This is a genomic window from Spirosoma humi, assembly GCF_054776575.1.
Genome location: NZ_BAAHBR010000001.1, coordinates 57,672 through 171,642, shown reverse-complemented (window position 1 = coordinate 171,642; position 113,971 = coordinate 57,672). Strand labels below are relative to the sequence as shown.

At 50.3% G+C, this 113,971-nt stretch carries 106 protein-coding genes and 1 tRNA gene (2 of these 107 only partly in view); 60 read left to right on the top strand and 47 right to left on the bottom strand.

The genetic code is table 11. From position 1 onward, the window contains the following. Together ACYU8Y_RS00725 and ACYU8Y_RS00720 are read left to right on the top strand one after the other, a co-directional pair. A protein-coding gene (locus tag ACYU8Y_RS00725) for a helix-turn-helix domain-containing protein (protein WP_460933172.1) crosses the window boundary here: on the top strand, positions 1 to 11 show its 3' end. 415 nt of this gene lie to the left of the window's left edge; the window shows 11 of its 426 coding nt (coding positions 416-426); its start codon lies off the left edge, out of view; it ends in the stop codon at positions 9 to 11. Positions 12 to 116: 105 nt separating this feature from the next. Then, positions 117 to 1,187 carry a M42 family metallopeptidase gene (locus ACYU8Y_RS00720; RefSeq protein WP_460933170.1) on the top strand — a complete coding sequence of 357 codons (1,071 nt, stop codon included), beginning with the start codon at positions 117 to 119 and terminating at the stop codon, positions 1,185 to 1,187. Positions 1,188 to 1,245: 58 nt separating this feature from the next. Here ACYU8Y_RS00720 and ACYU8Y_RS00715 read toward each other — a convergent pair whose 3' ends face one another. Beyond that, positions 1,246 to 4,152: an outer membrane beta-barrel protein gene (locus ACYU8Y_RS00715; protein WP_460933168.1), complete on the bottom strand. Its 2,907-nt coding sequence runs from the start codon at positions 4,150 to 4,152 to the stop codon at positions 1,246 to 1,248. Between the two features lie 232 nt (positions 4,153 to 4,384). Beyond that, on the bottom strand, positions 4,385 to 5,206 hold the full coding sequence (locus ACYU8Y_RS00710; RefSeq protein ID WP_460933166.1) for a GLPGLI family protein: 822 nt from the start codon (positions 5,204 to 5,206) through the stop codon (positions 4,385 to 4,387). Positions 5,207 to 5,382: 176 nt separating this feature from the next. On the opposite strand from ACYU8Y_RS00710, the gene ACYU8Y_RS00705 reads away from it, so the two are divergent. Genes ACYU8Y_RS00705 through ACYU8Y_RS00695 form a run of 3 tightly spaced genes read left to right on the top strand, consistent with a single transcriptional unit; the run spans position 5,383 to position 7,745 of the window. Next, positions 5,383 to 6,132 (top strand): helical backbone metal receptor, encoded by a 750-nt coding sequence (locus ACYU8Y_RS00705; RefSeq protein ID WP_460933164.1) that lies wholly within the window; start codon positions 5,383 to 5,385, stop codon positions 6,130 to 6,132. Further along, complete coding sequence (locus tag ACYU8Y_RS00700; protein ID WP_460933162.1) at positions 6,129 to 6,710, top strand: Uma2 family endonuclease; 582 nt, start codon at positions 6,129 to 6,131, stop codon at positions 6,708 to 6,710. Before ACYU8Y_RS00705 ends, ACYU8Y_RS00700 begins: the two co-directional genes overlap by 4 nt. Beyond that, positions 6,711 to 7,745, top strand: coding sequence for an AraC family transcriptional regulator (locus tag ACYU8Y_RS00695; protein ID WP_460933160.1), 1,035 nt, complete (start codon positions 6,711 to 6,713; stop codon positions 7,743 to 7,745). It begins immediately after the preceding gene. A gap of 74 nt (positions 7,746 to 7,819) precedes the next feature. Here the strand turns inward: ACYU8Y_RS00695 and ACYU8Y_RS00690 are convergent, their stop codons facing one another. Next, entirely contained in the window at positions 7,820 to 8,818 is a 999-nt protein-coding gene (locus ACYU8Y_RS00690) for an NAD(P)H-binding protein (RefSeq protein ID WP_460933158.1), read from the bottom strand. Positions 8,819 to 9,053: 235 nt separating this feature from the next. Between ACYU8Y_RS00690 and ACYU8Y_RS00685 the strand changes: the two genes are divergently transcribed. Beyond that, positions 9,054 to 10,499 carry an alpha-L-fucosidase gene (locus ACYU8Y_RS00685; protein WP_460933156.1) on the top strand — a complete coding sequence of 482 codons (1,446 nt, stop codon included), beginning with the start codon at positions 9,054 to 9,056 and terminating at the stop codon, positions 10,497 to 10,499. A gap of 20 nt (positions 10,500 to 10,519) precedes the next feature. Here ACYU8Y_RS00685 and ACYU8Y_RS00680 read toward each other — a convergent pair whose 3' ends face one another. Both ACYU8Y_RS00680 and ACYU8Y_RS00675 read right to left on the bottom strand, forming a co-directional pair. After that, on the bottom strand, positions 10,520 to 10,864 hold the full coding sequence (locus ACYU8Y_RS00680) for a DUF4260 domain-containing protein (RefSeq protein ID WP_460933154.1): 345 nt from the start codon (positions 10,862 to 10,864) through the stop codon (positions 10,520 to 10,522). A 239-nt stretch (positions 10,865 to 11,103) separates the two neighbouring features. Beyond that, entirely contained in the window at positions 11,104 to 11,967 is an 864-nt protein-coding gene (locus ACYU8Y_RS00675) for a sugar phosphate isomerase/epimerase family protein (protein WP_460933153.1), read from the bottom strand. On the opposite strand from ACYU8Y_RS00675, the gene ACYU8Y_RS00670 reads away from it, so the two are divergent. The 8 genes from ACYU8Y_RS00670 to ACYU8Y_RS00635 all read left to right on the top strand — a co-directional run bounded on the left by ACYU8Y_RS00670 (position 11,966) and on the right by ACYU8Y_RS00635 (position 19,329). Beyond that, complete coding sequence (locus ACYU8Y_RS00670) at positions 11,966 to 12,145, top strand: hypothetical protein (protein WP_460933151.1); 180 nt, start codon at positions 11,966 to 11,968, stop codon at positions 12,143 to 12,145. The genes ACYU8Y_RS00675 and ACYU8Y_RS00670 overlap by 2 nt on opposite strands. 51 nt (positions 12,146 to 12,196) lie before the next feature. Continuing rightward, on the top strand, positions 12,197 to 13,345 hold the full coding sequence (locus tag ACYU8Y_RS00665) for a glycoside hydrolase family 5 protein (protein ID WP_460933149.1): 1,149 nt from the start codon (positions 12,197 to 12,199) through the stop codon (positions 13,343 to 13,345). Positions 13,346 to 13,600: 255 nt separating this feature from the next. After that, positions 13,601 to 14,119, top strand: a complete 519-nt coding sequence (locus tag ACYU8Y_RS00660) for an RNA polymerase sigma factor (RefSeq protein WP_460933147.1) — start codon at positions 13,601 to 13,603, stop codon at positions 14,117 to 14,119. Continuing rightward, positions 14,103 to 14,882 carry a HEAT repeat domain-containing protein gene (locus ACYU8Y_RS00655; protein WP_460933145.1) on the top strand — a complete coding sequence of 260 codons (780 nt, stop codon included), beginning with the start codon at positions 14,103 to 14,105 and terminating at the stop codon, positions 14,880 to 14,882. Before ACYU8Y_RS00660 ends, ACYU8Y_RS00655 begins: the two co-directional genes overlap by 17 nt. A gap of 111 nt (positions 14,883 to 14,993) precedes the next feature. Further along, complete coding sequence (locus ACYU8Y_RS00650; protein ID WP_460933143.1) at positions 14,994 to 15,773, top strand: DUF4097 family beta strand repeat-containing protein; 780 nt, start codon at positions 14,994 to 14,996, stop codon at positions 15,771 to 15,773. A gap of 24 nt (positions 15,774 to 15,797) precedes the next feature. Next, positions 15,798 to 16,496 (top strand): DUF4097 family beta strand repeat-containing protein, encoded by a 699-nt coding sequence (locus ACYU8Y_RS00645; RefSeq protein WP_460933141.1) that lies wholly within the window; start codon positions 15,798 to 15,800, stop codon positions 16,494 to 16,496. A gap of 239 nt (positions 16,497 to 16,735) precedes the next feature. Further along, the gene (gene ggt / locus ACYU8Y_RS00640; RefSeq protein ID WP_460933139.1) at positions 16,736 to 18,478 is read left to right on the top strand and encodes a gamma-glutamyltransferase; all 1,743 of its coding nucleotides are present in this window, start codon (positions 16,736 to 16,738) and stop codon (positions 18,476 to 18,478) included. A gap of 212 nt (positions 18,479 to 18,690) precedes the next feature. After that, positions 18,691 to 19,329, top strand: coding sequence for a YciE/YciF ferroxidase family protein (locus ACYU8Y_RS00635; RefSeq protein ID WP_460933137.1), 639 nt, complete (start codon positions 18,691 to 18,693; stop codon positions 19,327 to 19,329). 79 nt (positions 19,330 to 19,408) lie between these two features. On the opposite strand, the gene ACYU8Y_RS00630 is transcribed toward ACYU8Y_RS00635, so the two are convergent. Further along, positions 19,409 to 20,992: an amidase family protein gene (locus tag ACYU8Y_RS00630; protein WP_460933135.1), complete on the bottom strand. Its 1,584-nt coding sequence runs from the start codon at positions 20,990 to 20,992 to the stop codon at positions 19,409 to 19,411. Positions 20,993 to 21,136: 144 nt separating this feature from the next. Here ACYU8Y_RS00630 and ACYU8Y_RS00625 point away from each other — a divergent pair, with 144 nt between their 5' ends. Then, positions 21,137 to 22,498 (top strand): M20/M25/M40 family metallo-hydrolase, encoded by a 1,362-nt coding sequence (locus ACYU8Y_RS00625; protein ID WP_460933133.1) that lies wholly within the window; start codon positions 21,137 to 21,139, stop codon positions 22,496 to 22,498. 41 nt (positions 22,499 to 22,539) lie between these two features. Here the strand turns inward: ACYU8Y_RS00625 and ACYU8Y_RS00620 are convergent, their stop codons facing one another. After that, positions 22,540 to 23,922, bottom strand: coding sequence for a sensor histidine kinase (locus tag ACYU8Y_RS00620; protein WP_460933131.1), 1,383 nt, complete (start codon positions 23,920 to 23,922; stop codon positions 22,540 to 22,542). 355 nt (positions 23,923 to 24,277) lie between these two features. Here ACYU8Y_RS00620 and ACYU8Y_RS00615 point away from each other — a divergent pair, with 355 nt between their 5' ends. The 3 genes from ACYU8Y_RS00615 to ACYU8Y_RS00605 all read left to right on the top strand — a co-directional run bounded on the left by ACYU8Y_RS00615 (position 24,278) and on the right by ACYU8Y_RS00605 (position 29,418). Then, complete coding sequence (locus ACYU8Y_RS00615) at positions 24,278 to 25,513, top strand: multidrug effflux MFS transporter (protein ID WP_460933129.1); 1,236 nt, start codon at positions 24,278 to 24,280, stop codon at positions 25,511 to 25,513. Next, on the top strand, positions 25,510 to 28,881 hold the full coding sequence (locus ACYU8Y_RS00610) for a DEAD/DEAH box helicase (protein ID WP_460933127.1): 3,372 nt from the start codon (positions 25,510 to 25,512) through the stop codon (positions 28,879 to 28,881). Before ACYU8Y_RS00615 ends, ACYU8Y_RS00610 begins: the two co-directional genes overlap by 4 nt. Before the next feature lie 234 nt (positions 28,882 to 29,115). Further along, positions 29,116 to 29,418 carry a hypothetical protein gene (locus ACYU8Y_RS00605; protein WP_460933125.1) on the top strand — a complete coding sequence of 101 codons (303 nt, stop codon included), beginning with the start codon at positions 29,116 to 29,118 and terminating at the stop codon, positions 29,416 to 29,418. 97 nt (positions 29,419 to 29,515) lie between these two features. Here the strand turns inward: ACYU8Y_RS00605 and ACYU8Y_RS00600 are convergent, their stop codons facing one another. Beyond that, complete coding sequence (locus tag ACYU8Y_RS00600) at positions 29,516 to 30,130, bottom strand: DUF3137 domain-containing protein (RefSeq protein WP_460933123.1); 615 nt, start codon at positions 30,128 to 30,130, stop codon at positions 29,516 to 29,518. 170 nt (positions 30,131 to 30,300) lie between these two features. On the opposite strand from ACYU8Y_RS00600, the gene ACYU8Y_RS00595 reads away from it, so the two are divergent. Then, positions 30,301 to 30,603, top strand: coding sequence for a hypothetical protein (locus ACYU8Y_RS00595; protein ID WP_460933121.1), 303 nt, complete (start codon positions 30,301 to 30,303; stop codon positions 30,601 to 30,603). A 42-nt stretch (positions 30,604 to 30,645) separates the two neighbouring features. On the opposite strand, the gene ACYU8Y_RS00590 is transcribed toward ACYU8Y_RS00595, so the two are convergent. The 3 genes from ACYU8Y_RS00590 to ACYU8Y_RS00580 all read right to left on the bottom strand — a co-directional run bounded on the left by ACYU8Y_RS00590 (position 30,646) and on the right by ACYU8Y_RS00580 (position 34,950). Next, a complete protein-coding gene (locus ACYU8Y_RS00590; protein WP_460933119.1) occupies positions 30,646 to 32,442 on the bottom strand; it encodes a M61 family metallopeptidase in 1,797 nt (598 codons plus the stop codon). A gap of 215 nt (positions 32,443 to 32,657) precedes the next feature. Further along, positions 32,658 to 33,566: a sugar phosphate isomerase/epimerase family protein gene (locus ACYU8Y_RS00585; RefSeq protein ID WP_460933117.1), complete on the bottom strand. Its 909-nt coding sequence runs from the start codon at positions 33,564 to 33,566 to the stop codon at positions 32,658 to 32,660. Positions 33,567 to 33,579: 13 nt separating this feature from the next. Then, the gene (locus ACYU8Y_RS00580) at positions 33,580 to 34,950 is read right to left on the bottom strand and encodes an AGE family epimerase/isomerase (RefSeq protein ID WP_460933115.1); all 1,371 of its coding nucleotides are present in this window, start codon (positions 34,948 to 34,950) and stop codon (positions 33,580 to 33,582) included. Between the two features lie 174 nt (positions 34,951 to 35,124). On the opposite strand from ACYU8Y_RS00580, the gene ACYU8Y_RS00575 reads away from it, so the two are divergent. From ACYU8Y_RS00575 to ACYU8Y_RS00555, 5 genes are all read left to right on the top strand, one after another. Continuing rightward, positions 35,125 to 35,361: a hypothetical protein gene (locus ACYU8Y_RS00575; RefSeq protein WP_460933113.1), complete on the top strand. Its 237-nt coding sequence runs from the start codon at positions 35,125 to 35,127 to the stop codon at positions 35,359 to 35,361. Beyond that, on the top strand, positions 35,358 to 35,744 hold the full coding sequence (locus ACYU8Y_RS00570; RefSeq protein ID WP_460933111.1) for a type II toxin-antitoxin system VapC family toxin: 387 nt from the start codon (positions 35,358 to 35,360) through the stop codon (positions 35,742 to 35,744). Before ACYU8Y_RS00575 ends, ACYU8Y_RS00570 begins: the two co-directional genes overlap by 4 nt. Before the next feature lie 367 nt (positions 35,745 to 36,111). Next, positions 36,112 to 37,230, top strand: coding sequence for a glycoside hydrolase family 18 protein (locus tag ACYU8Y_RS00565; RefSeq protein WP_460933109.1), 1,119 nt, complete (start codon positions 36,112 to 36,114; stop codon positions 37,228 to 37,230). A gap of 96 nt (positions 37,231 to 37,326) precedes the next feature. Continuing rightward, a complete protein-coding gene (locus ACYU8Y_RS00560; RefSeq protein ID WP_460933107.1) occupies positions 37,327 to 37,755 on the top strand; it encodes a hypothetical protein in 429 nt (142 codons plus the stop codon). Between the two features lie 80 nt (positions 37,756 to 37,835). Next, positions 37,836 to 39,113: a metal-dependent hydrolase family protein gene (locus tag ACYU8Y_RS00555; RefSeq protein WP_460933105.1), complete on the top strand. Its 1,278-nt coding sequence runs from the start codon at positions 37,836 to 37,838 to the stop codon at positions 39,111 to 39,113. Positions 39,114 to 39,148: 35 nt separating this feature from the next. On the opposite strand, the gene ACYU8Y_RS00550 is transcribed toward ACYU8Y_RS00555, so the two are convergent. Next, the gene (locus tag ACYU8Y_RS00550) at positions 39,149 to 40,000 is read right to left on the bottom strand and encodes an alpha/beta fold hydrolase (RefSeq protein WP_460933103.1); all 852 of its coding nucleotides are present in this window, start codon (positions 39,998 to 40,000) and stop codon (positions 39,149 to 39,151) included. Between the two features lie 163 nt (positions 40,001 to 40,163). Continuing rightward, complete coding sequence (gene uxaC / locus ACYU8Y_RS00545; protein ID WP_460933101.1) at positions 40,164 to 41,594, bottom strand: glucuronate isomerase; 1,431 nt, start codon at positions 41,592 to 41,594, stop codon at positions 40,164 to 40,166. A 136-nt stretch (positions 41,595 to 41,730) separates the two neighbouring features. On the opposite strand from uxaC, the gene ACYU8Y_RS00540 reads away from it, so the two are divergent. From ACYU8Y_RS00540 to ACYU8Y_RS00530, 3 genes are all read left to right on the top strand, one after another. Beyond that, positions 41,731 to 43,080, top strand: a complete 1,350-nt coding sequence (locus tag ACYU8Y_RS00540) for an MFS transporter (RefSeq protein WP_460933099.1) — start codon at positions 41,731 to 41,733, stop codon at positions 43,078 to 43,080. Between the two features lie 40 nt (positions 43,081 to 43,120). Next, on the top strand, positions 43,121 to 44,113 hold the full coding sequence (locus tag ACYU8Y_RS00535; RefSeq protein ID WP_460933097.1) for a PfkB family carbohydrate kinase: 993 nt from the start codon (positions 43,121 to 43,123) through the stop codon (positions 44,111 to 44,113). A 157-nt stretch (positions 44,114 to 44,270) separates the two neighbouring features. Then, positions 44,271 to 45,779, top strand: coding sequence for a tagaturonate reductase (locus ACYU8Y_RS00530; RefSeq protein ID WP_460933095.1), 1,509 nt, complete (start codon positions 44,271 to 44,273; stop codon positions 45,777 to 45,779). A 130-nt stretch (positions 45,780 to 45,909) separates the two neighbouring features. On the opposite strand, the gene ACYU8Y_RS00525 is transcribed toward ACYU8Y_RS00530, so the two are convergent. Both ACYU8Y_RS00525 and greA read right to left on the bottom strand, forming a co-directional pair. Then, on the bottom strand, positions 45,910 to 46,299 hold the full coding sequence (locus ACYU8Y_RS00525; RefSeq protein WP_460933093.1) for an HIT family protein: 390 nt from the start codon (positions 46,297 to 46,299) through the stop codon (positions 45,910 to 45,912). 83 nt (positions 46,300 to 46,382) lie between these two features. Continuing rightward, the gene (gene greA, locus ACYU8Y_RS00520; RefSeq protein ID WP_046376277.1) at positions 46,383 to 46,856 is read right to left on the bottom strand and encodes a transcription elongation factor GreA; all 474 of its coding nucleotides are present in this window, start codon (positions 46,854 to 46,856) and stop codon (positions 46,383 to 46,385) included. A gap of 312 nt (positions 46,857 to 47,168) precedes the next feature. Here greA and fmt point away from each other — a divergent pair, with 312 nt between their 5' ends. The 4 genes from fmt (at position 47,169) to ACYU8Y_RS00500 (ending at position 51,079) form a co-directional block, all read left to right on the top strand. After that, positions 47,169 to 48,092: a methionyl-tRNA formyltransferase gene (gene fmt / locus ACYU8Y_RS00515; RefSeq protein ID WP_460933091.1), complete on the top strand. Its 924-nt coding sequence runs from the start codon at positions 47,169 to 47,171 to the stop codon at positions 48,090 to 48,092. A 42-nt stretch (positions 48,093 to 48,134) separates the two neighbouring features. Then, positions 48,135 to 49,319: an AAA family ATPase gene (locus ACYU8Y_RS00510; protein ID WP_460933089.1), complete on the top strand. Its 1,185-nt coding sequence runs from the start codon at positions 48,135 to 48,137 to the stop codon at positions 49,317 to 49,319. A 5-nt stretch (positions 49,320 to 49,324) separates the two neighbouring features. Beyond that, positions 49,325 to 50,203, top strand: a complete 879-nt coding sequence (locus ACYU8Y_RS00505) for an HNH endonuclease (RefSeq protein ID WP_460933087.1) — start codon at positions 49,325 to 49,327, stop codon at positions 50,201 to 50,203. A 375-nt stretch (positions 50,204 to 50,578) separates the two neighbouring features. Then, positions 50,579 to 51,079 (top strand): dihydrofolate reductase, encoded by a 501-nt coding sequence (locus ACYU8Y_RS00500; protein ID WP_460933085.1) that lies wholly within the window; start codon positions 50,579 to 50,581, stop codon positions 51,077 to 51,079. A gap of 12 nt (positions 51,080 to 51,091) precedes the next feature. Here ACYU8Y_RS00500 and ACYU8Y_RS00495 read toward each other — a convergent pair whose 3' ends face one another. Further along, on the bottom strand, positions 51,092 to 51,883 hold the full coding sequence (locus tag ACYU8Y_RS00495; protein ID WP_460933083.1) for an MBL fold metallo-hydrolase: 792 nt from the start codon (positions 51,881 to 51,883) through the stop codon (positions 51,092 to 51,094). A gap of 79 nt (positions 51,884 to 51,962) precedes the next feature. Here ACYU8Y_RS00495 and ACYU8Y_RS00490 point away from each other — a divergent pair, with 79 nt between their 5' ends. From ACYU8Y_RS00490 to ACYU8Y_RS00480, 3 genes are all read left to right on the top strand, one after another. Next, positions 51,963 to 53,465: a sugar ABC transporter ATP-binding protein gene (locus ACYU8Y_RS00490; RefSeq protein ID WP_460933081.1), complete on the top strand. Its 1,503-nt coding sequence runs from the start codon at positions 51,963 to 51,965 to the stop codon at positions 53,463 to 53,465. Between the two features lie 62 nt (positions 53,466 to 53,527). Next, complete coding sequence (locus ACYU8Y_RS00485; protein WP_460933079.1) at positions 53,528 to 54,475, top strand: ABC transporter permease; 948 nt, start codon at positions 53,528 to 53,530, stop codon at positions 54,473 to 54,475. 32 nt (positions 54,476 to 54,507) lie between these two features. Next, complete coding sequence (locus ACYU8Y_RS00480) at positions 54,508 to 55,455, top strand: sugar ABC transporter substrate-binding protein (RefSeq protein ID WP_460933077.1); 948 nt, start codon at positions 54,508 to 54,510, stop codon at positions 55,453 to 55,455. Between the two features lie 15 nt (positions 55,456 to 55,470). On the opposite strand, the gene ACYU8Y_RS00475 is transcribed toward ACYU8Y_RS00480, so the two are convergent. Beyond that, positions 55,471 to 55,962 carry a hypothetical protein gene (locus tag ACYU8Y_RS00475; RefSeq protein ID WP_460933075.1) on the bottom strand — a complete coding sequence of 164 codons (492 nt, stop codon included), beginning with the start codon at positions 55,960 to 55,962 and terminating at the stop codon, positions 55,471 to 55,473. A 258-nt stretch (positions 55,963 to 56,220) separates the two neighbouring features. Here ACYU8Y_RS00475 and ACYU8Y_RS00470 point away from each other — a divergent pair, with 258 nt between their 5' ends. Both ACYU8Y_RS00470 and ACYU8Y_RS00465 read left to right on the top strand, forming a co-directional pair. Continuing rightward, a complete protein-coding gene (locus tag ACYU8Y_RS00470) occupies positions 56,221 to 56,694 on the top strand; it encodes an anthrone oxygenase family protein (protein ID WP_460933073.1) in 474 nt (157 codons plus the stop codon). 616 nt (positions 56,695 to 57,310) lie between these two features. Beyond that, on the top strand, positions 57,311 to 57,481 hold the full coding sequence (locus ACYU8Y_RS00465) for a hypothetical protein (protein WP_460933071.1): 171 nt from the start codon (positions 57,311 to 57,313) through the stop codon (positions 57,479 to 57,481). 12 nt (positions 57,482 to 57,493) lie between these two features. On the opposite strand, the gene ACYU8Y_RS00460 is transcribed toward ACYU8Y_RS00465, so the two are convergent. From ACYU8Y_RS00460 to ACYU8Y_RS00445, 4 genes are all read right to left on the bottom strand, one after another. Continuing rightward, complete coding sequence (locus ACYU8Y_RS00460; protein WP_460933069.1) at positions 57,494 to 58,597, bottom strand: alpha/beta hydrolase; 1,104 nt, start codon at positions 58,595 to 58,597, stop codon at positions 57,494 to 57,496. A 217-nt stretch (positions 58,598 to 58,814) separates the two neighbouring features. After that, on the bottom strand, positions 58,815 to 59,615 hold the full coding sequence (locus ACYU8Y_RS00455) for a M90 family metallopeptidase (protein WP_460933067.1): 801 nt from the start codon (positions 59,613 to 59,615) through the stop codon (positions 58,815 to 58,817). A 53-nt stretch (positions 59,616 to 59,668) separates the two neighbouring features. Then, positions 59,669 to 61,051: a DUF4403 family protein gene (locus tag ACYU8Y_RS00450; RefSeq protein WP_460933065.1), complete on the bottom strand. Its 1,383-nt coding sequence runs from the start codon at positions 61,049 to 61,051 to the stop codon at positions 59,669 to 59,671. 279 nt (positions 61,052 to 61,330) lie between these two features. Beyond that, entirely contained in the window at positions 61,331 to 61,879 is a 549-nt protein-coding gene (locus ACYU8Y_RS00445) for a DinB family protein (protein ID WP_460933063.1), read from the bottom strand. 143 nt (positions 61,880 to 62,022) lie between these two features. Here ACYU8Y_RS00445 and ACYU8Y_RS00440 point away from each other — a divergent pair, with 143 nt between their 5' ends. Both ACYU8Y_RS00440 and ACYU8Y_RS00435 read left to right on the top strand, forming a co-directional pair. After that, positions 62,023 to 63,048, top strand: coding sequence for a S66 peptidase family protein (locus ACYU8Y_RS00440; protein WP_460933061.1), 1,026 nt, complete (start codon positions 62,023 to 62,025; stop codon positions 63,046 to 63,048). A gap of 84 nt (positions 63,049 to 63,132) precedes the next feature. Next, positions 63,133 to 63,369 carry a DUF3820 family protein gene (locus ACYU8Y_RS00435; RefSeq protein WP_460933059.1) on the top strand — a complete coding sequence of 79 codons (237 nt, stop codon included), beginning with the start codon at positions 63,133 to 63,135 and terminating at the stop codon, positions 63,367 to 63,369. Here the strand turns inward: ACYU8Y_RS00435 and ACYU8Y_RS00430 are convergent, their stop codons facing one another. Further along, complete coding sequence (locus ACYU8Y_RS00430) at positions 63,370 to 66,018, bottom strand: M14 family metallopeptidase (protein ID WP_460933057.1); 2,649 nt, start codon at positions 66,016 to 66,018, stop codon at positions 63,370 to 63,372. It abuts the gene before it with no gap. Positions 66,019 to 66,450: 432 nt separating this feature from the next. Between ACYU8Y_RS00430 and ACYU8Y_RS00425 the strand changes: the two genes are divergently transcribed. Continuing rightward, a complete protein-coding gene (locus ACYU8Y_RS00425; RefSeq protein ID WP_460933055.1) occupies positions 66,451 to 67,110 on the top strand; it encodes a Rossmann-fold NAD(P)-binding domain-containing protein in 660 nt (219 codons plus the stop codon). 8 nt (positions 67,111 to 67,118) lie between these two features. Here the strand turns inward: ACYU8Y_RS00425 and ACYU8Y_RS00420 are convergent, their stop codons facing one another. The 3 genes from ACYU8Y_RS00420 to ACYU8Y_RS00410 form a co-directional block, all read right to left on the bottom strand. Beyond that, positions 67,119 to 67,295: a cold-shock protein gene (locus ACYU8Y_RS00420; RefSeq protein WP_460933606.1), complete on the bottom strand. Its 177-nt coding sequence runs from the start codon at positions 67,293 to 67,295 to the stop codon at positions 67,119 to 67,121. A 461-nt stretch (positions 67,296 to 67,756) separates the two neighbouring features. Beyond that, positions 67,757 to 68,242: a hypothetical protein gene (locus tag ACYU8Y_RS00415; RefSeq protein WP_460933053.1), complete on the bottom strand. Its 486-nt coding sequence runs from the start codon at positions 68,240 to 68,242 to the stop codon at positions 67,757 to 67,759. Between the two features lie 151 nt (positions 68,243 to 68,393). Beyond that, complete coding sequence (locus ACYU8Y_RS00410) at positions 68,394 to 69,197, bottom strand: hypothetical protein (protein ID WP_460933051.1); 804 nt, start codon at positions 69,195 to 69,197, stop codon at positions 68,394 to 68,396. A gap of 196 nt (positions 69,198 to 69,393) precedes the next feature. Here ACYU8Y_RS00410 and ACYU8Y_RS00405 point away from each other — a divergent pair, with 196 nt between their 5' ends. The 6 genes from ACYU8Y_RS00405 (at position 69,394) to ACYU8Y_RS00380 (ending at position 78,953) form a co-directional block, all read left to right on the top strand. Further along, positions 69,394 to 70,710: a gluconate:H+ symporter gene (locus ACYU8Y_RS00405; RefSeq protein ID WP_460933049.1), complete on the top strand. Its 1,317-nt coding sequence runs from the start codon at positions 69,394 to 69,396 to the stop codon at positions 70,708 to 70,710. A 233-nt stretch (positions 70,711 to 70,943) separates the two neighbouring features. Then, positions 70,944 to 71,540, top strand: coding sequence for an RNA polymerase sigma factor (locus tag ACYU8Y_RS00400; protein WP_460933047.1), 597 nt, complete (start codon positions 70,944 to 70,946; stop codon positions 71,538 to 71,540). 83 nt (positions 71,541 to 71,623) lie between these two features. Beyond that, positions 71,624 to 72,688 (top strand): FecR family protein, encoded by a 1,065-nt coding sequence (locus ACYU8Y_RS00395; RefSeq protein ID WP_460933045.1) that lies wholly within the window; start codon positions 71,624 to 71,626, stop codon positions 72,686 to 72,688. Positions 72,689 to 72,721: 33 nt separating this feature from the next. Then, positions 72,722 to 76,180, top strand: a complete 3,459-nt coding sequence (locus tag ACYU8Y_RS00390; RefSeq protein ID WP_460933043.1) for a SusC/RagA family TonB-linked outer membrane protein — start codon at positions 72,722 to 72,724, stop codon at positions 76,178 to 76,180. 106 nt (positions 76,181 to 76,286) lie between these two features. Continuing rightward, on the top strand, positions 76,287 to 77,810 hold the full coding sequence (locus tag ACYU8Y_RS00385; protein WP_460933041.1) for a RagB/SusD family nutrient uptake outer membrane protein: 1,524 nt from the start codon (positions 76,287 to 76,289) through the stop codon (positions 77,808 to 77,810). 81 nt (positions 77,811 to 77,891) lie between these two features. Continuing rightward, complete coding sequence (locus ACYU8Y_RS00380; RefSeq protein WP_460933039.1) at positions 77,892 to 78,953, top strand: glycoside hydrolase family 43 protein; 1,062 nt, start codon at positions 77,892 to 77,894, stop codon at positions 78,951 to 78,953. Positions 78,954 to 78,974: 21 nt separating this feature from the next. Here the strand turns inward: ACYU8Y_RS00380 and ACYU8Y_RS00375 are convergent, their stop codons facing one another. From ACYU8Y_RS00375 to ACYU8Y_RS00365, 3 genes are all read right to left on the bottom strand, one after another. Further along, entirely contained in the window at positions 78,975 to 80,261 is a 1,287-nt protein-coding gene (locus ACYU8Y_RS00375) for a DUF5690 family protein (protein WP_460933037.1), read from the bottom strand. A 150-nt stretch (positions 80,262 to 80,411) separates the two neighbouring features. Further along, positions 80,412 to 83,198: a bifunctional YncE family protein/alkaline phosphatase family protein gene (locus ACYU8Y_RS00370; protein WP_460933035.1), complete on the bottom strand. Its 2,787-nt coding sequence runs from the start codon at positions 83,196 to 83,198 to the stop codon at positions 80,412 to 80,414. 199 nt (positions 83,199 to 83,397) lie between these two features. Continuing rightward, the gene (locus ACYU8Y_RS00365) at positions 83,398 to 84,282 is read right to left on the bottom strand and encodes a cation diffusion facilitator family transporter (RefSeq protein ID WP_460933033.1); all 885 of its coding nucleotides are present in this window, start codon (positions 84,280 to 84,282) and stop codon (positions 83,398 to 83,400) included. Between the two features lie 315 nt (positions 84,283 to 84,597). Between ACYU8Y_RS00365 and ACYU8Y_RS00360 the strand changes: the two genes are divergently transcribed. Then, positions 84,598 to 85,578 carry a helix-turn-helix transcriptional regulator gene (locus tag ACYU8Y_RS00360; RefSeq protein ID WP_460933031.1) on the top strand — a complete coding sequence of 327 codons (981 nt, stop codon included), beginning with the start codon at positions 84,598 to 84,600 and terminating at the stop codon, positions 85,576 to 85,578. 8 nt (positions 85,579 to 85,586) lie between these two features. On the opposite strand, the gene ACYU8Y_RS00355 is transcribed toward ACYU8Y_RS00360, so the two are convergent. Then, complete coding sequence (locus ACYU8Y_RS00355) at positions 85,587 to 86,084, bottom strand: cupin domain-containing protein (protein WP_460933029.1); 498 nt, start codon at positions 86,082 to 86,084, stop codon at positions 85,587 to 85,589. Positions 86,085 to 86,372: 288 nt separating this feature from the next. On the opposite strand from ACYU8Y_RS00355, the gene ACYU8Y_RS00350 reads away from it, so the two are divergent. After that, the gene (locus ACYU8Y_RS00350) at positions 86,373 to 87,314 is read left to right on the top strand and encodes an NAD(P)-dependent alcohol dehydrogenase (RefSeq protein WP_460933027.1); all 942 of its coding nucleotides are present in this window, start codon (positions 86,373 to 86,375) and stop codon (positions 87,312 to 87,314) included. Positions 87,315 to 87,423: 109 nt separating this feature from the next. On the opposite strand, the gene ACYU8Y_RS00345 is transcribed toward ACYU8Y_RS00350, so the two are convergent. After that, positions 87,424 to 88,440, bottom strand: coding sequence for a zinc-binding alcohol dehydrogenase family protein (locus ACYU8Y_RS00345; RefSeq protein ID WP_460933025.1), 1,017 nt, complete (start codon positions 88,438 to 88,440; stop codon positions 87,424 to 87,426). 209 nt (positions 88,441 to 88,649) lie between these two features. On the opposite strand from ACYU8Y_RS00345, the gene ACYU8Y_RS00340 reads away from it, so the two are divergent. Then, positions 88,650 to 89,459: a hypothetical protein gene (locus ACYU8Y_RS00340; RefSeq protein ID WP_460933023.1), complete on the top strand. Its 810-nt coding sequence runs from the start codon at positions 88,650 to 88,652 to the stop codon at positions 89,457 to 89,459. 66 nt (positions 89,460 to 89,525) lie between these two features. On the opposite strand, the gene ACYU8Y_RS00335 is transcribed toward ACYU8Y_RS00340, so the two are convergent. After that, positions 89,526 to 89,855, bottom strand: coding sequence for a tetratricopeptide repeat protein (locus tag ACYU8Y_RS00335; RefSeq protein ID WP_460933021.1), 330 nt, complete (start codon positions 89,853 to 89,855; stop codon positions 89,526 to 89,528). 168 nt (positions 89,856 to 90,023) lie between these two features. Here ACYU8Y_RS00335 and ACYU8Y_RS00330 point away from each other — a divergent pair, with 168 nt between their 5' ends. The 3 genes from ACYU8Y_RS00330 (at position 90,024) to ACYU8Y_RS00320 (ending at position 92,506) form a co-directional block, all read left to right on the top strand. Beyond that, positions 90,024 to 90,761 carry an electron transfer flavoprotein subunit beta/FixA family protein gene (locus tag ACYU8Y_RS00330; protein ID WP_460933019.1) on the top strand — a complete coding sequence of 246 codons (738 nt, stop codon included), beginning with the start codon at positions 90,024 to 90,026 and terminating at the stop codon, positions 90,759 to 90,761. 73 nt (positions 90,762 to 90,834) lie between these two features. After that, positions 90,835 to 91,797 (top strand): electron transfer flavoprotein subunit alpha/FixB family protein, encoded by a 963-nt coding sequence (locus tag ACYU8Y_RS00325; RefSeq protein ID WP_460933017.1) that lies wholly within the window; start codon positions 90,835 to 90,837, stop codon positions 91,795 to 91,797. A gap of 112 nt (positions 91,798 to 91,909) precedes the next feature. Next, complete coding sequence (locus ACYU8Y_RS00320) at positions 91,910 to 92,506, top strand: bifunctional nuclease family protein (protein WP_460933015.1); 597 nt, start codon at positions 91,910 to 91,912, stop codon at positions 92,504 to 92,506. A 54-nt stretch (positions 92,507 to 92,560) separates the two neighbouring features. Here the strand turns inward: ACYU8Y_RS00320 and ACYU8Y_RS00315 are convergent, their stop codons facing one another. The 3 genes from ACYU8Y_RS00315 to ACYU8Y_RS00305 form a co-directional block, all read right to left on the bottom strand. Then, positions 92,561 to 93,022 (bottom strand): PPC domain-containing DNA-binding protein, encoded by a 462-nt coding sequence (locus ACYU8Y_RS00315; RefSeq protein ID WP_460933013.1) that lies wholly within the window; start codon positions 93,020 to 93,022, stop codon positions 92,561 to 92,563. Between the two features lie 156 nt (positions 93,023 to 93,178). After that, the gene (locus ACYU8Y_RS00310) at positions 93,179 to 95,164 is read right to left on the bottom strand and encodes a hypothetical protein (RefSeq protein ID WP_460933604.1); all 1,986 of its coding nucleotides are present in this window, start codon (positions 95,162 to 95,164) and stop codon (positions 93,179 to 93,181) included. A gap of 855 nt (positions 95,165 to 96,019) precedes the next feature. Next, positions 96,020 to 96,466: a PaaI family thioesterase gene (locus ACYU8Y_RS00305; protein WP_460933011.1), complete on the bottom strand. Its 447-nt coding sequence runs from the start codon at positions 96,464 to 96,466 to the stop codon at positions 96,020 to 96,022. A gap of 127 nt (positions 96,467 to 96,593) precedes the next feature. Between ACYU8Y_RS00305 and ACYU8Y_RS00300 the strand changes: the two genes are divergently transcribed. The 4 genes from ACYU8Y_RS00300 to ACYU8Y_RS00285 all read left to right on the top strand — a co-directional run bounded on the left by ACYU8Y_RS00300 (position 96,594) and on the right by ACYU8Y_RS00285 (position 99,152). Continuing rightward, positions 96,594 to 97,355 (top strand): phosphosulfolactate synthase, encoded by a 762-nt coding sequence (locus ACYU8Y_RS00300; RefSeq protein WP_460933009.1) that lies wholly within the window; start codon positions 96,594 to 96,596, stop codon positions 97,353 to 97,355. 9 nt (positions 97,356 to 97,364) lie between these two features. Further along, entirely contained in the window at positions 97,365 to 98,006 is a 642-nt protein-coding gene (locus ACYU8Y_RS00295; protein ID WP_460933007.1) for a DedA family protein, read from the top strand. A gap of 75 nt (positions 98,007 to 98,081) precedes the next feature. Then, positions 98,082 to 98,825 (top strand): shikimate dehydrogenase family protein, encoded by a 744-nt coding sequence (locus ACYU8Y_RS00290; protein ID WP_460933005.1) that lies wholly within the window; start codon positions 98,082 to 98,084, stop codon positions 98,823 to 98,825. A gap of 42 nt (positions 98,826 to 98,867) precedes the next feature. Further along, the gene (locus tag ACYU8Y_RS00285) at positions 98,868 to 99,152 is read left to right on the top strand and encodes a putative quinol monooxygenase (protein ID WP_460933003.1); all 285 of its coding nucleotides are present in this window, start codon (positions 98,868 to 98,870) and stop codon (positions 99,150 to 99,152) included. A gap of 45 nt (positions 99,153 to 99,197) precedes the next feature. Here the strand turns inward: ACYU8Y_RS00285 and ACYU8Y_RS00280 are convergent, their stop codons facing one another. From ACYU8Y_RS00280 to ACYU8Y_RS00260, 5 genes are all read right to left on the bottom strand, one after another. After that, positions 99,198 to 99,971: a glycoside hydrolase family 25 protein gene (locus ACYU8Y_RS00280; RefSeq protein WP_460933001.1), complete on the bottom strand. Its 774-nt coding sequence runs from the start codon at positions 99,969 to 99,971 to the stop codon at positions 99,198 to 99,200. A gap of 112 nt (positions 99,972 to 100,083) precedes the next feature. Further along, positions 100,084 to 100,329: a hypothetical protein gene (locus tag ACYU8Y_RS00275; RefSeq protein WP_460932999.1), complete on the bottom strand. Its 246-nt coding sequence runs from the start codon at positions 100,327 to 100,329 to the stop codon at positions 100,084 to 100,086. A 205-nt stretch (positions 100,330 to 100,534) separates the two neighbouring features. Continuing rightward, positions 100,535 to 101,170 (bottom strand): peroxiredoxin, encoded by a 636-nt coding sequence (locus ACYU8Y_RS00270; protein ID WP_460932997.1) that lies wholly within the window; start codon positions 101,168 to 101,170, stop codon positions 100,535 to 100,537. A gap of 144 nt (positions 101,171 to 101,314) precedes the next feature. Next, positions 101,315 to 101,971: a response regulator transcription factor gene (locus ACYU8Y_RS00265; protein ID WP_460933602.1), complete on the bottom strand. Its 657-nt coding sequence runs from the start codon at positions 101,969 to 101,971 to the stop codon at positions 101,315 to 101,317. 4 nt (positions 101,972 to 101,975) lie between these two features. Continuing rightward, positions 101,976 to 103,553 (bottom strand): sensor histidine kinase, encoded by a 1,578-nt coding sequence (locus tag ACYU8Y_RS00260; protein ID WP_460932995.1) that lies wholly within the window; start codon positions 103,551 to 103,553, stop codon positions 101,976 to 101,978. A gap of 91 nt (positions 103,554 to 103,644) precedes the next feature. Here ACYU8Y_RS00260 and ACYU8Y_RS00255 point away from each other — a divergent pair, with 91 nt between their 5' ends. Then, positions 103,645 to 104,142: a DUF3299 domain-containing protein gene (locus tag ACYU8Y_RS00255; RefSeq protein WP_460932993.1), complete on the top strand. Its 498-nt coding sequence runs from the start codon at positions 103,645 to 103,647 to the stop codon at positions 104,140 to 104,142. A 108-nt stretch (positions 104,143 to 104,250) separates the two neighbouring features. Here ACYU8Y_RS00255 and ACYU8Y_RS00250 read toward each other — a convergent pair. Beyond that, positions 104,251 to 104,324, bottom strand: a tRNA-Ala gene (locus ACYU8Y_RS00250). Between the two features lie 167 nt (positions 104,325 to 104,491). Here ACYU8Y_RS00250 and ACYU8Y_RS00245 point away from each other — a divergent pair. Next, a complete protein-coding gene (locus ACYU8Y_RS00245; protein ID WP_460932991.1) occupies positions 104,492 to 104,746 on the top strand; it encodes a GIY-YIG nuclease family protein in 255 nt (84 codons plus the stop codon). A 60-nt stretch (positions 104,747 to 104,806) separates the two neighbouring features. Here the strand turns inward: ACYU8Y_RS00245 and ACYU8Y_RS00240 are convergent, their stop codons facing one another. The 3 genes from ACYU8Y_RS00240 to ACYU8Y_RS00230 all read right to left on the bottom strand — a co-directional run bounded on the left by ACYU8Y_RS00240 (position 104,807) and on the right by ACYU8Y_RS00230 (position 108,023). Continuing rightward, the gene (locus ACYU8Y_RS00240) at positions 104,807 to 105,433 is read right to left on the bottom strand and encodes a C40 family peptidase (protein ID WP_460932989.1); all 627 of its coding nucleotides are present in this window, start codon (positions 105,431 to 105,433) and stop codon (positions 104,807 to 104,809) included. A 67-nt stretch (positions 105,434 to 105,500) separates the two neighbouring features. Next, positions 105,501 to 107,642 (bottom strand): Tex family protein, encoded by a 2,142-nt coding sequence (locus ACYU8Y_RS00235; protein WP_460932987.1) that lies wholly within the window; start codon positions 107,640 to 107,642, stop codon positions 105,501 to 105,503. A 189-nt stretch (positions 107,643 to 107,831) separates the two neighbouring features. Further along, positions 107,832 to 108,023: a cold-shock protein gene (locus ACYU8Y_RS00230; RefSeq protein ID WP_012925283.1), complete on the bottom strand. Its 192-nt coding sequence runs from the start codon at positions 108,021 to 108,023 to the stop codon at positions 107,832 to 107,834. Between the two features lie 219 nt (positions 108,024 to 108,242). Here ACYU8Y_RS00230 and ACYU8Y_RS00225 point away from each other — a divergent pair, with 219 nt between their 5' ends. After that, positions 108,243 to 109,034, top strand: a complete 792-nt coding sequence (locus ACYU8Y_RS00225; protein WP_460933599.1) for a M23 family metallopeptidase — start codon at positions 108,243 to 108,245, stop codon at positions 109,032 to 109,034. A gap of 52 nt (positions 109,035 to 109,086) precedes the next feature. Here ACYU8Y_RS00225 and ACYU8Y_RS00220 read toward each other — a convergent pair whose 3' ends face one another. From ACYU8Y_RS00220 to ACYU8Y_RS00210, 3 genes are all read right to left on the bottom strand, one after another. Continuing rightward, the gene (locus ACYU8Y_RS00220) at positions 109,087 to 109,293 is read right to left on the bottom strand and encodes a hypothetical protein (protein ID WP_460932985.1); all 207 of its coding nucleotides are present in this window, start codon (positions 109,291 to 109,293) and stop codon (positions 109,087 to 109,089) included. A 60-nt stretch (positions 109,294 to 109,353) separates the two neighbouring features. After that, the gene (locus ACYU8Y_RS00215; protein WP_460932983.1) at positions 109,354 to 110,865 is read right to left on the bottom strand and encodes a CCA tRNA nucleotidyltransferase; all 1,512 of its coding nucleotides are present in this window, start codon (positions 110,863 to 110,865) and stop codon (positions 109,354 to 109,356) included. A 96-nt stretch (positions 110,866 to 110,961) separates the two neighbouring features. After that, complete coding sequence (locus ACYU8Y_RS00210; RefSeq protein WP_460932981.1) at positions 110,962 to 111,498, bottom strand: L-threonylcarbamoyladenylate synthase; 537 nt, start codon at positions 111,496 to 111,498, stop codon at positions 110,962 to 110,964. A gap of 158 nt (positions 111,499 to 111,656) precedes the next feature. On the opposite strand from ACYU8Y_RS00210, the gene ACYU8Y_RS00205 reads away from it, so the two are divergent. Then, positions 111,657 to 112,778 (top strand): AI-2E family transporter, encoded by a 1,122-nt coding sequence (locus tag ACYU8Y_RS00205; RefSeq protein ID WP_460932979.1) that lies wholly within the window; start codon positions 111,657 to 111,659, stop codon positions 112,776 to 112,778. 2 nt (positions 112,779 to 112,780) lie between these two features. Here ACYU8Y_RS00205 and ACYU8Y_RS00200 read toward each other — a convergent pair whose 3' ends face one another. Next, entirely contained in the window at positions 112,781 to 113,788 is a 1,008-nt protein-coding gene (locus ACYU8Y_RS00200) for a nitrilase-related carbon-nitrogen hydrolase (RefSeq protein ID WP_460932977.1), read from the bottom strand. Between the two features lie 171 nt (positions 113,789 to 113,959). Here ACYU8Y_RS00200 and bshB1 point away from each other — a divergent pair, with 171 nt between their 5' ends. Next, a protein-coding gene (gene bshB1 / locus ACYU8Y_RS00195; protein WP_460932975.1) for a bacillithiol biosynthesis deacetylase BshB1 crosses the window boundary here: on the top strand, positions 113,960 to 113,971 show its 5' portion. It continues 708 nt past the right edge of the window; 12 of the gene's 720 nt are visible here — the first part of the coding sequence; it begins with the start codon at positions 113,960 to 113,962; its stop codon lies beyond the right edge, outside the window.

Here is a 113,971-nt window from a genome sequence, read left to right as displayed (position 1 = left end):
TTGGGTTTTAGTTTTTCTCCTCTCTTTACGGCTGAATAAACAAAGGAAACAGAAAGAAATCCGTTATTAATTGCTTCATTTGCTACCTGCGAGATTGCAAAATAATAGATTACACAATGAACGAACACAGTAAAAACTTCCTGTATCAGTACCTTAATAATGCCTCGCCTACGGGTTTTGAATCGTCGGGGCAACAGATTTGGCTCGATTATCTCAAACCCTATACCGATGAATACATCGTCGATACCTATGGCACGGCCGTTGGGGTGATTGGGCCGGGCAAAGACTATAAAGTCGTTATTGAAGCCCACTCCGATGAGATTTCGTGGTTTGTTAATTATATATCCGACGATGGCTACCTGTTTGTCCGGCGTAATGGCGGCTCCGATGCGCTCATTGCTCCGTCGATGCGGGTGAACCTGCATACGAAAAAGGGCGTAGTAGAGGGTGTTTTTGGCTGGCCAGCCATTCACGTTCGTGACCTGGCGAAAGATACGGCCCCTAAAGTAACGGACCTGTTCATCGATGTAGGCGCAGCGACCAAGCAGGAAGTCCTGGAAATGGGTATTCATGTGGGTACGGTCTGCACGTTTACGGATGGCCTGATGGAGTTGAACGACCGGTTTTACGTCGGCCGGGCGCTGGATAACCGCATGGGTGGCTTCATGATTGCCGAAGTGGCCCGGCTCCTGAAAGAAAACAATATAACGCTTCCCTTTACGCTGTATGTGGTCAATGCCGTACAGGAAGAAATTGGCCTGCGCGGAGCCGAAATGATTGCCCGTCGACTCAAACCAGACCTCGCCATCTGCACCGACGTAACGCACGATACACAATCGCCGAAGTACGACAAAAAAGAACAGGGCGATCTGAAATGCGGTGATGGCCCCGTACTTTGCTACGGACCAGCTGTACAGAATAATGTACTCGATTTTCTGATCGGCGTGGCCGAGCAGCAGAATATTGCGTTTCAGCGCCAGGCGGTTAGCCGCTCAACAGGTACGGACACCGATGCATTCGCCTATGCCACCGAAGGTATTGCCTCGGCCCTGATTTCGCTTCCGCTCAAATACATGCACACCACGGTCGAAACGGTTCACATGAATGATGTGCAGAACGTTATCAAGCTTATGTACGAAACATTGCTTGCCTTAAAAGGCAATGAGGATTTTAGATATATAAAGTAAGTGCTTTACCCACAGAGTGGTCCGTAACGGCGGACTGCTCTGTGGGTAAAGCACTTTATTAGCCGTTTCGACGGAAGCCGCCCTGCCCACGTTGTCCTCCTCCGTTTCGCTCCTGAAATGGGTCTCGGGGAGCCGTAACACCCGCGCTGAAGCTGCGTAGGTTGTAGACGAAACTGATCATGAAGTACCGGTTCAGCACACGGCTCCGCACTTCCTCGGTATAGGTGTCGGTTACGTTCCGCACAATGCTCTGATTCTGGTTCAGCAAATCAAATGCCTGAAAGCGCAGTTCTCCCTGCTTCTGCTTGAATAACTGGCGGGCCAATGTGGCATTCCAGAGCGTATACGACTGATTATAGCTGGCCGAGCTACCCCCGTAATGATTATAATAAACGTTCGTGGAAAAGGTGAAGTTGAGCGGAAGCTGATAATAGACATCGAGCGTAACCGTCTGATTCAGGAAGGTTGTATTCTGCTGCGGTTGCAGCGAGTACTTCGCCGACTGCCAGTTGATATTTCCCGACAGATTCAAATCCAGCTTCTCCGTAAAATTAGAACTCAGCCCAACCCCCTGACCAATCAGCCAGTTTTTCGCCTGGTTTGACTGGTTATTGATAAAACTTGTTCCCTGGTTAAAGGTCATGTTGGTCGATAAATTCAGGTTCGTTTTCTGCGCACCCAGTTTGAGCGGTCGTCCGAATACCAGCGAGCCGTTCACGGTATAATAGCCATTGGTGTTTATGGGCCTGGTTGTTTGCGCACCCGATCGGTCGAATACCGTTGAATTGACAATTTTGTTATTCGTTCGGCTAGCGTTCAGAAAGACGAACATGTTCCGGAAGGTTGCCGCATCAAACTGATTGTAATTCAGGGATAACGTATGGCTGTATTCCGGTTGCAGGTCGGCATTACCAACCTGAATGTTCAGCGGATTGGTATTGTTGAGCACAGGCTGCAACTGGTTTACCGACGGCGCGTTGATCCGGGTTCGGTAGTTGAACCGAAGCCTTCGGTTTTTGGCAAAATTGTAGGTCAGCAACGCATTGGGCAACAGATTCGAAAACGTTCGGTTGAGGTTTGTATCCCGGCTGAGGTTATCGGAGTTGAGGCTTGCCTGCTGAGCATCCAGCCCGAACGCGTAGGTATATTTCAACCGCTTCGTTTGCCAGGTCAATCCGCCCCGATTCGTTACGTAGTCGTTCACGAAGCTGTTGCTCAATTGATTATTCAGGAGATCATACTGGTTCGTCAGTCCATTAAAATCGTTTACGGCCCGGTCTGATGTGTTATGATTGTTGGACAGATTGTAATGAAATTCAAGCGTTTGACGCATCGACAGTGGTTCTGTATAACTCACATTGACGGTGTTGGTCATGGAGTTCGTTTGCTGATTGTTGCGCTGATTGATGGTCTGCGTCGTGATGCCCGTTAGCGTATCTTTTGTGATGACGCCCGACGTCAGGCTGGTCGATGAGCCGTTAAACTGGTTGACCGACTTATTGATCCCTTCATTGTTCTGATCGTTGATCGCGATGTTCCAGTTAACCGAAAAGCTCCGTCCTTTTTTCTGGAATTTGCGAAAAAACAACAGGGAATTATTGCCGGTAAAGCCACTTCCGTTTGAGTTGTAGTTCGTCAGGCTCGAATTGGCCATAACGCCCTCATTCGTCATGGTTCTGGCTTGACTCTGATTGGTATACGTTGATGTTAGCCACGACAAACTCGGAATGACACGAATCGTCGTCATTGAATCAAGTCGATAATCGAGCCGAAGGTTGACCCGCTGATTCGTATTGGTATTGTCGGAACCATTGGTTTGATCGCGGATAAAGCCAGCATCCGGTCGTGTGACGACTGTACCCGCGGTACCACTGGGAATCACGTTTTCCCGGTGGCTTTGCTGATCGGTGAGGGTGTTGGTATTGCTGGCGTTGTAGCTGCTGACGACGTCGATCTTTTTGCCCCAGCCATCGCGGTAATTGATGCCAGCCGCCCACGATTGCGTAATAGCGTTGCTGCCCACCTGACCGGCACCATTGCCACTGCCGCCACCGGCTCCGCCACGAACCGCATTGCTACCACCACCGCCACCCTGCCCCTGACCGGCTCCGCCAAAGTTATTGCCAAGACCCAGATCCGAGGCCGTAAACCCCTGTTGGTTAACGTTATTCGCCATGCCCAGCATTGAAATTTGCTGGCCATTATTGAAGCGATTCAAACTTACCCGACCTGAATATCTCGCATCATCGCCCGGCTTCGGACCAGCGCCAATACTCTGCTGGCCAAAGGAACCCTTGCGCTTATCTTTTTTAGTGGTGATGTTAATGGTTTTTTCCCGGTCGCCATCGTCCACGCCCGAAAAAGCCGACTGCTCCGATGCCTGATCGAAGAGCTGTACTTTGTCGATAATATCGGCGGGCAGGTTTCGCGTCGCCATTTTAGGGTCATTGCCGAAAAATGGTTTCCCGTCGACCAGCACTTTGGTAATGGCCTGCCCCTGTGCTTTTACGTTACCATCCCGATCAACTTCTACGCCGGGTAATTTCTTCAACAAATCCTCGACCTGCGCATTGGGCCGCGTTTTAAACGAACCGGCGTTGAATTCCAGGGTATCTCCTTTCACGGCAATGGGCGCCCGCTCACCCTGAACCGATACTTCCGTAAGCGTTTGCGATTGCGCCACCAGATCGATGGTACCCATATCAGTTGCTGGGGTAGCGCTACTCACCGAAACGCGTTTAGCTCGGCTACGGTACCCTACATACGACACCAGCACCCTGTATTGCCCCTCGCTAACTTTAGGGAACGAGAAGCGCCCCTCCCCATCGGTAATACCAAACGAAACCAGCGACGAATCGCGGGCCAGCAGCAAGGATACCGACGCTTCGAGCAGTGGTTTTCGGGTGAGTGAATCCACCACCTGTCCGCGAAGCGTACCCGGCGACTGGGCCAACGACCTGTTCATCAACACAGTACAATGTAAAATACATACGATACTCCAGAAAAACCACGCTGGCATAGTTTGTCTTTTCATCTTGAATGGAGAGCCATACGGTCTGTTTTTCATGGCATGTTCTTTAGTTTGCTTATCCCGGGCTACGTCTGTTTTCTGCGGTGCGTGAAGATCGGAACGCTGACCGCACGCACCGCAGAAAACAGCATCGAACGGCCTTATGACGAAAAAATCATTAATTCGTTTAATTACGCATTGGCATGTTCTGCATCATTTTCTGGCGAAAATCGGCCATTCCTTTCCGACGTATCTGTTCCATTTCTTCAGCCGATACACTTTTGGCCGCTTTGGGAGGCTGTACGCTCGCTTCGCCTACGGTCTCCAGCGAGACACCCGTTGCCTTGTACGATTCGTTGTCCGATTCGATTTGCATCACAACGCCTTTGGGCGGTGTCAGGTCAGCAATGGGCGAGTAGGTAAAGGGCAGATCGGTGGTGTACCAGACCGTATAAGTTTGTTTCCGGCGGGTAGCGGTTCCTTTATGACAGACATACCCCGCAATTTTTTTGGTTTTATCGCTCGGTGTCCAGTCAACAGCGGTTGGCATGGGTTTCTCGGAGCGGTACATCTCCGTAACCGTCGAATCTTTTTTGACAACCAGCACATCGATACGCTGGCGATTGGCCAGATCCAGATACGTCTGCTGCTCGAACGGTGGCGCCATACGGGCAGTTTGTGGCCGCCCCTCGCGGGAACCACCCATTCCGCCATCGCCCATGCTCCGGCGCATCATCATTCCCTGCGGGCGATCCCGTTCTTCTTTAGCCATGGTACCGGAAAACACCAGTTTTTGGGTGAACGATATTACTTCCGGCATTCCTTCGGGCGCATCGGGGGCACCGGCACTACCCGGCTGTACCTCCTGACCGTTAATGACCATCCGCATTTGTGAGCGGTCGATCTGGCGCATACCTTCGTAGGTGATCTTACCCGACGCGGGTATCTGTCCGTACAGCGTCGTGGCGCAAAGGCCAGCAGCAAGCAGGGCAATTATGTAGTGTTTCATCGAAATAAAGAGTAAGTAATCGGTGGCTTATTCTCGTTATACAGGCATAACCTTCTGTTTGAATGAAGGATCGCAGCAGTAAACGTTGCATTAATTTGAGAACTCATCACCAAAAGTTTCTTAAAGGTTGTTAAATAGGGTCTGAGTCGCCTTTTTTGCTGGCTGAATGTCCGTCTATGCATCCCAAACGTATTATTTCGCTGGTGCCCTCGCAAACCGAATTGCTCTTCGACCTTGGGTTGGATCAGGAAATTGTGGGTGTCACAAAGTTCTGTATTCACCCAGCCGATAAAGTAAAACAGAAGGCACTTATTGGCGGCACCAAGACCCTCAGGCTGGACCGGATTCGGGAACTTGCCCCTGATCTGATCATTGCCAATAAGGAAGAAAACACCCGCGAACAGGTCGAGGAACTTCAGCATCAGTATCCTGTTCATGTCACGGACATGACGACCCTGCCTGATGCCTTGCGTATGATTCGGGAGGTGGGTTCACTCGTTGGCAAAAGCCGGGAATCGGAAGCGATGGCTACCCGAATCGAGCGGGATTTTGCTCCCGTATACGCGGTATCCCGGCCAAACGTTGCCTACCTGATCTGGCGAAACCCGTATATGGTAGCCGCAAGCGACACGTTTATCGATGCCATGCTGACGGTAGCTGGCTTTTCGAACGCGTTTGCCGACCAAACCCGCTATCCGGAAGTCACACCCGATGACCTGCAGAAAGCTCAGCCGGACCTTCTCTTTTTATCGTCGGAACCCTACCCTTTTGGCGAGAAACACAGAGCAGAATTACAGCAAATTTGCCCATCGGCGCAGGTGTTGCTGGTGGACGGCGAAGTGTTTTCGTGGTACGGTAGCCGGTTGTTGCGAGCGTCCGACTATTTTAGGAACTTGCGTCATCAAATTGCCCAGGATCCTGTATGATCACCGACATCTCGCAACTCGACCCCAAGGGCAGATATACATACGCCGACTATCTGAAATGGCAGTTCGACGAAAGCGTCGAACTGATTAAAGGGAAACTGTACCCCATTTCACCTGCGCCCAGACGAGCGCATCAACTGGCTGTCAGTCATTTGTTGGTCGATATAAGCAATTATTTAAGTGATCAACGCTGCCAGATCTACACAGCCCCCTTCGATGTACGGTTACCGATCCGGAATGAGCGCAAGCCCGACCAGTTGCATACCGTTGTCCAACCCGATCTTTGTATCATTTGTGATCAGGCTAAATTAGATGACAGCGGCTGCTTAGGAGCACCCGGCTGGGTCATTGAAATAACGTCGCCCCGCACAATCAAGAAGGACTTCAACGAAAAATATAAACTCTATGAGCAATCGGGCGTGAAGGAGTACTGGATTGTTGTTCCGAAAGAAAATATCGTTCACGTCTATGTGCTGGAGAACGGAGAATACGCGTTGGTAGATATTTATGAATCAGGCGATATTCCCAGCCAAACCTTCCCTGAATTAGCTATTCGTTACGAACGAATCTTCCCCTAAATGACTCGACAGCTAACCGACGACACCCTTTCCGTTGCGTCTATCAATTTGCTTTTATTTGTAGCCCAGCAGCAGGGAGCCGACGCGGATGCCCTGGCGCGTGCCGTGGGTATCAGCCCGGAACAGCGACGGGACCCCGACGGGCGCGTACTGATTCGGCAAATACAGGCGCTCTGGCGGGAAGTAATCGCGGCAACCGGCGACCCTGACCTGGCATTACGACTTGGCGAACTGATAAATCCGGTAGCGATTGGGGTACTGGCCTATGTGATGATGCACAGTCCCACGCTGGGAAAGGCGTTTGATAAACTCTGTCACTATCAGGATATCGCCTGTGAAGGTATCCGGACAACCGGCAAACTGGTGCCGTCTGCCACATCGGAGCCGCAGTTCATGCTATCGCTCGAAATAACCAGTGCCGACATTATTTACCCACAGCACGCGCTCAATTCCGAATTGTCAATTTACCTGGCGGCCATGCGCGCCTTGACCGGGCATCGCGTTGAGGCCACAGAGGTTCGGTTTGCCTACCCAAGGCCCGTCAATACAACGGTACACGAACGGGTCTTTTCGCCAGCTAACTTACTATTCGACGCGCCGGAGACAGCCATGATCCTGAACGCGAGCCTGCTCGATCTGCCGGTTCTGAACGCCAGCCCAACGCTGTCAATCCTGTTCGACAAGCACGCCAACGATATTCTCAACAAACTCAGAACACCGTCGCTGAGCAGTCGGGTGAAATCGGAAATTATCGCCCTCATGAAAGGCGAAGAGCCCACCCTGGCCGCCGTTGCCGAGCGCCTGGCAATGGGTGTACGAACGCTCCAGCTTCATTTGAAAGAGGCCGGCACCTCCTACCAGCACTTGCTCGATGATACCCGTAAAGAGCTTGCCATCGGGCACTTGCGCGAGCCAACGATGAGCACAACCGACATCGCTTTTCTGCTGGGATTTGCCGAACCGAGTGTCTTTTTTCGTTCCTTCAAAAAATGGACCGGTCAGACACCGGGTGCTTATCGACAGGCGCAAGCGTAGTATCGCGGACTTCCGGACTGGAAGTCCGCCCAATTCAAGATTGTGTTATCAAGGCGAAACTCGTCAGCCTTCGGCTATGCGGCCCGGAAGTCAACGTTACTGCGCTGGGCAAACCAGGTTAACGTTTCCGTTAACGCCTGCTTCATGGGCGTTGGCTGAAAATCGGGAAATAGTGACTTTACCTTCTGATCATCGAGTACAATCGTATTTTCGTAGAGATAAAGCATTTCGTTGACTTCGCGCATCACGGGCATAATGAAGCCCAGGGCACTCAGTAAAAAGCGACTATACACCTGAACCTTCGCAGGCCGTCCCGTTAATGAGCTGATCTGATTGAACCAGGCCCGCATCGAGGATACGGTAGTGCCCCCGTAATTCCAGACTTCATACGAACCGGTTACCGGTTGTGACCGTCTGTCCCACTCCCACAGGAGTAGCCGGACGATAAGTTCGGCGGCATCGGGTGTATAAACCAATTGATGAGGAATATCGGCGTTCACAATCCAAGGAAGCGCTTTACCCTTGAGCGCGTTTTCGAAAATCGGCCTGATGCCGTCGTTCAGGACGTTAGGACCCCAGAAATCCGGCAACCGAACATTCATAACGCGGCATTTACCCGCGCTGGCAGCTTGCTCCAGCAGGGCTTCGATCTCGACACGTAATTGCCCTTTTCGAGTGCAGGGATTGGGCTGATTATCCTCCCGGATCGGTTCCGTTACGAGGCCAAAATTGTAGACATTACCCGGAAAGATAATCACCGAACGGGCCTGTCGAGCCGCGTCGATCACGTTGTTCGTTACCCTGTCCATATTCCCGAACCACTTGTCGTACGGGTAATTGATCCCATGAAAGATAAAATCCTTACCGACAGATAGGCGGCTCAGCAAGGCGGCATCCTGTACATCGCCTTCAACAATGGTGAGGGCGGCCTGCTGCTGAAACAACGCTTCCGCTTTGGCCCGATTGCGAACCAGAATAGTGACGGGCAGATGGTGGGCGAGCAGGTTGGTCGTTACGGCATAACCGATGCTGCCGGTTGCGCCCAGAACAAGCGTAGTTGGTAATTCGTTCATGTCTTTCGTACGTCAGTTTGTAGGTAACAAAAGTCCGGCTAATCCGCCGGGTGGTCGCTGACGAACGACGCAAATCGACTGACCAAACGCGAAAATCTGAACACAACGACCAGGGCATATTTGCCGGAATTTGCCGAACCAAGCGTTTTTTTTCGTTTCTTCAGGAAATGGATTGGCCAGGCGGCAGGCGATTATTGACTGTCAACGGCCTACTTATAGACGAATCAACCGATCAATGAAAAAACAGCTTACTCACCTTGTTTTTACACTACTCATCTCCAGTTCAGTACCAGCGCTTGCCCAGCAGCATACCGAACAAAAACACGATAAGTACATCTGGCCCAAGGATGTTCAGGTCAAACAGAAGCTGGACAACTGGCAGGATATAAAGTTTGGTTTGCTGATGCACTGGGGCACCTACAGCGAATGGGGTATTGTAGAATCGTGGTCGCTCTGTCCGGAAGATGAAGGCTGGTGCGAACGAAAAGGGCCGCATTCGGCCAATTGGTACGACTACAAAAAGGCGTACGAAAACCTTCAGACAACGTTTAACCCGGTTAAATTCAACCCCGAACGCTGGGCCAATGCCGCCAAAGGAGCCGGCATGAAATACATGGTCTTTACGACTAAACACCACGACGGCTTCTGCATGTTCGATACTAAGCAGACCGACTACAAGATTACCGATGCCAAAACTCCTTTCTCCTCGAATCCGCGCAGCAACGTAACGAAAGAGATTCTGGGCGCTTTTCGGCAGCAGGGTTTCATGGTGGGCACGTACTTTTCCAAACCCGACTGGCATACCGAAAATTACTGGTGGCCTTATTTCCCTCCGAAAGATCGAAATGTGAGCTACGACCCAAAAAAACGCCCCGATCTCTGGAAAAAATTCAGCGATTTTACTTACAACCAGATCGAAGAGCTAATGAGCGATTACGGAAAAGTAGATATTCTATGGCTCGATGGCGGCTGGGTTCGTCCGTTCAGCAGCATCGACTCGACCATTAGCTGGCAACGAACCATCCCTTATAATCAGGATATAGACATGGCGCGCATTGCCGGTATGGCTCGTCGGCATCAGCCGGGCCTGCTGGTTGTTGACCGGACGGTGCCGGGCGAATTCGAGAACTACGTAACTCCCGAACAGTCAATTCCTGACCACTACATGCCTATTCCCTGGGAAAGCTGCATGACTATGGGCAACAGCTGGTCGTATGTTCCCAAAGAAAACTTCAAATCGGCCCGGAAGCTGGTACAAACACTAGTGGACATCGTTGCCAAGAATGGCAATCTGTTGCTCAACATCGCCCCCGGTCCTGATGGCGAGTGGCACGAGGAAGCCTACCAGCGCCTGCAGGAAATTGGCAAATGGATAGTCGTGAATGGGGAGTCCATTTACGGAACCAAACCGCTGGCGCCTTATCGGCAAGGACAATGGGCCTTCACTTCGACCGGCAAAGCAGTTTATGCTTCCTACTTACCGACAGATGCCGAAAAGCAACTGCCGGCCAGCGTAACCCTTCCTGCGCTTACGGTTGCTCCAATGGCCAAAGTGACTGTTCTGGGTGCTGCTCAATCGCTCAAAATGGCCAAAACGAAGGACGGGCTTAGCGTTGTCATTCCCGATAAAGTCCGTCAGCAACTAGCCGGGCAACCGGTTTGGGTCTTTAAAATTGGGTAGTTGGGAAGGATATTAATCGCTTACAGCGTTTCCAGGCTTGTGTGTTTGAAACTATCGGTATACTTCAGCCCGTAGCCCAGCATCCGATCCATGCTCGAATGCGCGAAGAGGATGATACCCGCCAGCATCAGAACTTGGTTGCCTGTCATCAAGCCCAGTAGTCCAATCACGATACCCAGGCCTTTATGATGGGCAATGTTGTACAGAACGGCCCCAATGGCCGGATTGATCAGGTAGCCAATCATGCTCACATCGGGAATCAGGATCAGGGCAGGAAACCACCACCAGGTAAAATTCAGGTGGGAGAACAGGTAAATAGCGGCCAGAAACTGGATTACTTCTTCGGACTTCAAGAGCGTTTTCATGTGCTTGTTTGTAAGTAGTACATGACAAAGGTCCGACACAATGGGCGTCTGGTCGCTGACGAAGCATGCAAATCGAGTGACCAATTACGAAAATCTAAACAAACAACGGCCGCTAATCACATGACTAGCGGCCGTTGTTGTGAAAGCGTGTGGGATCTCAGTTCGTTTACATGAAGTCAGCTTCTTAAAGCTGACTCGGAAGGTTCCTCAGAACCGACTTCCCTACTGCCGAAATTCATCTACTCCTTCAGGCTTTTCAGGTAGGCTATGCTTTTAGGCATTTGCTCATATTCCTTATTACTCTCATCTTCAATGTAATAGTGCTTAACACCCGCTTTTTTGGCTAAGCGTATAATTTCCGGAATGTTTACCTGACCATCGCCCAGCGTGACATCGTTTTCGGGAGGGGTTCCACCAGTGAGATCTCCTTTAACGCCTTTTTTGAGATCTTTCAGGTGCATCAGTTTATAGCGACTCCCGTACTTTCTCAGTAACGCAACGGGGTCAGCGCCACCGTGTTGCGCCCATAGGATGTCCATTTCGAAGGAGACGTACTGAGGATTGGTATTCTTGACGATGTAATCATACAGCGTGCCATCTTCGTACGGATGAAACTCGTAGCCGTGGTTGTGGTAACAGAACGTCAGCCCGTTTTCTTTCAGCACTTTGCCTACCCGATTGAAATCCTCGACGGCTTTTTTGGCATTGTCGAGGTTGAAATTTGCCTTCTGGTGAGGAATCCAGGCGACCATGACGAACGAAGCGCCCAGTTCCTTCGCTTTATTGACCACCTCCATCGGGTTTTTCACAATATCCTCGTAACCCGACCCCGTAGCCGAAATTTTGATACCGCGCTCATCACACAGTTTTTTAAATTCCGCGCCCGTCATTCCTTTAGGGGCACCACCTTCCATGTCGGTAATGCCCAGCGCTTTGATGGTATCTAAGGTAGCAATGACACTCTTGGGAAAACTAGCCCGGTACGTATACGACTCAACGCCAATCGGGAAGGTATACAGCGGCTTGCCTTTCTGGGCAAAGCTATCGGTCATACCCAGGGCTATTGTTGTGGCTAAGCACAACGAGAAAACGGTTTTTTTCATGATTAAGGGTTTTGCTTTTTACTCCTGGTCTCTTCCTGAGTATACCCAAAAAATGCTGGACTCCTCTTATAAGACGACAACACCCCGAATTTTACTTATCATTTCCGGCCACCTCTTTGCCCATGTCAGCAACCCAGGCCCGGCTTTCATTTACCAGAATGCGGCCCCTTCCCACTAGGTTAGGCGCGAATTCACAAGTAGATCGGTCCATGGACAGCCTCTTTTTATCATGCAACGACGGACATTTATTCAGAACACAGGTTTGCTTACTGCAGCCCTCAGCACAGCCGGGTCGGAGCTATTGGCTTCGTCGCCCCAGCAGGCAGTAACGAAAAACAAACTGCCCAAGTGGAAAGGCTTCAACCTACTCGATTTTTTCTCCCCTGACCCGGCCAACAGTCGGCGGGCAACGACAGAAGATCACCTGAAATGGATGCAGGACTGGGGCTTCGACTTTATACGGCTCCCCATGGCGTACCCTTACTATCTCAAGTTTGACCGGAGCCGGAACATCACACCCGATGAAGTGTACCAGATTGATCAGCAAGCCGTTGACCGGATCGATCAGTTGGTTTCGCTGGCCCACAAGCATAACCTGCACGTCAGCCTGAACCTTCACCGGGCACCCGGTTACTGCATCAATGCCGGATTTAATGAGCCGTATAACCTCTGGACCGACAAGGCGGCCCTTGATGCGTTCTGCTTCCACTGGGCGATGTGGGCCAAACGGTATAAAAACGTATCGTCAACAAAAATTAGCTTCGACCTGCTGAACGAACCCAGCATGCGAGCCGACATGAACGATCAGCATGCCAAACGGAGCAGCGTGCCGGGCGAGGTCTATCGAAAAGTGGCGCTGGCCGCTTCCGAAGCCATCTGGAAAGAAAACAAAACGCACCTCATTATTGCCGATGGGAACGACACGGGTTCGTCCGTGATCCCGTCCATTGCCGATCTCGACATTGCGCAAAGCTGCCGCGGCTACAATCCGGGGATCATTTCTCATTATAAAGCGCCCTGGGCTAACAAAGACCCGGAGCACCTGCCGGAACCCAAATGGCCGGGGCAAGTGGGCGACAAATACCTGAGTCGGGCCATGCTGGAAACCTTCTATCAGCCCTGGATCGAGTTGGTCAACAAAGGCGTAGGCGTTCACTGTGGCGAATGTGGCTGCTGGAACAAAACGCCCCACGGTGTTTTTCTGGCCTGGTTTGGCGATGTCCTGGACATCCTGTCGACCAACGGAATCGGGTTTGCTTTATGGGAATTTATCGGCGACTTCGGCATTCTGAACTCGGGCCGCACCGACGTAGCCTATGACGACTGGCATGGCTACAAGTTAGACCGGAAACTGCTAGATTTGATCAGGAAGGTATAAACTTGTTTGTCATTCGATTCTCGTCAGGGTATTCTGCAGAACACACTTGCCTGCTGGCCTACTTTAATTCTACTGATTCGCAATAAAAAAGGCGTCTTCTGACTGGGAGACGCTTTTTCTATAATATTTATTCCTGCATGAGGCAACAAAATTCTTCTGATTATCAATAGCTTACATACTACCCAACGTATATCTTCCGAAATAAGTAGATTCAGGCTGTAATGTTCAGTCAACTCAGTCGTCTTTGTCATTGAAATGGATCTACAAGCCTTCAAACAACGAATACTGCCTGTTCAGGGACGCCTTTTTCGGCTGGCGCAGTTGTTTCTACGCAACCGCGAAGAAGCCGAGGATACGTTGCAGGATGTGTTGCTACGGCTGTGGACGAATCGACAACAGTTGGATACCTATCATAGCGTTGAAGCGCTGGCGGTGCAAATGACCAAAAACATTTGCCTGGATAAATTGAAAGCCCATGCCCGACAGAAAACCACCAACGGACCCGACCTACCGGAGGTACAGACGGATGCGGTTTCGCCTTACCAGCAAGTGGAATTTGCCGACAGTGCCGGGCTTATGCATCGGTTGATCAACGACTTACCGGACCAACAGAAATTTATTCTTCACCTGCGCGATGTCGAAGAATATTCATTCGATGAGATTGAACAGGTTACCGGACTTAGCATCAATAATATTCGCGTGATTTTGTCGCGGGCTCGTCAGCGTCTGCGCGATAATTACCTAAAAACCAATGAATATGAAGCAGGACATTGAAAAACTGCTGGAGCGATATTACGAGGGAGAAACGTCGTTGGATGAAGAAAAACAGTTACGCCAGTTTTTCCAGCAGGATAACCTACCGGCGCATCTAGAGACCCATGCCGAACCGTTTCGCTACTTCGTCGATGCCCGAAACCAGCACCCTTCCCTGGCCTTTACAAACCAGCTGGCGGCTAAACTGAACCCGCCCGAAACTAGCCAATTTCGTAATCTGACAAGCTGGAGCCTGCGGCTGGCAGCTAGTGTAACGCTACTCATTCTGGGGTTCGCCGGGGGCATCGTTTACAACAACTGGCGGGCCGATCAGGCCAATACAAACCTGGCCGACTCGGCGCCTGCTCAGGAAATGAAGAAGGTGCTGGCGTTTGAGCAACTGCCTAAAACCTCAGCCAGCGAACGCATTCAGGCGGTTAATCAGAGCTATGAACTCAGCCAGGCCGATCAGGCCATCACGCAGCTACTCATTAACACCTTAAACTTCGATGCCAACGTGAATGTGCGCCTGGCAGCCTGCCAGGCCCTGGCTCGCTTCGAGAACGAGCCCGATGTGCGCGATGCGCTCATTCAATCCCTCCAGATTCAGACAGACCCCAATATTCAGATAACGCTTATCGAGATTCTGGTCGCCATCAAGGAGAAACGGGCGGTCGTTGAAATGAACCGGCTAGCCCAGAATCAGCAGTTGCTCGATGTGGTGCGGCTTAAGGCAAAAGAAGGCGTCAGCCGATTGAAACGGGCACAAAACTCACCTTCATAAATCAGTTCATTGTACCCGGCGGCCTGACTTAACCTATTCGCTTAACTAGCGCCATAAATAGCCGGAAGCCGTTTGGTACAACGCATAATGTATTAATCAAACCAACAAATCATGAACAGGATTCTTCTGTTGAGCGCCAGCTTCTTGTGTAGCTTAACCACCCTTCAGGCCCAGGAATACAAAACCAAACTAGCAAATGCCAAAGACCGGAAAGTGACCATCGAGATGGACGCGGCTTCACTCAAAATTGAAGGCCACAACAGCGACGAGGTTATTATACTGGCTTCATCGGGCTACGAGGCCCCACCCGAACGCGCCAAAGGGTTAAAACCGATTTACAACACGAACGTCGACAATTCGGGCATCGGCCTGTCCGTAACGCCCGAAAATGGCGGTCTGAGAATTGAAAAAGCAACGCGCAAACAAATCAAGTATACCATTAAGCTCCCCCGCAAAGTGGCGCTGCTGTATCAGGAAGTAAACTGGCAGGGCTCGAACGTCAGCATTGCCAACATGGACGGCGACTTGGAGATCAAGACTAACAATGCATCCATGGACCTCCATAACGTGACCGGGCCCGTTGTTGCCAATACGATTAACGGGGAGGTTAAAATAGTTTACTCGACCTTGAGCCAGGAGAAACCAACGGCCATCTCGACAATCAATGGCCCGGTCGATATTACACTTCCCGCCAATACCAAAGCCAATCTGAAGCTCCGATCAATCAATGGGGAGATGTACACCGATTTTGACCTGGGCGTGAAAACAGCAAAGGATGGCATGTCGAAAGTTGGGGGGGGCCACGACATCGATGGCACCACAAACGGCGGTGGTGTTGAGATGCAACTCAAGACGATTTCCAGCAACATCTATATCCGGAAACAAAAGTAATTCACATCTACCCGCTTCACGATCATGAAAAAAAGTCTGCTTCTGATTCTGCTTGGATTGCTCATCCGCCCCACCTTCGGGCAGAAAATCATTGAGAAAACGTTGCCCGTCAGCAGCGGCCAACTCGTAAATCTCAACCTGAAATTTGCCGACAGCATTCGGGTGCGCTACTGGGATAAACCAACGGCCATGGTACGCATTTCCGTTACGATCAATGGGGGTAAACTGAATGACGCGCTGCTGGTCACCACCGGTTCAACCGCCGGGGAAGTGTCGCTCAAAACCGATTTTGACCAGGAGATGATCAAACAGGGCAAACCGGAAGATTGTCCTGGTCAGCATCACTCCTGGAACAGCGGCCGCGATGGTAGCCGGTACACGCTGTGCAGCGAACTCAACTATCAGGTATTTTTGCCCCGGCAGGCCCAACTGGAACTCGAAACCATCAACGGCAATATTGATATTCGGGGAGCCACAGCCCCCGTATATGCCAAAACCATCAGTGGTTATGTCGACATGGGCTGGCCAAAAGCAAAAGGAGCGAATGTGACGATGAAAACGATTACGGGTGAAGTTTACTCTAACCTGTCCATCGATTTTAAGAATAAGAAAGAGAAAAACCCCATTGTAGGCTACCTGCTCGAAGGAACGCTAAACGGAGGAGGACCGACCGTTCGGCTGGAGTCAATCAGCAACAACGTTTACCTGCGGGAGAACGATTAACCGCCATAAAAGCTATTTTCCGAACAGGAGGGTTGTGTGCACACACAACCCTCCTGTTCGTTTGTGAAGTACGGATTCATTACTCATCAACTGGTCCGTGTCCTCACGGCTCAGTCAAGAGTCTGTACCATAGACTGCGTTTGCTCAGACAAATTCACGCTAGTTGGTTAGACATGTTCTCCAACCGGCTTTTAGTAGCTAACGTCTCGTAAACCGGCTCACTCAATAGCCTTCCCCGTATGAATTTCCCTGGTATTCCTTATTGTTTAGGCCTACTGCTGCTTATTACACCTTACCTCTACGGGCAACCGACGGATAAAGGTGATCGGATCACAGGCCCCAACTTTGCCACACGAAGCCCTGTACTGGCTCGTCATGGAATGGCGGCTACCAGCCATCCACTGGCCACGCAGATTGCACTGGATATTCTCAAACAGGGCGGAACGGCCGTCGATGCCGCGATTGCGGCCAACGCAGCCCTTGGCGTTATCGAACCGAATAATGGCGGCATTGGTGGCGACTTATTTGCCATTGTCTGGTCGGCCAAAGAGCACAAATTACATGGCCTGAACGCCAGCGGCCGCTCGCCAAAAGGGTTGACATACGATGCGCTAAAGACCGTATTGGGAAAACAACCGACGATTCCACTCTACGGCCCGCTATCGGTGTCGGTGCCGGGGGCGGTGGATGGCTGGTTTACCCTACACCAGCGTTTTGGCAAGCTGCCCATGCGTACCCTGCTGGCGCCAAGCATCCGATACGCCCGCGAAGGCGTACCCGTTCCCCAGGTGATTGCCTACTCGTGGCAGGTAGCCGCTGCCCGGTTAGCCGCCAGTGAATCCATCATTCGGGAACTTGACAATTTTCGCCGTACGTTTCTACTAAACGGCAAAGCGCCCATGGAGGGACAGATTTTCCGGAATCCAGACCTGGCCGATACCTACGAAAAAATAGCGATAGGAGGGCGGGATGTTTTTTATAAAGGAGCCGTAGCCGATGCCATGGATCGCTACGCGCGTCGGACCGGCATCTACCTCCGAAAAGCCGATTTGGCCGCTCACCAGAGTACCTGGATTGATCCCATCTCGACAAATTACCGTGGATATGATGTCCATGAATTGCCCCCAAATGGGCAAGGAATTGCCGTTCTGCAAATGCTCAACCTAGTGGAAGGCTACGACCTGAAACGGATGGGCCATAATAGTGCCGATTATTTACACCTGCTCGTCGAAGCCAAGAAGCTGGCCTTTGAAGACCGTGCCAAATATTATGCCGACCCCGATTTTGCCAAACCGTCCATCAATTGGTTACTCACCAAAGAGTATGCCGCTAGCCGCCGGAAATTGATTGATCTTCAGAAAGCATCCAGCCGACTCGATGCAGGAGACCCGGCCCTGCGGGCTGGCGACACCGTCTACCTGACCGTAGCCGACGACCAGGGCAACATGGTGTCGCTCATCCAGAGCAACATGCTGGAATTTGGAAGCGGCATGGTGCCCGACGGGCTGGGTTTTGTCTTTCACAATCGGGGCACCAGCTTCAATATGCAGCCGAGTCATGCCAATGTCTACGCACCCGGCAAACGCCCCTTCTCCACCATCATTCCCGGTTTTGTCACTAAAAATGGGGAGCCATTCCTCAGTTTTGGGGTTATGGGCGGGGCAATGCAACCTCAGGGGCACTTACAGGTGCTTTGCAACATCATCGACTTTGGCATGAATGTGCAGGAAGCGGGTGATGCAGCCAGGTTTAGTCACTCGGGCAGTAGCGAACCCATTGGCACGCTCATGACCGATGGTGGCCGACTGGCCCTGGAAAGTGGTATTTCGCCACAAGTCCGGCTCGATCTGGAAAAACGGGGGCATCAGTTGGCTTCCACAGATTTCTTTGGTGGGTATCAGGCTATTCAGTGGGATACTATCAATCGAATTTACCGGGGTGCCAGCGAAATGCGGAAAGATGGACAGGCGGCTGGCTACTGAACACGCACTTCATCACCAAAATGGGATGGCTGGGAGCCATCTGACAGGTAATAAATAATGAGAAACTATAGGCTGGCTTCCTTTGAGAATCCTATAGAAAGGGCTACCATTTAGTAAGTAACAAATTTAATGGCGTCAGCTTGGTTAATTGTGGCATAGATTTAGCCATTAATTCGTTTAATAAGCAATTTACATTAACTCAATTAAACGTTATGGCAGCTCTTGCAGATAGGATCGCGAGTTTTTTTAGTGGCAACGACTCTACCACCGACGAAGGGTTACGAGACTTGTTTATCAGCGAATTGAAAAGCGTTTATTACAGTGAAAAGCGGGCCGTCGATGCCCTCGGCGACCAGGCCGAAGCCAGCACAACGGACGAAGTAGGTACTGCTTTTCTAGCGCATCAGGAACAAAGTCGCCTTCAGGTAGAGCGATTGGAAGAAATATTTAAAATTATTGGTATCAAAACCGAAACGCGCACAGCCGACGCTATCGACGGACTTATCAGTGATGCCAAGCGCGTGGTAACGGACACGGAATCGGGCTCGCTGACGCGGGATGCCGCGCTCATCATTGCGGCTCAGAAGATTGAGCATTACGAAATTGCTGCTTATGGCTCTCTACTTACGTTAGCCAAAATGCTCGACTTCAACCAATCGACCGAGTTGCTGGCCAAAACGCTGGAAGAAGAAAAAGAAACCGACAAAAAGCTGACAATTCTGGCCGAGTCATTCGTCAACACACGGTCGAAGGAGGAAGAAGAGAGGCACCCCGGCAGCCATCATGAGAGCCGCCACGTAGGGCACAGTACTGACTCAAACGTTACGTTGGGTGGGCCACTTGGCGTGTAAACGAAGAAGTATGGTTTGAAACCAGAAGAGCCCGGTCATAACCGGGCTCTTCTGGTTTCATATCTGTATAAAAGCGCTGCTACTGAATTGTCCCGTTTCTATGCTTTTTCTTCGAAAGAATTGGTGTGCTTTCGGGTGGTTGTCGATGGTGTGTCGCCTGTTCATAGGCGTACACTAACTTGATGAGGGTTGGTTCGCTATAGGGTCGGCCGAAGAACTGCAAACCGGCAGGCAGGCTACCGTAGGTAAAGCCCATCGGTACCGAAAAAGCGGGAAATCCCGTTGGTGGCGACAAGGCATTGTTGTTCGTGCCAGACGGTGTATTCAAATCTCCGATCAGCCGGGGCGGATAGCTAAACGATGGATACACCAGCACATCGACCTGCGACGAATCCATCGCACGCAGCAACAGTTGACGTAGCCGTTCGCGTAAGGCTAGGTTCTTCCCCCACCCTTTATGGGCTTCGGGTGCCAGGGTGTCGGCCTGGGCATCGAGCAATGATTTCTCGAGATAAGGGTGAAACTGCTTCGATTTAATGATGGACGCCAGTGTTTTATGCGGAGCATTAGGCCCCAGGTTAGCCAAGTATAGATTAAAATCGCGCCGTAACTGTGGGATGGTATCGAACGATTTGTTGATCGTATCCAGCTCAGGCACGCGCACCGAGTCGATCACAATAGCGCCAGCAGCCCGAAGCTCATCCAATGCCTTGTTGAACAGGGCGTACACCTGTGGATCTGAATTTTTGGGCATAATCATCTGCCGAAATACACCGATACGAGCGCCTTTCAGCCCATTTTTATCCAGAAACTGCCGGTACGTCGGGGGAATCTTACCCTGACTTTGCCTGGTCACGGTATCGGCTTTATCGTAGCCCACAATCACATCGAGCACGCGAACCGCGTCTTCGACCGTTCGGCAAATTGGCCCGCCGGTGTCGTTGGTCATCGCCAGCGGAGCAATTCCGTCCCGGCTAACCAGACCCAATGTTGGGCGGAATCCAACCAGGCTTTGGTGGGAGGCTGGCCCACGAATAGAGCTTCCGGTATCGGTACCCAGACCGATGGTGCCAAAATTAGCGGTCACGGCGGCTGCCGTTCCCCCACTCGATCCCGCCGTTGTGCGCTTGGTATCGTAAGGATTCCGCGAATATCCAGGCAAAATGGAGCTGACCGAAAACTGCCCCGACATGGCAAACTCGGCCAGGTTCGACTTGGCAATAATGATCGCTCCTGCTTCTCGAATTCGTTTGATGACAAAGGCATCGTCGGGCGGAATCGACTTCTTCATAGCCAGTGTCCCATTGGTGGTCGGCATGTCGTAGGTATCGTAATTGTCTTTCACAATAATGGGAATGCCATGCAGCGGCCCCACCAGTTTCCCGGTTGCTTTGTAAAGCGAGTCGAGTCGTCGGGCTTCGGTCAGCGCCTTGGGATTCACCATAATGATGGCGTTTAGGTACGGCCCCTGTTTATCATAAGCCTCAATCCGGTCCAGATACAGTTGAACCAGTTGCTCGGCGGTTACTTTACCCGCCTGCATGGCTTCGTGCAAGCTGGCAATGGTTGCTTCCTGCAGGTGTTTAGCTTTAAATGCCTGGGCTCCACATGGGGCAACAGCTGCTGCATAAACAGCAAAAAGACAAAGTAAGTATTTCTTCATTTAGCCAAATAAAGGATAACTTTACCCTCGTTACGATGATTATTTTTCATAATAATAACTACTTATGCCAAATAAAATCATAACGACTACGAATAATATAATTTCATATCTCTTTTAGCACGTTTTATCCCTTACGCTCACCTCATGAAGCGAAATCGTACTTTACTCACGCTGGCTTTTGTAGCCGCTTACTCCACTACCCTCCCCCTGATAGCTCAACAAATCAGCAAAAAAAACCCGACAGTTGCCGGAGTTGACAAACGATACATTGACGAGGTAAAAGCGCTGGGCGACCAGCCCGCCGTGAAAAAAGCGTTTCAGATTTTCATCGATCTGGAACCGCAAACGAAACAGGATCACCTGAATCTGACCGAAACGCCGTCTCCCCCATTTAAGGAAGGGGTACGGGCCAAGAAATATGCCGCCATGCTAAAAGAAGCGGGCGCCGATTCCGTCTGGATCGACGAAGTAAGTAATGTGATCGCCAAACGGAAAGGACGCTCCGGCAAGCGAACAGTTGTGGTCGAATCACACTTAGATACCGTTTTCCCGGAGGGCACAGATGTAAAGGTTAAGTATAAAGGCGATACGCTCTACGCACCGGGTATCGGCGATGACACCCGCGGGCTGACCGCCATTCTGGCCGTTTTGAAAGGCATGGAGAAAGCATCTATTGAAACCGATGCCGATGTGTTATTTGTGGGTGCCGTGGGTGAGGAAGGCTTGGGCGACCTTCGTGGTGTTAAACATTTACTACGGAAAGGAAGCCAGAAAGTCGATTCGTACATCGCCGTTGACGGCGATGGTATTCAGACAATTGTTCATCGGGGTCTGGGCTCGCATCGCTATCGAATCACGTTCAAAGGGCCCGGTGGGCACTCGTATGGCTCGTTCGGCATTGTCAATCCGCACGGGGCTTTAGGCAAAGCCATTCATTACTTCACAACGGAGGCAGATAAGGTTACGCGACAGGGCGTGAAAACCACCTATAGCGTCAGCGTTGTTGGTGGCGGCACCTCCGTGAATGCCATTCCCTACGAATCGTGGATGGAAATAGATATGCGTTCCGAAAGTCCCGAGAAACTCAATGAAGTGGACCAGCTACTGCAGACGGCGGTTCAGCGCGCGTTGACGGAAGAAAACGGAATGAAACGGCAAGGTCCTGACCTCACCGTCGACGTTAAAAAAATTGGCGACCGGCCATCGGGAAAAACGGAGCAGACAGCGGCCATCGTGCAGCGGGCCATGGCCGTAGCGTCCTACATGAACGTAACTCCTCAATTGGAAGTAGCGTCCACAAATGCCAACACACCTATTGCACTGGGTATTCCGGCCGTAACCATCGGTAGCGGAGGCATTGGTGGAGGAGAACATTCGTTGAACGAATGGTGGCTGAACGACAAAGGATATCTGGGTATGCAGCGGATTCTGCTGCTGCTACTAGCCGAAGCCGGACTGGACAAAGGCGTTACAGGAGCCGGGGCGAAATCGGGTGCCCGACGGTAAAGAACTGTTTGACTGAATCGACTGGCTCACAGTTGATTCAGTCAAACAGCCGCCAGGCTTTCCGGTTGTTGAACGGGTAAATACACGAAGAAGGTAGATCCTAGACCAAGCTGGCTACTCGCCCAGACTATCCCCTCGTGGTTAGCCGCTATTTTCTCGCAAATAGCCAGACCAATGCCGGTGCCGGCATATTCACGCCGACCATGAAGCCGCTGAAAAACCTGAAAAATACGATCCAGGTATTTTTCATCGAAGCCAATGCCATTATCCACCACATCGATGCGATGGTAAGCCGAAGCCGTTCGAGCAGGTTTCACCGCAGGAGGCAAATCAGTATCCCGGATGAGTTGAGCGTTTATCTGAATTTGGGGGACAATCGGAATGCCCGATTCATCCACCCGGCGAAATTTCAACGCATTGCTCACTAAATTCTGAAAAAGCCGCCTTAGCTGGGCATGATCGCCAGCGAAAGTCGGTAATGCCCCGACGTCCACAGTTGCGCCGGTTTCCTGAATCACCAGGTCCAGATCGAGCAGGGCCATACTGACGGTTTCGTTAAGTGAGATAGCAACGCGCGCATCGCGCCGGGTCGATATGCGGGACAGACTCAGCAAATCCCGGATCAGGGTTGACATTCGGCTGGCGGCCGACTGCATTCGATCTACGTAGAGTCGTTCCTGCTCCGAGGCCGACGTAAACTGACTCTTCAATAAATCGCCGAACTGTTGAATTTTACGGAGAGGCTCCTGTAAATCGTGGCTGGCTACGTAGGCAAACTGCTGTAAGTTCTCGTTGGACCGACTCAGCAACGCATTCGCTTCACTAAGCGATTCGTTGGCCATGGTTAGTTCTTTTGTTCGGTGTCGCACCTGCAGGTCTAATTCAGACGAAAGCGTTCGATAACGCTCCTCGCTCTTTTGCAAAGCCGCATTCGCTTTTCGTAATTCGAGCAGTTTCACAACCTGCTGCGCCAACACCTTCAAGGCATCCAATTGCGTCTGATCCAGCGTTCTGACCTTTCTGTCGATAACACACAGGGAGCCCAGTGCGTGACCACTTGGATCGACCAAGGGCATTCCGGCGTAAAAAACGATATGGGGATCCCCCGTCACCAGCGGATTGTCAGCAAAACGAACATCCTGACGCGAATCTTCAACGATCAGGGCTGTACTTGGGTCAATGATGTTATGTGCGCAAAAGGCAAACTCGCGTGGAGTCTCTTGCTTATCCAGCCCACGCGCCGACTTAAACCACTGTCTTTTGTCGTCAACGAGACTGATTAGGGAGATTGGTGTTTGACAAATAGCCGCGGCTATTTGTGTAATGTCATCGTAATCAGCTTCAGGAAGGGAATCGAGTATATCGTAACTTCTCAAGGTTGCTAACCGACTACCTTCCTCGATCGGGGTGGGCGGGTTACCCATAATGTAATCTAATCTAATATTGGTAGTAACTAGTGTATGCCCACTTTGTTTCTATAGCCTACAGTAATCATCTGATTAGTCTATAAGCAACTTACCTACCGGTTTGTTCATACGACACCAAAATATGTCAAACGATGGGGTATTCACGCCATTTTGATTGAGTGAGTTGGCCTGATTTCCAGCGATCTACTCACCAGGAGTTCCTGTTAAAGAGGCTGGTAGTCTAAACGCGCTCGTTCGCAGGCCAATCTCGTTGAAAAACTATCCACACCAACGCCTTCCCGCAATTCGCAGGGTTACAGGGAACAATCGGTTACGCTGGTACGTCTATAAAGAAGTACCTCATTCTGAGTTTATGACTCGCCGACAGCATTTTGTTATTATCCTGATTTTAGGGACTCTCTCTACCGTCAGTCCGTTTTCTATTGATATGTACCTGCCGGGTTTTCCGGCGATTGCCAGCGACCTGCACACGTCGATTTCGCAGGTCCAATTGTCGTTGACCGCCTATCTGATCGGTATTTCGGTGGGGCAACTGCTCTATGGCCCCTTGCTGGATCGGTTTGGCCGGAAGCTGCCGCTGTATGTGGGTTTGAGTCTGTACATAGTGGCTTCGGTGGGTTGTGCCCTGAGCACCTCTATTCACACACTTATCGCAATGCGGCTTCTACAGGCGCTGGGTGGTTGTGTTGGGCTGGTTGCGGCTCAGGCCCTGGTGCGCGATTTGTTTCCTGTCTCCCAGATTGCCCAGGTCTTTTCGCTGCTTACGCTGGTCATTGCGGTTTCGCCCATGATTGCGCCAACCGTTGGCGGTTATGCGTCGGTGGCCTTTGGCTGGCATTCCATTTTTATTATTCTGGCGGCCATAACAGCGCTCATTCTCATTGGCGTATATTTTGTCTTACCAGCTGGCCGGCTCCCCGACCCTGCTCTGTCATTGCATCCGAAGGCTGTACTAGGCAGTTTTTTTACGGTTTTAAAACAGCCTCAGTTCCTGACCTATGCGCTCGTTGGTGGCATTGCTACGGCCGCTCCCTTTGCGTATCTGGCGGGCTCATCCGACGTGTTCATGAATAGCTACCATGTAAGCGCGCAGGAGTACGGCTGGATCTTCGCGTTTCTGGCTATCGCCCTGATCGCTCCTACGCAACTGAATCAGTTTCTGCTGAAACGATTTACCAATCAGCAAATCATTCTGACCACGCTGATCTACCAGTCGGTCGTGGGCCTGCTATTGGTCGTGGGTACCTGGGCGGGCTGGTATGGGCAATATGGCCTTATTGGGATGCTTTTTCTGTTTCTGGGCGGCCAGGGGCTAACAAATCCCAATGCCTCGGCCCTGTCGTTGGCTCCTTTTACCCGGCATGCGGGCAGCGCTGCGGCCCTGATGGGTAGTTTCCGAATGGGCTTTGGCTCCATCATTTCGGCCTCCGTTAGTCTGTTGCATAACAATACGGCCATGCCTATGGTCGGTATGATGACAACCTGCGCGATTGTGGGCCTGCTTATCCTGTTGGTCAGTGAGCGCGTCATTCGCTACCAAAGCAGGCCATCCATGATGGATGAGCAACTGACTGAAGCTATGTTATGAATGAGCCGAATCCTCCCCTTGAAGCCGTTGACTACCGGCTGGAAGCCGTCACAATTTCGACGCTGACCAACAGCCTATTAGCCAGACACAGTGGCGGATTCGTTTCATCGGCTGAAGCGTATGAAGACATTCTACCGCAGGTCATTGACCTGAATCAGGGCTCATTTACCAGCCTATCGCATGCGGAGAACTTTCCCCTCGTGGTGGTCCGGCAAACGGACGAATCGTTGCACGTTGCCTGTATGTGCAGCGAGCCTAAAGATAAGTTGTGCAGGCACCAGGTACAGGTGCTAGCCGCCATCGTCCGACGCCCCGAACTGCGTATTTTTTTTGATGAGGTTCAGCGTCGGGAAGCAATCAAGCCCGTTGCCAAAGAGTATGGGCTTGACGAGGAGCACTCGGTGGATGCCTTTTTTCAGGTAGCGATTGATCACAAGACGATTACCATACGGCCCAGGCGATCTGAACTTTTACGGCTGGCGCAGGCCGATAAAGATTACCTGACAGCAACGCTGTTGCCCAAGTCAGCCCATCCGTTACCACCTTTCACGGAAGTTCCGCCGAACCTCAAACGGATTCTGGTTTTTACAAAGCACCGCTACTACGATCACTTTTGTCTGGAGCTTTTTGAAGCCACCACGGCCCGGAATGGTAACATAAAAAACCCCCTGACTGCCGTCCAGCCTTTCGATTTATTGGCAGGAACCGACAGCCTGGCCGATGTGAAGTTCTATTCGGCCGTAGCCAAGTTCCAGAACCATCACCGGTCAAAGAAAGAAGACACCGACCTAGGAAGCTTACGACTGATTGCTCAGAACCCGTTGAAACTGTCCGTTTTCTACCATTCGGGCCGTGTTTCGGAGAATATAACCGCCCACTCGCTTGTTCCGGTAAAGCTGGAAATTCTGAAAACGGCTCCTCGCTTAACCGTTCGGCTTGTCGATAGCTTCTATGAAATTCGGGGCTCATTAACGATCAATGGCACGTCGTATGAGCTCCACAAACTAACCGTCAAGTACGATTATTTTATCCTGCTTGACGATATACTGTATCTAATCGATCATCCGGCTCATCTGCGCGTCGTTCAGTTTTTCAACAAGAAGAACAATATCCTTGTCATTCACCAGTCGAAATACGAGGAATTTCGGCAAACGATTTTGGCCAAACTTGACGATCAAGTGCCCATCGATTACGCCTACCTGAAACCGGCGACGCCCGCGCAACTAGCGGAGAACGGATTTACGCAGGAACGCGAGCGCATCCTTTACCTGTCCGATTCCGAAAATTACGTCCTGATTACGCCCGTCATCAAATATGGTCATGTTGAGGTACCGGTCCTGTCGAAACGCCAGATACAGTCGGTCGACAGCAAAGGAAAGTCGTTTCTGGTACCGCGCGACGAGCAAGCTGAAATTCAGTTCACGATGGCCGTACTGAATCAGCACCCGGATTTTTACGATCAGCTACACCAATCCTGTTTCTACCTCCATAAAAAATACCTGTTGGATGAGCATTGGTTTTTGCCCGCTTTCGACGCCTGGCATAACCAGGGCATTCGCCTTCTCGGCTTCAACACAATCAAAAACAATAGGCTTAATCCGCACAAAGCAAAGGTTTCGGTTACGGTTAGCAGTGGCCTGAACTGGTTCGAAACGTCGCTGGGGTTAACTTACGGCAAGCAGCAGGTTTCGCTGAAGCACCTGCACAAAGCACTAAAAAACAAGAGCCGGTTTGTCGCGCTCGACGACGGAACACTGGGCATTTTGCCCGCCGAGTGGCTTGTTCGTTTCAACGCCTACATGCAGGCTGGCGAGGTCGTTGATGACCGCATTCGAACCCCGAAGGTCAATTTCGCCAGTATTCAGGAACTGTACGCCGAAGAGGAACTGATGAACGATGTGAAAGACCAGTTAGCGTTGTTCACCCGCAATTTCAATGATTTCCAGTCGATTCGTCCGGTTGCCGTGCCAGACGGGTTACGGGCCTCGCTCCGGAATTACCAGAAAGAAGGCTTGAACTGGTTAAACTTCCTGGATGAATTCGAACTGGGCGGGTGCCTGGCCGATGACATGGGATTAGGGAAAACAATCCAGATTATCGCCTTCATTCTGTTGCAGCGAACTAAAAACCGGCCCAATACCAACCTGATTGTTGTACCAACGTCCCTGCTGTTCAACTGGCAGGCCGAAGTAGCCAGGTTTGCGCCCGACCTCAGGATTCAGACCTTTTATGGAGCGAACCGCAGCCTGAAAAAGAAGGCATTTGATCAATACGAAATCATCCTTACATCCTATGGCACCCTTCTATCCGAAATCCGCTTTCTGAAAGAGTATTCATTCAACTACATCTTTCTGGATGAATCACAGGCTATCAAGAATCCGGAATCGCAGCGCTACCAGGCAGCCCGACTGCTGCAATCCCGCAACCGGATTGTGCTGACCGGCACGCCTATCGAAAATCATACCTTTGACCTCTACGGGCAGCTTTCCTTCGCCTGTCCGGGGCTGTTGGGCAGCTACAACCATTTCAAAGCGCACTACTCAACCCCTATCGACAAGTTCGATGACCGGCAGCGAGCCCGCGAACTACAGGCCAAAATCAAACCGTTCATCCTCCGTCGAACCAAAGCTCAGGTAGCCACGGAGCTTCCCGACAAAACGGAAATGATTCTGCATTGCGAAATGGGCATGGAACAACGCCGGGTGTATGATGCCTACGAACAGGAGTTTCGTAATTTTTTGTTAACAACCAAAGAAGGGGATATTCCCCGGGCGCGTTTACACGTCCTGCAGGGCCTGACCAAGCTCCGCCAGATCTGCAACAGCCCGGCGCTGCTCAACGACGAGGAATTCTATGGCGATTCGTCGGCGAAGATCGATAGGCTTCTCGAACAGATCGAGAATAAATCCCCGAACCATAAAATCCTGGTTTTCTCACAATTCGTGTCTATGCTCGACCTGATTCGAACCGAGTTGGAAACTCGACAGATTGGCTTCGAATACCTCACGGGACAAACCACCAACCGGGCGGCCAGCGTGACTCGGTTTCAGGAAGACAATGCGGTTCGCGTGTTTTTGATCAGCCTGAAAGCGGGGGGCACGGGCCTGAATCTGACCCAGGCCGATTATGTGTATCTGGTTGATCCCTGGTGGAACCCGGCCGTTGAGAATCAGGCCATCGACCGAAGTTACCGGATTGGCCAGAGGAAAAATGTGGTGGCCGTTCGGCTGATATGCCCAAACACCATCGAGGAAAAGATTCTGGAGCTTCAGGAAGCGAAACGAGAACTGGCAGATAACTTGGTCAAAACGGACACCGCTATCTTAAAATCACTCACAAAAACCGACTTACTGGCATTGCTCCAGTGAGCGCTGACAGAATACATAGCCAAGGGCAACCAGCGCCTTGTTTTTGTTTTTCTGGCTTGTGACTCTGATCAAATCTACCCGTCTCATAGTCTTTACATGGGTAAACAATAAGAACGCGGTCTAATAAGTCTCTTTTTCCCGGCATAAATTAACACAAACATCAACTTAAGCCATTGGTCGTTTACAGTCAACTTCCTTACTTTCCGTATCCTGCATCTTAAACCGCTTGTATCTATGACTCAGTTAGATATTGAACTCAACGCCGTCAATAATCTCTCCTTTGTTGCCGATGCTTATCCTTACAAAGACACCGAGACGATTATTGTCGTTCTTAAATTTCCCCTACGAGGCAGCCTCCCACCCGACCGATCGATTTTATCTTTTCAAGCGGATAACTTTAACGTTCCAGCCGTCATTCAGGCTTACGAACAGGAAGTGGTTCTCTTTCTGGCCGATACCTTACGCGTTGCGGAGGACCTGCTAGCCAGATCGACTATCTACAAAATAGCCCATCTTAACCCACTGTTCATGAACTAACGGGCTTGATTTCCCAATCTAAAAGTCTGTTACTAAACGAGGGGCTCATGAAATCATGAGCCCCTCGTTTGGTAACAGACTAACGGCCGACGATCTATCACCTTAGTGTTACATTAGGATCATTCTCGTAAGCCGACCCAATCCGGCAGAGTTGCTGAAGAAGTTCCGCGAAGAGCTCATAAAGCCACTTGAGCCGCTCAACGTCTTTAATAACGCCAACTACGTTGAACACGAGTTGGTCGACTTCTTCTGGAAACTGGGTTGACAGCCACCCATCGTCATCTTTAACCTCCAGATTGATAGCGGGTTGGGCGTCGATCAACTGCTGAATTTTTAAAGGCCGGAACAAAAGCCGGAGCTTGGCCTCATCATTTCCCTGAATAATGAAGTTTTCATCGAATTCGGGAGAGCCGATTTCAACATCCTGCATTCCCAGCATTTTACCCAGGCCACTAAAAACGCCCTTTCGGTATAGTTTAAACCGGAATCCATCCTTGTTCACATAGGGTGCTCTTAGGCGGGTATACGTAATATGTGTTTTCCCAGTCGATACCATATAAGTATCGAGGGTTATTGTCCATTCGTGAACACTCGCTTCAACCTTGCTACCTTTCCAGAAACCGCCTTCAACGTAATCAGCGTTTATTTCTGCAGCCAGTTGTTGCCAAACTTCATCCTTGAAAGGACCAAACCATTTCCGAAGTACGCTCATGAAAGTAACGATCAAAAGAAGAGTTATGAATAGCTATAAGTCGTTGCGTAAAGTCTAGGTGGTCAACCCACTTTAGCCCAAATTTTATATACAATTAAACATATCGGTAAACTTTTTATTCACTAAAAACCAAATAGACCTATATTAGCAACACAAAACCAACCGTACTTATGTCTAGGCTAACCCAAGAGATTACTGCTGTTTCGCAACTTCCCTTCGTTGCTGATGCTTACCCGTATAAGGACGCTCAAACGATTGTTGTTGTTCTTAAGCCAGAAATACGGGAAAATCTGCCCCTAAATCGGTCCATGTTAACGTTTCAGGCGGACAGCTTTACGGTAGATGCTGTCCTACAAGCCTATCAACAGGAAGTGGTTCTTTTTCTGGTCAAAACATTGCACAATGCCGAGCTTCTCCTGGCAAAATCGACAAAAAATAAACTGACATACCTGGTGCCGCTTTGCCTGAACTGACTCGTTGTAAGAATCAGTGAGGCTTATCAGCGTCAGATGACTTTATAAGTTCCGTTGCCAGATTTCACGCAATTGTAGCTGCGCGGGTGTTGCTTGTGGGTCGACCTGAAAAACGTATTTATTGACCAGTTCTTTTTCGCCTACCGTACTTTTTACGGTTATCTCCTGGCCGTTTCGCCTAACCGTCAACGAATAACTATCGCCCACAGCCTGTTTTTTGAGTTCATTCTGAATGGCTGGCATCGTCTCCAGCGAAACGGGCTGGCCGTTGTAGGCAATCCATTCGTCTTTTTCCTGCAAACCAGCTTTCCGCAACGAATCGCCCAGGGTTGTCAAAACAATCTTGTTGTCGACTAAACCCACACCCATGCCCATAGAAGGCGCTTTTTGTCCGGTCGGGACAGACGGCGTATATGTGATACCGAGTTTGCCGTAGTATTCCCGGAAGGGTAATGGCTCGGCAGATTTGATATAGCGATTAAAAAAATCAGCGATTTCCGGATACGTTTTCTGGGTAAAAATGGCAAAAAATTCTTTTTCCGGAAACGCCTGATTGGGTCCGTAGGTCGTTGCCAGTTCATTGATAACCTCCCGTAGCCCCCGCTTTCCGTTCGATAGTTCGAGCAGGCGGATGTCCAGCAAACCCGCCACCAGCGCACCACGGGCATAAATGTTGCCGTATTGCCGCTGGCCTTCGTCAGTGTAGCAGGTTAACCCTAACTTGCTCAGACTATAAGTCGTATCGACACTTTTATCGTAGGCAATTTTCTGGCTTAATTCACTGAGGTAAGTAGGCAGGTCCATGATCTGACCACGCAACTGCATCGCATCACTGGCCCACTCCGTTACGCCTTCGTACAACCACAGATGCTCCGATGGGGTGGGCGTTATAAAGTTGAACTGCTGAATTATTTCGCTGTGGATGTTGAGCGGAGTCACCACATGAAAAAACTCATGGGCGGCAATCGAGGTCATGTTGTCGGCCAGCTTTTTCGAAAATTCGTCTTCCCGAATCACATATTCCGAGCTATAGGAATGCTCCCAGGCACCCCAGTCCTGATCTTCAAAGTGGTACAGAAAGGTGTAGCGCTTAACGGGCAACTGCTTTAAAAACTGACCAGCCGCATTCAGCATTGACTGCATATTGGTCAACAATTGATCGGACTTTATTTTGTCTGTTTTCGAATAGGTATACACGTCAATCTGCGCCCCGGCAACTGTAGTCGTGGCTTTGGTCAGACGCCCCAGCAAAATGGGCGAATCGACTATGCGATCATAATTAGCAGCGGTAAAATAACCCTGCGCATTTTTCTCCAACGCCGTGCCAACCGACCAATCAGCCGGGTAATCGAGCTTTACCTCAATGGGCGACGACTGCAGGCCACTCGGAAACCCAAACACCCCCTGTCCGTTGATGAGCACATGGTCTTTCTCGATGGATGTCCCGCACATGTTATACGGCTTATGTTCATTTACGGGCGTATCCCAGGTTTCGAGAATGCTATATTGAACCGTACGGACCTTTTGCGGCTGGTCAAGTTGCCACTGGTTGGTGGAGATTTGTTTCGTTTTCAGCTCGCGGCCTTTCCCGTCAAATGCCTTGAACGACCGAACATACCGGCCAATGTCCATGATCTGATAAGTGCCGGGGGCGGTGGATGCAAATTGATAAATGGCATTATCGGCCGTCAACCCATCTAGGTGCAGCGTCACCTTGAACTGATCGGTAGCCCGGTCGTTAAGATTCACTTCATAGACGAGTGGCTTGGTTGGCTTGGCAAAACTATGTTGAGCCATGAAGATGGCAGAGGCCAGAAGCAGAAGGCGTAAGGACTTCATATACGGTCGTTATTTCGGAAAGTAGAGCAAGATAGCCAAGTCCTCAGCCCGAATAAACGTCCCTTTTTTTTGCGGAAGTATTTAAGGATAAACGGCGGTCCGATGTGGTTAATAAATTTCATATCTGCCTAAGCTGTTAGGCTCAGGTAACATAGATTGCTCGTCCTGGGTCCGTGTCCTCACGGACTGCACGAACTGTGGGCATAAACACTTGCTCAAAGTTCGCTGAACTGTTGTTTGACCACTTCAATACCCTGCTTCACCTCTTTATCGAAATCAGTCCAGTTACACTCCAGGGATAGGCCACCGCTGTATTTGATTTTTTTCAAGGCTCTGAAGTACGGCCTGAAATCATCGCCCGCCAGGCCGGGGGCCGTTCGTTTCTGTTTCTCGGCCAAATGGCAATGCACAATGTATTCTTTGTACCTGATGATTTCTTCCGGCTTTTCGTCGTCTTTAAGCATATGGTAGATATCGCACTGCAACTTGAACCACGGATTATTGACAGCCTGGATAATTTCTACCCCTTCGGCCAGACTATTGATAAAGTTGGTTTCACTTCGATTAAGCGGTTCTACGGCCAGCGTCACCCCATGTTTCTCGGCTAGTGGGGCCATTTTCTGGCAAAGCTCAATGTGCTGGTCTTTTGCTTTGTCGCGATCGAAGCCATCGGGTATGGCCCGCGAACCACCGCTACCAAACACGATATTTTTTGAGCCACACTCCTTCGCCCGCTTCAGGGCCAGATCGGCCCGCTGCAAAATAGCCTCGTGGTGTAACGTCGGCCCCACCGATTTCAAGCTACCGGGGAAAAAATAGATATACGACCGAATGGGCATACCCGTCGTTTTTAATTGCTGCAGGTTTCGGGCATACGCTTCCTCCCCCCCATCAGGCAGCAAAAAGCGACCAACGCTTTCTTCAACAAAGGAATACCCCAGCTCTTTCAGCATAGCCGATTTCTCGTAGGGCGCGCACACACCCAACGGAGGAAGAAACGGAGCTTTACCAGCGGAGAATGGGAAGGCTTCGGCGGGGGAATTAAGCCCGACAGTGCCCACCAGAGAAGCCACCGATGTTTTCAGAAAACGTCTCCTCGACGGGTCATTTTTGACTTGGATCATGTATGTATAAAATCTATTTACCCGAATGTCCCGCCGGATTTTCCCGCGATTGATCCACACAGCTCGTCAGGGCTCGATAGGTGTGGTAGGCCGCTTTCCAGATGTGCCCCTTCTGGCCAGTACGGCGCTGGGGATCTTTGTCCAGCCCCTCCTCGTACCAATCTCCGTGTTCGTGGTCGATCAGATAGGTCTGACAATACTGCCAAAGCAGTTTATAGTTGTTAAAATACTGCATGGGATCGTTCGGATATTTGTTCGCCATCAGCAGCAGCGTGTTGAGCCCCTCTGCCTGTGACCACCAGTTTTTACTTTCCCGAATGATCGACATGCCGGGTTTATCCTTGAAATAATACCCCTGATCATAGAAGCCCCCCACCGCTTTGTCGAAGCCCGTCGTCAGAGCGTGATCAACCATTCGCTTGCCTACGTGGAGCGTCCTTTCATCGTTCTTCAGACCCAGCGCATGAGACGCTTCGAGCATTAAATAAGCCGTTTCGACGTCGTGCCCGAACGAAACGTGGTCCAGATTACGGTGTTTCAGGACTACAGCTTCCGACGAATCCCGAAACGAGACGGGCGTCCAGTCGGGTTGAAAAAACAAGACCAGGTTGCCTTTGGACGTCGTTATTTTATCCCGAATCAGGAGAAGCATTTCGTTTAGGCGCTCCCGCACCACGGGATCGGGCCAGACGGCATACAGTTCGGTCAGTGCTTCGAGCAGGTGGATGGAGCTGTTCTGATCTTTGTAACCCAGGTCGGAGGTAGACGGTACAGCGGCATTCCGTTTGATGGGTGTGCCGTTCCGTTGCAGGTGCTGATAGTATCCTTTGTAAACCGGATCGTGGCTATGCTGCTCCAGCCAGTTGAACGTATTTTTCGCCAGATTTAACGCAGCCGTGTCTTTGGACATGTGGTAATAGGCACTCAGCGCATACAGACCGAACGCATTCCCATAGGCTTCTTTGTTACCAACCCCTTTGACGGCCCCTTTTCGATCGACCAGCGTATAGAAACCGCCGTATTCTTTGTCCCATAGTTTATCCCGCAGAAACTGAAACCCATGCTGGGCGTTGCTCTTGTAATGGGCAACCGCTGGGTAACGTTCGGCGGCTTTGGCGGTTGTCCATACGTGGCGGGCCTGGGTCACGATCATCTTGTCCTGCGCTCCCGTTGGCTTAAAATCGTAGGTGAACGCACTCAAAAATCCACCAAACTCCTTGTCGACCGCCAGCGGATACCAGTAGTTAAGCATTTCGGTACGAACGGATTTCTCCATTTCGGCGGCAATTCGGGATCGTTCGGCATTTGTTTTCTGCGCCAGCCCAACCGACGGTAGACCAGCCATCAGCAAGCTGATACCAAGTACCAAAACACTGTTTTTCATAACGTTATGGTTAGGGGTAGGTTCATCGTTTATCGGCCATCATTATCTCGGCTTATACCCAAAGGCTGCATTGTATCAGAATTTAACTACCCTTTTATCAGGCAGCACAACCAAATCGGGTGAGTTCGGCCCAACAAAAGTGGATTCAGACTAACGGTTTGACATAGATGTAAAATGATTATATTTGTTAAAAGTCCTTTTATGCAGCCCGCTGAACTAAAAATACATATCGTCAAAGAAATCGCGGATTTATCAGATGATCAGTTTATGCGTGTATATGACGACTTGATGCGGTTGTTACATAACACGGTTGCTGAGAAACCTCGTTTTGGCAGTGCAAAAGGAATCGTTACATTCATGGCGGACGATTTTGATGCACCATTAGATGATTTTAGCGATTACATGCCGTGAATTTTTTATTGGATACGCATACCCTTATTTGGTACTTGGAAGGCAGTCAAGAGTTGAGTCTACCCTGTCGAACTGCAATCGAAGATGCGTCAACTAGTAACTTCGTCAGTGTTGCTTCATTCTGGGAGCTTGCTATCAAGCTCAGCATTGGCGGCAAGATCGACTTATCCGTTTCGCTCGACCAGTTATCGGCATTTACGCGTCAAAATAACATTAATCTTTTACCAATTCAGGTAGCGCATACGATCGTTGTCCGCTCACTTCCTTTCTATCACAAGGACCCTTTCGACCGACTCATTATTGCTCAGGCAATGGTTGAGGATATGACTATTTTAAGCCGGGATAAGCACTTCAGTTCGTATAATGTCCGTGTCGTTTGGTAATTAGTGACTAGATATATAACGATCGTAGTCAAGCTCAGCAACGGATAACGCCCGGACGGTATGACACGTTTGAAATTATACGTTTACACAACACCGACTTCCGTTCCTTTCTGCGCCTGCTGAATGGCACTGGAATCACCAGGTAGTGCTCCCATTTTAAACTGAGGATTGAAGCTGTAGCTTACTCTGGCAAAACTCGACCGAGTTGTTTAGGTTTCTGATGGGTGGACTTGACAAAATTTTCGTTTCTCACAAGTATGTTGCTTTGTTTTTGAGTTTACATACACAGATACCGGTGAATCCGTTTTGACCGGTATGCGAATACTCCACTAACAGGGGTGCAGACACCCTTAAACCGACACATTTCATGCTTCGATTCGTTTACTTACTCACGTTACTGACTGGGATGATTGGGCTATCTGCGGGGGCCAAACCTGGCCCTAAAACCAAACCAATTGTGCTGGCCTACGTTGGCGGGTTTCGTGGACTGGTGAATACCGACAAGATTGCGGCCGAAAAACTGACGCACATCAACTATGCCTTCGTGGATGTCCGAAAGAACCGGGCATGGCTGCATAACCTCGCTACCGACTCGACCAATTTCAGGCATCTCAACCAGCTTAAACTCCGAAATCCCGACCTCAAAATCCTGATCTCGATTGGTGGCTGGGCCTGGAGTGAAAACTTCTCGGACGCTGTCGTGAGCGATACGGGGCGTGTCGCCTTTGCCGCTTCGGCGGTGGACATTGTTCGGGAGTACCAGCTCGACGGCATCGACATCGACTGGGAATACCCCGGCATGAAGGGCGAAGACAATGTGTTTCGGCCCGAAGACAAGGAAAACTTTACCCTGCTGTTCAAAGCATTGCGCGAACAGTTGAATGGATTAAAGCAACAGACAGGCAAAGATTATCTGGTGACGACGGCCCTGCCCGGATTTGACGATATTTTCACTCATACCGACATGGCGAAGGCGCATCAGTACCTGAGTTACATTAATGTCATGTCCTACGATTTCTTCACCGGAGGGCCGCTGGCTGGTCACCACACAAACCTGTACGCAACGGGTAAAGTCGAGAATGAAACTTCAGGCGACCGAGCCGTGAAGCTATACGAAAAAGCAGGCGTTCCGGCCGAAAAGCTCGTGTTGGGCATTGCCTTTTATGGGCGGGCCTGGCAGTTGCAAACGGGCAACCCGAAAGCGCACCCACGAACCATCACAAAAGTAGAACGGGGCGGAGGGTACAGCTTCATCAAAGATAGTTTGCTCACCAACCCAGCCTACAAACGCTATTGGGATCGGAAGGCCAAAGCACCCTATCTGTACAATGCCGACCTGAAACGGTTTGTCTCCTACGATGACGAAGAATCCGTAAAAGCCAAGTGCCGTTACGTAAAAAAACATGGCTTGGCCGGGGTTATGTTCTGGGAGTACTTCAGCGACCCCAAGGATTATTTGTTGAGCGAGATTAACCGGCAGTTGTAACGAATCATCCGGGTGACAAACTTTTTTTGTTGTTTATGGCCTTCGTTGCAACCCTTTTTCCAGCGCCGGTATCCTCATAAAAAAAGCACCGGTACTATGCTAAACTCAATAAAACAACTTTCTGGTTTACTCATCACGGGAACACTTCTCTTTTCAGCCTGCAAATCATCTGAAACAACTCCCTCTGACTCTATTTCAATCGGCTTACATCAATCGGGCCGCCTGGGTTCGGATGTTGTCGTTCGTGCCGATTCGATTCAGGATAGCCGCTGCCCGCTGAATGTTACATGCATCTGGGCGGGGCAGGCAAAAGTCAACTTACTGTTGTCAAAAAATTCAGATTCAACCGCTGTCCGACTGTCGTTGGGCGCTGATCCGGGGAGCACAAACAAGCGACCCGACTCAACGACCGTTTCACTGAAAAACGAAACCTATAAAGTGATCCTGCGCGAAGTGAATCCTTTTCCAGGCTCTACCTCTACGACACAACCCAAAACGGCAGTGGTACAGGTATCAAAATTATAAGCATTGTTTGACGGGTTTTTGTATTTTGAGGGCTGCAACGCATCGTTGTAGCCCTTTTTTGTACCCAACTAACTTCTTTTATGAGAAAACTGTATTTACTGGCAGGCCTGTCGCTGCTGGCCGCTCCTCTTTTTGCCCAACGGACGTTAATTCACTGCGGCAACCTCTTCGACGGTGTCAGCAATGGCTTACAGCCACAAATGACCGTCGTTGTCGAAGGAAACAAAATCACCGCTGTTCAAAAAGGGTATACCAACCCCACCGGTCAGGATCGGGTGTTGGACATGAAGTCGAAAACCGTCTTACCGGGCCTGATCGACATGCACGTTCACCTGGAGGGCCAGACGCGCCGGGGCGGGGCCATCGACGGCTTCACCAAAAATCCACCCGACGTTGCGTATCAGGCGGCTCAATATGCTAAAACGACGTTACTGGCTGGTTTCACGACCGTTCGCGATCTGGGTGGCTCTGGGGTAAACGTGTCGCTTCGTAACGCCATCAATGCCGGTCTGGTCGATGGCCCACGGGTGCTGACCGTTGGTAAATCCATTGCCACAACGGGCGGCCACGCCGATCCGACCAACGGGTACCGGAAAGACCTGATGGGCGACCCCGGCCCGGAGGATGGCGTCATCAACGGCCCGGAAGATGCCCGCAAAGCCGTTCGGCAACGCTATAAAGATGGGTCTGATCTGATCAAAATTACGGCGACCGGTGGCGTATTGAGCAACGCGAAAGATGGTTCGGGCGCTCAGTTTACGGAAGAGGAAGTTAAGGCGGTGGTAGATGCCGCCAAGGATTATGGTTTTTCGGTGGCGGCCCACGCCCACGGAGCCGAGGGAATGAAACGCGCCATCCGGGCGGGGGTGCAGACCATCGAACACGGCACGCTGATGGACGATGAAGCCATTGAATTATTTAAAAAATACGGCACTTACTACGTCCCAACGATCATTGCGGGAAAAACGGCTGCCGATTCGGCCCGGCACTTTGGCTACTACCCGCCCCTGGTTACCCCCAAAGCGTTAGCGATCGGCCCTAAAATTCAGGCTACGTTTGCCAAAGCATACAAAGCGGGTGTTAAGATCGCGTTCGGCACCGATGCAGGCGTTTACATTCACGGCTTCAATGCCAAGGAGTTCGAGTACATGGTCGAAGCGGGGATGCCGCCTGTAGAAGCCATCAAAGCGGCTTTGATGACCAACGCTAAACTGCTGGGCATGAATGCCCAAATTGGCTCCGTGGAAACGGGCAAATTTGCCGACATTATTGCGGTAGATGAAAACCCGCTCCAAAACATCAAGACCTTGCAAGCCGTCCGGTTTGTGATGAAAGACGGAAAGGTTTACAAGCAGTAATACAGTAAATGGAATAGCGGGCTAACGCATACAGGTTAGTCCGCTATGATCAATTCATTGACGCGTTTGGCTTCTTCGTGCTGAACCCAATGGGTTGCCTGGTCGAAAAAAACTACGCGACCTTTATCGCACAGATCAATACTGAGTTGGGCCATTTCACGCTTCAGAAATTGATCGCGGACGCCCCAGATCAACAACGTCGGTACAGTAACCCGAATGGATGGGCGTTTCGCCGGCGGTATCCGGAGCGCGGCCCGATACCAGTTGATCATTCCTTTTATGGCCCCCGGCTGCAGCCAGGCAGCTTTATACTGCATCAAATCCGCTCGCCTGAATGTTCCGGGACGGCTGCTACCGAGTAGTGTTTTAACCAGGGCCGTCGCGTTTCCCAATCGGGCGAACCATTCGGGCAAGACCGGCAACTGAAAAAAGCCGATATACCAGCTACGCAGCATCTGACCGACATCACGACTGGCAAATTTCTTCATGGCAACCGGATGCGGCACGTTGAGGACAACCAGCCGTTCGACCCGTTCGGGAAACGAAACAGCGGTCCACCAGGCCACAGCCGCCCCCCAATCGTGCCCGACTATCACAGCCTTCTGTCGCCCGGCGGCCTCAATCAGACCAATTACATCAGCGACCAAGGTATCCAGAGCATACGACTTGATATCAGCGGGCTTATCACTGAGGTTATAGCCCCGCTGATCGGGTGCCCATACCCAGAAACCGGCTTCCGCCAACGCATCAATCTGATGTTTCCAGCCATACCAGAATTCCGGAAAACCGTGCAACAGAATGAGAAGCGGCCCCTCCGTCGGTCCGGCCTGTACCACATGCAAGCGTACCGGAGACTGGCTGTTTACGTCGACAAAGGTGTGCGTCATTGACGGAAAGGAAAAATGTTGGTCAAGTTAGAGAGGCCCTTTTGTGGTGTCGGTTATAAATAACCGACACGTTAGGTTTCTCAAAACCTAGTTTCATGGATTCGGTTTTAAAAAACCTCATGAGTCAGTTATAAGGAACTGACTTTACAGGATTCAATCCCACTTAGAAACCAAAATACTGTTCGGCATTCTGGTAACAAATGTCCTGAACAATTTTCCCGACCCAGTCAATATCGTTTGGTAACTCCCCATTTTCGATGTCGTTTCCAAACAGATTGCAGAGAATCCGCCGGAAATACTCGTGGCGGCTGTATGACACAAAACTGCGCGAGTCGGTGAGCATGCCCACAAAAGCACTCAGCAGCCCCATGTTCGAGAGGGCATTGATTTGTTTCTCCATGCCATCTTTCTGATCGAGAAACCACCAGCCGGAGCCAAACTGCACTTTCCCCCGTACGGAGCCATCATTGAAGTTGCCAACCATAGTGGCCATTACTTCATTATCGGCCGGATTGAGGTTGTACAGTATCGTTTTAGCGAGCTTATTTCGATCATCCAGTCCACCCAGGAAGCGGGACAACGAAGCGGCCTGCGGAAAATCGCCGATGCTGTCCCATCCCGTATCGGGCCCGAGATCACGCAGTCGGCGGATGTTGTTGTTGCGGAGGGCTCCCAGGTGAAATTGCTGCGTCCAGCCTTTTTCGTGATCCCATTCGGCAAACTGCACCAGCATAAAGGATTTGAATTTCAGCACATCGGCCGGTGGAATGACAACACCCCGGTGCAAATGGTCGAATATCCGCTGAACGTCGCCCTCTTTGTACGGCTCGGCATAGATCATTTCCAGACCATGGTCGGACAAGCGGCACCCCATGTCGGCAAAGTAGTCGTGCCTGGCTTTCAGCGCTTCGAGGTAGTCCGTCAGGGTCAGAATTTCCCGCTTCGTCACCTCACCCAGTTTATGGATATAGGCTCGAAAAGCAATGGGATCTTCGGCGGCCATAGCCTTATCGGGGCGGAAAGTGGGCAGCACTTTCGTGCCGAACGCGGTGGTGCCCTCACGCTGCTCCTGACTCACGTTACGGTGGTGCTCCAGCGAATCCAGCGGATCATCGGTCGTGCACACCACCCGAACATCGAAATGGGTAAGCAACGCACGCGTAGATAGCTGCGGCAGTTGTTCATTGCACGCATCATAGATTGATCGCGCCGTTGACGGATTGAGCACGTCCGTAATCCCGAACGGATTTTTCAATTCCAGGTGCGACCAGTGGTAAAGCGGGTTCCGAAGGGTATAGGGAATCGTTTCAGCCCACTTTTCGAACTTCTCCCAATCGCTCGCATTGCCCGTGCAATACTGCTCAGGAACGCCATGTGTACGCATAGCCCGCCATTTATAATGATCACCATGGAGCCAAAGCTGTGTCATGTTCTCAAACTGACGGTCGGTGGCAATCTGGTCGGGAGGCAGGTGGCAGTGGTAATCCATGATCGGCATCTGCCGGGCATAGTCATGGTAGAGCCGACGAGCCGTTTCGGTTTGCAACAGAAAGTCGTCGGACAGAAACGTGGAAGCGGGAGCGAGTATGTGCATGCGAATGAAAGCAGAAGCCGGTTTAATTCTCCCGGCTTTTGGGCTATTTTTTTACAGGTAACTAACTTACAACGCTGATAAGGTAAAAAAGCACCCGTGCCCGCTTTTCTTCCAAAAAATCTTTGTTGATTTGCCAATGCCCATCCCTTCTGGCCGTTTTCGCTGGCGTATTGTCACGTTGCTCTTTCTGGCAACGACCATAAATTACATAGACCGGCAAGTCTTGTCGTTCACGATGACGGATGAGTTGTTTCGGAAAGAAATGCTGGGTGTTGCCCCCGATGCCGTACTGACCCGTGAAGCAACCGACCGATTCAAAGTACTGTATGGCGATGTCGATGCGGCTTTTAAATTTGCCTATGCCATTGGTTTCCTGCTCGTTGGCTGGCTCATCGACAAGATAGGGACCCGCCGGGGCTTCTCGCTGGGCATTCTGGTCTGGAGCATTGCGGCCGTCCTCACGGCCTTCGTCAATACCATTGCCGGGTTACGCTGGATGCGGGCGCTGCTGGGCCTCGGCGAAGCAGCCAACTTTCCATCGTCCATAAAAACCATAGCCGAGTGGTTTCCCCGGCGCGAACGCTCCTTCGCCAATGGCCTCTTCAATGCGGGGGCCAACGTGGGCATTATTGTGACGGCGCTAGCCGTACCTTACCTGATCTTGGCATTCGGCTGGCGTAGTTCCTTTTTAATTACGGGCATACTGGGTTTCTGTCTGCTTATTTTCTGGTGGTTTATGTACAGTAAACCCGAACGAAACCCGAACGTGTCGCCCGAAGAGCTGGCTTACATTCGAAAAGACGACGAACGATTACCGCCCCTGAAGGTTTCCTGGGGGCAGTTGCTGGGGTATAAGCAAACGTGGGCGTTTGCTATCGGTAAGTTTATGGCCGATCCGATCTGGTGGTTTTATATGTCGTGGCTCCCTGATTTTTTCAACTCAAACGATGCCCTCAACGAACGACTCGACCTGAAAAGTTTTGGCATCCCGTTTCTCATCATTTACGTTGTTTCCGATGCGGGCAGTGTCTTTTTCGGGTGGCTCAGCACGCAGTTCATGCGCTGGGGCTGGTCGGCCAACCGCGCCCGAAAAACCACGATGCTCATTTGTGCCCTGTGCGTTGTCCCGATTTTTTTTGCGGCCCAAACCAATAGCCTAACCGTTGCCATAGCCTTTATTGCCCTGGCAACAGCCGCCCATCAAGGATGGTCGGCCAACATGTACACCTTCGCGTCGGATCTGTTTCCCCGGAATGTAGTGGCCTCAGTTACGGGTATTGGGGGAATGTTCGGCGCCGTGGGCGGTATTCTGCTGGCCTTGTTGTCGGGACGGATTATTACGGCCTTTGGCTACCTGCCCATGTTTGTCATTGCCAGTTGCTCGTATTTGATCGCGCTTGTTATTATTCATCTGGTCTTACCGAAATTAGAGCCGGTGCGAACAGAAGAACTCCTGAGGGAGTATAGTATCAATGGGAAGTTGTAAGGCGGCTTCCTGCCAAGTCACGTTTATACCCCATCGACCAATGAAAATTGTCACCTTTGGCGAAGTAATGCTTCGACTAAGTCCGCCCGGCGTCGAACGCTTTGCCCAAACCGACACGCTAGCAATGCACTTCGGGGGCACCGAAGCCAACGTGGCCGTGTCGCTCGCCCAGTTTGGCCTACAGGCAGCCCACGTTACTCGCTTTCCAGACCATGCACTGGGCCGCGCGGCTTCGGGCTATCTTCGTAAATACGCCGTCAGTACGGAGCACATTCGTCACGGCGACGGACGACTGGGTCTGTATTTTCTGGAAACGGGGGTCGGTAGCCGGGCCAGCCAGATTATTTATGACCGGGCCGATTCGGCGTTTGCCCGTATTCACCCGGACGAAATTGACTGGGAACCTATCTTGCAGGGGGCTTCCTGGTTCCACTGGACGGGCATTACGCCTGCCCTCTCGCAGGGTGCAGCCGATTGTTTGCTGGTCGGCATACAGACCGCCAATCGGCTGGGCGTTCCGGTATCTACCGACATTGTTTACCGGAGTAATCTGTGGCAATATGGGCGAACGCCCCAGGAAATTATGCCTGCTCTAACCGAAGGATGCACCCTTGTGCTGGGCAGTAAGAATCTTTTCTCCGACCTGTATGGCGTGGTTGGCAGCAACTTCCAGGAGTCGGGACGAGCCCTGATGAAACGGTTCCCCAACGTACGCTATGTTACCGACACCAAACGGAGATCGATCAGTGCGTCGCACAACCAGTTGTCGGCCAAGCTGTTCGATGGACAGGAGGTGTACAAATCCCGGACTTATAACATCAACCCCATTACCGATCGAATCGGCACGGGCGATGCGTACATGGCGGGCTTGATCTATGGTTTGCTGACGCTCAACGATTTGCAGCGCGCCATTGAATTTGGCGCAGCCGCGTCGGCTCTCAAGCATACCATTCCGGGGGATGTCAATCTGGCCACCGTTGCCGAAGTAGACAACTTGGCCAACGGCGACAGTTCCGGCAAACTGAAGCGATAAGCCTGGCGAATAACGCTTTTGATAAGATTGCCGTCAGGAATAACGATGTAGTTCGTATTATTGCTGAATTATGAACAATTAAGGCAAAACGTCAATTTTAGTTAACAAAAAACCCATCTGACCGATGACCGCAGGCCCGCCTGCTGCACACCCAACCATGGCTAAATTAACCCGTTCGACCCACCCCGCTCCCGTTTTTCCCGAAAAGATTCTACAGTTCGGCACTGGTGTCCTTTTGCGCGGCTTACCTGATTATCTGGTACAGAAAGCCAATAGCGAAGGACGATTTGAAGGCTCAATCGTTGTCGTCAAATCGACGGATAGCCAGACCGACGAGTTTTCGGAGCAGGACAATCTGTACACGGTTGCCGTTCGGGGTCTTCAGCAAGGGAAAGAAGTATCAGAAAATACCATTGTTTCGGCCATTAGCCGGGTGTTGGCAGCTCAAACGCAGTGGAATGATGTGCTGGTACTGGCGCGGAATCCGAAGCTGCAGATCATCATCTCCAACACGACCGAAATTGGGTTGAACTACGTTGAGGAGAGTATTTTCCAACACCCACCGCAGTCGTTCCCGGCCAAGCTAACGGCCTTTCTGTACGAACGGTTTCGCAGCGTTGGCGGCTCCAAAGCCAAGGGGCTGGTGGTTATTCCAACCGAGCTAGTTACCGACAATGGACTAAAATTACGGGATGCCGTCGAGCAACTTGCCCAATTTAATGAACTGGGCAAACTATTTACGAAATGGCTCAAGTTTCACGTTCGGTTCTGCAATTCGCTCGTCGACCGGATCGTTACCCGCCCTACCGAAAGTGCCCAACAACTCGTCCAGCAGGAAACCGGTTATGAAGATGACCTGCTTACGTTTACCGAGCCCTATCATCTGTGGGCTATCGAGGGCGACGACCGCGTCCGGGAAACCCTTTCATTTGCGGGGCCATCAACTCCTCAGATCATTATCGACGAGGACATAAATTTCTATAAAGAGCGTAAGCTCAGAGTACTCAATGGCACGCATACGCTTACCATGCCACTGGGCTATCTGTTGGGGCTGGAAACGGTTGCCGATGAAATGCTCCACCCGGCCATGAGTAAGTTCATTGAGTCCCTGATGCTGCGGGAAATTGTTCCGACCGTACCCGATTATGGCATTCCGGGAATGGATAAAGACGCCGTTGAGCAGTTTGCCAACGATGTGCTGGATCGCTTCAGGAACCCGCACCTCGACCATTTGCTACTCAATATTTCACTCCAGCAAACGGCTAAAATGCAGGCTCGTAACGTAGCGACACTGCAACGGTATTACGAGCAGTTCCACAAAGTTCCTAACCTGATGGCACTCGGTTTTGCGGCCTATTTGCTGTTTATGAAAGCCGTTCGGGAAGAGAAAGGACAATTTTTCGGAGAGATTGCCCTGCCAAGCGGTGGCAAGCTCAATTATCCCATCCGTGATGATAAAGCCGGGTACTTTTATGGTGACTGGAAAACCGTTAAAGAACGTACGCCAGCCACCGTACAGGCCTTTGTCAAAAGCGTTTTGTCCGACACGAAACTCTGGCAAGACGACCTGACTACCCTACCGGGTTTCAGCGAAGCGGTTGCGAAACACTTAAATTCATTACTTACTCTGGGCATTGTCAAGACCCTGGAAGGCGCCGTTGAATAAACGTAACCTGGACGTCAAGATTACAACGTCATCATTATAAGTAAGAAGGCCCGACAGCGTCAAACTGTCGGGCCTTCTTACTTATAATGTAATGTGGTGTCAGTTTTAAGAAACTGACACCACCAAAAAATCACAAAAAGCGTCTGATTTTCTCGGCGGTTGCCGCCAGCTCATCCTGACTTGGCTTCATTTTATTCTGAAAGTTCATATCGGCCAGGTCGTTCATCGGTATCAGGTGAACGTGGGCATGAGGTACTTCCAGCCCGACTACCGCGACGCCAATACGCAAACAGGGTACGGCTTTTTCAATAGCTGGAGCCACCTTTTTCGCGAAAGCCATCAAACCCAAATAGAGCTCGTCATCCAGATCGAACAGGTAATCTACCTCTTTTTTAGGAATGACAAGCGTATGTCCGGTCGTCGTCGGCATAACGTCTAAAAAAGCCAGATAGTCGTCGGTCTCAGCGATTTTGTGGGCCGGAATTTCGCCAGCCACGATTCGGGAGAAGATAGAAGGCATAAGTACGGGTATCGTTTTGACTGAAAAATGCAGAATAAGAACTCAGCATACGATTGGTTATCATTCTACACGATTCGCTAAACTCAGCGGGCAATCTCGATTACTTTAAATTCCAGAACGCCGGCCGGTACTTTGATCTCGGCAGTCTCGCCAACACGCTTGCCAAGGAGTCCTTTTCCGATAGGCGACCCCACCGAAATCCGACCTGCTTTAAGGTCGGCTTCTTCCTCGGAAACCAGCGTATAGAGCATTTCTGCCCCGCTTTTCACGTTCTTGATTTTCACCTTCGACAAGACCGACACCAGCGAGGTATCGATGGTGGATTCATCCAGAACGCGGGCGTTCGACAAGACTTCTTCGAGTTTCGATATTTTCAGTTCGTGTAAGCCCTGCGCATCTTTTGCCGCATCATACTCAGCATTTTCGCTAAGATCCCCCTTGTCACGCGCTTCAGCAATCTGGTGAGCAATAGCCGTCCGGCCTTTGGTTTTCAGCTCCACTAGTTCAGCCTTAAGCCGGTTGAGTCCTTCTTCGGTGTAATATGAAATCTTTGCCATAATATAATAGTACTAACTCGTTATTCTTATTAGTTCGGTGTGCTCCTTAAAAACAAAAAGAACGGTACGCCGACCGTTCTGCAACCAAATTGGTTTTCTTTGCAGACGCGTCAGAGTCGCCGTCGGATTTCCGAAGCGCTCGGTTTAGGAACATAACAACTTATTCGTCGCATTGGCTAAGCCATTTATTGGCCGGTCACATTCTTTTGCAAGGCGTTCGGAGCAACGCGTCTTGTGATACAAAAGTAAAAATACTTCCCGGCTATATCAACATATAGTCGCGGACCTACGTAAAAAACGATTTACTGATTCATGCCACAGCCCCTTCGCATTGTGTTTATGGGCACGCCCGATTTTGCGGTTGCCAGCCTCCAACGCCTTCTGGGTGCCGGTTGCCAGGTTGTTGCCGTTGTGACAGCACCCGACCGGCCCTCCGGACGCGGGCTTCAGCTTACGCCCTCCCCCGTTAAGAAAGCCGCCGAAGCCGCTAATTTACCGGTTCTGCAGCCCGAAAAACTCCGCGACCCTGCCTTTCTGGAACAATTATCCAGCTACCAGGCTGACCTTCAGGTCGTTGTTGCATTTCGGATGCTTCCCGAAGTGGTCTGGGCCATGCCTACTATAGGAACGTTTAACCTACACGGCTCATTGCTGCCCCAGTACCGGGGGGCCGCGCCCATCAACTGGGCCATCATCAATGGAGAAACCGAAACGGGCGTCACCACTTTTTTTATCGAAAAAGAGATCGACACGGGGCAGATGATTTTTCAGGATTATGAGCCCATCTATCCTGACGACACGGCCGGAACGGTTCATGATCGATTGATGGAACGCGGAGCCAATCTGGTTCTGAAAACCGTTCACGCTATCGAGGACGGCGCGTATCCACGTACGCCACAACCCGAGGCCCACGATCTGAAACCAGCGCCCAAACTAAGCCGGGAAACGACCGAAATCAACTGGAACCAACCGGCAGTCACGATCCGCAATTTTGTACGGGGTTTATCGCCTTACCCAACGGCCTGGACAAAAATCAATGGCAAGGTGTTCAAGATTTACGCGGTATCGCTGGCAAACGAGTCTCCCTTTGCGGCAGAGCCTGCCGAAGCTTACTCGGACAACAAGAAACTAATTCTGGTTCGAGCGGCCGATGGCTGGCTCCAGATCGACGCGCTGCAAGCCGAAGGCAAACGGCGCATGACCGCCGAAGAGTTTTTGCGGGGGAATAAATTGTGAATTTGGGTTGTTGTAAATTGGCAATTAAAACAAGTTGAAACAATGAATCCTGTCTTAATTATAGAACCATCCGATAGCATTTATAATAAGCGCAATCGGTGTTTACCCTTTTGCATTAAGCGGATTGTAATCGTTAATAGTCAAGATATTATTGAATGTCGGGTTGAAAATATTCCAATTGATACAAATTGGATTTTTATCAGTGGCGAAAATGGATTTGGTAAAACAACCTTCTTACGATCTATTGCAGTTGGGCTATATGGTGTACACAACGATATGCTTAGCTTGAAGAAAGCTGAATTTGAATATCCATTCATTGGTGTAGAGTTTATCAACAATAGCTTTAACACTATTAATAATTTATGGGCAAAAGGTGACGGCTTTCTTCCACTCGAACATCTCGCTTGTTATGGCCCTTCTCGCTTGCAGATACAAGCGAAAATGAGCCAAAATGAAGTTGCGGAAAAAAGCTCAACTACATATGGACTTTTCAATCCCGACGGTATTCTGCTCAATATTGAAAGTAAACTGATCGAATGGCATCTGGAAAAAAACGAACGACTGGACCAGGTCAAAGCCTTATTTCGAGAAGTGATTCCGCATTTGGCCGACATTATCGTGCAGAAAAATGAGCAGGATGATTACGAGGTACTTTATGTAGAACGGGCTGAAGATAACGAAACAATTACGTTTGATCCTGTGCCATTCAATCAGCTAGCGGCTGGCTTTCGGAGTATTATTGGTTTGATCGGTGATCTGTTGATTCGATTCATTCGTAAGCAACCTCACGTCAAACAATTGAGTGAACTGGCGGGTATTGTGCTGATTGACGAACTGGAAAATCATTTACATCCTAAGTGGCAGTATCAATTACCAACATTACTCTCGAAAGTTTTCCCTAACATCCAGTTTATTGCCGCTACACATAGCGTTATTCCCATTCTTGGTGCGCCTAAAAACTCAGTATTTCTGAAACTAGACCGGTCTAAAGAAAAAGGCATTACGGTCGAGCGGATCGATATAGACGTGGCCAACTTACTGCCTAACTCTATTCTGACTTCCCCAATTTTTGATATGGACACGATCAGGCCAATCGCAAATGAAGATATAGGAAAATTAAGAACGGAAGATACATACGACGAAGTAGTAGCCAATAATGCAATAGATAAACAACTTCGCGAACTCGACAACGACCCTTCTCAATATCCCGCTCTTCTTCAGGAATAGGCCGCATGATTCGCGTACAAAAAGATTTTGACAATCCACCTACAGGACTTGTCAGTGATTCGTGCCAGGCACAGCGCCAAAAAGCACTTGCTGAAAAAGCCACTCACAACTTTAGCAGCTATCACTACCGTGACAGTACGATCGAGACTTTACGGAAAATTTATAAGTATAAATGCGGCTATTGTGAAACCCACGAGTCAGCCGGAGCTTCGTTACGCGTAGATCATTTCCGTCCTAAAGCGGGTGTTAAAGACGTCCCTAATCACGAGGGCTATTATTGGCTAGCCTATGAATGGAGTAACCTTATCTTAAGTTGTGAGAAATGTAATGGCAGAAAGTTGCATAGCTTTCCCTTACAGAACGAAGCTAACCGCGTTTCGAAACCTGATCTTGACAGTAAGGGCTTCCCCACAAACGACTGTTGCCGGGCCGACAAGTCTATATTACTTGCTGAACACCCTTTATTGCTAAATCCGGAGTTAGATGACCCTGACAAGCATTTGATTTTTCGACCCAACGGAACAGTTGATTCAAAAACAGAGAGGGGGAAAAAATCAATTGAATTATACTTCCTCGAACGAGATGAACTCATCAAGAACCGTAAAAACATGACTGATGACATAATAGAGAAACTTAAAAAGCATCTCCTGAAATACCTTAAGCGAGAAATTGATGAAGAAACATATCGCTATGCCATGCAGAATGTTTATGAAGAGGCCGCTTTAAACCGGCAGGCAGATAAGCCTTACTCCCGAGTGACAAACGCCTTATTCGATGATTTTGACACCTTTGTTGTATCTCGGTTCCCTGCTGGTCAGCAGGCATATATTAGGCAAAGTTTTCAACTTTATCTGCAGGGAAGATTATGGCCAATACCTAAATAAGCATGCCATTTGCAACTTGTACAACCCTAAACCATACCCCTATGAAACTATTCTTACTTTTCCTCCTAATTATTACCTCATCGAGTTGACAACCAACGCCTAAAGTGAGACCTACGCTGAGAAACTCAGCTTTCTAAAAGGGAAAAAAGTCGTTATTTCCGACGTCGATAATAATGGCATAAGCTATGAATCGAATATGGGGACGATAAAGGCATTTCCAATTCAACAACCGTTATATGAATTCTGCCTCAAAAGCCTTTGTCGAAAAAGAAGGTATTATTATTGCAACCTGGCGTGAGTTGATGGAAAACGCAAAAAATTATAAATGAGTGAATATAGCTGGATTAAGCAATTTGCTCAATCACTCTTTACCTTATGAAAATCAGTCTAATAGCTGCGGTAGCTCAAAATGGTGTTATTGGTCGTGAAAACGACATGCCCTGGCACCTGCCCGACGACTTTGCTTTTTTCAAACGCAAAACCAGCCATCATCCCATCATCATGGGACGTAAATCGCTGGAAGCCCTGGGCAAGCCACTCCCTAACCGCACGAATATCGTGATTACCCGCAACCCGGATTTTACGGCTACCGGCGTAACTGTGGTGCATACGCTCGACCAAGCCCTTGCCGAAGCGAAAAAGGCAGATAAAGCCACCGACGAAATCTTCGTAATTGGCGGAGCCGAAATTTATAAACTAGCGTTGCCCATAGCGACCACGCTTTACCTGACCGAAATTCACCAGACTTACGAAGGGGATGCCTATTTCCCAACCTTCGACAAAAGTGAGTGGACCGAAGTGAGCCGACGCCCCCACCCTACCGACGAGCGCCACGCGGCAGCCTTCGATTTTGTGGAGTATGAGCGAAACAACTAGTTGTCCGATAGCTTAGGCCAGTTTGCCAACCGCATGCGTTGCTCTGATCGAGTACACGGGCGTTTCCTCATAACGCGAAGCAACGATCACTTCGGTCGTATCCCGGTGGAAGTCGAATAAGGCCTTGGATAACTCCGGACAGTTATTGTCTTTCGACAAGTGCGACAGCAGCACGTGACTCATGAAAGCAGGCTTATGGGTCCGGAACAGGTCCAGAGCCTGCTGGTTAGACAAGTGGCCTTTTCCCCCTCTGATTCTGTTCTTGAGAAAATACGGGTACCGACCTTTCTCCAGCATGTCTTCGTCGTAGTTTGCTTCCAGAAAAGCGGCATGGCATTGGCCGAAGTGATGAATGAGGTGTTCGCAGGGCGCACCAATGTCCGTGAAAACACCTACTTTGGTGTGGCGGCCCGCGACCACAAAACTGTGCGGGTCGGAGGCATCGTGGTGCTTCGGAAAAGCCGTAATGCACAGCTCACCAATCCAGATGGGCTCATAGCCCCGCAGGGCTTTCAATGGGAAACCCGTCTGCGGCAAACCCGAGTTTTGCAGGGTGCCAGGCGTAATAAAAACGGGTAACTGGTATTTTTTGGCCAGTTGAGGAATGCCCCGAATGTGATCTCCGTGCTCATGCGAAACAAAAATTGCCTTGACTTTCTGGAGAGAAAGGCCCAGCCGCTCCATTCGCCGTTCGGTTTCGCGGCAGGAAATCCCGGCATCGATCAGGACCGCTTCCTGCTCATTTCCAATATAATAGCAATTTCCGTTGCTGCCCGAATTCAGCGAGGTGATGAACAATTCCATAAGATGACAAAGTACGGGTAAAATTCGACACAAAACGCCTTGTATCGGCTGAAGTAGGATTACTATCAGTCAGCAGCGTATGTATGTCGATCAGGAGTTTATTCTTACCGTAACGGGGCTGACGAAAACATTTTCGGGGGTAAAGGCACTGGATAACGTCCAGTTGAGGGTCAGAAAAGGCGAAGTCCATGCCCTCATGGGCGAAAATGGAGCGGGCAAATCCACCTTCATGAAGCTGTTGATCGGCCTCCTGACACCGGATTCGGGCGAGATCATTATGGACGGCGAACCCTTAACGACCAACAACGTTAACGACATCCTGAAAAAAGGGATCTCGATGATTCATCAGGAAATACTGGTGGTTCCTGAGCTGACGGTGGCTCAAAACATCTTCCTCGGCCGGGAAACGAACCGCAGCCTGTTTGGCTGGCTGGACGACCGGAAATTGACACGCCAAGCGGGTGAACTGCTGAATCAGCTGGGCGTGGACATAGCGCCCACCGTCCAGCTAAAGCACCTGAGTGTAGCCGAACGACAAATGGTTGAGATTGCCAAAGCGCTGTCGAACGAGGCAAAGGTGATCATTATGGACGAACCCACCTCGGCCCTCGCCGACAATGAAGTGGCTACCCTCTTCCGGCTTATCCGGGAGCTGACGGAAAAAGGCGTCGCAATCATTTATATCTCGCACAAAATGGACGAGATTTTCGCCATTGCCGATACCATTACGGTGCTGCGCGACGGCCAGTACATTGCCACAAAACCCGCTTCGGAGCTGAATCAGCGCACCCTGATAACGCTGATGGTTGGTCGGGAGATCGACACCTTGTTTCCTGTTAACAACAGCCCCAAAGGAGACGAGGTTCTGTCGGTCAGGAACCTCAGCCGAACCGGTAGCTTTTCGGATATCAGCTTCACCGTTCAGGCCGGTGAGGTTCTCGGCATTGCGGGCCTGATGGGTGCCGGGCGAACCGAAATAGCCCGCGCCATTTTTGGCATGGACCCGATCAGCAGCGGTGAACTATATCTGCGTGGGAACGCGATAACCATTCAGTCTCCTCATGACGCGATCCGGCAGGGCATCGGCTACGTGAGCGAAGATCGGAAAGCATTCGGTTTCATTCCGCGTTTATCGGTCAGGCACAACATCACCTTATCGAGCATAGCGACCCAGGCAAGAAGAGGCTTTATCAAGGCCCGGCACGAAGCGGAAACCGCCGATGCCATGGTCGCGAATTTGCGGATAAAAGCCGCCAGCCCTAACCAACCGGTGACCTACCTGAGCGGAGGCAATCAGCAAAAAGTAATTATTGGCAAAGTCCTGCTTTCTAAACCAGCGCTCATTATTCTGGATGAACCAACCCGAGGGATCGACATTGGTGCCAAAGCTGAAATTTATAAACTGATCAATCAACTGACGGCAGACGGTCTGGCGGTTATCCTGATTTCATCGGAGCTTCCCGAAATTCTGGGCCTGAGCGATCGGATACTGGTGTTATCGCAGGGAAAGCAGACCGCTCTACTTTCCCGAAACGATGCCACACCCGAAACGATCATGCACTATGCCATGCACCCTTACTAGCCCCCTTCTTTTTCCGATCCATGAAAAACGGCAGTAGTACCGCCTTCGCTCAAACGAACAAAATGTCTACACGAAGACCCGGTGGCATCCTCCGAAAATACGGCCTTCTGGTCGCCTTCGTGGCTGTTTGTCTTGTCATTTCGTTCACAACACCCAAGTTTCTGACGGTTCAGAACCTGATGATTATTCTGACGCAGGTATCCATTAACGCCTTGCTGGCGTTTGGCGTTACGTTTGTCATCATTACGGGAGGTATCGACCTGTCTATCGGCTCCATGGTGGCGGTTACGGGTGTGGTAGCGGCCTCCTTTGCCCATCCGGATACATACCCGGTGGCCGTTCCTGTGCTGGCGGGCCTGGGCGCGGGTTTGCTCTTCGGTGCTTTCAACGGATTTATCATTACACGCAGCAACGTACCACCCTTTATTGTTACGCTGGGCACCATGACCATCGGTCGGGGACTCGCCCTGATTCTCAGCAACGGGCGTCCCATTTCCAACTTATCGGATTCGTTCAACTTCCTGGGCGGGGGAAAAATTCTGGGCATACCAACACTCATTATTACGCTGATTGCGCTTTTTATCGTCTGCACTGTCGTGCTGAAACGAACCGTTCTGGGCCGGTACATGTATGCTGTTGGTGGCAACGAGCAGGCGGCCAAGGCATCGGGCATTCAGTTAACCAACGTCAAAATGGTCGTTTATACCCTCTGTGGGGGACTGGCGGCCCTGGCAGGTATTCTGCTGACATCCCGCATTACAACGGGCCAGCCCAACGCCGGTACGGGATTTGAACTAGATGCCATTGCCGCTGCCATCATTGGCGGCACCAGCACCTCCGGCGGCACCGGAACCATGACGGGTACACTGATCGGGGCATTGTTGATCGGCGTAATCAGTAATGGCCTTGATCTGCTCAACGTAACGTCTTATTACCAGCAGCTTGTCATGGGGACCATCATCATCGGGGCCGTTGTGCTCGATAGCATGAATCAATCGGGCAATGATTAATCCTGACCATCACGACCATACACTACGAAAAAATGAACCGTTTATTCACCTCATTCGCTACCCTTTGCCTCACGCTCCTGCTGGCAGGCTGTAACCAGTCCGCCACTTCCGATACCAGCCAGGGTGACGGTCGTAAAAAACTCGTGATGGGCGTATCCATGCTCAGTATGCAGAACGAGTTTATCGTCAACGTGAATGACGAAATGACCAAAAAAGCCCAGGCGGCTGGTGTCGAGCTGATTACCGTCGATGCCGAACGATCGGCGTTGAAACAGGTGGAGCAGATCGAGAGCTTCATTGCCCAGAAAGTAGACGCCATTATCATGAATCCCTGCGAAGTGGAAGCCAGTTCACCAGCCGTGACCAAGGCGTTGGCGGCCCATATTCCGATCATTAACGTAAACTCGGAAACCAGCGCGAAACCGTCGGCCTTTGTCGGCTCCGATGATGTAGAGTCCGCGCGTATTGCCATGAAATTCATTGCCGACAAACTGGGCGGCAAGGGCAACGTGGTGATGATGCACGGCTACATGGGCCAGGCAGCTCAACTGAAACGGGAACAGGGTGCCCGGGAAGTGCTGAAGCAGTACCCCAACCTGAAACTCCTTGCCCATCAAACCGGTGAATGGGATCGGGCCAAATCGATGGCGTTGATGGAAAACTGGATACAGTCTTTTGGGCCACAGATCAACGCCGTTTTTGCGCAAAATGATGAAATGGGACTGGGTGCCGTAAAAGCCCTGACCGATGCGGGCCTGAAAGACAAGGTCGTTGTTGTCAGCATCGACGCCATTCCCGATGCCCTACAGGCCGTAAAGAAAGGCACGCTGGATGCTACCGTTTTCCAGAATGCCGAGCAGCAGGGCGCTAAAGCCATCGATACGGCAATTAAAGCGGCTAAAGGGCAACCGTATGACAAACAGACGCTTATCCCGTTTCAACTGGTTACGCAGGCTAACCTGAATACGTTTCTGAAGTAAATAGCGCGCTGGGCGCTATCCCTTCGGTGTATTCGTCCGGATTCGAATCGTATTGGGTATCGCCCGTGGATCTTTATACGTAGCAGGCAGCGACCCAAACTCCGTCAATAGCTGATCCATGAGCTGGGTAACACTGGTATAAATCAGGCTTTCATCGACCAGACCGGGCTCCAGGCTGTAGATGTTCAGGAACGTCTCCGATTTGGCTTCCGGTTGATACGTCTGGGAATAATAGCTCATGTCAACGGATACGAGACTTTTGTAGGTTAACCGAAAAGACAGGGTGGCGATCTGCTGGCCCAGGTCATCATTAAGCACCAGCCGAAGCAGTTCGGCAGACAACGCCTGAAATGTCCAGTTCAGGTTAGTAGCTTCCTGAATCTGCTGCAACGTTTTTGCCAGCAAAGGCCTGGTCTTTTTCTGCCAGTAAAAGTGATTGCTCTGCACTTTTTCAAAGGCATCCTTAAGGCTTTGTGCTTTCCGCTGTACTTGCTCAAGCGTAGTCATTGAACTGAGTTTACACGTTGATAACCGAGTAGTCAGTAAGCCATTTTTACGCCCCTTTTACTCATCACGGCCCGTCCGATTGAACCAGCAGTTGACCATCCCAGGAACTTTCCGGCGCAGATCCATCGTCCAATTTAGCCTGTTTATCAAAGCTTTCTCCGGGTTGACTCCCGTTTCCCGGCATCTTCATACGCCCGTATCTAGCTTTGGCATCAACATAAAACACCGTGTTTGATCAACCAAGCCAGTAACTGCCCGATGAGTCCTATAGCCGCATTCCTGTTAGCCTTGTTCATTCTGAACCTGGGCGTTGCCTTTGGCGCAGGGGTATACGAAACCAGAATTATTCTTCCGCTCTGGTTCCGCCAATCGGCGGAGTCCGGCTATTATGTCGATACGAAGGCCATACACGAGGTAGATACGGGCCGAAAATTCTGGGCATTTGTCACAACGGGACCGCTTACGCTTCTCACCCTGGCGAATCTCGTCATTGCCTGGCAGTCGCAGGCCACGGGGCGATACTGGTGGCTTGCCGCCGTGCTGATCACACTTGTCGAACGAGTAGGAACGTTTTCCTTTTTCATTCCCACGGTCATCAAACTTCAGCAGGCCGATCGGCTACCGCCAGCCACCGTCAGCCGTCTAATAACCACCTGGCTCCGGTTAAATTATGTTCGTAATGGGCTCACCTTACTAGCCTGTCTGGCGGCACTGAGCGCCTTTTCCTCGTAGTCACAATGAAAATTACACTGACTACCCACGCCACAAGCAACCCACACCACTAAACGAAAAACGGTTTAATTGACCTTTTTTGTGAGGACCTGCCCGAGAATCTGGACAGGTCCTCACTGTTTTTTTTGGTTTAAAACAAAGGCGTAAGGCATAGGTTAAGGCTGAAAAATGTACAACAAAACTTAACCAACTCAACGTCATGCCAACTCAACTTCCTCAACAGCAGTCGTAGAATCCCCGAAACAAGAAATTGCCTGGCCCCTGACTCGTACCCCTATTTCCGGATGAGCTTCACGCTCATTCCAGTCCGCCGAAGTAGCACACCAAGTAGGCATTACTACCCTAAGGAGCGACTAAATCAAAACATACGTTTATTATTTCCTGTTAAAATAAACTGGACTGTCGTTGCTTTCAATGTATACGATGACATAATACCCAAAAGAGCAACCTGCGGTATTCATCCATAAAACAAAATTAAATACGCTCATCAATACATAGACTCACTACACAACTAGCTGCTGGACAGATGACTATAGAGCGAATAGTAAATTTCGTAACGCCCTTTAGACTTGTAGCCCTAATCGGTATCCTGGCGATAGGCCAGGGATTTCTACACATGGATCAGCGGGACAACGTTCTGCAATTTATCTTCGGAATTCCCCTGGCTGCCGGTATGATTGGTTTCGATTATCTGATGCGCCGGGCCACCCGAGACAATACGCTGTATTTGTGGCTAGTAGAGGCCATCATTGTTGCCCTCATGTGGTATGGCTTCAACCATTCCTGAACTCTGTTTTTATCACTTTTTTTTGCCGCCTTTCACGGGCTCTGCCGATAAGTTGGCCGTAAAGAAGGGCAGCATCTTCTGCTCGATACGTTCCGCAATCCGGTTGATATGATCTCCGTCGTACTCTTCGTAGGTATGCGGAATCTGGTAGTTGGTGAGCATGCTATCCAGTATCTTGTTGTTGGCCGCGATGCTTTCATCTTTCGAACCGGCGTCAAAGGCCAGCGCATGAAGTTGCTTTATATTCGAAACATACTGATCGAGAGTGGCCAGCGGTGCGTTGGCGGCCCATTTGGCCGTAACCATAGGCTGCGGCTCGCCATTCTTCACCGGCAAATCCAGAAAGAAAGGCGCATTCGTGGGGTTAGGCGACCACGAAGCCGCCGAAGCAAACATAGCTTTCGTCAGGAAATCAGCCTTGTCCAGATCCGCGACGGACTTAACCGCTTCCATGCGAGTCGCCATTTGAGCATTACCCGGCCCATTCATGTCAGGAACCATGCAGCAGGGACTCAACAGGTATAGGCTGGAGAAGATTTCGGGGTGCTTCTGCCCAATCCGAATTGTACCGTATCCGCCCATCGAGTGGCCCGCCAGGCCGCGGCTGGATGCCTGCGGAATGGTGCGGTACTGCTTGTCGATGTAAGCAACTAATTCTTTAGCGACAAAATCCTCCCAGTTGCCAATCGTCACTGAATTGGAATACATGCTGCCGAAATAGCGATTGTAGGCATTGGGTGTCACAATGATAAACTCGCCCGCTTTGCCCTCAGCGACTGCTTTGTCGACAACGGCCGGCAGATTGATCCAGTGCTTGGTCAGGCCGTACCATTTATCGTCGCTGTCCGTAAACCCATGCAGAAAATAAATAACGGGGTAATGCCGCTTTTTATCTGTCTGATAACTGGCTGGCAGATAGATCGATACATCCCGATCCGGCGAATCGCCCGCCAGATTGCCTTCCAGCCCTTTGCCGTGCACTTTTATGCGCTCAACCCGGCCCGTTCCCGTCGGACTACTCTGGCCGTATGCCTGCGTAGCCACGACGAACCCGAATGTGCTCAGAGCCAGAAACAAATAAAAAACATGACGAAACGGTACGGATTGACGATGCATGATAGTTGCTGGTAGAAAATAATAGAGTCTGTTGCCGACGGTGATGCCCTTTCCGGCTGCGGTCGAGGCAAAGTTATAACTCCTGTAAGAACATTTACCGTTCGATTTACCCAACAACGCGCTCGTCTCTGATCTTACCACAAAACGTGTCATTGCCTTCAATGAACCTGAGCGAAGAAAAAGGGTAAGGAAAACCTTCCCGATCGGGCGAACGTATCTAGTCTGTCGGCCCTACTGATTTGTCGGCTTCCAGCGGATTCTGGTGGAAAATTTCCTCCAGCCGGGCAAACAGTTGCGGATGTTTTTCCTGAAGCAGATCGGGGCGTTTGAAAAAATATTCGGACACGACAGCGAAGAATTCAGCTTCGTTCGTGACGCCATACGGGTTAATGTCGGACTGGTTGGCTTTGATCTCGTGAATGCTCTTATGAATGAGTTGCAGCCAGGGCTTTACGTGATCTTTCTCCAACAGATTTTCCGGCAATCCATCGGTAGCACCGTCGGCTTTGTCGAGCAGGTGAACAAACTCGTGAATCCCCGTATTGCCTTTGCTGGTTTCATTGGCGAAGCCTTCGTGCAACGCCGGTTTCGACAGCACCATCGTGCTCTGCAAGGCACCACCCTCCCCAACCATACCCAGAATATTCCGGTCGTCGCCCGTGGTTTGATAGTCCGCATTGAAGCGATCCTGATACAGCAGCACATCGGTCAGCGGGTAATACCAGTCCGCGAACCCGAAAATGGGAATAATGGCACTGCTGGCCACCAGCACCTTGTCCAGATCATCGACGGGGGTATCCACCCCCTCGATGGTGACGTGGTTCAGAAAATAGCTCACCCGATCTTCGAACAGTTTCTTTTTGTCGTCGGGCAACGACTGGTAATAAAAAACGTGTTTCTGCAACAGTTGCGGATAGCTATCCGGCAAGGGCAGTACTTCGCTGTCTTTCTTATCCTGCAGATAACGCCAGAGAAACCAACCGGCCACCAGCACGGTAATCGTTACGAATAAAGTCATTGTTCGGCTGTTTGAGTCGTGCTTGTATGGGTCTTTAACCCGCGGGCACAACCTTATAGTTGATTTACCTTCACCCCTATTTTCGATTGTACATTGATTAACGCCTGAATACCGTCGGGGCGAATGGCTATTTTCTGGGGCACAAACCGAAACGTTTTGATGCCCAGATCCGTCGTTTTGCCCGGTCCTTTCTCAAAAGCCTTATCGATGGAGGCTGGCAATTTGGCAATGTCATCGTCCAGCGGAATGGTCAGTATACTTTCCAGCAGCGTACGCAACCCTTTGTGCCAAACAGTGTTCGAGTCACCGGACACGGCTTTCCAGGTTTCAGCGTCAAAATCCAGATTGTTCACCCGCAGCGTATTGGTAAGCGTATCGAAAACAGGTCGCCCACGCAGGTAAACAGTTCCGTCCAGCAAACCGCTCAGGTTGGCTTTAACGATTAATGCGTGCTGCCCCCCATAAACCGACACCTCGTGGATGGTCAGCGAGCCGAGCGCCAGTTTTTTGTCTTTATTGTTCGTCGTGATGGCCAGCATCCGATTGATATCGGCATAGGGAATGTAACTCAGCACATGCAGGTCCGATGTTTCCAGGACCTGCTCTCGTTTTTGCAGAATGGGCAACGGCGTCTTCGGATGTTCCGGCGCTTTGGGTTTAAGTTCTGTTTGGGTTTCGAGGGCAACCCGAATAGGGGTGGTGATCTGACGGTCGTTACCAGTGACGGGACCAGTCATAACACTGATGGGTTTAGGAATGAGCCACAACCCATAGGCTTTACTAATCAGCAGCGGATTTTGCAAATCGCGCCAGATCGGCTTTACCATGTTGTCGAGTCGTAATTGCGTATGGACGGCGGAGTCGATGGCCATTTCGATGGCCGTCTTGTGCTTGTCCAGTATGTTCTGAACCAGCTTTGTCAGCGAAATGCCGCCCCCTAACAGATGCAATTCGGGCTTTACTATCCACGTATAGTCCGTGAAGCTTGTCCGACTCGCCAGCCGCCAGTTTGGTGTTACGCCGATCGGGCTTTTGAAGTTGACGTTTAAGGCGCAGAAGGGTTTTTTCGGCGGTGTGGTATCCCGGCTGAAGGGTTTAGTGAGCCACATCTGAAGGGGAGCCGACAACTTTACCTGCTGATCGGCGTACTCAACATGCACGGGACCCAGGCGCTTGACCCGAAACGAAATGATGCCTTTGGTTTTGCCGTCTTTTGTCTCCTTACCAACCAGAACGGGGTCGAGCTCCCGGTTGATTTTATTTTCTAATTCCCGAAGATCAAAGGTGATAGGCCCAGCCAGGTACGAAATCTGGTCGGGAATCAGCGGGTCGAACCCTTCTGCTTTGGGAGCCTGCGGTTGTACTTTCTGGCATTGCACCAGAAGCACAAGCAGGCATAACGCACTAAAATAAAGTAGTAATGGCGGTGTTCTCATCAATGGTGGAAAGGGTCGGCAGCCTGATTTCAGGAAAGTGACGACCCTCTATCTCTGATTAACTTACTTTCTTTTGGGTATGTTTACCAGCGTCGTTTCATTGAGTGATCAGCCTACACACCGATTCCGTGGGGACACGGACCACGGAAAACTAAAGAATGTGCGGTCCGATTCTTAAATTGGACAGGTGAGGTTTCTCAAAACCTCGTTTCATAAATTCGGTTTTGAGAAACCTCACCTGTCGGTTATAAGTAACCGACAGCACATACGCACCTGCCATCAGAACAACTTCTCGTTAGGCGGCTTTATGCCCTTCATCCGAATGTAAATCGTGCACTGGCCCCGGTGGTGCGTCTGGTGTTCGAAGGCTTTGGCCAGCAACACCTCCCGTGTCATTTCACGCTGGCCCATTTTCACGGACTCCGCCAGTTGGGCATCGTTTAGGCCTTTGATTGCATCGAGCATAAAATCGTAACTGTCCATTACGGTTTTGGTAAGAGCCGCTTTTGTTTTCAGCTCATTCATCTCTTCCAGTTTCTTGCCCTGAAAGGGATTTGCTTTGCCACTGACCATCGCCCCGAAATTGTAATTGGCGGCAGCCAGGTGTAGCATCTGATCGGCAAAACTGCGAATCTCGGGGGTGGGTTTGTAGCTCATACCGTCTTCCGACATCACGTCCAGATACTCTTTCGTGTATTCTTTAGCCCGTTGCCAGTCGGCAGTTAGCTGGGTTATCGTCGTCATGGGCGCAGCGGCTTCCACAGCCGAAAACACCCAGAGCAGGCCCAGTAGAGCGAGCATAAATCGAAGCGGTAGTTTCGTGATCATTGCAGGGTTGTTTTATTGGTTACGAATGATTTATGGTTTATTCCGGTAAAAGTTCGGCACGTGCATTAGCTACTCCGTTTGCTTGCTCACCCGTCTGTTTTGGGTTATCTTTCTGCACTAATTTTGACCTATTTCGTCTCCAGATGCCCTCTCGCCGTTCCTTTCTACAGGCCACCACCCTGGCACCCTTCCTGGCGCTGGAAACCAGCCCGTCACCGCCCACCCTTATCAAACCGGCCCGCTTACGACCCGGCGACACCATTGGTTTATGTTGTCCGGCGGCTCCGGCCTATAGTCGCGAAACCGTTCAGATAGCCCAGGAATCACTTCAGGCGCTCGGCTTTAAAACGGTGGTTGGCCCGCACGTATACGACCGGTACGGGTACCTGGCCGGACGCGATGCCGACCGGGCTTCCGACCTGCATGCGTTCTTCAACGACCGTAGCGTCAGCGCAATAATGGCCATTCACGGGGGCTGGGGCTGCGCCCGGCTGTTGCCTTTGCTGGATTACGACCTGATCCAGCGCAACCCAAAAATTCTGATCGGCTACAGCGATGTAACGGCCTTACTGCTGGCCATATACGCAAAAACAGGACTCGTAACGTTTCATGGCCCGGTAGCATCGGCAACCTTCAACGGCTATACAGTCGACTGGTTTAAGCGGCTTCTGCTGGAAGGCGAAGTTCTGACGATGCACAACCCAACCGAAAAAGGCGACAACCTCACGCTGACCCAGGATCGAATTACCACGATCAAACCCGGACTGGCCCGCGGCCGACTGGTGGGCGGCAATTTAACGGTGCTTAGTCACCTGATCGGGTCGCCGTATCTGCCCGACTGGAAAAACACAATTCTGTTTCTGGAAGACACCCACGAGGATATTTACCGGATGGACAGGATGTTCACGCAGCTCAAACTATCGGGTATTCTGAATCAGATTGCGGGCTTCGTTTTTGGTAAATGCAGCGACTGTGGCCCCGGCAGCGGGTATGGCTCCCTGACGCTGGAGGATGTTCTGACCGAATACATTATTCCGCTGGATAAACCCGCCTACGCGGGGGCCATGATCGGCCACATCCGGGATAAGTTTACGGTTCCGCTGGGCATCGACGCCGAAATCGACGCGACGGCCGGTACCATCCGACTGCTGGAATCAGCGGTGAGTTGATATAAACTGATTGTGTACCGGGTCAATCTCCCGATCAGCAATGTAACTTTGTGGCAGCTACTCTGCCGATTGACTCAGACACCTATGCTCAACGAACAAGCCCACGGCAACACCGACATCTTACGGGAGCTGCTGCACTATGAAATGCCGTTTGGCAAATATAAAGGCTGGCTAATCAGGTCATTGCCAATGTCCTACCTGGAGTGGTTCGTACAGAAAGGCTTTCCAGTTGGCAAGCTGGGTATGCTGCTGCAAACGATGTACGAAATTAAACTGAATGGCCTGGAATACCTGCTTGACGGATTAAAACGTAATTCATAATTACTTCTTCTCCTCCTCCTTCGGCTTTACAGCAGGAATAGCCGGAGATTTCCAGAAGTCCGGCGCGCCGTATTTACCCTTAGCGAGTTCCCCTCCATAGAGCACTGAGTTCAGCAAAACCCGGTAGGTTCCTAGCGGTTGTCCGCGCCACTGGGGCCGGAATCCGTGAAGAATAACATGCCCTTTGCCGTGCTGCACATCCAGTGAGGCCGCGTATCCATGAAGAAATTTTTCGCCCAGCAGATAACCCGACCGAAGCGGTGAACCACTCGGCGCAAACTTCGCTAGTGCCTGCCCCCGGAATCCCTCAAGCGTAGCAAAAACGGGACTTCCTTCCACAAAGACAGCCGCTCTAACGGGCATCCCGGCCATGACCGGGTGCATAGCATCCGTTTCTATTTCCAGCAGCGACCCACCCGTAAAGAAATCCTTGCTATTCACGCCCACTACTACATTTTTGACGGGCAAATGCAGGGCCTCAATGGCATAATCACTGCTGGCGTTCAGGCAAACGAGTGTGCCTCCCTGGCTCACGAAATTATTCAGGTTACTTCCGCCCTGTTCCCCTAAACCGCCTTCATAAGCCGGTGGCACAGATCCCTTTACGAATCCATCTTTTATGTTTCTTGGTCGATCAGAGGCTAGCAAAATTACATCGAAACGGTCATTTAAATCACCCATCAGCACATCGGTGTTCGTGATGTTCACAAATGGAACCTCAAACTGCTCCAAAACCCAGTGCGTCCAGCCTTCATCCATACTAGCGGTCCAGGGCTTGTAGACGGCAATACGTGGTTTTATCGTCGCACCCGCCGTCGTTGTTGTTCGTTCACCGGTAACACCCAAATCTTTTATCCAGGGTTCGAGGATGGCTTTTCCTACTCCACTAATGCTATACCGCTGACTGTCTTTGTTGTAGTTGACCGTACCACCCGCCTTCAACGATCGGGTAATAACTTTAAACGCATTGTTTTCGGCCGGGTTGACCTGAACCACGGTGCCCGAACCCGTCAGGCGGCCTTCGGGTGCTTTGATTCCTGCCGACACCGGATTTGTATCAAAGCCGATACCCATGACAAAGTCGGCGGGATTCGCATCTTTTCGGTCGTCCGCTTTCCAGTCTTTACTCGTTCCACTAACCAACTGAATCGCTCCTTTAAGCTCAGCGGTCAAGGGTGTTGTCGCCGGAATAACGGTCAATTCAAATTGTAAAGGCAATGTCCATCCGGCCGCATCGTACGGCTGCTCAGGTGGACCACCGGGAAATTCACGCAAATCAGGATACGACTGCACATCGAGAAGCTGTTTGGTCAACTCCCCAAACTCCTGATTCATGGGAATTACCCAGGTGTCTTTAGCATAGGTTCGTCCCTCAAAAGCAACGTCTTTCGTCAGCTTACCGATCCGAATTCCGTGGAAAGCCAACCGACGCAGCAGTTCGGCGGGTCGGGCGGGGTCGCGTTGCTTCTGGGGAATAAAGTAGGCGTAGGGCGGCTCCTGTTCGTATTTTTTGATGGTGTTGCGTCCCGCCTGATAGCGATTGTACAGGAGCACGTCACCGTATTTAGCGGCATAGTCGAGCGTTGCCAGCGAAGCCGTTTGCATATACGCAATGGCATCACTGATGCGCCACCAGCCACCGGGCCAGGGGCTGGAATACAATGACTCGACGCGAAACTCATTTTTGTCTTTCGGGAAATCCCGAACGGTGTAAAAATGGGGCGTTGCGTAATTGTACAACGCTGTTTCCGTCCAGAAGGCCGGAATGTTTTGCAGTACCGGCATGTAATCGATGTAGCCTGGATACCAGGCATCGAAACCAGTTCCCATGTGAGTGGCCCCTTTTTGCCCGTTACTTTCCAGCGCCTGCGCCATAGCCATACCAATCATGTTCACTTCGCGGGCAATGATCGGGGGCGTTTGAGACGCAATGGGTTCGGCAAAGGGCGGCAACCAGATACGCGTCGGGAACGGCGAGGTCTGGTGGTGAACGAAAATAATAGTTGGCTCCCAGTCGCGCCAGGTACGGGTCACCACCCGCGATTCAATCATATTGAGCATGTAGGCATCGCGGTTGTTGTCGTGTCCAACATATTTCTGGTACAGAAACGGCGTTGGTGCCACCTCGAAAGGCGTACCTACATTCGACTTATACCAGTCGCCAACCATCGTCTGCCCGTCAGGATTGAGGGATGGCCACAGGAGTAGAACCACATTATCCAGAATGTTCTTTATTTTGGGATCGTCGGCCTTGCTGAGCATCTCATAGGCCAGCGAAAGGGTATGCTGGGCCCCGGCCACCTCCGAGGCATGGAGGCCGCCATCGATGTGTACCAGCGGTTTACCTTCCATTGACAGCTTCTTCGCTTCCTCATCCGACAGGCCCGCCGGATGCGCCAGTCGCTGGGCAATGGCCCGGTATCTGTCGATATTATCCAGGTTCTTTTTGGCCGAGATCAGGGCGAAGTACCAGGGTCGGCCTTCTGACGTTTCGCCTACGTAGACCAGCTTCATCAGGTCGCTGGCCTGGTCGAGTTTCTGAAAGTAGTTCAGGGATTGTTCGTAGGTGGCGAGTTGAAAGTCCGCCCCGACTTTAAAGCCCAGCGTTTCTTCGGGTTTGGGAATACCGGTTTGCTGAGCTATCGCCACTGAACCAAGTAAGCACAGGGCGCAGCTAGTCAGAAGTAGCGTATGAAATATCAATAAGAAAAGCGACTTTAATGAATAAAAGCGAGTAGGTAAGAGAGTCCCCATGCAGTGCAGTATCGACTAGAGAAATTTAGGTAGCTTACTGTGGCAATAGGAACGAAAGTCCCTATTTTGGCTCACCAAACATACTACAGAAGCTATTCATTGCAAAATTTTGTTTGGCATTTCAATTAATAGTCAATACAAAATAAGTATTCATCTTCCACGAACTGAGCAATTGACTACCTACCTAGCAGGCGTTTGCAATCGTTGAGTACTGCCAGTGCGTACGAACCATAACGTAGTTACGCCCGTTTGTCAGTTGACAGGTCTGTATAAGTTGGCGTATCTACGTAACCGGCACATAGTTAATCCATTCTAAATGGTTTCCAGATGAAAATCAGAGCGATTATAACCGGTGCTACAGGCATGGTGGGCGAAGGTGTCCTGCATGAATGCCTGCTGCACCCCGATGTAGAGCAGGTGCTGGTCATCAACCGAAAACCCGGTGGCGTATCGCACCCCAAACTCAGGGAAATCATCTTGAAAGACTTCTTCGATCTGTCACCGATTGAAGCCCAGTTGAGTGGTTATACTGCCTGCTTTTTTTGCCTGGGCGTGTCATCGGTCGGGATGAGCGACGCCGAGTATCGACATCTGACGTACGACCTGACCCTGAATTTTGCCAAACTTCTGGCGAAGTTGAATCCAGACCTAACATTCGAGTATGTATCGGGGGCAGGTACCGACAGTACGGAAAAAGGCCGACTGGCCTGGGCGCGGGTCAAGGGCGCTACCGAAAATGAACTTATGCGATTGTTCCGGACTGCCTACATGATGCGACCTGGCTTTATGAAACCAACACCCGGCCTGAAAAACGTGAAAAGCTATTACCGGTTTATCGTCTGGTTATATCCCCTTGGTCGGGCACTATACCCGGCTGGCTTCTCGACCTTGCAGGAACTGGCCCTCGCCATGATCAAAGCGGCCAGCATCGGCTATGAAAAGAAAATTCTGGAAGTGAAAGACATCGTAGCCCTTGCCAAGCGGTAGTAGCAAGATTAGCATAACTCTATATTGACAGCATTTAAACCTTTCTTACCACGCTCCACTTCAAACTTGACTTTGTCCTTCTCGTGAATTCGATCTTTTAACGCGCTCGCATGAACAAATATATCCTCATCTGAACTGTCTGGCTTAATAAAACCAAACCCCTTCGTTTCATTAAAGAACTTCACAGTTCCGGTCTGGACAAGCGATGTATATCTGGGTGTGTCTTGAGTGTTACGTACGCTTCTATTGCCAAAACCTGTAATCTGATCAAATACATCATTAAGATCCCGGGTCAACTTATCCAATTTGTGCTTGTCCCGAAGCGTATTAAGATGAATAGTGTCAATTATATCGGATAACATTTCTTTCTCGTTATCAGACAAATCATCGTCGATAGGAATAATATCTTCCACTTGCTTACGAGCATAGGAAAGAAGTCTATACAGCTCATTGATGATGGAAACGGCTGAATCTTCCTGTATCTGGGTTAATTGATTGAATACATTTATATCAGTACCGGAGTGGTGAGCAGCTTCTCTGGAGTGTTTCCTACGTGTGGATATATCTGTTCCTGGTATCGTGTTCATAACTTCAAGTCTGCTGCTAAAAACGCACTAAAGATAGAAAAAGTTTTAACATTACCTCACTAATAATCAACGCTGATTACATCAAAAAGGTCTCTGGGAAGTTCTTTAATTTGGTACTCTATCGATCGAATCGATGCCTTATCTTTAAGCCCTACTGGTTTAAGAATCGTTTCTATGTGTGCGTTATGGGGAATTATATAAATGAACGGGGTAAAATCTGAAAATATTTTCCTCTGCCAGCTTCGATTCACCATAGCTTTGATTTCTTCAAATTGGGTAAATGAGATAAGGCGATTGTCATGCTTAAACCTTGCCCCTCTTCGTATGCCACTCACATTTTGCCTTATTTTAGCACTATGCTCATCTTCGGATTCGACATCTCGTCTAAGCTCTTTGTAAATCTCTTTGGGGTTTGATGAAGCAGGTTGACCTACTTCATGAAAGAAGGGACTACACCAAACATAATGCATATTATTATAATACTTTTCATTGATCTCATAGGCAAGCCTGGTGTTGACAGAATAATATATCAAAATCTTACTCATATAAAGTTTATAGGTTTATTACGGCAATATATAATTTATAGATGTAAAAAACCTAAAGATAAGCTCCCAAAATCGGCTTAGACTTACCGTGTCTTTAATGACTACTTTTTTATACTTTATTTTTAGTGCCATTGGCCACTAAGAAATTACTTCACTCAACTACCGAGACAATGACATAATTATCGTTGCGGGTAATACCGTAAAATACGAGCTTGCCGGTTATGCTTCGGTCAATACCAAATGCCTGCCCTTCGCTCTGGGTTGGAATGGTTTTTACGTATTGTAGCGTATAGCCTCGCTCGGGTAATTTCAGGACGTATAATTCAGGCTTATCGTGACCAGTGCAGTAGATGAGTCCGTCGGGTCCCCAGGTACCGCCTGATGTGCTATAGGGCGCAAATGCCTGTAACACATTGGCCGGAAACGTCCAGGATTCAAGTTGCTGCCAGTTTTCGTTAAACTTAACCAGTGTCGTCCAGCGATTGTCCCGCCCTTCGGCGGAAGCTTTATTCGAGTAGTTGGCAAAAGCCACCCACCAATAGCCCCGATAAAAATCAGCCCAGGTTACGGAGCCGGGAAACAGTCCGAAACTATGGTTGCCAATATGATTCAGCGTCCGCGTGTCGAAGATTTCGATGGAACTGGCCATGGGCACGTCGGGGTAATTCGAGTGGGTGCAGTAAAGCTTCCTGCCAACGACAACCCCGCTGTTCATGTGCTTGAGAAAACCCGTTGTATCGCTCCAGAAGGCAACCTGCTTGCCGTCAGATTTGGTATGTTTTGTCAGCGAATGATTGTTGATAACGTAGAAATGGGTCTGATCGACTGCCACTCCCTGCTGAACCTGAGCCAGTTGAAATCGCCGGATTTCGGTTGCTTGCTGAGCCAGGCTGGTTGCTGAGCAGATGATACTTATACCTAAAACAGCATTCCGAAGTACTTTATGTAATCGCATGAAGGTAAGGTTCGTCAATAAAAGCCGAAAGGTAAGCGACACAGGCATCTCCTGGCCTATGCTACGCCAGAATGTTACCGGATGCGCGTAGCACAGACAATCCGTTCTCTTTCTTTGCTCTACCAACAGCCAGCGGGCGATTGCATTAGAGAAAACCAACTCCTGTGCTTTGTAGGATAGTCTTCTTATGCCTGCTATGCCCCTAACCATTACCTTCCTCGGTATTCTGCTCCTGATTGCGCTGATTTCGGTTGTTCGCGTACATGCGTTTCTCGCTTTTCTGGTCGTATCGCTGGGCGTTGGTCTGGCCCTGGGGTTGCCCCCGCTGTTGGTGCTGGACGCGATTCAGAAAGGAATTGGGGGCACCCTGGGCTCGATCACCGCCATTATTGCGCTGGGAGCCATGCTGGGGAAACTGGTTGCCCAAAGCGGAGCCGCTCAACGAATTGCCGTGACGATGATGACGCTGGTCGGCACCCGGCATGCCCGCTGGGCTTTTCTGATAACAGGCTTCCTTGTAGGCTTGCCCCTCTTCTATTCGGTTGGGTTTATGTTGCTAGCCCCACTTGTGATCACGGTGGCCTACCGCTACAAGGTGCCCGCCCTGTACATCGGCCTGCCGATGCTGGCATCGCTATCCGTCACGCAGGGATACCTCCCTCCCCACCCGGCCCCACTGGCGATTCTTAAGCAGTTTCATGCCGACATGGGCCTAACGCTCTATTATGGCATCATCGTTTCCATTCCGGCCATTCTCGTATCCGGGGCATTGTTCGGGAGTACGCTAAAACGCTATACGACCTTGCCCAATCCCGCCTTCATCGCAGCCGACCTACCCGAAGAGCAGATGCCCTCGACGGTGGTGAGTTTCCTGACGGTGCTGCTGCCCATTCTGCTCATTGGGTTTAGCACCGTCGTGAGTCCGCTGCTGCCCACGGGCTCGGTTGGTCAGCAAGTCCTGCTTTTTATCGGTGAGCCCGTTGTGAGCCTGTTTTGTGCCGTCATCGTCGCAAGCGTTACGCTGGGCCTTCGGCTGGGCCAGTCCATGCCGACCGTAACGGCTATGCTGGCCGATTCAATCAAAGACGTTGCCATGCTTTTTCTGATCTTTGGCGGGGCAGGCGCCCTCAAACAGGTGCTGACGGATGGTGGTGTAAACCAGGCGGTAGCCGACCTCCTGCGGGACTCCACCCTGCATCCGTACGTACTGGCCTGGGGCATGGCCGCCCTGATTCGGGTATGCGTGGGCTCATCGACGGTATCGGGAATCACAACGGCCGGATTCGTGGCCCCGCTCCTGACGGCATCGGGTGTCGAGCCTAATTTGATGGTGTTAAGTATTGGCGCAGGTAGCATGATGTTCTCCCACGTGAACGACACGGGCTTCTGGCTCTTTCGGGAGTACTTTCAACTGTCGATGGTCGATACGCTAAAAACCTGGTCTATCATGGAAACGCTGGTATCGGTATCGGGCCTGGGGGGGGTCATGGCGTTGAACTGGGTGCTGGAGTAGCTCATTGTTGAACGCTATCGTGGTGTCAGATTCTTAAACCTGACAAACTAGGTTTCTCAAAACCTATATACACCTATACACTAGGTTTTAAGAAACCTCACAACGTCAGGTGTAAGAACTTGACACCACAAACATTGCTGGTGCCCTCACAAAAACACACGTTAATCCCGCCAAACATTACTATTCCCACAAAGAGTAGTAAATTTAATCTTTCAGCAACTCGACGGTCAAAATTGGAAGCCTCAACGACTGCTTATTTATACACAACTGATGCAGCCCTGTGGGACGACTTCCTGGGTGGCAGCAAGCACGCCTATGCCTATCTGTACAGCAAATACGCGCCAACTTTATACAATTACGGCTATAAGATTGCCCAGAATCGGGAGTTGACCGAAGACTGTCTGCAAGACCTTTTTCTGACTATTTTGGAAACCCGCGAGCGCTTAGGTCGTACGGATTCCATTAAGTTTTACCTCATGCGCGCCCTGCGTCGGGACATTGTCCGCAAGCTGACCGCAGAGCAACGGTTCGATCATGAATTGGACACGCTCGATTTTAGGATTGAGTTTCGGTACGAACCAACCTGGCTCGATCGGCAGGTCTCGCAGGAGCAGTCGGCCCTTCTGCTGTCGGAATTGAATAACCTCCCCGCCCGGCAGCAAGAAGCCCTCTTCCTGAAATATTTCGACAACCTCAGCTACGAAGAGATTGCCGGGATTATGGGCATTGAACAAACGTCTGTTTATAAAATCGTTTATAAAGCCATTGCGTCCCTCCAAAAACGAATGCCCGTACAGACCGTATTCTTACTATTAGCACTCATTCGATAATTAGTAGAAAAAAAGCAGGGATACCGAGGGATAATTAGCGTAGTACGGCTCTTTGTTGAGTATACTTCAGCCGGTTCCCAGTAATGAATTCTGCTCAACAACCCGACTACAGTCAGTATTCACTTCACGATTTTGTTCTGGACGAATCGTTCCGCCAATGGGTCTTCGAACCCGATGAGCAGCGGATGTCGTTCTGGCATGGCGTTATGCTCCGGCATCCCGAACAACAGGCCCTTATCGACGAAGCAACGTCACTTCTGCTTCACCTCCACGTTCGCTACGACGACCTCACCGAGGCCAGCCAGCAACGCATCTGGCAGGTTCTCGACCAAGCTTTCGATGATCACGAAACCACAACCTCCGTTGTCCGGCCCCGTTCGGTCTGGCAGCGCTTCACCACCAGGCAATCAGGTTGGCAAATAGCAGCCTCGCTGACGGGTCTGCTCCTGATAGCAGGTGGGCTGATCTACTACCGGCTGATGCCCAGACAACGGCACATCCATACGGCTTTTGGCGAAACGAAAAGCGTAACGCTGCCGGATGGGTCGAAGGTCGTACTAAACGGCAACACAACCCTTACCTATTCCGATACCTGGAGCAACAACCAGTCGCGGGAGGTCTGGCTCGATGGGGAAGGCTATTTTACCGTCACCAAAAAGAAAGCCCTGGGGGGCCGGGTAAAATTTGTGACCCATACACCGGGCCTGGATATCACCGTCCTGGGGACGCAGTTTAATGTCAACACCCGCCGGGGCAATACGGCCGTGACCCTGGTTGAGGGGTGGGTACAGCTATCCAAGCCCGATGAACCGTCGGGGCGGGTAATCGACATGAAACCCGGCCAGTTTGCGGCTAGTCAGCCCAACATTGAAGCGGTAGCGATCCGTACCGAAAAACCACAACTGCACACATCGTGGGTTAACCACCAGTTTGTTTTCGACAATACGTCTCTGAGTGATATTGCCCAGCAGCTTCACGACACTTATGGCCTGGAGGTCGTTTTTGAAGACAGCGATCTGGCCAGTCGCCGATTTACGGGTAACCTTTCGAATCAGAGCATCGAAACGCTGCTGACCACCCTTTCGCTCACATTCGACCTGACCGCCCAGCGGAATGGCGACCGAATCAGTTTACGCCACAATCCATGATCTAACCAGACTCATTTCCCTATCTCTCATCCTATGAAAAACCAGTATCTTATTTATTCAATGCTGTTGGCGGGGATCTACACGGTGCCGCAACCGGGTATAGCGCAGCTACTTACCCGAGCGCAGCCAACCGTTGAAAGCGCTGCCAGCCGAAATCTGTCAGTCTCCAATGCATCGGCCATTCAGCGCAACCGCCGTAGTCGCTCCCTCAAAAAAGCCCTGACCGAACTCGAACGGCGGTTCAACGTCAGCGTGGCGTATGACGAGCAGTTGCTGGCCGGACGGCAGACCGAAGTCGATCTGGACGGCCTCTCGCTCGAACAAGCATTAGCGCAGGTAATCGACGCGCAGGGACTTCGCTACCGAAAGGTAAACGATTCACTTTTTGCCGTTCAGGCAGCGCTACCAAAAAACGTCGGGCCCGGTCTGCCAGCAGAAGGGGCCACGCCATCCCTACCCGAACGGAACGAAATCACCACCAAAGTAGCCGACGCTCCGCAGGTCAGGCGGATTACGGGGCAGGTAACGGACGAGAATAATCAGGGATTACCCGGTGCCAATATCATCGAGAAAGGAACCACTACCGGAGCCACAACCGATGCAGACGGCAACTTCGTATTGAACGTAAGCGACGCAGCAACTACGCTGACAATTTCCAGCGTGGGTTATGCCAGCCAGGACGTTCCGATTGGTAGCAGTGGTGTTGTGAATGTCAAGCTGGTTCCCGACGACCGAACCCTGAGCGAAGTGGTTGTAATTGGGTATCAGACCGTTCGCAAGCGGGATATAACGGGAGCCAATGACGTAATCAGCTCAACCCAGGCGAACAAAGTAACGGCCAACTCGCTGGCCGAATCTATTCAGGGCTTATCGCCCGGCGTTACAGTGCGCAATACGGGTGTGCCGGGGCAACAGGCGTCGATCCAGATTCGCGGGGTGGCCAGCTTTCTGAACACCGACCCGCTCTACATTATCGATGGTATGATTGCCGATGCGAACCCAACCATTAACAATGATGACATTGAATCCATCCAGGTCTTGAAAGATGCTTCGGCGGCCGCCATCTACGGCTCACGGGCGGCCAACGGCGTCATTATCATTACGACCAAACAGGGGAAAGAAGGACCAATTCGGGTGTCGTTCTCCGCTAAATACGGCATCCAGCAAGTATATAAACGGTGGGATGTGATGGATGCGTCTGGCTTTGCGGCTCTGCAACGAACCCAGTATCAGAACGCCGGACAAACGCCCCCGTCGAGCGTAGCAACGGGGACCTTTAACCCAAACATCAATACGAATTGGCAGGATCAGGTACTTCGAACGGGTAGCTTGCAGGATTACAACCTGACGCTATCGGGCGGTTCGAAAACCGGCACTTACCTCATTTCGGGAAGTTATTTTAACAATACCGGCTACGTCATCGGCAGTAATTTCGACCGGGCCAGCCTGCGCATCAACACGCGCAGTCAGATTGGCCGGTTTACGTTCGGCGAAAATGCGGTGCTGACGAACTCGAATATTCAGAATTTCCCGGCGGGCAACCCCATTTACGATATGGCGGGTATGCTGCCGGTAATTCCCGTGCAGGACCCAAGTTATATCGACGCCAATAATCCGGGGGGCTATGGCATTGGCCGAAATCCTGACGCAGTGACGTATGCCTATAACCCCGTGGCGGTTCGCAATCTGGCCAGCAACAAAAGCAATTTTGCCAAGTTGGTCGGTAACGCTTATCTCGACGTTAAACTGGCCGACTGGCTCACCTATCGCGCCAACGCCGGTCTGGAAGTCAGTTTCGATTACACGCAGAATCTGCGCCGACTTGGTATCTACCAGTACAGTGCGTCACCGGTACCCAGCTCAGTGGGCGAAGACCGGTCGCGCTACCTGAGCCTTCTATTCGAGCACACCCTCAATTTCAACAAAACCGTTGGTTTACACAGCCTTAACGGCGTTCTGGGTATCAGTCAGCAAACAACCCGGCGCGACATTACCTCCGGGTCGCGCACGAACCTCGGCTACGCGGGCGGCCAGTATTTTACCACCATCAACGCGGCAACGGGCATCTCGAACTCGGCAGGCAGCACACCCGACGATTACCGGATCCTGGGCTACCTCGGGCGGATCAACTACGCGTATAACGACAAGTATTTGCTAACCTTAACCGGCCGGGTCGATCAGGATTCACGCTTTGGGTCTAATTACCGAACAGGATTTTTCCCGTCGGTAGCCGCAGCCTGGCGTATCAGTCAGGAAAAGTTCTTCCATGTCGACTGGATTTCTGATCTTAAATTAAATGCGTCTTACGGGAAGTTAGGCATTGTCGTACCCACCCTTGGCTCTTTTCCCTATACGGCGTTCATCAACAACAACCCAAGAGCGATTTTTGGTATTGACCAGACGGCCAGTGTAGGCGCTTATCAGGCGCAATTGGCCAACCCGGACTTACGCTGGGAAGAACGAATTCAGCAAAACTACGGCGTATCGGCCAGTTTCCTGAACAACCGGATCACGACGGAAATTAACGTCTACAACTCACTGTCCAACGATGCCATACTGAATCTTTCCGTACCGGGTTACCTGGGCAACCTGCGGGGAAATCCGTACGTCAATACGGCTTCGATCCGCAATAGGGGCGTTGAGTTCTCGGCTACCTATCGAAACAACGAACACCCCGTTAAGTGGGATGTATCGGGCAACTTCACGACCATCAAAAACCGGGTCGAAAACGTGGGCAACCAGGGGCAGGAAATCAACTACATCCAGAGCGGCAACACCCGCTCGCAGGTGGGCCTGCCGGTGGGACAGTGGTATGTGCTGAAAACGGCAGGACTGTTCCAGAATCAGGAAGAAATCAATAACTACCGGGGGCCCGGCGGTCAGCTCATTCAGCCCAATGCGAAGCCCGGCGATGTTAAATACATCGATACCAACGGTGATGGGCAGATTACCCAGAACGATGACCGCCAGTTCGTCAGCTCACCCTGGCCTAAACTTCAGGCAGGGGCGCAGTTCAACGCAGCTTACAAGCAATTCAGCCTTAACCTGCAGCTTACGGGCGTGTTCGGGTACACCGTCTACAACGACGTTCGGCGGGGACTGGATAGCTACCAGTTAACCAACTTCCGCCGGGATATAAACCCGTGGACGACCGCGAATACGGGCACCAGCGACCCGCGTCTCGGGCTGGAATCGGGCGATCAGGGCATTATCTCGAACAATTTCGCCTATACTGACCGCTGGCTGGAAAACGCTTCGTACGTCCGTTTCCGGAATGTTGAGATCGGTTATACGCTGCCCAAGGCACTGCTCAGTCGGCTCAGCATTCGCAATGCCCGCGTGTATGTCAGTGGTCAGAATCTATTCACGATCACCAACTACACGGGTCTTGACCCTGATGTGACAGGATCGAATATTCAGGAACGGGGTGTCGATGCTGGACATTGGCCCTCGCCCCGCGTGGTCTCCCTTGGCATCAACTGTGATTTCTAATACTACCTCACCGCTGAAAAACCGGCTATGAAGAATGAGCAGAAAACAAACGCTCTTGCACTCCGTTTCCGCTCGTTCACTCGTTTACTCTTTCGCTCTTTATACGATGAAAAATAGATTCCTTTCGTTAACCATTGCTGCCGCCATGATGCTGGTCGGTTGTGATCGAAGCCTGGACATTATCAACCCTAACCAGGTAACGGCCGAGTCGTTCTGGAAAACCGCCGATGATGCGCTGGCGGGTGTCAACGCCGTGTACAGCACGATGCACCGGGGCGGCATTTCGCGCTGGATGCCATTTTATTACATCATCCGATCTGACGAAGGCCGGAGCCAGAGCCCCGCTACCGATATTGTCAATAACATGGATCAGTTCCTGATTACTGACTATAATTATGGCAATGCCTACGCTGTCTGGAACGACAATTATATCGGTATCAACCGCGCCAATCAGGTGATCGACAACGTACCGAACATCCAGATGGATGCGACGCTGAAGGGGCGTTACCTGGGCGAAGCCAAGTTTTTGCGGGCCATGTATTACTTCCACCTGGTTACCCTCTGGGGCAACGTGCCACTGGTTCTGCAAACGTCGGTGGTTGGCGATAAACCGAATTCGGCTACCATTGCGCAGGTGTGGGCGCAGATTGAAAAAGACCTGAACGAAGCGGCTCCCGTCTTGCCAACTACGTATGGGTCGGCCGATTTGGGCCGGGCGACCAGGGGGGCTGCCTATGCGTTGCTGGCCAGAGCACAGCTGCAGCAACGCAAGTATACCGAAGCCCTTACCCCTTTGCAGTGGCTGGCCGAAGGGGAGGGTAAAACGGTATATGCCCTGATGCCAAACTATCGTGACAATTTCCTGATCACAACCGAAAATAACCGGGAATCGATCTTCGAATGGCAATTTCAGATCAACACGGCCGAAACCACGGATGATGATACGGAGACGCCAAACCAGAACTACGGCACCTCACTAGCGCAGTTTTTCGGCCCTCCGGGTATTGGCTGGTCGGATGGCGAAGCCCAGCGCTGGCCAACGCGTGAGTTTACCGAAAAAACGACAACCGGCGCCCGCGACCCCAGGCTGGACGCTTCCTTTCTGTTTGACTCGACCGATGTGCGCGGCCCCGATTACACCCAGATTTATGGGCAGTCATTTACGCAACGGTATGGCCGGGAGAACAAACGCGTCTGGTTCCGGAAGTTCCAGAACGACCATTGGAAAAATGATGAAGGCTATCGCTCGCCAAACAACTGGCGGTACATCCGGTACGCCGATGTCTTGCTGATGTATGCCGAAGCCCTGAATGCAACCGGCAAAACAACGCAAGCCTATACCTATGTGGATCAGGTGCGGCAACGGGCGGGCCTGCCTGCATTGACCGCTGCGAGGCCGGGACTAACGCAGGAGCAGTTTCTAACCCAGCTAAAGCATGAGCGCCTGCTGGAACTGTCGGGTGAGGGCCACCGCTGGAACGACCTGGCCCGCTGGGGCGACCTTGGTCAGCAGTTAGCCGTTCGCGACCCGGCTTTTTCTACCTTCGTGAAAGGCAAAAGTGAGTTGTTACCCATTCCGCAACTGGACCGGGACCTGAACCCAAACCTGACGCAAAACCCGAATTATTAAGTTTGTTACTGGCCAGAGATGCACGAAGAAGCACAGAGATTTCTTTGTGTATCTCTGTCTCCTGAAACATTTACCTCCCTGATGAAGTACTACCTGTTTTTCTTCGTATTACTGATTATTGCCTGCCAGTCTGCCGACAAGCCTACGCCCACGCCTAACCCACCGGTTACGGCGGTTGATACGGTCGGGAAGTTCCAGAATCCGTTGCTGACGGCGGCCCCCGACCCCTGGGTGACCTACAAAGATGGGTTCTATTATGTCATGCATACCACGGGCAATAACCTGCGCATCTACAAGACGGCCGCCATGAGTCGGCTGGGCGCGAGTCGTCCCGTAACCGTCTGGACCCCACCCGCCACCGGCCCTAACTCGCGCGACATCTGGGCACCGGAACTTCATTTCCTCAATGGCAAATGGTACATCTATTACGCAGCGGATAACAACGGCGTCGATGCTACCCACCGTATGTTTGTCCTCGAAAATGAATCTGCCGACCCAACCCAGGGAACATGGACCGACAGGGGGCAGCTCAACTTACCCGACAACAAATGGGCGATCGACGGAACCGTGGTGCAGAACAACGGACAGTTGTATTTTGCCTGGTCGGGTTGGGAAACCGATTTGGGTGGAGCCCAATACATCTATATGGTTAATCTGGCCAACCCCTATACCGTTCAGGGTACAACCCGCCTTCGCCTGTCCTCGCCTGACTATGCGTGGGAAAAACAGGGCTTCGGTGTCAATGAAGGGCCGGAGTTTCTGGTGCATGGCAACAAGATTTTCCTGATCTATTCGGCTAGTTTCTGCGGAACCGATTTCTACGCGTTAGGCCAGCTATCCGCCGATACCAGCGCCAACCTGCTCGACGCTAAATCCTGGACAAAGTCGCCCGCGCCGGTCTTTGGCCCCAACGGAGGAAATGGTACGTTTGGCGTTGGGCACAATAGCTTTTTCACCACACCCGCTAACGCCGGACCACAGGAGAACTGGCTAGTCTATCATGCCAACGGAGCCTCGGGACAGGGCTGCGGCAATCAGCGCTCCATCCGCATGCAGCCCTTTACCTGGAAAGCCGATGGCTCGCCTGATTTCGGTACGCCTGCCGCCCTGACGGCCTGGATCAAGCGCCCAAATGGCGAGTGAATGTAGGAGACTATAGCCCGTTCAGACCACCGTTTCGACCTCACGGACTGCCATGCTTGCCTTGAATCGGCGGCTAAAATAGATGAACGAAGCAATTACCAATACGCCATAGACAGCCGATAGAATGTACGCGCCATCCATAAAAAACTCCCGGTAGCTAATCGTGGCGTGCCCGAAATTCTTATAAAGCAACACCGCTACGCTACCCAGATAGCCGTACCAATCGGCCAGCGTTACGATGAATCCCACGGTGCTCACGTAGCGGAACGTGGCAATCAGACGCTCAAAATACAGTCCGTTGCAGGGCACATAGGCCATGTATAAACCCAATCCCGTTAACAAAAACCAGTTGCCTGGCGACAGCATACCGGTTGAGTAGGCGTATGTACTGACGCCAACCAGCGTTCCTCCGGCCAGCATCAGGCAGTTAAGCAGCGCAAACGCCCGAAAATTGTTGGTAACCCGCTGGAGCAGCGCCATGACAATAAGAATCCCGACAGCAACCAGGGTTTCGGTTTTGGCGAAAATACCCGGATTGTCGACACCCGCGTCTTTCAGAATTTCCGGTCCGAAGTTGTCGCGAAAATCCCGGAACGCGGATAACAGCACATACGACGCAATGAGCAGGACCAGCCCCGGCCTGAAGTTTCGGACAAAGCTTCGGCGCTCGTCGGCATCCATTGGCTTACGCTCGGTACGAAGGGCGCGGTCCTCAGCAGTGGGGGGCGGCAGCAGGGTCAGCGCATAAATAGACACCAGCATGGGCAGCACAAACAGACTACCCGTCACAAAAGGCAACCAGAATTCCGACACGCCCCAATCGGCCCGAATGGTCAGCGCCACCGTTTTAACAAAGCCCGATGCAAAAATAAACGAAGCTGTCAGGCCCGCTACGAGTCCATCCGTTTGCCGTCTGCCTTCCAGAAAGCCCAGCATGGTGCCGTAGATCAGGCCTAAGGGTAACCCGTTCAGAAACAGGAAGATGATGTTGTAGGGAGCGGGTACAAGTGCAAAGCCAAGCAACGCCAGCAAGGCGATCAGGACGAACAGCAGGATATTGATGGCCCGTCGGCTCGGCGACATCTCCGAAACGACCTTAATACCAATGCCTTTGGACATAGCATAGCCAAAGACCTGCGCCGTAACCAGCCATATTTTATAGCTGATACCGGCAAAAGCCATCCCCTCAAACGTAACCGCCGTGATACCCCGACGAAAGGCGTACATACAGGCGTAGGTACAAAAGGCAGCCGTAGCGCCGAAAAGCATGAATGCCGTCGGATTCCGAAGGAAGGCAGGAGATTTCACAAATAGCTTGCGTTAATGTTGATGAATACGGGTTTGGCCAAAATTAAATTGGGGCACGAAAGCGCAAGATAAAACAAAATTGGCCTCGCGGCTAAGGAAATGGCCAGGTTAATCGGTAGTTCCGACGTCGATCATCAACCGGCACTACAGTTAATACGCTCCGTTCTGCTGTCGATAATGTTCGGCGCGCTGGTCAGCGCGGTCATCCATTTCGGGTCCTTTCTGGATCTTACGCCAGTCGAACGTTTTCTTATACGGTTTCATGGCCGCTTTCGGGTCAAACACCCGCACATCGGGTAGCACGGCATCGTACGGTCTGAAATCCGGTTTATCCGTGAAGAAGTCCTGAAGCAGCGAGGCCGTTTGATCGTACTGATTGACATACGGCACACCCAGTATGTTGTACATCATTTTCAGAATAGACCCGAAGTTGGCGTGCGTGTGCGACACATACCCACGCTTAACGTACGGCCCGGCCAGCAACAGCAGCGACCGGTGTGCATCAATGTGGTCTACGCCCCCCTGCGGGTCATCTTCGGTGATGATGACAAGCATATTCTTCCAGTATTTCGTGCGGGACAGAAAATGCAGTACCCGACCAACGGCTAGGTCATTATCAGCCATGTAGGAGTGCAGATACGGATAAGCGAAGTCGGGACGCGGTCCGGCCCCGTGATCGTTGGGTATCTGCATGGTCACAAATTGAGGCATTGGCTGCTTCCCTTTGATCCACTTAGCCGTGAATTCGCGCTCGAACTGCTCCATCCGATACTGGTCAGGGACATTGGTATTGTATCCGGCAAAGTCGCGCGAGGTATGCGGGTACACGGCTTTGGGCATGGGAAACACCACCGACTGAGCCGCTCCAAACTGAGTCGTTGTCCACTCCTCCACGTTCCCGGCATATTCGTTGGCCTGCCCGAAATTATACAGCGATACCTTGTTTCGCTCGAAGGCTTCCCACAAGCCCCCAATCTCATTGTAATCTTCGGGATCTATGGCACCAGATGCCTTGGGAAACCGTCGGCCCGGTGCTTTGGAGTCGGGATCGAAACGCCCCGCCGAAGCCGCATTGGCCTCTACCCATTCGTTGGGAATGGTACCCAGCATCCAGTGGTGACCATGAATGCTGGCGTCAGAATCGCAGTAGAAATTATCCGAAAACGCAAACTGTTTGGCTACCCGCACGTGGTTAGGCATAACGTCGGCGTTGGTCACGCGTACTGTATCGCCCGGCCGATCCGTCGTTCGGCCGCTGACTCCCCGGCTGGTCGATATTCGGCTTTTGATGGTCACTCCCACCCCGAACCGCGCCAACGTCGAATCGCCATTGGCCGTCCAGCCCGGCCCCGTCGTTAGCTGGCCCAGTACTTCATCGTATGTCCGGTTTTCCTTTGTAATGTATACGATGTGCTTTATGGGCGACTGGCGCGTTTTTGGTAAAACAGGCAACGGATTGCGGCCATCGTCGGCTAGCGTAACCGTCTGGTACGTATTGTTCAGCACCTGCTTTGTGTAAATTGCTAATTGAGCCGCATCCGGTACGGCAATTGCCTGAAAAGTACCCAACTGAATATCGCCGATGTAAGTCCCCTGGGGTGGTTTCACAAAGGTAGCTCCCCCATTAGGGCCTGCACCGTATCCCCGCGCCGACGTCACGTACAGCATCTGCCCGGGTCCGTCGCCGGGCGCTAAGGCTACGCGGGTTGGCCCCCATCCGGTTGGAATCAGCCCCCGGACCGTGCGCGTAGGCACGTCAACCACTGCCACGGCATTGAACGCCAGTAAGGTTACGTACAACGTTTTTTCGTCTTTGGTTAAGGCCATACCAAAAGGCATGAGTCCCCGATAGCGGTCGAGGGTTGCGTTGACGCGGAGCGGAATGGTGCCCGCTACCTTTTTACCGGAACGGCCAACCGATTTATAGTCAATGATCGAAATGTTATCGTTCGTTGCATTGGAAACGTAAGCATACCGGCTCCCAACGACCACCGAATTAGGCGATGCGCCACCGACTACCTCAGCCTCCTCAATCATGTCCCCAATCTGCACCCCGGTTTTCACTTTATTGATCACCTTGTTGGTCTTCAGATCAACCGTCCAGACGCTCATCGCTTCATCGACTAATGGGCTTCCCAAGCCCGGAATCCGGCGTCCTTCCACCTCTACCCCTTCTGCGGACTCTTTGGTATGAGCGGCATAAGGCGGAAATTTGAGCGCCATCGTGTCTTTGTTGGTCTTGGTTACGCCCGGCACTTTAGGGTACGCATACAACCCAACGTTGGCGACAAACGCCTGTTTTTTATCCGGACTGATGGCCAGACCAAACGGTTGTCGGCCGGTGGGGATCGAAGCGGTGATTCGTTTGGTGGTCAGGTCGATGCGTACGAGTCGGAAATTAGCCCTGTCCAGCACCAGCAATTCACTCCCATTCAGCAGCAAGTCGGAGGTGAAGCTATCCGTGTAGCCATTGCCATCGAGGGCGATACTGTCGATGGTTCGGTATTGATCCGTGTCGAAAATAAGTACCCGTCCTTTGTCGCCATTACTCAGGTAGGCCGTGCGGTTGTCGGGAGCGAATGCCACACCCAGAAACGAACCTTCTTTCAATGCGGCCGGGATCGTACCGGCATAATCCGGAATACGGGTAGCCGCCAGCTCATTCAGGTTATAGACGGTCAGAACACCATCGTGCAGCGATACGGCCCGTTGCCCATTGGGCGATAGTGCCAACCCGAAAGGGTCATTGGTGATCCGCATGGTTTTACCGGCAGGGGTGACATAACGGCCACTGGGTAATACGGATCGCCCGCTCGTATCTATTTTGCAAAACTCCGCCCGTCCCGGCACTTGCAGGGTCGTATAGATTCTGGGTTTGGGCTGAGCTGCCAGGTGAAAACAGGGAAGGAGAAAAAAGGAGAAGAGAATGTGCTTCATGATCTGGTCTCGAGGTTTTTCTAAACGTTAAAATAGATTAACGGATAGAAAAGTCTCTTCCCAAAGGTAATCGTATGTCAATCAGCCTCTCAACAAAATGCATTAAGAATTTATGTCCAGATAGGTCCAGACTCCCCAGGCGGTCAGTATGTTAAGTGGTATTTACCGATAGACCGCTGATTTTTATTCACGAAAGCCTTCAGACGGGCTCAATATGAACGAGCACATCATAAACGGACGGTTTCTCTTTGAGAATAGCCGCTTTGACGGCATGAGCAATATCATGCCCCTGTTTAACCGTAAGATCACCGGGAACCAATACGTGCAGATCGACGAAATACTCAAAGCCCGTTTTCCGAACCCTATATTTGTCGATTCCCTTGACCTGTGGAACACTCAAGGCCAGCGCTCTGAGTTCGTTTTGCCAGTCGCCGGCGGGTGTTTCGTCCATAATTTCGCCAAACGATGGCCGGAAGATCAGGTACGCGTTGTAAACGATCACAAGCGAAGCCAGCAGAGCCGCCCAATCGTCGGCACTTTCGTAACCAGGACCGCCGATCAGGGCAATACTAATGCCTACAAAAGCCGTCAGCGAGGTGATGGCATCACTGCGGTGATGCCAGGCATCGGCTTTTACAGCACTACTGTCGGTTTCGGCCCCCACTTTCGAAATCCGCCGAAACAGGATCTCCTTCACCAGAACTACGCCCGCCAGAACAGCCAGCGTAAAGGGCGCGGGTATTTCGTGGGGAACCTGAATATTATGGATGCTCTGCACCGCAATCAGGATGGCAGCCCCCACTAAAGCCAGCGCTACGACAATGGCAGCCAACGGTTCGGCTTTCCCATGTCCGTACGGATGATCCAGATCGGGAGCCCTGGACGCAGTACGGAGGCCAAACCAGACAAAAATCGAGGTGACGATGTCCGTCCCCGACTCCATAGCGTCGGCGACCAGGGCGTACGAATTTCCCAGCCATCCGGCCAGCCCTTTCACCAAAACCAGCCCGATATTGACGGCAATACCAATCAAGGTTGTTTTCTGACCCCGTTCGGCCTGGTGCGGCTTTATCGATTGTTCCATGTTGAGGTAGATGTCTATACGGAACATGGCCCTCCTGTCGGCAAAGCTAAAACAGCTCGCTGGTCACCCCTTGCCCTCCGGCTTGGCGGACCAGAAATCCACGTTCCATGTACTGTCAACCCCGTAGTGGCCAGTTGGTTCATTTTTAACGAATGGCCACTTCGGGTATAACCGGATAAGCCGAGGAAATATGCGATCAGGCTCTGCCGGGGCGGCACGTCAACCACCGCCATCGCTGACGAGTTTACGCACCGATAAGAATACAGGACGATTTTGTACTATTGCCGAACGTTATCAACACAGGACGCTATTGCCATGCTATTCAGCTTCAACGCTACACCCGATTTTGACTTTATGACTTACTTTGCCCGTCACATACAGGGAACTGTAAAGAACGGTCTCCTGGTGATACCTAATCATCTGGGGCAGGGGTACATACGCAAACTATCGTTCGGGCCGGACTTCAAAATCACCATACACCGTTACTGTCTTAACGAAGATCTTATCATCAAGCGCAATACATCCGGTCAGGGAAATGATCTGATTACCGTCTTTTTCTACAACAACGAGCAGGCCCTTGAGATCGCCTACAATGATGACACGCAGGTATTGTTTTCTCAGCGCGATGAGTCGGCCATTCAGGTTACGTCCAACGACCTCAGCTCAACTATCCGCTTTCCCGCCCGGCAAACGATTCATTACGTAGTGGTCGCTATCAAGCCGACCCGTTTAACGGAACTATTAGCCGTCAGCGAACCCAATTCGGTACTTCAAACCATTACCGGCAGCGGAAATTCCTTTCTTTTCTTCGAACGCATGGCCGCCGAGACCAAACTACTGCTTAAAAACATGGCCACCGTGGACATGAATGATCACCTAAGTCACTTCTACATGCAGATCAAGGTGCAGGAGCTGCTCTATCTGGTTTTCCATAAATTGTCTTTACGCGAAAGTGCTGTCCATCAAACGATCAACAGCGCCGATGCGGAACGACTCTTGTCTATACGGAATGAGATCATCAGCAACCTGAGCGTGCCCCCGGTAATTCGTGAGCTGGCACAAGTCGCAGCCATGAGCGAAACCAAGCTCAAACAGCTTTTCAAACAAACGTTCGGTAACACGATCTATAACTATTTCCAGCAAGCCAGAATGGAAGAAGCCGCCTTCCTGTTAAAACAGGGAAAGCATTCCGTTGGCGAAGTGGGCTATGAGCTGGGCTTTTCCAACCTGAGCCACTTCAGCCGACTATTTGAAAAGCATTACGGCCTAAACCCGAAGCGATACTCTGTTTCATAAGGCGCTGTTTACCCGAGGTAATCGGGTGGAAATACTTGCTGACCGTATTTTTCGGCGATTGCCTGTAGTTGTTTAATGGTTGCTTCATCCAAATGGGGTACCGGAAGAAATTGGCCGGGAGCAACCGGCTGCCCGATTTCCTCGAAGAACGTTTCCAGGCCCGCAGGTACCACGGTGCAAAGCAAATGGGCCGTTTGCTGGGTGGTATTCTTAAAACCGTGCACGACGCCCCCTTTAGGAATAGTGATGAAGGCACCTTTGGTCGCCTTATAATTACCGAACTCGGATTTGACCTCGATTTCCCCTTCAATTACGTAAAAGGATTCCTCAAAACCCGCATGGGCATGTGGACCAGGTCCACCGCCGGGCGGAATCAGCATGTCGATCGTGGCGAAAGCTCCTTCGGTGTCTTTTCCGCTGATCAGGATTCGATAGGTATCTCCAACAACAGAAACGGTTTTCCCCTCTTCGGGACCTACGGTGAACGGTTTTTTGTGGTTTTCCATGATGTTTAGTTTGACATACGCCACAAATTTCGGTAGGCTCCAGGCCGGAAAATACCCCGATGTGACCGTAAATCAGTCCGATCAGACAAACCAGATTATCCAGTATGCATCCTCGAACAATCATCTTATAAGAACACAGCCCAGGTAGCTATCTTGCTTGGCCTGCCTTGTCGCATTCGACTATTCTTCTGGCTTTTTGCGCTATTTACAGTTCTAAAGAAGGCCCACCTTTGTGTTGTAAACGAAAAACACACGGCAATGAAAAATTCAGGAATGCCTTCAAGGAACATGAGAAAAGTAATTTACAACCAGTTTGGCGACGAAAGCGTGCTCGAGTTGACCGAGCAAGCGGTGCCAGGTATTGAGATGGATCAATTGCTGATCCGGGTGAAAGCGGTTTCGATCAATCCCCTGGATTGGAAAGTATACGGCGGAGAAATGAAATTGATGTCGGGCTCTTCATTCCCCAAATCGGTAGGCATCGATTTCTCGGGTATTATCGAGCAAACCGGCAGCGCCGTTACACGCTTTACCGCTGGTGATGCGGTCATTGGTTTACTGGACGTATTCAAGGGCGGAGCTTTGGCCGATTATATTGTTGTCAAACAGACTGATATTGCCCCAAAACCAGCCAACATCTCGTTCGAAAAGGCAGCCGCCCTACCCGTAACTGGCCTGTCAGCCCTCCAGATCATTGATCAGCTAGCTGGAGTTGGCCCTAACCAGGATGTACTGATCAACGGGGCTACCGGCGGGATTGGCGTATTTGCGGTTCAGGTTGCCAAAAAGCGCGGTGCCCGGGTGACGGCGGTTGTCAGTACGAAAGGAGTTGCCGAGGCAACAAAATGGGGTGCCGATGCCGTAGTCGACTACACAAAGCAGCCCATCCAGCTCCTTAAACAACGATTCGACGCAGTTATTGACCTGTCTACCAAGCTTTCTTTCACGGAGGCAAAAAGCCTGATGAAGCCCAAAGCGGTCTTTGTCAGTACGCTTCCTTCCCCGCTGACGCTTATTTACTCGTTCATCAATAATCTCTTTTCCGGGCAAAAACTCAACGTGCTAATCGTGAAGCCGACTGTTGACGGGCTCAATACGTTAACGAAGCTAGCCGAAGCTGACCTGCAAATCGTGCTGGATAAGACATATTCCATAACCAACGTTAGGAAAGCCTACCAGGAAGCCCGTCGGGGCAAACTGATTGGCAAATCGGTGATCGTTCTTGATTAAACGTAGATTTCCTGGTTGTAAGCAGGCCAAAAATAAATGCTTACACTACATTAGTTTATTTCCTAAGCCGGTTTCACGCAGACGGTGCTCAAACGTTTCGGACTACTACTCATGGCATTTCGACCATTGCTTTAATGACTTCATTGGCTGGGTCAAGCCAATTGGCAAATTCACTGCCTACCTGATCGAAACTGACGCGATGGGTGATGTACGTGGTGGGGTCAATGTCGCCACGTTTCATACTCGAAATAACAAGTTCAAAATCAGCCCTGGTAGCATTGCGGCTACTCATGAGTGTGGCTTCGCGCTTATGAAACTCAGGGTGGTTCACGCTGATATCTCCCTTCTGTAAACCAACCAGTACATACCGACCACCGTGGGCCAGATACGAAAAGGCGGTGTTCATAGCCCGCAAACTACCGGTGGCATCGATCACAACGGTAGGCATATCGCCCTTGGTAATGACCCGTAACTCTTCCTGTACGTTGTCGTTGGCAGCATTTATGGTAAATGGAACGTTCAGTTTATCACGGCAGAAGGTCAGTCGGGATGGGTTAATGTCCAGGGCAATGACGGTTGCTCCGGCAATCCGGGCAAACTCCATAATCCCTAAACCAATGGGACCTGCGCCAACCACCAATACAAATTCACCAGCCTGCACCGCTGCCCGACGAACACCGTGAGCACCAATGGCCAGGGGTTCTACCAGTGCCAGTTCATCGAAACCCAACCCTTCTCCATGCACCAGCAAACGGGAAGGCACAGATAGATATTCAACCATACCACCATCCATATGAACGCCGGCAACCTGCAACGATACGCAACAGTTCGGTTTTCCCGACCGGCAGGCGATGCAGTGCGTACAGTTCAGGTAAGGAATAATGGTAACGGATTCACCCGGCAGAAAATCGGGAGCCCCATCGACAGCTACCACTTCGGCGGCTAGTTCATGGCCTAAAATGCGAGGGTAATTAAAATATGGCTGCGTTCCCTCGAACGCGTGCAAGTCGGTCCCACAAATACCTACCTGCCTGATTTTCAGTATAGCGTTCCCAGGTGTTAGACTAGGAACGTTTGCTTCTCCGTAGGCAAACTGACCGGGTGTAAGGCAAACCAGGGTCTTCATAAGCAAGTCAATCTAAATTAGGAGACAATTGCCTGTCTCTTTTGATGATCCAGTACCGGTAGGCGAACTTAGTAAAACAATACAAAGGAATAGTATTTTTCAACAACCATCATCCGTCCAATAAACTAACTGATCTTTAACATAATTGAATTCTCTGCTTATGTACCTTTACATCAGCTAACTAAAAGCGGGCAGTAACCTATTCACCCATGAAAGTTTTCTCCATTCTGACGTATTCACTGGCAACCGGCAGTTTGGTCATTGCCTTAAATAGTTGTGCGCCAACGCTCACAACCACCTACCGACTTGAGCCGGTTTCGGGTGATGTCGCTATAGTCGAGGGAAGGCCGGTCACGAAAGCGGAACAGAATGGCGTGGGCGTTGTCGCATCGTTCGAACGGGAAGATCTGGAATTTGTGACCCTTGACATTGAGGTTAAAAACCGTACCGACCGCTCCATAGACGTCAATCCGGCCGATTTTCACTTCACAGCGCTCGGTGCAGCTCAGGATACGCTGCCAGAACCAGCTAACGCAAGTCTTGCCCTCTCGCGGGCTGCCGCTGATCCTGCTTACGAAGCAGGCCGTGTAGGGCTAAAGCGCAAACAGGAAGAGAAACGGCTGAAAAAAGCCAAGGTTCTGAACACAATTCTGATGGTTGCGGTCATTGCCAGTGATGTATCGTCCTCATCCAACAGTCGCTCCTACCGCGAATATGCTACGAATCGAGTCGCGCACGGTGTTGCCTACCAGGGTCTGGCTGCTAAACGAATTATCGACTACAGCACCTTCGCCAACCGGATGCAACGCTATGACTATGAAGAATACCGCTGGCGCGAACTGGCCCTGAAGGCAAATACACTAGCCCCCGGCGAGTCGGTACGAGGATTTGTGTATCTACCGAAAGTAGCCAATGCCCGTTACCTGGCAGTCAATTATACCCTACCTGAGCAGGCAAACGTCTCCATTCTGTTCAAACAGGAATTGGTGCAACAGCGAAAAAGCCGCACCCGCCATTGATTGGTTTACCCACCTGAACGCTCAAAAAAGAGATAACTGGCAAAGCGATGCGACCGTTCCGATCGATCACCAGTCATCGTCGTCATCGTCAAATGCCTGCTGGGCACGCTCCAGTTCCTGAAGCGTTTTTTGATTCTGCTGCGCTTTAGCCAGCAAAATTCCTTTCTCGTATAACTCCGCTGCCCGCTCCCGCTCATCCAGTTCGGCATAAAGAGCCGCTGCATGGTAATACGTTGGTAAATAAGCCGGGTGTTCGGCCAGCAACTGATCAAAATAAAGACGAGCCTGCGCTGGCTGACTACTCATGTATTCCATGGCCAACGCGTAGACGTTGAATGGATCATTTGGTTCTTCCTGTACAAATCGAATTAATTGTTGGATGCGTTCGTTATTCATACGTGCGAGAAAATTAGTATGCATGCATACTTTTATTTAAGAGTATTTGTACTTTTGAGTCGTAAAAGTAAGGATTCGTACGCAGCGAGTCGTATCTAATGAGCTAAGGGTACCGGGTACCGTTCATTGTCTGCGGATCCGTATAACAACCATAAAACCCCAACAAGCATGAAAATTTTAGTGTGTGTGACGAGTGTGCCGGACACCACCACCAAAATTGCCTTTACGGACAATAACACCAAGCTCAATAAAGCGGGAGTAACGTTCATTACGGGTCCGTACGACGACTATGCGCTGGCAAGAGCCGTTGAGCTGAAAGAAAAAACGGGGGCTACCATTACCGTATTAAACGTGGGAGAAGCTGATTCCGAGCCCGTTATTCGCAAATGCCTGGCCATCGGCGCCGATGACGCTATTCGTGTCAATACCGAGCCGACCGACGCTTATTTTGTAGCCGAACAGATTGCTGCCATTGCCAAAGAAAATAGTTATGACCTCATTCTTATGGGTCGCGAATCCATCGATTATAATGGCGGTCAGGTGCATGGTATCGTTGGTGAAATGCTGGGAATTCCCTCTATTTCGCCCGTCATGTTACTCGACCTGGACGGTGATACGGCCAAAATTACCCGTGAGATCGAGGGTGGCAAAGAGAGCCTTGAGGCAAAATTACCGCTCGTCTTGGGCTGTCAGGAACCCATTGCCGAATGGAAAATCCCAAACATGCGTGGTATCATGACCGCCCGGACCAAACCGCTCAAGGTAGTCGAACCAACGGGAACCGACAAACTAACCACTGTTGCCAGCTATGAATTACCGGCTCCGCGGGGCGCTGTTAAAATGATTCCTGCTGATGCGGCCGAAACACTCATTCAGCTCCTTCACACAGAAGCCAAAGTCATATAATTGTACTTGGTTTTTGGTATACGGCTTCTATTACAAGCTTGAAAACTGAAAACCACAAACCGAAAATTCTTTTATGTCTGTCCTCATATTTGCTGAATTAGACGAAGGTAAAATCAAGAAATCCTCGCAGGAGGCTATTTTTTACGGTGCCAAAGTGGCCGAGATGACGGGAACTTCAGCTACAGCCATTATTCTTGGCCCGGCTGATGACGCCGAACTGGCTTCGGCTGGTCGGTTCGGAGCCACAAAAGTGCTTCATGCCGCTGATGCTAAGCTAACCGAACCTAATGGCATGGCTTACGCTACCGTTGTGGCGGCAGCCGCCCAGCAGGAAGGTAGTAAGGTTATTGTCCTTGCCAAATCATCACTGGCCGATGCCATGACAGCCCGGCTAGCGGGTAAATTGAAAGCTGGACTGGCGGCAAACGTGATCGAACTACCCAACTTAGCCAACGGTTTTCAAGTCAAGAGCAGCATTTACACGGGCAAAGCATTTGCTTATAACGATTTGAAAGCTGACGTAAAAATCCTGGCGATTAAGAAAAACACCATCACGCCGGAAGAGAAAGACGCTGCAGCGTCTGTAGTAGCTTTCGCACCTGCCCTGAACGACGCTGATTTTGCTATTTCTGTGAAAAATACCGAGAAATCGTCGGGCGACATTCTTTTACCCGAAGCTGACCTTGTCGTATCAGCGGGTAGAGGTTTGAAAGGACCCGAAAACTGGGGGATTGTTGAAGATCTGGCCAAAGCACTTCATGCCGCTACTGCCTGCTCGAAACCGGTTTCAGACCTCGACTGGCGGCCTCACTCCGAACACGTAGGGCAAACGGGGATCAAAATTAGCCCCAATTTATATATCGCCTGTGGCATTTCCGGGGCTATCCAGCACTTGGCTGGCGTAAACTCATCGAAGGTCATCGTTGTTATTAACAAGGATGCTGACGCCCCATTCTTCAAGTCGGCGGATTATGGTATCGTTGGTGATGTTTTCGACATACTTCCGCGTCTGACAAAAGCAGTGCAGGCATTGTAATGGTTGTAGGTAACGGGTAGCAAGTCGTAAGCGACTAAATATTTTTTACTTACAGCTTACTGACCAATAGGTGTCCCCGTTATTACTTACGACTTTTTATTAATTTCGCACCGTGGATAAGATTAAGCTGGAAATATTAGGACTGTCGCCCAGCCAATCGCAATCAGGTTCGTTTGCATTGGTATTAGGCGAGGAATATGGCAACCGACGATTGCCAATTATCATTGGTATGTTTGAAGCGCAGGCCATTGCTATAGAAATCGAAAAGATTGTGCCCAACAGGCCCATGACACACGATTTGTTCAAGCAATTTGCCGAACAATTCAAATTTACCGTTCGTGAAATTATGATCTCCGATCTGCGAGAAGGCATCTTTTTTGCTAAGATTGTCTGTTTCGATGGCGTTCGTGAGTCAGTTATTGATGCTCGGCCGTCCGATGCCATAGCCATCGGTATCAGGTTCGATGTACCCATATATACAAATGAGTCCATCTTGTCGGAGGCTGGCATTACGGCTACAGGCAATGATGAAGAGGAAGAGCAGGAAGAACTTGTTCGCTCGTCTAATAAGCCCTCAACGAAGTCTTTTGGTGATCAATTAAAGAATGCATCTTCGGAAGAGCTACAACGTATGCTCGAAGAAGCTCTCGGCAACGAAGAATATGAGCGAGCAGCCAAAATTCGCGATGAAATGAGCAAGCGCAACTAGATGCATTTTTTACTATAACCGGAAAAGCCATCTTGTCAAGGATGGCTTTTTCGGTTATTTCTTCTGTTTCTTCCGAACCACCAGCTCCCGGTAGCCAAACGTGGGGTCCGGCTCTCGGGCATAAATCAGTTCAGGCATAACACCAATAACCAATTCGGCCGTGGTGTAAATGATACAGCCATCCAACAAGTGTCCCCCAAGAGTTCGACCCGTTGAATCAGAGACGGATAAATGGAGATGACTCCCATTGACCGATAAAAGGCCAACGAGCGAAACAATTTCAAAATGACCTTTCCATACGCTGGGAGCTTCCTGATTGGCCAGACGCAATGTTACATCGGTTAAGCTACCTACACAGGTAAGCACCGCGCCAGCGCTTATTCGTTCCTGCAGAACGATCGTCTCCAGGGCTTTTTTTAAATCCTGCCCCGGCTTTAGCCGAATCGAATACGTTTGCATAGTCGATGCAACGGCGGGCAAGTGACCACTAGAAGGTTGCGATTGCGCGTTAAGCATGGTTGCGAAACATTGACACGTTAACAGTAATAAATATAATCGCATTCGGCGCATTGTATTGATCAGGCTGGGTTTTACACACGTATAAATCATAATTATATACATAAAAAAACCGGGAGCGTTGGCCCCCGGTTTTTCTATTTGTGTGCTACTTCCTTATTCAACACCGAAGAGTACATCTGACCGGCGACCGCTGTTACCAGCCCGGCGTGATTTCTTCTTGGCAGGTGCTGGAGGAGCCAGTAACTTAGCTTTCTGCTCATCTGTCAGTGGCTTCAGGTCAGTGATCGAGTAGCTGTTGTCGCTAATCGTTGTGTTGAAGCTACCCACTGCTTGCTCAGGCTGACCGTTGCATGGCAGTTTCGTTACAGTGAAGACAGCGCGGAAGTACTGAACTTGTGGACGTACCCGGCGACCTTTGTAGCGAATCGCATTGCCGCTTTCGATTTTAGCTTTCTCAGCTTGCAGTTGCTGTGCCAAACCACCTGGCAGTTCGCGGATATTCAGGATAACCGTATTCGTATCGAACTCAACAGTGCTGTTCGCCAGTTGACGGTTCAGACCACGGTAGCGAAGACGTGTGACGGTATCACCAACCGATGTGACAGTTCCGTTACAGTAACATACGTTGGCCACTTCGCGAGTGTATGGAGTACGGTAGTAAACCTCCAGGCGCTCAAGTTTGTGGCGGTATTCACACTCAACGACTTTGCTACGTGGACGAATGCTAGCGAAGCTTGTTGTAGCAACTTCGCTCATACAGGTACCACATTTAGCAACCTGCTTGTTGTGAACTGTTACGTAGTAGAAACCTGGGTTTACCTGGCCATTCGAGAAATAAGCAGTTGGGAAAGCAAGCGTCGTATCGGTCGTGTTTTCCAACTGAGCAATTACTTGATCCGTTGATCCAGCAACTACTGAATCTGCGCGGTAATACAGACGAGCCGTAAACGTTTCGTTTCTTGGGTTCGGAGTCGTGCTACGCCAGCTAATAACAGGAGCCGTTGCGGCTGTATTGACAGGAGCCGATTGCTGTGCGTTTGTGCTATCAACAAAAGCCAGCGATGCACCTTTCAGAGAAGCGCCGTTGAAACGTACATTCAACTCAGGAATCTGTTCGCAGGTTGGGCAAGTAACAGGTGCTTTAGGAATAAGCTTTTTCTGAACAAACCCTTTCCGAACAGCTAAACCTACGTTAAAACCACCATGCTTACGCTTGAACTCATACAGTTGATCGTCGATGCCGTTGATGATCAAGTAGTTTAACTGAGTAATAAAGCCTTGTCCCTGAACACCAATGTTCCAGTTATTACGCAGTGGGAAGAAAACTGCCACCGAGCCTAAAGCACCCAAGTGATATAAGCTGGGGCTAGGGTTAACCGAGCGAACTAAGCCACCTCCGCCAACAAAGGAAGGAACCGAAGGCAAGGATAGAGTCGATGGCGTGTAAGCAGCAATCGTAGCGGCTTCGGTACGGAACAAACCGCCACGAGCGCCTAATTCGATGAACGTTGTAGCGTCGGGATTACGACGGCTACGAGCCAACGTGAACGTTAATACAGGTCCAACCGTCAGGAACATATCTTCCGAAGCCCGTTGACGAATAGTTACCTGATCTCTGCTGAACCCGCGAGCCGCGGCTAAACCGTAAAGATAGTCTGTGTAAATGCTGCGTGTAATGTAATTCTGGTAACCGAAAGAAGCTCCTAAACCAAAACGAAGCCGACGGGTAGCAGGTGTCAAGAAGTAGTCGACGTTGCCTGTGATATTGAAGCCTGCGCCATTATAAAGCGTATTGTCCCGCTTATTGGGGCCAAAGGTATTCTCCCATGTTCCGCAATAGGCGAAATTAGGACCGGCATACAAGCCGACCCGCCATGGCGACAGACGTCGTACTAAAATAAACGTCTGGAAGGTTGTGTCGCAATCATCCAGCTCGGCAACATCACTGGCTTGCGCTTTGAAATCACCTCTACGCAGCGTATCGGTGTAAACACCTTTACCCAAACGATAGATGTTCTCTCGTGAATAACTGCCGCTCGGTGCGGTTGTCGTAGCGGGTTGAACCCGGACTGAGTCAGCCTGTTGAGCAAGGCTGACAGAAGGTATTGCAAAACCTAGCAACACGAGTCCAGCCAGCATCCTCATAGGGTGTTGTTGGATAAATGTTCGCATATTTATTGAGTTAATTTGACGCAATGTTTGTTACTAAACTGTTATTCTCCCAAATGTGACTACGGAAATTTAGGGAACGGCCTGCCTTTTTTTCATCATAGGTTACTTGGAGAACCCACAATACTCTATATGACTACCTTTTCTGAAAAATGTTTTGAGGTTGTTCATAACTTTATGTTCATCCACAAAAATTTACCTTAATCCCTCAATTTATGGCCAAATAAATTTGACCGGTCACACAGGTCATTTGATGAAAAAGATCATCAAGCGGCCCCACAATCCGCTATTTTTATGCAATGTTAAGACTGAATTGCAAAACTCAATTCATCTATCTGTTTTTTTTTCTTCATCCTCATAAAAGAAACTAGTTTATCAAACTTATAGGGTACTCAATGCTATAGTTTGATAGACAGGAAATTAATTAGAGGCTGTTATTCACAATGTCATCCAATAAATGATATTGTGTTCAAAACTGACTTTTTTATTAGTGGTCAATAATAGTAAGAATAAGGTGATAAAAAAATAATTCAATGCCCTTCCGGTAAACAAACACTAAATACCCGGCATTTTATTACTTCTTCCTTAATTCGTTCTATTTTCACGAACTATTACCTTATACGTAGTCTAATTTCTAAAGCAATGCCGGTCTGAGATGCAGAGAGATTATGATACACAGGATTTACTATTCCTGATCGTAAGCAGGCTGTACCTTATTACATCGTTAACACAATGCAGTCAGTTGTAGAACTAGCTACGCTTAGACGAGCAGGAATTTAAATCGTAACGAACCAGAGGTGAGTTTCTACTGTCGTTGGTCATTCATCATCCTAATTTAATGGAAGTCTGAATTAGGTTTGTCGCACATTTAGCAATGATCTTGCCCGTTGACGATACGATTCGACCTTCGCAATGAACAATGTTTTTCCCTTCCCGAATCACTTCAGCCGTTGCCCTAACTTGTTCACCCAGGCGAGCCGCATGTAAAAAATCAACGGTCAAATTAACAGAAGTAAAAGCATATTCCCGACCGAGCGAATAGACCATTGCGCCAATCAAATCATCTAAAATAGCTGCGCCTGCACCACCGTGCAGAACCCCAGCCGGATTCGTCATCTCTTCACGAATGGTGAAATCAGCCACTAGTCGCCCATAATCCACATCCCTGATCGTACCATTGAGCCAGCGGCCAAATGGGGATATACTTTCGCTCATATTCTGCCCTATTCGAGTGCGAAAGAACTCGAGCCGATGATTTATGTTCTTATCCATAGAAACAAAAATAGTATTTAACTAAGCTGAAAGTCTATAACATGCTATTATTTATGTACTTTCTTGGGAGTTTTTCAAGACTTGTACTACTTTTGGGCGTTTTAACACGCCTACGTAATTTCTCCTCATGAATTATACGCTTACGCAGATACCCGATCGAACCGTAAAACCTCGTGAAAGCGGGCTGACTATGGTTATGGATAAAGGGTTAAGCCTCCGGGAAGTCGAGGATTTCCTATCCGTCTCTGCTGACCACACAGACATTGTTAAGTTAGGTTGGGCAACTTCATTCGTTACTCCACGTCTGAACGAAAAATTAGCTATCTACCGCGAAGCAGGTATCCCGGTATATTTCGGCGGAACCCTGTTTGAAGCCTTTGTTGTGCGAAATCAGTTCGACGATTACCGCCGGTTGTTAGATAAATTCGGCATGGACCACGCTGAGGTATCTGATGGATCAATTGAAATGACCCAGGACGATAAGTGTGAATATATCCGGCAACTGGCTACCCAGGTTATCGTTCTTTCAGAAGTAGGGTCCAAAGATGAGGCTAAAATTATTCCGCCTTACAAATGGATTCAGTTGATGAAGGCCGAGTTAGAAGCAGGTGCCTGGAAAGTAATCGGTGAAGCCCGCGAAGGAGGTACGGTTGGCTTGTTCCGATCGAGCGGAGAAGTCAGGCAGGGACTGGTTGAAGAAATTTTAACGCAGGTGCCTTTCGAGAAAATTTTGTGGGAAGCCCCTCAGAAAGAACAACAGGTTTGGTTCGTCAAACTCCTTGGTGCGAACGTAAATCTGGGCAACATTGCCCCTCATGAAGTTATTCCTCTGGAAACCATTCGGTTAGGTCTCCGAGGTGATACATTTTTACATTTTTTAGACAAGTAGGGAACGCATATGGATCTTATCAAATCGCTACTTGACTTTTTGCTTCACCTTGATCGCTACCTTGATCTGTGGGCAAACGAGTACGGTATACTGCTGTATGCCATTCTCTTTCTGATCGTGTTTACCGAAACGGGATTAATTGTGATGCCGCTGCTGCCAGGTGACTCCCTGTTGTTCGCTGCCGGTGCCCTGGCCGCCCGCCCTACCAATGAATTGAGCGTGTGGGCAATTATTCCTCTGCTTATTGTGGCTGCCTTACTGGGGGACAACCTTAATTATTTTGTCGGCAAATTTTTAGGAACGAAAATCAAGTCCCGCGAGCGTATCCTGTTTTTTAAGCGGGAATACATCGCTGAAACAGAAAAGTTCTACGAAAAGTATGGTGGACGAACCGTAATCATTGCTCGGTTTATTCCAATCGTGCGCACCATTGCCCCCTTTGTGGCAGGAGCCGGAAGCATGAGCTATGGAACTTATATTAAGTTCTGTATTCTTGGTGCTATATTATGGGTAACGAGCATTTCGCTACTGGGATACTTTTTTGGAAACTTCCCGATCGTTCAGAAAAACTTCGAACTCGTCGTATTTGGCATCGTCGGTTTATCGATCGTTCCTATCATTTTAGAGTTTTTCAAAAAACGGACCCGTTAAAACTTTCTGCATTTTGTTAGACGCTACCTATGCCATTGCTTTCAGCAGTGGCATAGTGTTTTTAAACCAAGTATTATGACACGCTACGGCCTTATCGGCTTTCCGCTTACACATTCGTTCTCTAAACGGTATTTTACGGAGAAATTTAAACGGGAAGGCATTGCCGACAGTCGATACGATCTGTTCGATATGCATGACCTTACAGCGTTGCCCGACTTGCTTGCGTTGCCTGGTTTGCGAGGGATCAATGTTACTATTCCGCACAAGCAGGCTGTTCTTCCTTATTTGGATCGGCTGGATGCATCAGCGGAGAAAATTGGCGCTGTTAATGTAATTAAAGTAGAAGCTGATGGTTCCCGAACCGGTTATAACTCCGACTATTACGGTTTTCGACAATCGCTGGTCGATTGGCTGACGTTGCTTGGTCGTTCAACTGACGGGCTGCGGGCGCTGGTACTGGGTACAGGTGGGGCGTCAAAAGCAGTTACGGTAGCCTTGGCGGATCTGGGAATTTCGTACACCTATGTGTCACGAACGAAAAGTGACAATACCCTTACCTACGACGAGCTAGCTGATATTCTGGGCGATTACTCGTTAATTATCAACGGCTCTCCCATTGGGACCTATCCTGCTATTGATGAAGCACCGGCTCTCCCCTATCATCAGTTGACGGATCGTCATCTGCTATACGATTTGGTTTACAATCCTACTGAAACGAAATTCATGAAACTTGGCCGGGAGTCTGGTGCCGCCGTTCATAATGGATTGCGTATGCTGGAACTACAGGCCGAAAAAGCCTGGGAAATTTGGCAACGGTAAATTCTGAGTTCTTCTGCTTTTGTTAATTTAAACGTATTCCTGATGCCTCTTTTAGTATTTGCCAACATCACAGCCAAAACTGGCGCTGAAGCCAATCTTAAAAATGCGTTGCGCGAATTGGTTCTGGACGTTCGAACCGAACCCGCCTGCCAACTCTACGAATTATACGAGAGCGTCGACCATCCCGAACGGTTTGTTATGCACGAGCGCTGGAATGATGAGGCCGGCCTGCTGGCTCACAATCAAATGGCCCATATGAAGGCGTTTGGCGAAAAGGCGAAAGACTGGTTAGCTGGACCGGCCGTCTTAACAAAAGTGAGTATATGAATGGGCTTCGGCCTGTTCATATTGTTAGAAACTTCTACACGTGTACTATAAACAAATATCCTTCATTCGCTCTTCATCCATCACGAATACATTAAAATCAACCTGCCCACGAATACCCTGAACCCAGCCACTTTGGTTATGTTGCCAAAGGTATAGTTTGTCTGGATCATAACTCCGAAGGTGTTTGGCTGAGTAGTCGGCTATCCAAAGTGGGTATTCACTCAAGTTGTCCTTTATATATCGTTTATAAAGGTTACCGTTCGTGTAGATGATGGGCCGCACGTGATAGTGCTCTTCAACCGTTTCGAGCCACAGCCTCAGTCCATTGATAATTGTTTCATCCGACTGCCCATTTATTACTTCGAAGTCAACAACCGGTACAAAATCGCCCTCGCTCAAGTCGACCGTCCGAATGAAGTTAGCAGCCTGTTTGAGTGGGTCGCGCGTAGGATGATAAAAATGATAGGCTCCCCGCCGTAACGCTGTTTTTTTTGCTTCACGCCAGTTTTTTTCAAAATGCTTGTCCGCTAATGTAGCCCCTTCAGTCGCCTTGATGAACACGAACTGAAGCCGAACACCGTCCGCTTCCATCTGCCTCACTCGTGCCCAGTTTATACGGTCGTTATGCCGCGATACGTCAATGCCGTGAATGCCGTAGCGCATGGGTAACCGGATGCCAAACGCCCGAACAAATTGCCAGTCGAGTTGATCGGCCTTACGTGACCGAACAACCCAAAAAGTGATCACCACGATAAAGAATGCCGCAATCCATAGACCATATCGCTGAACGATGAGCTTAAACAGAACGCGGGTTTTCATGCAGTTTTCTAATTAGTAGGTCAAAAATACAGCATAAGCGCCGAACATAACGAACATAAAAAAGCCCTCCATACATATGAAGGGCTTTCTCAATCAAGTCTTGACAGTCTTATTAATCGTGGCCTTCCAGCTTCACCAACTTGTTGTATAAGCCGAGCAACAAGAAGGGAGCGGCCCATTGGCCAACAAACAGGCTTCGATCACGCTTGTTTATTGATTGCAAATACAACGAAACTCCCATCGAACCGAGTGCCGCCCATAAAAAAAGATCGGATGGTAACTTGGCTGTTTGCTCTTCAATAGCTGATGCTACTGGTCCTTCTGTGTGCTCAGGATTGTTGTTTTGAGACTTTGCCATAACGCTAAGTGATTTGTTTTTTTCTACAGACCACTTAACTCAGCGAAGAATCATAAAGTTTAAAGACTATAGTTTTAAGCGAGTATTGTATGCATACGGTCCGCTACACTCGTAAAAAGCGCACCGGGCTAAGAGGAGCCTTGCCAGTTATGGTAGCAAGATTTCTCTTAGCCCGGCGTTGGCATCCCCACTGCGTCACAAAATGCTATTTGTTGGGCTGCGGTGTTGTGCGTAAATACGGCTTAACAAACGTTACTCCTTTCGGGAATTTAGCTTCCAATTGATCATTGGTGACGGCGGGGGTAACAATGACATCATCGCCGGGTTGCCAGTCGGCGGGAGTAGCCACCTGGTAGTCAGCGGTTAACTGGAGCGAGTCAATGACGCGAATAAGCTCGTTGAAATTGCGTCCGGTTGAGGCTGGATACGTCAGCGTCAATTTGATTTTTTTATCGGGACCAATCACAAACACCGAACGAACTGTTGTTTTTTCACTGGCATTGGGATGAATCATATCGTATAACGTAGCTACCTGACGGTCAGCATCGGCAATAATCGGGAAGTTTACTTCCGAACCCGTCACGTCCTTAATGTCGGGCGTCCAGCGATTATGTGATTCCAGATCATCCACCGATACGGCGATGACTTTTACGTTACGTTTGCCAAATTCATCTTTCAGAAGTGCCGTCCGCCCTAATTCTGTAGTGCAAACGGGTGTAAAATCGGCAGGATGCGAAAATAGCATTCCCCAGGACGTACCTAACCACTCGTGGAAGTGGATATGGCCTTGCGTTGTATCGGCCTCAAAATCGGGGGCAATATCTCCTAAGCGTAACGACATGATAATAGGAATTTATTAGTTGACAAAATCTACCTGATTAATGTAGTATTTACTAAATGGAAAACCGGCATTAAGCCGGTTTTGGTAGCAAACCTAAAAAACAATTTTCAAGTTCGCAATTCTGCGAGCAGCATTGCCAAGGAGTTAGATGAGCTTGTCTTCTACAGCCATTCTGACCAGTTCAGCCGCATTGCGAACCTGCAACCGACGCATCATATTGGCCCGGTGGTTATCGACAGTGCGGACACTTAATTGCAGTTTCTCAGCAATTTCGCGGCTACTCATGCCATCGACCAGAAATTGCAAAATCTCTTTTTCCTTATTGGATAGTTTCGATTGACGCTCGGCACGCCCATGTCGATCACCTTTCTTCAACTGCTGCATGTAGCCGCTCAGAATGATCGAAGCAACCGGCGAGCTATAGTATTTTTCACCGGCAGCGATGGTCCGGATGGCTTTGATCATCTCATCAGACGACGAATCTTTCAGAATGTAGCCATATGCGCCAGCTTCTACCGACCGTAAAATGTAATCTTCATTGTTGTGCATTGACAGCATCAGTACACGCACATTTTTATACAAGCGGCTGATGACCTGCGTCGTCTGAATACCCGACATACCAGGCAATGAAATATCCATCAGGATCAAGTCGGGCAACCGACTCGGATCGGGCTGAAGCACCTTCAGTTTATCGAGAATCTCTTCGCCATCGTTGGCTTCATCAATAATTTCCAGTCCATCGGCTTGTTCAAGTAAAAGCCTAATACCGTCACGAACGATAGAGTGATCGTCCACCAACATTATTCTAGTAGGTGTCATGGGGTGCAAAATGCGATTTATAGGGAATGCTTACCTGAATTTTAGTACCTTTTCCAAATGCAGATTGTACTTTGAATTTACCATTTAGCAATTTGGTCCGTTCCTGCATATTATGTAAACCCTGTGAAGGCGGCCGTAGTTCTGACGGATCAGTTATGTCGCCATTTATTTCTGGCTTTTGTTTGGGAACGCCACTCTCCTGTTTTTTCCGGGGTAGCTGAAAACCTTTGCCATCATCACTGACTAATAACTGTAAGGAGTTTCCTCGTTCATTCAACTCAATATGTATATGTGACGGTTTTGCGTGTTTGACCGCATTACTCACAGCTTCCTGGGTTACCCGATAGAGCATGATTTCAACGTTTCTGTTCAATCGGGGCATATCGGAAGTAAAATTTGTTTCAAACGTAACGTCGAACGAATCGCTCCGATCTTGTTCAGCCAGCATTTTTATGGCGGGTATAATGCCAAAGTCACTGAGCACACTAGGCATTAGATTATTGGAAATCGTCCGTGTTTCCTGAATCGTCTGCGTTACCAGACCCTTCAACGTTTTCAAATTTTTAGCGTACGGTGCCGAGCCAACCTGTTCTGTTGCGGCCGCTCTGGTCAGACTGGCCTCAAGCCCTTCAATTTGTAACTTGATGGCGGTAAGCATCTGACCGAGTCCATCATGCAAGTCGCGTGATAACCGTTTGCGTTCCTCTTCCTGTCCGGCGATCAGATAGGAAGTCCGTAGTTTTTGGTCGTCAATTTCTTGCTGGTATTGAAGTTTAGTGGCCTCAAACAGTTTCTGGCGCGTTTCTTTCAGTACACGATTAGCATTCAGCAGTTTTTTATTAGCCGCCGTTGTCTGGCTTTCTGCTTCAATCAGCTGGGCAAATGTCTGTTTAAGCCTGCGGGCCGCAGGACGGAAAATCAAGAATCCTATTCCGATCAGAACGGCTACCGTGAAGATGTACAAATAGAGTTCTATCGATTGTAGCCGGGTTAATTTAGCCCTGAGTTCGGTGGTATATTCCCGAACGATACCATCTATCTCTTCTAAAAATGGCTTTTCATTCGCCAGCATCAGTTTGATACTAGCCTGCACTTCAGGTGTTTTGGTTTCTTCGAACGTTTGCAGTCGCATCAGTCGATGTGCACTTTGGCGGAACGCGTCAAACTCTGGGCGAATGGCTTCGTACAATCGCTGAACCGTATCAGAATTAACAATATACACCTTTGGGTTATCAACCCTCCCCTGCCGACTTTGTAAATGATAGCGTTCAAAAACAGGAAACACCTGCCGTAAAGCCGCCACATTCTCCGAAAAATTACCCTGTTCACTGGCATCTGCCAATTGCAGAACCTGCTTCACAATTTGCTGGCTCTGGTGCCGTTGCAAAGCGGAATACCGAATGATCCAAAGCTCGTCCTGAACGGCACGCAGGCGCCATTGCGTAAGTCCCTGCCCTACCGTCAGCAAAACGGCCAGAATAATTAGCAGTGTCATATACAGCCGGGTAAACCGAACGGGAATTACCGAGCCATCTTTTGTGTTGTCGTTGAGTGTATCAGGCACGAGCAGCGTGGTTGATGATAAAGTCCGTTAGTAAAAGTAATATTTTTTGTATTTTTACCATTGTATCTTCGCGTATAAGACTTCCTTCAACATGACTCGTTTAGTAATTGCCTTATTAGTCGTATCGCTCGCAGCCCCGGCTTTTCGTCCGGCCCTGCCGCCTGTCAATCGGGTTAAGCCAGCCATAGCCCCTTCGATGGCTGCCGAACCGGTGAAGCTCTCCTGGGAAATCCTGCGGGATGTCACGTTCAAGAAAAAATGGTATGCCGAGGAGTCTGTATATATGCTCTACCCAACGTTTGGGCAAGGCATTCAAAAATTAAACGGCAAAACGGTTGACCTCACGGGCTACGTGCTTCCCGTAGATCTGGAATCGAATGTCTATGTACTATCGGCCTTCCCGTATAGCGCCTGCTTCTTTTGTGGGGGCGCAGGACCGGAATCGGTTGTGTCGCTGAAATTCAAAAAGTCCGACAAAAAATTCAAAACTGACGAACGCCGGACGTTTCGGGGTACCCTCAAGTTGAATGCTGACAATATTTATGAGTTGAATTACATATTGGCCGATGCGGAAATGATCCAGCAGTAGGTCATATAGACTATCAAAAGTAAACCCCGGTAATCAGGCGATTACCGGGGTTTACTTTTGATAGTCAACAAAAAACCACTCTGAGAGAGTGGTCGATTTGCTACGTAGTGGAGAATATCGGAGTCGAACCGATGACCTCTTCCATGCCATGGAAGCGCTCTAGCCAGCTGAGCTAATCCCCCATAAACACCAATAGTAGTGTTTTGTGGGTGCAAAGATGAGTAAAAAATAGTTTCGCCCCAAACCGAATCCTACTTTTTTTATTCGTGTAACCCAACGTACGCGCTTACTTAATCAATGTTTGTTTTGTATGATCAATTGTGTAGTTTTGGTAATACTTCCGACACTCATGCATACGGTATATATAATTTACAGCCCCTCTACCGACCAGTATTTTATTGGCCAGACCAAAGACCTGAAAATAACCTTGTGGCAGCATAATGCTAAGACTAACCCGGTTACAGCTAATGGAAAGCCCTGGGAGGTGCGGTTTACACAGGCATTTGATACGCGCAATGAAGCATTGAGTTTAGAAATGAAGCTGAAGAAGAAAGATCGTACGCATTGGGAAGAGCTTATTAACAACGCTCAACCCGCTGCGTAGACAACCTTTCCATAAAAAAAACCGCTCTTAGAGCGGTTTTTTTTATGCTTATTTTCTCCATTAAAATGGTCGCAACGCCTTTACAAATCGACCTTTAAAATAATCGGCATATAGATTATCTTCCCGAACGCCCCGTGAAGAAGACGCGTGAATAAAGCGAATATTTTGTGCACCGTTCACTTCAGTCACGATTCCTGTGTGCGAAACATACCCGGCCTGCCCTTTGTCGGGCACGAAAAAAATTAAGTCACCGGGCAAAATTTCAGCCACTTCGACTTCATGACCAACCTCTGATTGCTGCCAGGATATTCGGGGCATTTTAAGCCCTACCGTGTTGAAAACAGCATAGACCAAACCCGAACAGTCGATTCCATCCGACGTATTCCCACCAGACCGATACGGGGTTCCAGTATACGTACGGGCAATTTTTACCACTTCAGGTACGTAGCGATTTTCGTAGGTTCTGGTATCGACTATTTTGCCCGTCGGTTTTGCCGGAACGGCGGAAGAACGACTGGGCGTTTTACCAGTAGGTGATCGATGGGCAACTGGCCGGGACGATGAGGCCGGCCGACGGCTAACAGACGGACCAGAAGAACGAAGTGCATTACAGGCACTCAATAACACGAGCAGGCAGGCACTCAGCAGTACGGGACGCATGATTTCCCGAGACCAGCGTTGTTGCATACGGAATTAGGTTAGGGTAGTGTAGGCAATTTTTTAACGTTAAGGCACATTAACCTATTGCAACCTATCAAAATTTCATAGTTAATGCAATTCGTTTCCGGCCCTTATCGACCTCCATCACTTTGACTTTTACTTTTTGGTATACTTTCACCACCGTTTTGGGGTCAGAAACAAAGTGATTAGCCAGTTGAGAAACGTGGACAAGTCCATCTTGCTTAACGCCAATGTCGACAAACGCCCCAAAAGCCGTAATGTTGGTAACGACGCCAGCCAGTACCATACCTTCGTGCAAATCATCGACTGACCGAACACGGACATCGTATTCAAATACCGAAAGTTGCTCACGCGGATCACGGCCGGGCTTGGCTAATTCGGCCAGAATATCACGTAGTGTGGGAATACCGACTGCGTTGGTAACATATTTTTCGACATTGATTTGCTGCCGCAAATCGGGCCGACGGATAAGATCATCGACTCTACTCCCCGCGTCAACAGCCATCTGCTCAACAACAGCATAGCGCTCGGGGTGAACAGCACTATTATCAAGGGGATTTTTAGCGCCTTCGATACGCAGGAAACCCGCACATTGCTCGAAGGCTTTCGGTCCCAGCCGGGGCACTTTTCTGAGTTGGTCGCGGGAGGTGAAGGGGCCGTTTTCAGCGCGATAGGCAACAATGTTACCAGCCAGTTGGGGACCCAGTCCTGACACATAACGCAACAGATAAGCACTCGCCGTGTTGAGCGATACACCTACCTGGTTGACACAACTCTCCACCACCGTATCCAGGCTGGTCTTCAGATCGGTCTGATCCACATCATGTTGATATTGCCCAACGCCAATTGATTTGGGGTCAATCTTTACCAATTCGGCCAGCGGGTCCATCAATCGACGACCAATACTAACGGCTCCACGAACGGTAACGTCCCGATCCGGAAATTCCTCGCGAGCAACCTCAGAAGCAGAATAAATGGACGCCCCCTGCTCACTTACCATGAAAACGGGTTTGTCCAGATTCAGCCCCTGTATAAATTCCTCCGTTTCCCGTCCGGCAGTACCATTACCGATGGCAATAGCATCAATGGCATATTGCGATACAAGCTTTCGAACGGTTTGAACGGCCTGTTGCTTCTGGGATTCAGAATGCGACAGATACAGCACAGTTTCTGTCAATAAGCTCCCCTGAGCATCTAGACAGACTGTTTTACAACCCGTTCGATAACCGGGATCGATGGCCATAACGCGTTTCTGGCCGAGGGGCGGACTAAGCAATAGTTGGCGCAAATTGTCGGCAAAAATCCGGATGGCTTCGGCATCGGCTTTTTCTTTCGACATAGTCGAGAATTCCGTTTCAAGCGAAGGCTTGAGCAACCGCTTGTACCCATCGCGAATGGCCAGCACCATCTGTTCCTTGCAGGCAGGCGTCCCCGAGCGGTCTGCCACGAACTGCCGCTCGAGCCGTTGCGTGGCCGCTTCTTCATCAGGACCAATGGCAACAGTCAGGAACCCTTCGGTTTCGCCCCGGCGCAAGGCCAGCAACCGATGCGATGGAACTCGACGGAGCGGTTCAGCAAAATCGAAATAGTCTTTGTATTTTATTCCCTCCGTTTCTTTTCCTTTTTTAACGACAGACCGAATAATGGCTTCCCGCTCAAAGAGATTACGAATCCGCTGGCGAGCGTCAGCATCTTCACTGATTCGCTCGGCCAGAATGTCGCGGGCACCCTGCAAAGCATCAGCCAGGGTGGGTACAGCGTCGGAGAGATGCCGTTGAGCCATGCGCTCCAGGTTTACTTCGCGCTGGGCCATAATTACGTTGGCGAGGGGTTCTAGTCCACGTTCGATGGCCAGAATGGCGCGGGTCTTCCTTTTTTGCCGATATGGCAAATACAAATCTTCCAGATCGGTGAGTGAATCAGCCGCTTCGAGTTTTTGACGCAGGTCGGGGGTGAGTTTACCCTGCTCGTCGATGGATTTAAGAATACCCTCCCGGCGCTTGTCGAGGTCAACTAATTTTTGATACGTATCCTTGATTTGACCGATTTGAATTTCGTCGAGAGGATTTCCAGTTGTTGATGCCGTAGCTTCTTTTCGGTATCGGGCAATGAATGGAACCGTGGCTCCCCCGTTGAGTAAGTCAATAGTGGCTGTTACAGAGCGAAGATGTATGTTAAGCCGGGCAGCAACGCGTTGCTCAATAGATTGGGTCATGCGAAAATTTGAGTAGATCGTTTGTCGGGAGCGCACTCCGTGCTAGATCAATCAGGCCGTCTATGCGGATAGCTTATGATAGTCTGGTGAGCAAACGAGTCTGCAAAAATGAGCTTGCGAACCGATAGAGCAAAAAAAAACATGCCAATTGGCATGTTTTTTACAACGGTGTCTTGGTATATCTTACGATTAAGCCATTTCGACGTTTACGGCGTTTAAGCCTTTCTTACCGCGTTCGACATTGAATTTAACTTTGTCGTTTTCACGGATTTGGTCGATGAGACCGGAAGCGTGTACAAAAATGTCTTCGCCACCATCATCGGGTTTAATAAAACCAAACCCTTTGGTTTCATTAAAGAATTTTACAGTTCCTGTTTGCATTGCTATTTTAAATTTAGGCGAAGGACGGCACAATAAATGTATTTTCCAAATACATTCGGAAAAATTCTTCCGTAAGCATAAAATAATTTTCAAGCCAGCTAACGCACCCGTGCACAAGCCATTCACGGTGTAATATTGTTCGTAGCTATCGCCGTACTTCCGTATTTTTACCGTCAGAATCGAATACAAACAGTGGTGAAGATTGACCTAACATCGTTCATGCGGATAGCAGGTATTTTAGGGGCATTGTTAATTGGCAGTCTGAATGCAGCTTCCTCTCAGGTCGTTATCAGCAATTCCGATGAGCCTACGCTGTATACCTATTGCCAGCAGTTCCAGACTTTATACACGCAAATTCGGGAACAAAGTATAAGTCCCGACTCGGCCCGGCTCCAGTTCAGTCACATTATGCAGGGGCTGCAAACACGATTTCGCAGCATGGAAGGCTACAAGCAGGATTCCCTGCAGCGAGACAGCCTTCGCCGAACAGGTGTCTATTTCAATTTTCCAATTCGCGGGTACGGGACCAGCGCCATCGGTGGTACCCACGGTGAAGGATACCGGGGCAACGGATTTGACTTATTCGATTATAAGGTCCGCGGCAGCCATCCCGCTCAGGATATTTTTATCAGTGATCGGAATCAGGATAATATTGACGACCGAACGATCAAACCGGTCGATATTCTGGCAATGAGCCAGGGGCTGGTACTGGCTATTGAAACCGACTGGAAACCAGGGTCCGACTACCGGGGCGGCAACTGGATCTGGGTATATGATCCTCTGCTGAACGGATTATTTTATTACGCCCACAATAGCCAGGTCGATGTGTCGCCGGGACAATGGGTTAAAGCGGGACAAAAACTGGCAGAAATGGGTCGAACGGGCTTCAATGCCTATAAATCCCGATCACCAACTCATTTGCATTTGATGTACCTCCAGATTAAACCCGATGGACTCCCCCAGCCTATCAACACCTACGAGTGGCTGCTGACCGCTAAACTGTCTAAATGATGCCGGATGTATATTGTATAATACAGGCTATCTAACTACATCAGCTATCTTTCTACGATTCGCGGACGAGGTTGACGCCCGTAACGAGGAAGATCATGCCAACAATGAAGGGGGCAGCTGATTCAGCTTTTGATACGTGCATGCCTAATACCGCTCGTCCTTCTGACAGAAAAGCCACTAAAGCAAATAAAACGACGACGACACCCAGAATGGTGAGAGATGCACCGAAGAAGCGACGAAAGTTTGTATTGTTGTCCATGAGTACATTAATGTAGCGTGGTGAATGAAAAATAACTAACGGTTAGAGGCCTGCTAATCTTTAGTCGGCACTTCTTATTTTAGGAGTAAAGCCGCGCTTGCGACCTTCTTCCAGTAAAAATGGGTAAGCTGCTTCGAGCGAATTCGTAACAACGCCATCCAGAATGGCTTCGCGCATTACCGATTTTATCTCGCCAACTTCTTTGGACGGGGGTAAGCCGAACGTTTCCATGATCAGCTCACCGGTGATAACCGGCTGAAAACTACGAAGCTTATCGCGTTCTTCGAGGTCGTGTAATTTGCGCTCAACCCGGTCGAAATTACGCAGGTGTTTTTGTACACGCTCATAATTCTTGGACGTAATGTCGGCGCGGCAAAGTGCCATGAGCCCTTCGAGATCATCGCCTGCATCCACTAACAACCGGCGCAGGGCCGAGTCCGTAATTTGTTCTTTTGTTAAGGCAATGGGCCGCAGGTGCAACCGAACAAGCCTTTGCACAAAACGCATGTGTTCATTGAGCGGCAGCTTCATAGTCCGAAAAATTCCGGGTACCCAGCGGGCACCCAGGTCCTCGTGTCCATGAAATGTCCAGCCAACCTTCTGATCAAACCGCTTGGTAGCTGGTTTCGCGATATCGTGTAGCAGAGCCGCCCAGCGCAGCCAAAGCTCATTTTCGGCCTCGCCCGCATATCTGGTCGGCTCGGTCCGATTGGCAATGTTATCAAGAACCTGAAGGGTGTGGTAAAAATTGTCTTTATGGCCCTTCCCTTCAATGGTTTCAACGCCTTTCAACGCAACCAGTTCGGGGAAGATCCGGTCCAGCAACCCGGCATGATACAGCAACTTGAACCCGTACGAAGGTGTAGACGACAGAATAATCTTGTTCAGTTCGTCGGTTACGCGCTCTCGAGAAACAATAGTGATTCGCTCGTTCATCCGGACAATGGCATCGAATGTATCCGGTTCAATATCAAAGCCTAACTGCGAGGCAAAGCGAATGGCCCTCATCATCCGAAGTGGGTCGTCGGAAAACGTAATGTCGGGATTTAAGGGCGTGCGAATAATTTTCCGCTTCAGGTCTTTCAACCCTCCGAATGGATCAAGCAGCTCGCCATAACCCACCGCGGATCCTAAATTTCGGTTCAGACTGATCCCCATCGCGTTGATGGTGAAGTCCCGCCGATTCTGATCGTCTTCGAGCGTTCCATCTTCAACAATCGGTTTACGCGATTCGCTCCGATACGACTCTTTGCGAGCCCCCACAAACTCAACCTCCCAGGCCTCATCGCCGGTTAAATCCACGCCCGGCCCGTCCGCCGGTGCGGTGGCTTTAAGCATCGCAGTTCCAAAGTTCGGAAATACGGACACGTTTGTGCGAAGGGCTTTTCCAACGGCTTCAGCCAGCGCAATACCACTACCAATGCAAACTATATCAATATCTTTCGACGGACGCCCCAAAATCAAATCACGAACGAATCCGCCAATGACATAAGCCTGCACACCAAGCGCATCGGCTTGTTGTGCAACCACGTTAAAAATCGGATTTTTATGTAAGGTGTCGCTAAAATTCATCTGTACCGAACAATCACTATTTCACTTTGGCCTACCGGCCGTTGCCCTCCGCCCCTATTGGGTAGCCGCGTTAGTTGCCAACCCGGATCTGACGGTTTATTTCCTGATAAAATTAATTTCTCCGTTGACGGCCAGACGCATGATACGCGGCCGTTTAGGCATACCCGGTAGCCCGCCGAACCGCTCGACAATGATTGCCTCGGCCGCTGGTGGTAACAGCAGAGACTCCAGCGGAATAGACAGTAATCCACGGCCGAAACTACCAATCAGCCGTTCCACTTCCGCACTGAGTGATCGCCGAACGGCGATTTCTCCGGTTGCAGCCGATCGCCACAGCACAGCAGACAGATTCTTACCCTGTTCGTAAATAACCGTTAACGGAATTTCGGCAAATTCTACCAAATCGTAAGCTACATCGGGAATTTTCGCCACGTACAGGCCTAGCTGATCGGCATTTTGGATAAGTACAGTTGGTTGTAAACCAGTAGGCATAACGGCCTGCAAGGTCAACAATTTTTCAACAGCCTGATCATTAACAGGATCGGCAACAATGGACCAGCCCGTTTCGTCGGCTAACGCAATAAGTTGTCCCTGCCTGAGTTGAAAAGCGATATCGCGAATGCTTGGCGTCATAAGTAGTTAAACCGCAAAAATACAGCAAGTTTGGAGAAAGATGGTCAGCCATGCATAAGATACCCGTATCTCATCCCTGTCAGATGAACAAAATACAGTCTGGGATGTTGAGTCTGTGCTTCTTAATTTTCTATGTTAAGATGAATCATCTTTCGCCTATGGCTGCCGAACCACTACGCCCCCACTATCATCAATTCTCTCATTCGCTGCTTGCTTTAGCTATTTTGACGACCGGCATCTACCTGGGGCAGGATATTCTGGTGCCTCTGGCTATGGCGGGTTTAATTGCCGTTTTATTACGCCCGATTGAGAACAGGCTTGTCCGAATGGGCATGCATAAAGTTATTGCCATTAGTCTGGCCCTGCTGGTGGCCATCATTCTGGTAGCAGCCATAGCCGTGACGCTATCCATGCAGCTCTCCGACTTTGCCGATGACCTGCCTAAAATCCGACAGAACCTGACCGACTTTTTCAGCGATGCCAAACGCTGGGTCAGGCGTGAATACAACGTGAGCTATCGCCAACAGGAAAAATACATCCAGAAAGCACAGGCCCAAACACTCGATAGTTTGCAGAGCCCCGACACGCTTGGGTTTATTACGGGTCCGCTCGGCACGTTAACGCTGATTCCGATCTATGTTTTCCTCTTGCTCTATTACCGCACCATGTTAGTACATTTTGTTGTCGTGCTTTTTGCCGAGAAACATACCGAACGTGTGCGCGAAGTACTGGGCGAAGTGAAAGTCGTTATCCAGAGCTATATGGTCGGTTTGCTTATCGAAACCGCCTGCGTAGCCGCTCTGAACTCCGTTGGTTTACTTCTGCTGGGTGTGCAATATGCTGTTTTGCTGGGCATTATGGCGGCTATTTTAAATCTGGTTCCCTACATTGGCGGGTTGGTCGCTACGCTGTTAACGGTCATAATCACGTTTAGCAATAATCCCGAAACGTCAATTATTCTGGGCGTGGTTGGGGTATTTTTGCTCGTCCAGTTTATCGATAACAACGTTTTGGTTCCGCTGATCGTCGCGTCCAAAGTTCGGATCAACGCCCTTATTTCCATCATAGGTGTGCTTATTGGTGGTGCCTTAGCCGGTGTCTCAGGCATGTTTCTGTCGATTCCGGCCATCGCCATCTTAAAGGTGATTTTCGATCGCGTAGAGGGGCTTCAGCCGTGGGGAGTGTTGTTGGGCGATCAAACGCCCGAAGAGTCGGGCAACAGTTTGTTTCGACTGCCCCGACGCCGACGGAAAGCACAGGCAAGCGAAATAAAAGCGTAGTTTCAGCTGTATAATTTTTTGATGACCTCCTGCTGGGTTCGCATGAAGGGCGGGCGCTCGGCAGGTTGGCTCAGGAGCGTGTTGGGCGGGTACACACTAAGTTTGGCGTAACTTTCCGCATAGAGTTCCAGTCGCTGGCGGGCCAGCTGGTTCCCGATGGCGGGTCGTTGCCGGTATTCGCGCAAAGCAGCCAGGTCAATATCGGCATTGGCCACGATGCTTTCTCCATAAGCCGCTTCGGCCAGTACAATTCCTTTAGGATCGATCAGTTTAGAATGACCATCGGCCGTACCCGACGGTAGTGAATTACCAACTACGCCAGCCGAGTTTGCCGATACGACATAGACCATATTTTCAATAGCGCGGGCCTGTTTGGCTATATTTTTGGGCGTCAGTTGCGGACTGCCTATTTCGGACGTTGCGTGTACTAACACCTCGGCTCCGCGCATCGCCAGGCAGCGAGCTACTTCAGGGTACAGAATATCTTCCGAAGCAATACAGGCCAGATTTCCAATGTTTGTCTTCGCCACCGGAAACAACGAATCGTAGCCGTAAGCATCGAGGTACAACTCCCAGACATCATGCGGAGTAGGCGTATAGATTGCATTCAACCGGCGATACCTCAATAGCATATCGCCACTGGGCCCGATAATAAAACTGGTTTGAAAATAAAGCTCAGGGAAAAAAGGGTCCTGTTCGTAGGCGTTTCCAGAGAAATAAACTTGTTGTCGCTGCACCATAGCACTCAGTGCGTCGTAGATACGGCCATCGATTTCGAGGGCAGCTTTCTCGCGCCACTGGTCTACGGTTTCGTCCATTGGTGGACCCGTCAGGAAAAATTCGGGCACGACAACGAGTAAGGTGTCGCGGCCAATCAGGCCGACCGATGCGGCAATCTGGCGTTCAATACGCTCAATGGATTGAAGCATAACGGCTTCGGCTTCATCGCGGGTTTGGTAGGTGTTTACGGTCTGGCAAGTTAGCTGGAGGGCAAGTGCTTTGTAGGACATAGATCAGGTAGTGGCGATAGTAGTTGCGTTAGGATCGCTAAATAAAGTGTTTCCACGGTAAAAACCGCAACCGCCCCCCTTTGGCATCAATCCGGAACAAATCCAGAGCCTGGGTGATTATCTATCTGTCAGATTTTACCACAGAAACTACCAATCGTTAAACTTATATACATGACCGTTGAC

What these genes read in the sequence shown, in the direction of transcription:
- ACYU8Y_RS00720 (WP_460933170.1), top strand. Translation starts at nt 117, where the DNA reads ATGAACGAACACAGTAAAAACTTCCTGTATCAGTACCTTAATAATGCC.
- ACYU8Y_RS00715 (WP_460933168.1), bottom strand. Translation starts at nt 4,152, where the DNA reads ATGAACAGGTCGTTGGCCCAGTCGCCGGGTACGCTTCGCGGACAGGTG.
- ACYU8Y_RS00710 (WP_460933166.1), bottom strand. Translation starts at nt 5,206, where the DNA reads ATGAAACACTACATAATTGCCCTGCTTGCTGCTGGCCTTTGCGCCACG.
- ACYU8Y_RS00705 (WP_460933164.1), top strand. Translation starts at nt 5,383, where the DNA reads ATGCATCCCAAACGTATTATTTCGCTGGTGCCCTCGCAAACCGAATTG.
- ACYU8Y_RS00700 (WP_460933162.1), top strand. Translation starts at nt 6,129, where the DNA reads ATGATCACCGACATCTCGCAACTCGACCCCAAGGGCAGATATACATAC.
- ACYU8Y_RS00695 (WP_460933160.1), top strand. Translation starts at nt 6,711, where the DNA reads ATGACTCGACAGCTAACCGACGACACCCTTTCCGTTGCGTCTATCAAT.
- ACYU8Y_RS00690 (WP_460933158.1), bottom strand. Translation starts at nt 8,818, where the DNA reads ATGAACGAATTACCAACTACGCTTGTTCTGGGCGCAACCGGCAGCATC.
- ACYU8Y_RS00685 (WP_460933156.1), top strand. Translation starts at nt 9,054, where the DNA reads ATGAAAAAACAGCTTACTCACCTTGTTTTTACACTACTCATCTCCAGT.
- ACYU8Y_RS00680 (WP_460933154.1), bottom strand. Translation starts at nt 10,864, where the DNA reads ATGAAAACGCTCTTGAAGTCCGAAGAAGTAATCCAGTTTCTGGCCGCT.
- ACYU8Y_RS00670 (WP_460933151.1), top strand. Translation starts at nt 11,966, where the DNA reads ATGATTAAGGGTTTTGCTTTTTACTCCTGGTCTCTTCCTGAGTATACC.
- ACYU8Y_RS00675 (WP_460933153.1), bottom strand. Translation starts at nt 11,967, where the DNA reads ATGAAAAAAACCGTTTTCTCGTTGTGCTTAGCCACAACAATAGCCCTG.
- ACYU8Y_RS00665 (WP_460933149.1), top strand. Translation starts at nt 12,197, where the DNA reads ATGCAACGACGGACATTTATTCAGAACACAGGTTTGCTTACTGCAGCC.
- ACYU8Y_RS00660 (WP_460933147.1), top strand. Translation starts at nt 13,601, where the DNA reads ATGGATCTACAAGCCTTCAAACAACGAATACTGCCTGTTCAGGGACGC.
- ACYU8Y_RS00655 (WP_460933145.1), top strand. Translation starts at nt 14,103, where the DNA reads ATGAAGCAGGACATTGAAAAACTGCTGGAGCGATATTACGAGGGAGAA.
- ACYU8Y_RS00650 (WP_460933143.1), top strand. Translation starts at nt 14,994, where the DNA reads ATGAACAGGATTCTTCTGTTGAGCGCCAGCTTCTTGTGTAGCTTAACC.
- ACYU8Y_RS00645 (WP_460933141.1), top strand. Translation starts at nt 15,798, where the DNA reads ATGAAAAAAAGTCTGCTTCTGATTCTGCTTGGATTGCTCATCCGCCCC.
- ggt (WP_460933139.1), top strand. Translation starts at nt 16,736, where the DNA reads ATGAATTTCCCTGGTATTCCTTATTGTTTAGGCCTACTGCTGCTTATT.
- ACYU8Y_RS00635 (WP_460933137.1), top strand. Translation starts at nt 18,691, where the DNA reads ATGGCAGCTCTTGCAGATAGGATCGCGAGTTTTTTTAGTGGCAACGAC.
- ACYU8Y_RS00630 (WP_460933135.1), bottom strand. Translation starts at nt 20,992, where the DNA reads ATGAAGAAATACTTACTTTGTCTTTTTGCTGTTTATGCAGCAGCTGTT.
- ACYU8Y_RS00625 (WP_460933133.1), top strand. Translation starts at nt 21,137, where the DNA reads ATGAAGCGAAATCGTACTTTACTCACGCTGGCTTTTGTAGCCGCTTAC.
- ACYU8Y_RS00620 (WP_460933131.1), bottom strand. Translation starts at nt 23,922, where the DNA reads ATGGGTAACCCGCCCACCCCGATCGAGGAAGGTAGTCGGTTAGCAACC.
- ACYU8Y_RS00615 (WP_460933129.1), top strand. Translation starts at nt 24,278, where the DNA reads ATGACTCGCCGACAGCATTTTGTTATTATCCTGATTTTAGGGACTCTC.
- ACYU8Y_RS00610 (WP_460933127.1), top strand. Translation starts at nt 25,510, where the DNA reads ATGAATGAGCCGAATCCTCCCCTTGAAGCCGTTGACTACCGGCTGGAA.
- ACYU8Y_RS00605 (WP_460933125.1), top strand. Translation starts at nt 29,116, where the DNA reads ATGACTCAGTTAGATATTGAACTCAACGCCGTCAATAATCTCTCCTTT.
- ACYU8Y_RS00600 (WP_460933123.1), bottom strand. Translation starts at nt 30,130, where the DNA reads ATGAGCGTACTTCGGAAATGGTTTGGTCCTTTCAAGGATGAAGTTTGG.
- ACYU8Y_RS00595 (WP_460933121.1), top strand. Translation starts at nt 30,301, where the DNA reads ATGTCTAGGCTAACCCAAGAGATTACTGCTGTTTCGCAACTTCCCTTC.
- ACYU8Y_RS00590 (WP_460933119.1), bottom strand. Translation starts at nt 32,442, where the DNA reads ATGAAGTCCTTACGCCTTCTGCTTCTGGCCTCTGCCATCTTCATGGCT.
- ACYU8Y_RS00585 (WP_460933117.1), bottom strand. Translation starts at nt 33,566, where the DNA reads ATGATCCAAGTCAAAAATGACCCGTCGAGGAGACGTTTTCTGAAAACA.
- ACYU8Y_RS00580 (WP_460933115.1), bottom strand. Translation starts at nt 34,950, where the DNA reads ATGAAAAACAGTGTTTTGGTACTTGGTATCAGCTTGCTGATGGCTGGT.
- ACYU8Y_RS00575 (WP_460933113.1), top strand. Translation starts at nt 35,125, where the DNA reads ATGATTATATTTGTTAAAAGTCCTTTTATGCAGCCCGCTGAACTAAAA.
- ACYU8Y_RS00565 (WP_460933109.1), top strand. Translation starts at nt 36,112, where the DNA reads ATGCTTCGATTCGTTTACTTACTCACGTTACTGACTGGGATGATTGGG.
- ACYU8Y_RS00560 (WP_460933107.1), top strand. Translation starts at nt 37,327, where the DNA reads ATGCTAAACTCAATAAAACAACTTTCTGGTTTACTCATCACGGGAACA.
- ACYU8Y_RS00555 (WP_460933105.1), top strand. Translation starts at nt 37,836, where the DNA reads ATGAGAAAACTGTATTTACTGGCAGGCCTGTCGCTGCTGGCCGCTCCT.
- ACYU8Y_RS00550 (WP_460933103.1), bottom strand. Translation starts at nt 40,000, where the DNA reads ATGACGCACACCTTTGTCGACGTAAACAGCCAGTCTCCGGTACGCTTG.
- uxaC (WP_460933101.1), bottom strand. Translation starts at nt 41,594, where the DNA reads ATGCACATACTCGCTCCCGCTTCCACGTTTCTGTCCGACGACTTTCTG.
- ACYU8Y_RS00540 (WP_460933099.1), top strand. Translation starts at nt 41,731, where the DNA reads ATGCCCATCCCTTCTGGCCGTTTTCGCTGGCGTATTGTCACGTTGCTC.
- ACYU8Y_RS00535 (WP_460933097.1), top strand. Translation starts at nt 43,121, where the DNA reads ATGAAAATTGTCACCTTTGGCGAAGTAATGCTTCGACTAAGTCCGCCC.
- ACYU8Y_RS00530 (WP_460933095.1), top strand. Translation starts at nt 44,271, where the DNA reads ATGGCTAAATTAACCCGTTCGACCCACCCCGCTCCCGTTTTTCCCGAA.
- ACYU8Y_RS00525 (WP_460933093.1), bottom strand. Translation starts at nt 46,299, where the DNA reads ATGCCTTCTATCTTCTCCCGAATCGTGGCTGGCGAAATTCCGGCCCAC.
- greA (WP_046376277.1), bottom strand. Translation starts at nt 46,856, where the DNA reads ATGGCAAAGATTTCATATTACACCGAAGAAGGACTCAACCGGCTTAAG.
- fmt (WP_460933091.1), top strand. Translation starts at nt 47,169, where the DNA reads ATGCCACAGCCCCTTCGCATTGTGTTTATGGGCACGCCCGATTTTGCG.
- ACYU8Y_RS00510 (WP_460933089.1), top strand. Translation starts at nt 48,135, where the DNA reads ATGAATCCTGTCTTAATTATAGAACCATCCGATAGCATTTATAATAAG.
- ACYU8Y_RS00505 (WP_460933087.1), top strand. Translation starts at nt 49,325, where the DNA reads ATGATTCGCGTACAAAAAGATTTTGACAATCCACCTACAGGACTTGTC.
- ACYU8Y_RS00500 (WP_460933085.1), top strand. Translation starts at nt 50,579, where the DNA reads ATGAAAATCAGTCTAATAGCTGCGGTAGCTCAAAATGGTGTTATTGGT.
- ACYU8Y_RS00495 (WP_460933083.1), bottom strand. Translation starts at nt 51,883, where the DNA reads ATGGAATTGTTCATCACCTCGCTGAATTCGGGCAGCAACGGAAATTGC.
- ACYU8Y_RS00490 (WP_460933081.1), top strand. Translation starts at nt 51,963, where the DNA reads ATGTATGTCGATCAGGAGTTTATTCTTACCGTAACGGGGCTGACGAAA.
- ACYU8Y_RS00485 (WP_460933079.1), top strand. Translation starts at nt 53,528, where the DNA reads ATGTCTACACGAAGACCCGGTGGCATCCTCCGAAAATACGGCCTTCTG.
- ACYU8Y_RS00480 (WP_460933077.1), top strand. Translation starts at nt 54,508, where the DNA reads ATGAACCGTTTATTCACCTCATTCGCTACCCTTTGCCTCACGCTCCTG.
- ACYU8Y_RS00475 (WP_460933075.1), bottom strand. Translation starts at nt 55,962, where the DNA reads ATGACTACGCTTGAGCAAGTACAGCGGAAAGCACAAAGCCTTAAGGAT.
- ACYU8Y_RS00470 (WP_460933073.1), top strand. Translation starts at nt 56,221, where the DNA reads ATGAGTCCTATAGCCGCATTCCTGTTAGCCTTGTTCATTCTGAACCTG.
- ACYU8Y_RS00465 (WP_460933071.1), top strand. Translation starts at nt 57,311, where the DNA reads ATGGATCAGCGGGACAACGTTCTGCAATTTATCTTCGGAATTCCCCTG.
- ACYU8Y_RS00460 (WP_460933069.1), bottom strand. Translation starts at nt 58,597, where the DNA reads ATGCATCGTCAATCCGTACCGTTTCGTCATGTTTTTTATTTGTTTCTG.
- ACYU8Y_RS00455 (WP_460933067.1), bottom strand. Translation starts at nt 59,615, where the DNA reads ATGACTTTATTCGTAACGATTACCGTGCTGGTGGCCGGTTGGTTTCTC.
- ACYU8Y_RS00450 (WP_460933065.1), bottom strand. Translation starts at nt 61,051, where the DNA reads ATGAGAACACCGCCATTACTACTTTATTTTAGTGCGTTATGCCTGCTT.
- ACYU8Y_RS00445 (WP_460933063.1), bottom strand. Translation starts at nt 61,879, where the DNA reads ATGATCACGAAACTACCGCTTCGATTTATGCTCGCTCTACTGGGCCTG.
- ACYU8Y_RS00440 (WP_460933061.1), top strand. Translation starts at nt 62,023, where the DNA reads ATGCCCTCTCGCCGTTCCTTTCTACAGGCCACCACCCTGGCACCCTTC.
- ACYU8Y_RS00435 (WP_460933059.1), top strand. Translation starts at nt 63,133, where the DNA reads ATGCTCAACGAACAAGCCCACGGCAACACCGACATCTTACGGGAGCTG.
- ACYU8Y_RS00425 (WP_460933055.1), top strand. Translation starts at nt 66,451, where the DNA reads ATGAAAATCAGAGCGATTATAACCGGTGCTACAGGCATGGTGGGCGAA.
- ACYU8Y_RS00415 (WP_460933053.1), bottom strand. Translation starts at nt 68,242, where the DNA reads ATGAGTAAGATTTTGATATATTATTCTGTCAACACCAGGCTTGCCTAT.
- ACYU8Y_RS00410 (WP_460933051.1), bottom strand. Translation starts at nt 69,197, where the DNA reads ATGCGATTACATAAAGTACTTCGGAATGCTGTTTTAGGTATAAGTATC.
- ACYU8Y_RS00405 (WP_460933049.1), top strand. Translation starts at nt 69,394, where the DNA reads ATGCCCCTAACCATTACCTTCCTCGGTATTCTGCTCCTGATTGCGCTG.
- ACYU8Y_RS00395 (WP_460933045.1), top strand. Translation starts at nt 71,624, where the DNA reads ATGAATTCTGCTCAACAACCCGACTACAGTCAGTATTCACTTCACGAT.
- ACYU8Y_RS00390 (WP_460933043.1), top strand. Translation starts at nt 72,722, where the DNA reads ATGAAAAACCAGTATCTTATTTATTCAATGCTGTTGGCGGGGATCTAC.
- ACYU8Y_RS00385 (WP_460933041.1), top strand. Translation starts at nt 76,287, where the DNA reads ATGAAAAATAGATTCCTTTCGTTAACCATTGCTGCCGCCATGATGCTG.
- ACYU8Y_RS00380 (WP_460933039.1), top strand. Translation starts at nt 77,892, where the DNA reads ATGAAGTACTACCTGTTTTTCTTCGTATTACTGATTATTGCCTGCCAG.
- ACYU8Y_RS00370 (WP_460933035.1), bottom strand. Translation starts at nt 83,198, where the DNA reads ATGAAGCACATTCTCTTCTCCTTTTTTCTCCTTCCCTGTTTTCACCTG.
- ACYU8Y_RS00365 (WP_460933033.1), bottom strand. Translation starts at nt 84,282, where the DNA reads ATGGAACAATCGATAAAGCCGCACCAGGCCGAACGGGGTCAGAAAACA.
- ACYU8Y_RS00360 (WP_460933031.1), top strand. Translation starts at nt 84,598, where the DNA reads ATGCTATTCAGCTTCAACGCTACACCCGATTTTGACTTTATGACTTAC.
- ACYU8Y_RS00355 (WP_460933029.1), bottom strand. Translation starts at nt 86,084, where the DNA reads ATGGAAAACCACAAAAAACCGTTCACCGTAGGTCCCGAAGAGGGGAAA.
- ACYU8Y_RS00350 (WP_460933027.1), top strand. Translation starts at nt 86,373, where the DNA reads ATGAGAAAAGTAATTTACAACCAGTTTGGCGACGAAAGCGTGCTCGAG.
- ACYU8Y_RS00345 (WP_460933025.1), bottom strand. Translation starts at nt 88,440, where the DNA reads ATGAAGACCCTGGTTTGCCTTACACCCGGTCAGTTTGCCTACGGAGAA.
- ACYU8Y_RS00340 (WP_460933023.1), top strand. Translation starts at nt 88,650, where the DNA reads ATGAAAGTTTTCTCCATTCTGACGTATTCACTGGCAACCGGCAGTTTG.
- ACYU8Y_RS00335 (WP_460933021.1), bottom strand. Translation starts at nt 89,855, where the DNA reads ATGAATAACGAACGCATCCAACAATTAATTCGATTTGTACAGGAAGAA.
- ACYU8Y_RS00330 (WP_460933019.1), top strand. Translation starts at nt 90,024, where the DNA reads ATGAAAATTTTAGTGTGTGTGACGAGTGTGCCGGACACCACCACCAAA.
- ACYU8Y_RS00325 (WP_460933017.1), top strand. Translation starts at nt 90,835, where the DNA reads ATGTCTGTCCTCATATTTGCTGAATTAGACGAAGGTAAAATCAAGAAA.
- ACYU8Y_RS00315 (WP_460933013.1), bottom strand. Translation starts at nt 93,022, where the DNA reads ATGCTTAACGCGCAATCGCAACCTTCTAGTGGTCACTTGCCCGCCGTT.
- ACYU8Y_RS00310 (WP_460933604.1), bottom strand. Translation starts at nt 95,164, where the DNA reads ATGCTGGCTGGACTCGTGTTGCTAGGTTTTGCAATACCTTCTGTCAGC.
- ACYU8Y_RS00305 (WP_460933011.1), bottom strand. Translation starts at nt 96,466, where the DNA reads ATGGATAAGAACATAAATCATCGGCTCGAGTTCTTTCGCACTCGAATA.
- ACYU8Y_RS00300 (WP_460933009.1), top strand. Translation starts at nt 96,594, where the DNA reads ATGAATTATACGCTTACGCAGATACCCGATCGAACCGTAAAACCTCGT.
- ACYU8Y_RS00295 (WP_460933007.1), top strand. Translation starts at nt 97,365, where the DNA reads ATGGATCTTATCAAATCGCTACTTGACTTTTTGCTTCACCTTGATCGC.
- ACYU8Y_RS00290 (WP_460933005.1), top strand. Translation starts at nt 98,082, where the DNA reads ATGACACGCTACGGCCTTATCGGCTTTCCGCTTACACATTCGTTCTCT.
- ACYU8Y_RS00285 (WP_460933003.1), top strand. Translation starts at nt 98,868, where the DNA reads ATGCCTCTTTTAGTATTTGCCAACATCACAGCCAAAACTGGCGCTGAA.
- ACYU8Y_RS00280 (WP_460933001.1), bottom strand. Translation starts at nt 99,971, where the DNA reads ATGAAAACCCGCGTTCTGTTTAAGCTCATCGTTCAGCGATATGGTCTA.
- ACYU8Y_RS00275 (WP_460932999.1), bottom strand. Translation starts at nt 100,329, where the DNA reads ATGGCAAAGTCTCAAAACAACAATCCTGAGCACACAGAAGGACCAGTA.
- ACYU8Y_RS00270 (WP_460932997.1), bottom strand. Translation starts at nt 101,170, where the DNA reads ATGTCGTTACGCTTAGGAGATATTGCCCCCGATTTTGAGGCCGATACA.
- ACYU8Y_RS00265 (WP_460933602.1), bottom strand. Translation starts at nt 101,971, where the DNA reads ATGTTGGTGGACGATCACTCTATCGTTCGTGACGGTATTAGGCTTTTA.
- ACYU8Y_RS00255 (WP_460932993.1), top strand. Translation starts at nt 103,645, where the DNA reads ATGACTCGTTTAGTAATTGCCTTATTAGTCGTATCGCTCGCAGCCCCG.
- ACYU8Y_RS00245 (WP_460932991.1), top strand. Translation starts at nt 104,492, where the DNA reads ATGCATACGGTATATATAATTTACAGCCCCTCTACCGACCAGTATTTT.
- ACYU8Y_RS00240 (WP_460932989.1), bottom strand. Translation starts at nt 105,433, where the DNA reads ATGCAACAACGCTGGTCTCGGGAAATCATGCGTCCCGTACTGCTGAGT.
- ACYU8Y_RS00235 (WP_460932987.1), bottom strand. Translation starts at nt 107,642, where the DNA reads ATGACCCAATCTATTGAGCAACGCGTTGCTGCCCGGCTTAACATACAT.
- ACYU8Y_RS00230 (WP_012925283.1), bottom strand. Translation starts at nt 108,023, where the DNA reads ATGCAAACAGGAACTGTAAAATTCTTTAATGAAACCAAAGGGTTTGGT.
- ACYU8Y_RS00225 (WP_460933599.1), top strand. Translation starts at nt 108,243, where the DNA reads ATGCGGATAGCAGGTATTTTAGGGGCATTGTTAATTGGCAGTCTGAAT.
- ACYU8Y_RS00220 (WP_460932985.1), bottom strand. Translation starts at nt 109,293, where the DNA reads ATGGACAACAATACAAACTTTCGTCGCTTCTTCGGTGCATCTCTCACC.
- ACYU8Y_RS00215 (WP_460932983.1), bottom strand. Translation starts at nt 110,865, where the DNA reads ATGAATTTTAGCGACACCTTACATAAAAATCCGATTTTTAACGTGGTT.
- ACYU8Y_RS00210 (WP_460932981.1), bottom strand. Translation starts at nt 111,498, where the DNA reads ATGACGCCAAGCATTCGCGATATCGCTTTTCAACTCAGGCAGGGACAA.
- ACYU8Y_RS00205 (WP_460932979.1), top strand. Translation starts at nt 111,657, where the DNA reads ATGGCTGCCGAACCACTACGCCCCCACTATCATCAATTCTCTCATTCG.
- ACYU8Y_RS00200 (WP_460932977.1), bottom strand. Translation starts at nt 113,788, where the DNA reads ATGTCCTACAAAGCACTTGCCCTCCAGCTAACTTGCCAGACCGTAAAC.